We start from the raw sequence: 115,343 nt of genomic DNA on the forward strand, positions 1-115,343 counted from the left end.
ACCAATATTTGCTGCAAGATACCAATCGTGCCAACCGTGATACCCACAGAAAGCAATTCCACTATTACCTGTCTTAGCTCTTGCAATTCGAATGGCAATACTCATGCTCTCTCCTCCCGTCCTGGCGAATTTGACTTTTCCTCCTTCTGCCCATGGATGTAATTTCAATAATTCTTTTGCTAAGATTACTTCATCCGGATTAATAAGAGAACAGTAACTTCCCATAGACATTCTTCTCGTCACTGAGGCATTGACATCCGGATCGGCATAGCCTAACATTATCGAACCAACTCCTCCAACAAAGTCTATAAACTTTCTTCCATCCAAATCCCATACTTCACAACCTTTGCATTTGCTATAATAAGCGGGCCAATTTTCCTCGTCAAACATTTCCGATCTTTTGGACATCAACCCCGTACCACCTGCAATAACCTTTCGTGCTTCTTTCCAAAGGTCAGATCCTGTATTTTTTTCCTTTTTTATATTTGTATGCGTAATTGAATCCAACAGATTAATTGCATTGTTAAAAAAAATATTATTTATATCAGCTTTTGATAGTCCACCTATTTCACAAGCTTCTTTTAAGGCCATAAGTGATTCAATGCCAACTAAAGTCATTTGGGTGCTGGTCGGTGCAGAAAAACCTTTTTTCAATATTTCAGGATGTAACCAAAAAAAATGCTCTCCTGTTGTAACACATCTACCACGCATTTCACTTACGGGAAAATCAGAGCCCCATAAAATACGATTAGGTCCCAGGCTTTTGATCGCAGCTGAAAAGGCTTCTTTCTCACAAATAGCAGAAGTATCAACGAATACATTTTCCAGGTCAAATATCTTTTCCAGCCCTCTTTGCCCTGTCCTATAATTAAAACTTCTGGCTACATGTGCTAATATAATCTTTACCCGACCATATTTTCTACTCAACCTTCGCAATTCATCTTGATTATTCTGATCTGCTATACCCTGCTCTCTTACAATATGCAACATGATAACTCCTCCTATATCATGAAGGAGCTCCCACATCCATTCTGGTGCATACTCTGTTATGGATGCATTCATCGTATCTGCACGATCAGCATATACATGATAAACCTTTATACCAATAAATTTTCTGCTATTCAATTCTTCCGCAACTACTGTAGGGTCGTCGTCAGGACTAACCAATTTTAGCCCATAGTTCTTATTCCCAAGATCACTTTTTATTTCATTTAATATCCAGGCGTCTATCTCTTTCCTTTTACCACTCTTATGGGGCATGCCGAAAAACAACCCCTGTATAGACTCGTGACCAATTGTTCTTTTAATTGAATCCTTATATTCTCTTAACCCCAGAGTATGTTCCTTCTCAAGCCATGAAAATGATCCTTCTTTATAATGTAGCGAATTATATAGATGCCCGTGGATATCGAAAACCTTCGATGGAACAAAATCTTTAATTTCCTTCGTGATAAGATGCTCGTCTGTTCTATTTATCTCTTTATTAAACCGCATATTTTTAAATTAGGAAAGGTTAATTAAACTTAAATGAAAATAAATCAGCATCCTTTAGAAAAAATTTCAATCGAATTTCTCTTGATGCCAATTTACTTACATCTGTTTTTCCATTCCAACTAACTGTCCTTTTTATTTCATTTCCAATTATTTCTTGACATTCGGATAAAGTGTAGTCCGGAATGGGTTCTCCGTTTATATCCTGAATTTCGATTTTTATACTACCCGCTGCAGATGTTGAATAATTCAATTCTAATTCTTTTCCTTCAAAAATAAATGGTTTTGTAACGAATATTCCTCCTGTGTAATCAGCATTCAATGAAGCAAAACCATCAATTCTGATCGAATAACGTGAAAGATGAGCGGTTGGTTGGGCATAATCCTCGTTTACATAAATTGACATTTCAGTATCACTTGTCTGTACAACATTCAAGGCAGGGTAGTTAGTTCTAGACACCCAATTTTCCAATCCAATTCCCGGCCGAATAAATGACTCCATAAAAGTACGATCATATTCGTTCCCACCGCGACTCGTCATAAAAATTGCATCTGAACAATCTTTGTAATACTTAGGATTGACATTCAACTGTGCAGCTTGTTGGTCAGAAACCACCTGCCTATTCGGCATAAATCGAGCACCAATAGCCACATATATATGTGGTGCCCTGTAATAAGGACTGGTTTGTTGCGTATATAAATGTTCATAAGGTGTTTCTCCAAAGGTCATCTTTTCCGGAGCAGACCAATGAATAAAATCTTCAGAGGTGCTTCTACTTACCGTTCTAATTCCAGTATACCCTTCTCCTGTCCAAGTCCTAAAATACACTATATATTTTTTTTCAGATTCAGACCAGAAAACTACATTTTGTGAATCAAAAATTCCCTCGGTAAAAATAGGTTTTTCACTAATTTTCTTCCATTTCAAACCATCTTTTGAAACAAAGCCAATCAAGCCACTTTCAAGTGTACCGCCTATCGCTTTATATTTTTCATCCGTATCACAATCAGGATTTTTATCAATAAATGGGCTAAAATTATGAGTTACAGGTGCTGCATTCGCAAGAATCACATTATTCTCTAACGTACCATTGATCTCATAAATTCCTAATTTGGGTTTCACCCAATGAACTCCATCCATAGACTCTGCTACACAAGTAACCTCTCTAGAATTGCCATCCTCCCCTGCTATTGGGACACCTCTGTAATAGGCTCTATATATATTCCCGTCCTTAATTATAGTAGTGTATAAACTGAAGGCTCCTTCCCACGGTTTATCAAAATATAATACCTTTCCCTTTCTTTTCGGTTGATGAAGTTTAAAATCAATATTATCTTTTTCCTCTAATAAGAAATCATCGATAAATAGTTCTCGTTTGTTATCGATTGAAATAACTTCTTGTCCAAAACAAAAATATACTTGAAAAAATAATATTGCTGTTACTACCTGTATTGTTCTTATCATTTAATTTATGTTTAAAATTTATTTAAATTGAAATGAATATAATTCACAATCTCTCATCAAAAACCTGAGTCGGATTGGTTGACCATTTAAATCTTCAAGATCTTCCTTACTATTCCAATTCACTAAATGTCGCACTGAATTACCTACGACCCAATCACATTCTTCTTTGGTAAACCCTGAAATAATATTTCCGTCGTTATCCAGAATCTCTACTCGAATACTCCCTCCGGCTCCGGTATCCGCATTTAGTTCAAGTGAATTACCTGAAAAAATAATTGGTTTTGTAACAACCTCTCCCTTACCGTTGTAAGATGCGTTTAGTGAGACAAAACCATCCAAACGCAAAATAGCCCGGCTTATAGCTGCTTCCTTCTTACCTCCTTCAGCATATGGATCCACTCTTCCAGCCCGGTCCCAGTTAACCCCACAATAATAAATCCAAATCTCGTCCCCCATGATTATAGGGTTGGGCATAGCCCAAATTTGTTTCGAATCAAACCTGCCTAAAGGACCGGGGGACATAAACGGTCTTCTTTCTCCGACTCTTTTGAAATCGATACTATTTCTACTAACTGCTAACCTAATATCACGCATCCCCGGTTCTTCAGTCCCTTGATACTCGGTATTGGGATTCCAATGCCAAAACGATTGAGCCAACATTATATACACGTCTTCATATATAAAAACTGTTGCTCCGTAATAATCAACCGTATTCCCACGTTCTTGAACATCTGAATACTTACTTTTATCCTGAATATCCGGCAAAATAGCAAGTCCAGTATTTTTTATGTCAGAAAAATTATTACTCATAATTGCTCGTCTTACGCCTCTTTGTCTAATACCGTTATTTTCCAAAAAATAACGACCATAGAACAAATACTCTTGAAGGCTTTCATCCCAAAAGATAATTGTCTGCGTATCATGAGGGCCCCGAGGATCAATATCTGAATATAAATTCCAATGTATTCCATCCGGGGAACTGTGCATATAAAATTTACCTGAAGGATAAACTTTTGCTTGCGTTTTATATCTATTTTCAGGTGAAGCTTTAGGATCCTGCCAAACGGAACTACCTCCGATCATACCAGGAATTACAACGTTGTTTTTTTTACTTCCATCAATACTATGTAATCCTAAACTAGGCTTTACAAAATAAATGCCATCATTAGATTCTGCGTATCCAATGTGTCTATCGTGATCATATGGATTATCTTCACTTTTAGGCCGAAAGAAGTCGTACCAAATTTTAACTTTATCACTCTCTTTATCTTTTAGAACACTTGAATACAAATAGACATAGCCCCCTTTTTCAAAGGGAAGATCTGCTATCAATAATTCTTCTCCCCCAGAATAAGGGGAGTGCATTTCAAAATCAACATCATTTGAGAAATCAATTAAGGCATCATCAATAAATAATTGTTTTGACTTGCCAATATTTACAATTTCACTTTGCTCTCCAACTTCGACTTTAGTTTGAGAAAAACCTTCAAATTTTATAAAAATAAATATCAATAAATGAATCCAATAAATTTTATTTATCAACATATTTGATAGCAATTGATAATATTATATTAATCTATCCTTTAAAAAACATACCCTATATCCCAATAAAAATCTAGGATATTGCTATAATTAACCATAAAAAAATATGGTATTTTAAAATTGTATTCGCCGTCCTATTTATCACTCTTTTATAAAATGTATACGCACCATATTTATTTCTATAAAGTTCCTTGCCCATAGCACCGACAAACAGAAAATCTTTATCAGGTTACAATCAATTTTTAATTACGTATTATTCACCAATTTGAGGTATAATTACTTTCCATACTTAATCTTGAAAAAAAGAAACCCGAATGTCAGAAAACGATATTTTATATGTATTTAACCCTGATTATCCACCAAGGGTTTAATCAATATTATACTCCTGCAAGCACATTCTTTCTTACATCGATTCCAAACTAATTACCCAAAGGATTATGGATTAACAAAGTTAATATTTTAATACCCTTGATTTTGTGAAATCTTAGGCTCTAGGGCAAGTATGGATTCCGATATGGGGAATAATTCCAAATACTTATCACTACTTCTATCCTGGAGTGAAGGGACTAATTCAAATGCCTTATCAAAACGCAAAAGATCGAACCACCTCTTTCCTTCAAATGAGAACTCAAGTAATCTTTCTTGCAAAATTATTTCATCATTGTATTCGCGTGTTCCATTCTCAAATCTAAATTGCTCAAAGTTTTCGCCATATGCTCTTTCCCTGATTTGATTTATTTCCAAAGATGGGTCTTCTCCGAGCGCATTCTTAATTTCTGCTTTTAATAATAATACATCCGCATATCTATAAATTACTACATCATCTACAAATAATCTAACACCTCCAGTTATAGTGCCATCATATTTAGAACAAAAAGTCGTGTAGTATTGAACTTCACCTGAATCTTCAATGGTATACACATCTTTAAAAGTAGCTCCATTGCCTCTTTGATCCAACTCACTAAACTGGGACCTGACTAATTCGGAAATTGTATAATTTCCCCCGACAGTTCCCATTGTTCCAATGGCTTCTGCACTTTCCTGGGTAAGATTTGATGGCACATAACCATTGGCCATATAAGATTCTCGTCCCCAATTTTCACCAGGTTCAAACTCCTGGAATCGAATAGCAAATAAAATCTCACTATTCCCTTTGTTATCGTAGTTAAAGATACTATTATAATCCTCCAAGAGTTCAACGTTCGCAGATTCTACCTCATTCAAAGCAGTAAGTGCACTGTTTAAATCAGCTTCACCTCCGTTTAATTTTTTAGCTGTCCAAAGGTATACGTCAGCTTTAAGGGTATTTACTGAAGGTTTCGACCATTCGAATCTACCTTCTGGAATGGAATTATCTTTGAATAAAATCAGTGCTTCATCAATATCAGATTTAATTAATGTAAATACTTCTTCTATAGGTCGTCTCTCCTTCTGTATGGATGCTGGAGAAAAGTCTGTAGTAGGTTCAGTTATAATTACAGATTCACCCCACAATCTTGTAATCCAGTAATAGGAAAAGGCGCGCATAGCATACGCTTGTGCTAATATTTTATTCTTATCATTCTCATTTATAAATTCTATTTCCGGGACGTAATTAATAATTAAATTAGCATGATGTATTAAGGTATATAATCCATTCCATCCTGCTCCAGAATTATTAGCATCTAATAGGTTTTCCCAATAAATATTAGGACCCGTTCCAAAACTCCATCCCATAATTTCGCTTCTACCATCACCCCAATATAATAAACTGCTATTGTCGGCTAATACTCTTAATCTGTCATACATGCCATATAATGCCCCTGTAGCATCATCAGGGGTTTTCCAGAATGTTGCATCTGAAATATTACTTATTGGTTCTAAATTAAGTTCTTCATCACAGGAAGAAATAGTAAATAAAATGATTATAGGTATAAATATTCTTAACGTCTTCATATCGTTTATTTTAAAAGTTTACTCTAAGTCCAAACACCACATTTTTAGGTATAGGATAAGTTCCTGCATCTCTACCGCCATCCTCCGGACTCAGTCCTCTAAATTTGGTAAAATAATGTAAATTATTCCCAGTTGCATTTAAACTTAAATTTGATAATCCGGTTCTTTCAATCAATTTTTTGGGAAAGGAATAAGATAGGGTTAGCTCTCTTAGCGCAAGAAAATTACCCGGCTGATAAAATATAGAATTCCCTCCATTTACATCTCCCTGAGTCCTTGCTATATTTCTCTGAGTTTGTTGATCTGCCCAGTATACTTGAGGATACGAAGCATTATCACCTGGCTCCTGCCAAGAATCATACACATCTGATGTTAAACCACTTCTCGTGCCATATACAGCCAAAATTAATGCTCTGGACCAGTCATATTTAGTATGCCCTACTGTATAATCCATTCTAATACCTAAAGTGAAATTTCTATAATTAAAGTAGTTTGAAATACCACCAGTCCAAGTTGGATACACATTTCCCATATAGACACGATCTCTTAAATCAATAACCCCATTATTATCAACATCCTTCCACTTAACATCACCACCGTATTTTGTTTTGTCTGTAACAGTCACTATCATATCCACAACGGGGTCTTCCATAGCTTCTTCATCCGTTGCATATATTTTTTCTTGAACAAACCCATAGATATTACCAAGTGCCTGTCCTTCCTGAATTCCTCCTTGCCAGGAATAATCATTAATGGAGGGATCCCACAAATAATAACCCCCAACCCTATTATTCTCTATTCCATTATCAGGTAATTCAACAACTTTATTTTTCACAAATGAAGCATTAAATGACAAATCCCATTGAAAATCAGATGTTGATGGAAGAATTTTTGACATAACTTCAATTTCAAATCCTTTATTTTCCAAGCTCCCCAAATTTGTTCTGATACTACTGAAACCAGTTGTGGGTGGCAATGGGAGGCTTGTCAACAAATTATCTGTTATTCGACTATAGATATCTGAAATAATATTTATTCTATCATTAAACAAGCCAATATCAACTCCAAAATTAACTGTTTTAGATCTTTCCCACTGAAGTTGCGGGTTGGCCAAAACAGTATTTAAAATAGCAGAATTACCTCCGTACTGCCTTCCAACACTATAAACTCCTTGTGATTCATAATCTCCTAAACCAGAAATATTTCCATTGACACCATAACTACCTCTCAATTTCAATCGGGATAATAAATCAGATGTATTCCAAAAATCTTCACGGTGTAAATTCCAACCTAATGATACTCCCGGAAAAAAGCCCCACTTGTAATTCTCACCTAAGTTAGAAGCCCCATCATATCTACCGTTTAAAGAAACTAAATATTTTTGGTCAAAATTATAGTTTAATCTAGCAAAATAACCTAAAATCAATTGTTGTGATTCAAAGCCACTAACAGATACTGGGACAGCCGACGCATTTAACGTTGGTATCAAATCAGATGCAGCACCTTGTCCCCTAGCGTCCAAAGAACTATTCTCTCTATTAAAATACGAAAATCCACCTTTGATCGAGAAATTATGCGTATTATTAATAGACTTAATATAGGACAAAATCGCATCAGCCTGGTATTGCGTAAGATTAGAATGATATCCTGTGGCTGTTCTTGTATCCACAAATGTTGTAGGACTATTAATGTATGATGCTTGTTGAAAAAACCGCTCATTTATTGCAGTACTAAACATAGATATTTGTGGTTCAAATGACAACCCAGGTAAAATATCCCAATCAGCACCTATTGCAATAGTTAAGTTATCTTCACCATTTTTAATGTCCTGGGAATTATTATAATACTCGGGATTTCTATATGAAGGATGGGCATTTCTGGCCAAGGTTCCGTCTTCCAGTCTATATTTTGCAGTAGGTGCAATAGCTTGCCCCCTTTCATAACCCCATCCTTCACCTCGATGTGACGATTTTGAAAATATCAATCTGCTATATGCGGTAAGATCATCTCTAATTTTTAAATCGCCATTAAAATTCAAAGAAAATCGATTGTAGAAAGTACCTATTGCAGTGCCTTCATTATCTAAATATCCTAAACCTAAATTGAAAGTACCTTTATCATTCCCTCCCGAAAATGACAATGAATGATCGTGAGAAACACCAGTTCTAAAAAGTACATCTTGCCAATCTGTGCCTTTAAATATAATAGTTTTGGATGGATCTACCGGATCAGGCATGCTTTCCCATCCTTCATTCAATTTGTGTTCATTTTCTGAAGTTAAATATTGAGTTGTATAGGATGTATTTGCTGTAAGGTCATTTCCAGTACCTCCCGGAGTGGCCTGATCTAATAAACTTAATCTTTCAGGAATTTTTCTCGAAATAGCAACAACCCCTTGCCTGTAGAATTTAATAAAATCACGAGCGGGAACCATATCATATGTTTTCCCTACTTGCGAAAACATTAGATTATAATTATAACTGATTTTATTATTTCCTGATTCTCCGGATTTAGTCGTTATAACTACTACTCCATTTGATCCCCTTGCCCCATAAATAGCTGTAGACGCAGCATCTTTTAGTACTTGTATTGATTCAATATCGTTAGCATCAATATTATCCATATTCGACCTAATAACACCATCTATAACATATAGAGGTGAAGCTCCATTTGGGTTATTGATAGAAGTCCCACCTCTCACAATTATACGTGGAGATGCTCCAGGCTGGCCTGTAGTAGTTTGAACCCTAACTCCCGAAACAGCGCCCTGCATAGCAGTCGCGGCGTTAGCATATGGAACATTCTCTAATACCTTTTCATCTAACTTGGTAACAGATGTTGTCAATTCCTCCCGAGACTGCGACCCATACCCCACAACTACCACTTCATCCAACACTTCAGAATCAGATTCCAAAGTGATTGTCATGTTCGATTCTCCACTGATTGGTAATGTTATTGTTTTATACCCTATATAACTAATTACCAGGGCATCTGAATCCAATTTCACGTTCTGCAATGTAAACTCACCTTCAAAATCCGTCGAAGTCCCATTGTTCGTGCCTTCCACCAGCACATTGACGCCTATCAGGGGTTCACCGGCCTGATCCGTAACCTTCCCCGTTACCTGCCCCTGGCTTTCCTGTGCCGTCACTGTAAGGTTTGTAAATAAGCAGAGTATAAATACTCCCACTTGAAGAATAATATGAATTAAAGTTGTCTTCATAACACCGAGGTTTAAAAATTTGTAATAAAATCAACGATACAAACTTACAAAGGCCTGATACACAATGCTACTACTTTTATTTACATTACTTATACTATTTTTCAAAACCTGTTTTCGATCCATCAAATAACCTTCAAACAGCAAAGAATAAAACAGATAATTCTGCAATATAGCCACAACACACTCTATTTTTTCGACCATTAAACTTCAATATTATTTACCTATATACAGTTAGTAATCAACTTTATACAATAAAAACTACTCATTTGAATTTCACATTTGGACATCCCTGTACACAAAACAATCACACCCAACCAATAAAAGAAACTAACGAATACAAACCTTTATTATATCTAAAAAATAGTATAGCATTTATACATAAAAGTAGTAGATGGGACTTCAAATCGAAATTACCTTTGTATTATTATTTAAGTTAAATGAGATCTTTTGGTAAAAAGCTATAGCAGATGAATAATTTATATAGTAAATAGTGAAGATTAATTTACCCTTACCTAATAAAAGATCTAGCGTATTATGATGTTAATAAAGACCAAAATGAGAATATTAAACAAATAAGCTTTGTCTTTACAAATTGATTAAATGAAAAAACGACCTTCGGATATCAAACCTGCCAGAAAAACTAAAGTCGGTGTTGTTGGTCTGGGCCTCATGGGAACAAGCATCGCTACCACTTTGCTGGTATCAGGCCATCCCGTAGTTGCTATAGCTTCAATTCCAAGCGATTTGAATACAGCAAGTACAATTTTTCAATCCCAATTGACCCAGTGCCAACAATTAGGGCTATTAGACAAACCCTTAAATGATTATCTTGAAAATCTACTTATCACTGAGAACTATGCAATGCTAGAAGATTGTAGATTAGTTATCGAATGTGTCATTGAGGAAGAAAAGATTAAGATCTCAGTCTACAATAAAATAGAAAGCGTTGTTTCCAGCAAAGCAATTATAGGGACGAATACCTCCGCCATCCCCATTAGCCAACTTCAGCAGCATTTAAAACACCCCGGACGCTTTTTGGGGTTACACTGGGCAGAGCCCGCATTTTCTACCCGATTTCTGGAAGTTACTTGTGGAGATAAAACGGAAATTGAATATGCTGAAAAACTTGTCGCATGGGCTGAAAACTGGAATAAAGAACCCACATTGCTCCGCAAAGACATAAGGGGCTTTATAACAAATCGGTTAATGTACGCAGTATATAGGGAAGGCCTGGCGCAATACGAAGCAGGTGTGGCCGATTTGGATGACCTGGACAAGGCTTTTCGCTACGACGTCGGTTCTTGGATTTCTATAATGGGGCTTTTCGAACGAATGGACTACATCGGTGTTGAATCCTTTGGGGAAGAATTGGCTCAATTACTTCCGATGCTGAGTAATTCAAAAGCTGTACCTGAAGTAATGGAATCCATAGTAGATAATAATGCCAGGGGGATCCACAATCAAAAAGGCCTGTATAATTACTCGCCCGAAGAAGCTAAAAACTGGGATCAAGCATTTGCGGATTTTAGCAGAGAAATTTTTCACCTGACAGAAAAATACATTTCAGATATTGAAAATAACGATCATTGACAACTTTCCTATGAAAATACATAATCACACAAAATCAAAGGACCTCCTTGAAAGGGCTAAAAAAGTACTGGCCGGAGGTGTATCATCCGAATTTAGAAAGTACAATTATCCTCATGCATTATTTTATTCTCATGGGAAAGGCAGTAGAATCTACGATATAGATGGAAATGAATTTCTGGATTTCACCCTTAGTCAGGGTCCTCTTATCCTGGGGCATTCCCATCCAAAGGTTTTAGCTGCCACCCACGAATATGCTCAAAACGGACAATTGTTTGCAGGCCAACATATACAAGAACTGGAATTAGCTGAAAAATTGCAAAAACTAATCCCTTCCGCAGAACTTATACGATTCTCACTTAGCGGTTCGGAAGCCGTCCAGGCAGCATTGAGAGTAGCAAGAGGAGTAACAGGGAAAAAGAAATTCATCCGATTTGAAGGACACTATCACGGATGGTTGGACAATGTTTCCTGGGGCTTGTCACAACCCTCCCCCGAAGACCTGGGATCGCGCAAATACCCCCATGCCTTCCCATGGTCACAAGGACTCCCCGACAGGGTTAATGAAGAATTTCACATATTACCCTGGAATGATCTTGACCTTGTAAAAGAAAAACTTGAAAAGAACCAAAGTGAAATAGCTGCCATTATCACAGAACCTATTATGTGCAACAAGGGTTGTATACTTCCTTCAAGTGGTTTTTTGCAAGGTCTTCGAGATCTTTGCACCCAATACAATATTGCCCTTATTTTTGATGAGGTCATTACCGGGTTTCGGATGTCACCGGGGGGAGCACAAAAATACTTTGGTATTACACCCGACCTCTCCATTTTTGCCAAAGCTATAGCCAATGGATTTCCCCTTAGTGCATTGGTAGGGAAAAAGAAATGGATGAAAGTACTCGAAGAAGGAAGCGTAATTCACGCAGGTACTTTGAATTCGGGTAACGTACCTGTAGCAGCTGCTTTGGCCACGCTAGAAGTAATTGAACAGGATTACGACCATCAAAAATTATTTGAACTGGGTACGATGTTAAAAGAAGGCCTCCTGAATGCAGGCAAGGAATCCGGACAAAACCTGGTTGTAAGTGGACCGGGGCCCATGGTCTTTACAGGATTTTCTGATCATGCACCACTCAATGACTACAGAGATACCCTTCATCACGACAATACCAAGTTGAAAAAATTCATTGCCGGTATGCACCACGAAGGTATTCGGATTATTGGAAGGGGTCTTTGGTACATCAGTTTTGCACACACGAAGAATGATGTAAATCAGGCAATAGAAGCTGCAAAGAAAGTAATGAAAACATTGTAAAACAAACCAATGAAAACATTTGACCAAAACTTATCTAATAATAGAGTACTTGTTATTGGCAACAGCTATTTAACCGCAAGTGTAAGTATCAATTTTGCTAAAGCCGGTTTTCCGGTTTCAGTGGTATCTAACACCCTTATGGTTAAAGAAAGAATCCTTATACATCTGGAGGATATCAAAAAAACAGGAAAAGAAGAATGTAAACCATCCATCAGATACATTCAGGAGATATCTGATAAAGAGCCTTTCTTTTTGGCTATTCTTACTGACAACGATACAGAAACCTATCACAAAGATACTATCAACCGTATCGAAAATAATACTAATGAAGATTTGATAATTGGTATTTGTACAAATTACATTCCGTTGAGTCGGTTTCAACATGATGCTAAATATCCCGGCAACATTTTGGGAATGAATTGGACAGAGCCGGCTCACACAAATTTCTTCCTTGAACTCGTTGCCAACACAAAAACCCACCACTCCGTAGTTGATTTTTTGGAGAAATTTGCCATTAGGTATCTCGGGAAGGACCCATATATTATCACTGGAGAAACTGGAGTTCGTTCTAAAATGTTAGCAGCAATGGCACGAGAAGCATTTTTCTTAATTGAAAAGGGGTATGCAAAAGTGGAAGATATTGATCGTGCCTGCAGAAATGATGCAGGAACGTATATGCCCTTTGCCGGAAATTTTAGATATATGGACGTAATGGGTACTTACGCATATGGGGTAGTCATGAAAAAACTAAACAAAGAGTTATCGAATGCCACCAAACTGCCAGATTTTTTTGTTGAAAAATTACAAAAGAAGAAATACGGAATGAAGGTAAAAGAGGGATTTTACAAATATGATAAGAATGATATTCGAAAATGGAATCAAAAGACACGTAAATTCAGCTATGAAATAAAGGAACTTATGGAGAAATATCCATTTGAAGATTGGTTGGAGGAGGTAAAGGAAAGTGCTAAAAGTAGTACCGTTCCAAGATAAGGTTTAGGTTTTTATCAAAATCTCTTGCTGCCATTTTATAAGAATCACTTAGGCACCAAGGACATGCAGATCCACTTAGTAATTTTCTTAGTGAATCTTAGCGCACTGCGTGTCTAAGTGGTAAAAAAGATATATGAAACCAAAAAAATTAATATTTGACGCACACCTCGACCTGGCTATGAATGCCATGGAGTGGAACCGGGATCTTAGCCGTCCGATCGATGAAATTCGTGAACGGGAAAGAAATATGACAGATAAACCGGACCGGGGAAACGGTACCGTTTGCTTGCCCGAAATGAGGAACAGTAAAATAGGATTGGTTGTAGCTACGCAACTTGCAAGATATACCCCGCGCACAAGTGGTCTTCCGGGTTGGCATTCACCTCAGCAAGCCTGGGCCATGACCCAGGCCCAACTTACCTGGTACCGTGAAATGGAAAAGTGCGGAGAAATGACGCAGATCACCAACATTAACCAATTAGAAAATCACATACAATTGTGGGAAAGTGATTTGCCGGATGTGAGCAAACCGATAGGATATATATTAAGTTTGGAAGGAGCAGACTCATTGGTTGATATTTCATATTTGGAAGAAGCAGTAGAATATGGGTTAAAGGCAATAGGACTATCCCATTTTGGACCGGGAAGGTATGCCCCAGGCACAAAAATGGAAGGTCCAATAACGCCTTTGGGACTGGAACTTTTAAAGAAAATGAATGAATGGGTGGGAACCCAACACCAATTAATTCTGGATGTTACACACCTAACAGACGAAGGATTTGATCAGGCCCTGGATTTGTACCAGGGACCGATTTGGGCAAGCCATCATAATGTACGCAATATCGTACCCAACCAACGTCAACTGAATGATCATCAAATAAGAAGGCTTATAGAACGCGGAGCTGTAATTGGCGGGATGCTGGACTGCTGGGCTATGGACATTCGTTTCATAGACACGGTTTCTGATCCATGGCAATTAGATATAAAGTTAGAACATTTGATCGACCATTGGGACTATATTTGTCAGATTGCAGGCAATACAAGACACGTCGGCATTGGGAGTGATCTTGACGGTATCTTTGGAACAGAACAATCACCCTGGGATATGAACACAATTGGCGATTTACAAAAATATGAAACATTGCTATCCCAAAGGGGGTATTCAGATGAAGATATTGACAATATTTTTAGCGGAAACTGGATTCGGTTTTTGAGAAATGCGTGGAATAGATTACCAAACCACTTAGACACTGAGATCACTCAGGCGCACTAAGAGAAATTGCTAAGTGCTTCTTAGTGGTCTGCGTGTCTAAGTGGTAAAAAAAATAATACATGATCGAAAAATCTTTTAAAGCCGGAGCGGCTCAAGTAAAAATAACGCCTCCATTAGGAACAAGGATCAATGGAGATTTTGTAGCTCATTACGCCACACACATCCATGATGATTTGTATTCCAAAGCTCTGGTTCTGCAAAGAAGCTGGGAAACAATTGTAATTATCGTTGTCGATATTTGTAGTATGTCTTGCGAATTTATCGAAAGTGTAAAAAAGGAAATAACTACTAAGACCAATATTCCGGATAAAAACATAATGATCTCCAGCACGCACACCCATGCATCAGGCTCCATAGAAGATGTTCACATGGGAGGGCCTGATTTAGCTTTTCGACGGACGCTACCGGAGAAAATTGTGCTTTCTGTAGAGCAAGCCATTGACAAATTACAGCCTGCTAAAATAACTAATGGAAAAGTTTCAGTACCCGATCACGTATTGTGTAGAAGATATCAAATGAAACCAGAATATAGACCTATTAATCCCGTCAACGGACTAATAGATTCTATTAAAACCAACCCAATAGGCCTGGAAAAATACATTGATCACCCCATATCAAATCCGGATCCGGAAGTTAGTTTTATTGGCGTAAAATCAACTGATGAAGAATGGATCAGTGTTTTAGGTAATTATTCTCTGCATTATGTGGGAGATTGGCCCAATGGAACTATTTCTTCTGATTATTTTGGGGTATTTGCCAGAAATATCAAATCATTATTAAAAGCGAACAGTGATTTTGTAGGGATTATGACCAACGGGACCAGTGGGGATATCAATATTTGGGACTTTCAGCAACCGGAACGATACCCTACAGAATATTTTGCTAAAAGTGAATTAATTGGAAAGGATATTGCGGATACCGTATTTCGTTCATTTTCCGGTTCCAGGTGGAATGAGTTTCCGGAAATTTCTGCACGAATAAAACCTTTACCTATTCACACACGAAAGCCAGGAATAGATGAGATTAAAAGAGCCTCTGAGATAATCATGGCTAGTGATTATGATTCGTATGAATACAACGATGATAATTTGAGAAAAATTTATGCGCGCGAACAAATACTACTTAATGAGTTTCCAAATAGTCGGGAGGCAAAAATTCAAGCCTTTAAAATAGGTGATTTAACGCTCGGAACCCTTCCTGGTGAATTTTTTGCCGAAACAGGGCTTAAACTCAAAAACGAAATAGGGGATCACTATTTCACAATTGGCTTAGCGAATGGGAATATTGGCTATGTACCTCCTGCCGAAGAGATGAAAAAGGGGGGGTACGAAACCTGGAGATGTCGATATAGTTGCATCAGTAGCGAAGCTGAATACCTTTTTCGAAAGGAATTAATAGATTTGGTAAAAGGATTTGATATTTAATTATATTTGATTCCCATAAAAGAAAATGATATGTCCCAGCCCTGGTATACTATTAACAATATTGAATCCTTAGACTCCCCTTCATTAGTTGTTTATTACGATCGCGTAATTCACAATATTGAATCGGCTGTAGAAATGATAGGAGAGGTAGACCGGTTTCGCCCCCATGTCAAAACCAATAAATCTCCCGAAGTCTGCAAATTGATGATGGATCGAGGTATCCAAAAATTTAAATGCGCTACCATTGCAGAAGCAGAAATGTTAGCACTTTGTGGAGCGGAAGATGTGTTATTAGCCTATCAACCCGTTGGACCCAAAGTGGATCGTTTAATCAAATTAATAACAAATTTCCCCAACACCCATTTCTCTTGTCTGGTGGATAATATTACCTCAGGAAAGCACATATCCCAAGTAGCTGCCGATAACAATATTATAATTAATTCCTATATCGATTTGAATGTCGGTATGGGACGAACAGGTATATTGCCGGGTGATCCAACCATCGACCTGGTATTGTCATTATCTAAATTAAAAGGAATATCTGTAAAGGGACTTCACGCCTACGATGGTCATATCCACACCGTCGACCTCGAACAACGGCGAAAGGAATGTGATGAAGGTTTCCGGAAAGTCGAAGAAACCGTAATAAACATAAAAGATAAGGGTATTGAACTTCAAATAATTGCCGGAGGATCTCCCACTTTTCCCATTCATGCTGAAAGGCCAGGTATAGAGTGCAGTCCCGGAACCTTTGTCTTTTGGGATAAAGGATATTCCGATATTTGTCCGGAACAACCTTTTTTACCCGCCGCGATGCTGGTATCAAGAGTCATTTCCAAACCCAAAGAACATACAATCTGCCTGGATTTGGGCCACAAATCCGTCGCCGCAGAAAACCCATTGGAGAAAAGGGTATTTTTTCCGGAAATTCAGGATGGTAACTTTAAAGGTCAAAGTGAGGAACACCTGGTAATACAAGGTGATTTCGCAAAGGGGATTAAAGTAGGCGATGTATTGTATGGAATGCCCATTCACATATGCCCTACTGTAGCTCTTTATGACTCGGTCAAAGTTATTCGCGATAATATTTGGCAGGGTGAAGAATGGAAAATTGCTTCAAGAGTTCGAAAAATTACCATTTAAAATCTCATCATAAATAGCCTCCCATTTCTTAAGTACTTTTTCTTTGCCAAATCTGGCCTTAACATTATTATGTAATTCATTTGGCGAATAATTATTTCGTTTACGAAAAACGGAGATCATGCCATTTGCCAATTCTTGAATATCCCCTTGTGGAATAATGACTCCACACTTTTCTGTCACAATTAACTCCGAACCCGCTGTCTGGGTAGCCACGACCGGGATCCCACAAGATAAAGCCTCTATCATCGTAAGGCCAAAACTCTCTTTTCTGGAAGCGGAAACCAATACAGCAGAATTTTGCAAAAGAGATCTAATACCCTCCCTTTTTACAGCACCTGCAAAGTGAATTGCACCTTCAAGCCCCATATTCTTAATTTTATCCTGTAAATCCTCCGCACCTTTAATATCGTCAACCAAGGTAAGTCTGGCATTCAGGACTTTCTTTTTTACAATTCCAAAAGCTTCAATTAAACGGTCCATACCCTTGGTATGCGCAGGACTGCCTATGGAAATAAAATCAGGCGATTGGACTATTTTTATTGGCGGGATATAAAACCCACTATCTATATAATTCGGAACATATTCTGTGGGTACCCCATAAATACGTTCCATACTTTCCTTGAGAACAGGGCTTACTGCAGTTACTTTATTAGCGCTTACAGCACTTCTTAAAGCTTTATTTAACAGCCTATCCGGTAAATCCCCTGTGATTAGTGAGGACATGTGTTCTGTATATATAAATGGGATCCCGTATCGGCTATTAAAGCTAGCAGCGACGATCAAACCAAGTATGGATTGTGCATGTATTAAGTCAGGCTTTCCATAACGCCTTTGATAATTAAGAAATAATTTCCGATAATTACCCAACCACTGTTTCCACCCAAAACCAACTTTTGGCAATGTCCACTTTTTTTGCCCCAGAAAATTATATCGTAACCCCTCTTTTTCTATCCATTCAGAATTGAATTGCCCAATGTGATATTCGCCATAGATCAAGCCCGGCTTATAACGAGTATGCATCGCAATATCCTCGGTAAACCGATGAAACATTTGAGCAAATAACCCTGAAAATCCCAGATCAAACCATGGCGGCAAAACAAGCAAATGCGGGTTATCCTTTCGTGACATATTTGAAATATCCTTTCGCATACTGCAATTTTACACACCAACAGAAAAATACTATTTCAAAAAAATTTAACCCCATGGATTCGCTATTATTTTTTTTCCAAAATCTCTTCACAAATGCAGGAGAAGGGGGAAGAACGTTTTTAATAATATACCATTTGGAATTTAGTACAAAACGATTTTCTCCCATACCAAAACCAATCCTTCGATATTTTGCCAGAAAAGACTTCTTTGATTTAAATGAATATTTAAATTTTGAGTTTCCTGCAATTTTTAATTTATAACCTTCTGAAGATGCTCTGCCAGTCCACAACATATCCCCCAATGACCTTACCTCTGGAAACCGCCCAATACTTATCCAAGCAGATTTATAAAAGAACAGGTTCCCTGCAGGCAAAGCCTTTAACTCATTAGTGTTTAAATCTGAAAAAGAGGAATATAAGTAGTCAAATTTTTGCCAATTATTTATTTTTTCAGGGTCTGGTTTAATGGGGACTCCGGAAACAATGCAATTTTCTTCCAATTCCTGCAAACCGGAGTCTAACCACCCCTTTTCAACCAGACAATTAACATCTAGCAAGGTAATAATTGGCTTTGAAGCTCTTTCTATCCCTATATTCCGGGCAACATACGGTGAAGGGAATTTATTTGTGGTGCATATAATTACAGGATATCTTTCCAAAAAATCAGGTACAGAATCACTATTCTCTACAACAATTATTTCATGATTCCCATACCCTAATTCCAATAACCTATCCAAACAGGAAGCTAATCTTTCCGGCTGATTTCTATGAGGGATAATTATTGAACATTTTTGGTCCATTGGAGCATTCTCTAATTACTTACCATACCACAACGTACATTTATCAGTGAAGTGTATTAATATTAATCAGCCATTCTTTTCTTTGCTTCCACTGCCCAGTCCAGTTCTTCAAACAACACCTTGGCCTTGTTGTTGGATAGTTTAGGATTTGAGGGCACACCATTTTCGCTATAAGCTTTATCTACATTCGGAACCGGAAACCGAACGGGAACAACCCACGCCCGCATTTTCCACAAACTAAATTGAAGGGAATAAATAACTTGTGTACCTCCGAAATTACCGTCTGAAACCGTAGCAATAGCTGTCGGTTTCTTATACCACTCGGGATATAATAAGTCGATTGCATTCTTCAAGCTAGCAGGATATCCTCCGTTATATTCCGGTGTGACTATGATAATAGCATCATTCTTTTGAACATCTTCAGAAAATTGAAGCATTTTATCCGAAGGATTTTTTTTATTTGATAACCTTTCATCAAATAAGGGAAAGTCAGCCTTGTCAAGGTCGAAAATTTCACTTGTTCCGAGATCATTCTCCTGGATATAATTTTCGAAGAAGAGTGCGACCCGGTGGCTAAGACGATTAGTTCTAATACTCGATGAAATAATTAAGTAATTGGTCATACTTTATTTTTTTTCGTTCAACCAGAAATATAAAGAAATAAATAGAGAATATTTTCCTTTAAAACAATCGATAGATTAAACATAAGGATACGTAGGAAATCAACTGGGCTCAACATCCCAAGTGTGGATTTATTCCCATGCCCTCTCTTGTGAATTTTTCCTACCCGTAAAATCTCCTTCGCCATAGAAAACACTTAATACGAAAAACTCATATTGGCTTCAAAATTGAATCAAATAACCATAAACCATGGGTTCCTAAAAGTCAAAGATGTACTACTTCAAAACCCACATTAAACCTTTTATATTTTTCAAATTTAACACCAAATAAACAATTAACAACTACTTAAGGATTAAGACAAAATATTTAACTCCATATATATGAATATTCAAACTAATTATATTTCATTTTTATTTTAAAAATTACTATTTTATAAATCTAATAGCCCAAAAGCTACGTAAGTATCCTTGTTGTTTGTATATCACTAAAATTTAAAATTGATGAAAACCTTACATTTACTCTTCATTTTACTTACATATTTCTTCTGCTTTCAGGGTTATTCCCAAATTTCTATGACTTCTATAAGTGATTTTAGCGGTGGGAAAGATGGTTGGGATGAGCCCGATATGAGTCCAAACAGACCGGAAATAATATCAAATGGAGGTCCTGCAGGAGATGGAGATGCTTTTTTGCGAAATGAATCTTCCGGAAGTGCCGGTGCCGGAGGCAAATGGGTAACTATTAACGAATCGGATAAATGGACCGGCAATTATACCTCCACAGGCGTTCAGAAAATTTCAATGGATGTAAGGAATTCAGGTTCTAATAGCGTAAACCTGAGATTGGCATTCGGAGCTTCGAACACAGGCAACAGGGTTTGTACGGATGGCATAGTTGTAGAACCCAGTGACGAATGGTCTACCATTGAATTTTCTATTGTACCTGACGATCTTTCCGTGATAAGTGGTTCCGATCCGGCGTCGATCATGTCTGATGTACAGATTACGAGAATAGTTAGCAATTCAGCACCATCCTGGACCGGCGAACAAATAGATGCTTCTGTGGATATTGACAATATTCAGGTAGTGAACGAAACAGAAGCTCCCGAATATACTCATATAGCTCATTTAACAGGAAAAAGCCAACCGTCCCCGGTATTGACAATGGCAAGCGGAACCATCAATCTTTGGTTGGCAGGTGATACTTTAAAGTTATCCGGTGATTTCCAGGGCATTCAATCAGGTGTTGACACTTCAATAGCTGGTGGGTTACATATTCATTCGGGTTTGGCTGGCACGAACGGAGGCGTAGTATTTCCATTAATTGCAGAATTTGCAGATGACCTTACTTCGGGTACACTTTCAGAGGAGGATAATTCATTCGTTCTCGACACCGAACAATTGGAATTATTGAACAATCAAGCTCTTTATATAAATGTACATTCAACCGAATACGGAAGTGGAGAAATCAGAGGACAGATAACTGAATGGACAAACCATATTTTTTCTGCCCACCTGCTTGGAGGCTATGAAAACCCCTCAGTAATGACAGCAGCAAGTGGCAGTGTAGTAATGACTGTTGATACCAATAATTTAATGAAATTCAGTGGGTCCTTTAGTGGATTGGAAGGAGATTTTGCAACGGAAATAGCAGGAGGGGCCCACATACATATGGCGCTACCAGGAACTAACGGAAGCGTAGAAGTACCTCTTGTAGCCACTATTGACTCCACAGGAAGATCCGGAGTTTTTGAAGTACAAAATAATACAATAGAAGTCACCGGAGATCAACTGGAAGCACTATGGAGTCGGGGGATGTATGTTAATATTCATAGCTTAATTGCTCCCGGAGGAGAAATTAGAGGTCAACTTGTCCCGGCTTCCAGTAAAATGATATTTAGATCACATCTTTCCGGAATGAACGAAGTGCCCTTTTATATTACTACGGCTTCGGGCACCACTATTGGAGAAGTTACGAATGAAAATCATCTCGCAATCTACGGTTCTTATCATGGCCTTCAAGGTGATTTGGCAACAGATATAGCTGGTGGAATTCATATCCATTCGGGTCACGCTGGAGAAAACGGCGGGGTGCTAAGTCCCTTATGGAATGAAACAACCGAAAATGGCAGCGGGATTATTCCAGTCGACAGTAATATTATCACTACAGATTCTGCAATGTTACAGACTTTACTTTCTCGTGGAATTTATGTAAATATTCATTCTTCAGAATCCCCTGGTGGTGAAATTAGAGGACAATTAATTCCCGATGCACCTATCAATTTTACAGCTCCCTTGACGAGTTCTCAACAAATAAGTACTGCCCTTTCCACAGGGTATGGTGCCCTTAAAGGAGAATTACGCGGAAATTTATTGACCATCTCTGGAACCGTCAATAATCTTTCAAGTCCAATTGCAACTGAAATTGCAGGTGGCGGTCATTTACATATAGCCTTACCCGGCTCAAATGGTTCAGTAGCTTTTCCACTCGTACTTAATATTTCAGAAGATAGGATGTCAGCCAAAATATGGCCTGATAGCAATCGTTTTGAATTAAGTGAAGAACAAATACAACAGGTAAGAGGACGAGAATTTTATGCAAACATCCACACAGAAAAATATAATAGTGGTGAAGTCCGGGGTCAATTACTTTTTGACGCCTCAATATATGGAGCATCCGTCTTATCGGGGTCACAACAATCTCCTCCGGTCTGGAGCAATGGAAAAGGCCTTGTACTAGCTGAAATGCGCGGAAATGCTGCTATTTTATCAGGTTCATTTTCAGGTTTGACGTCATCCGTTGACACCAGTATCCTCGGTGGGGCACACATTCATCAGGAAATGGCCGGAAAAAATGGTGGTGTTGTAAGCCCGGTTACACTATCACTCGACTCAACAGCTTTATCGGGAAAAATTTTACCAGGTAATAATGGATATTTAATCACAGACGGGATGATTGATACCTTGCTTGACCGAGGTATGTATATTAATGTACATAGTCTAAACCACGGTGGAGGAGAAATCAGGGGTCAAATACTACCTTTGTCTCAAGCTTACTTTTCTGCAAATTTATTGAGTTCTAACACCAGCCCCAAAGCCGAAAGTGAAGGGTCAGGATTAATTCTTTTTGAATACAATCAGGGAAATGTTACAGGAAGCGGAGCTTTCACCGGCCTTACCAGTCCATTAGCCACCAGTATACTGGGTGGTGCACATATTCACGATGCTTACGTTGGTTCCAATGGTAGTGTTTTGACACCATTGGTCAACACGGTTTCGGAAGACAGTACCAGTGCAGTATTCCCCGTCGATAGCAATTCCATAACACTGGACTCTATGCAAGCCCTTCATTTTTGGAATGGAGGAAACTATGTCAACGTGCATTCTGCAAATTATAATTCAGGGGAATTACGGGGGCAAATTCTCCCCGTAATCAATTATTTTCCGAATTCTGAAGAATCGATTATTCAATCTGGAGATGAAATAGTTCTCGACACCACCAGTGATGAAACTACTGTTAGTTTTTCATGGGTGGAAGCAATGGATACTGACTCCCTTGTATATCAGTGGCAATGGTCAGTCGACAGCTCCTTTGAAGAGATATTATTTGAATCAGAATACATGGGGGGAAACATTGCGGAAATGAATTCGATGACAATTCTGGATACTTTAATGAACCTTGGATTCTTTTCTGATTCTGACACTGCGTGTGTTTTGGCTCGCTTAAAGGCCACCGATGGTAGTTTATCTTCTGTCGGCCCTAATACCGAGATTTGCTTTGTATTAGGAGTCCGGACAAATAATCTACAAGATCCTTTAGCAGTGGTAACCACCCTTGGACCTGTTCCGGCGAGAAGTGAAATAACTGTAAATATTCAAAATTATAAGGATTTCAATCCTTCGGAAACTATTCAAATAGAAATATTTAATGCTTCCGGTCAAGCTGTATTCAGCAGGGAAATTCATATGTATTCACTTAATCACCGGGAAAGCATTCAATTGGATCAGTTTTCAACAGGTACCTACTACTTGAAAATGAACAATGCAATTTGGCCATTTATAAAGTTATAATATAATACTATCCACCACTAAACAATATTTTTTTAATTTCAAATGTTGCTAGGTGGTGGGTCTTTTTATAATTTGGTCTATCTTCCAATACATCTCTACATGATATTTAAACCTAAAAATAAAATATTACTATCTTTATTTGTCATGTTATAAAATCCAGGTAATTATTTTTACTAATTACTTGAAAAGACGCATCGGGATAAGCCTTTACAAAAGCCGTTGGAATTTTCATCTTTTTTCTGGATCCCCACTTAAATTCAAATGCTTGTAATTTGCCACTTTTTTCATCTAACCAATCAAGTTCCTGATGATCATAAGTACGCCAGAAAAAATTGTTTGTCCATAGCCTCTCATAGTTCTGCTTTTTGATACGTTCATAGGCAAATAGTTTTTCCAACGATCACCAACATCATTGCTGTGCAGTAAACGATTCATTTTTAATGAGTTATATACTTTCATCTATAAAATGAATCGTATTAATGCAAATTCAGTCAATTCGTTGACTAATTTTATACAAATTCGATCAAAACAAAAAGTAAATACAACCGGTAAAACGAAAACAAGGAAACTAAAGGCAGATCACAAAATGCACCTCAATCCTGCTTACTTACCTGTATATTTTGCAACACATAAATGAAATTCTGCAACACTTCACATTTAATGTCCTGTATCTTTGATCCATTATCAAATTATTAAAAATCAACACAATGATACAAGAAGAAGTTTTTAAAGTAAAAAATATGAAATGTACAGGTTGTTCAGAAACGATCACAAAAACACTTAACAACCTAAAAGGAATAAAATCGGTAGAGACCAACCTGGATTCGAAGGATGTAAAAATATCAATGGATACTTCCCAAATCACAAAGAAAGAGATTGATATTGCCCTAAAACAAAAGGGATACCCCATTTCCTAAATGCTTCGGGTTGGTCCAACCAATAGCTTCAAGCTTGACCGTAGGACAACTATGGAGAGGAAAAAACACTTTTAATGGAAAATATAATTAAACAAACAGTTGCAGTCAATGGAATTACATGTGCGGGATGTGTTGCCACCGTAGAAAAAACACTCAACGCTGCCAGGGGAGTGTCCCAGGCCACTGTAAACTTTGCTAATAAAAAGGCTACTATTGAATACGATCAATCCACCGTATCATTAGAAAAATTACGCAACCAGCTTCAATCAGCGGGGTATGATCTGGAGATAGAATTTAAGGAATCGGGTAATAAACAATCATCGTACTTAAAAGCGCGCAAGAATACTATCTGGGCAGCTATTTTCACCCTGCCCATTGTATTATTATCCATGGTATTCATGAATATACCGTTTAATTCATATTATCAATTTGCGCTTACTTCTGTGGTTTTATTTGTATTTGGGCGTCAATTTTTCATCATTGCCTGGAAACAAGCCAGGCACAGAAATATGAATATGGATACCCTGGTAGCCCTCAGTACGGGAATTGCTTATTTATTCAGCACCATCGTCACATTTTTCCCGGCAGTTATTGAATCCATCGGTATCCCGGGCCATATTTACTTTGAATCCGCAGCAGTCATTGTAGTATTTATCCTGGCGGGCAGATGGATGGAAGAAAAAGCCAAAGCAGGTACCTCCGAAGCGTTAGAAAAATTAATGGGTCTTCAACCTTCTACCGTTTGGTACATCGATGACGACGAAAATACCCTTGAAAAGGAAGTAGCGGAAATAGTACCAGGAGACCGCCTTATGATCAAACCCGGTGAAAGGATTCCCCTGGATGGTAAAATTATAAAAGGCAATGGTTTTGTTGATGAAAGTATGTTAACAGGAGAACCTATCCCTGTAGAAAAGGAACGGGGAGAGGAGGTTTTCTCAGGAACTATTAACCAAAACAATAGTTTTAGAATTGAAGTATTAAAAACCGCTGAAGACACCGTACTTTCACAAATCATAAAAAGGGTGGAGGAAGCTCAGGGGAGTAAGGCTCCGGTTCAAAAACTTGTTGATCGAATAGCTTCAATTTTTGTACCCGTAGTGGTGGGAATAGCCATTCTTGCCATGGTTCTCTGGTTTGTTTTTGGTGGAGAAAATGCTTTCAGCCACGGTTTATTGGCACTTATTACCGTACTGATCATTGCCTGTCCTTGTGCATTGGGACTGGCCACACCTACGGCAATCATGGTGGGAGTAGGAAAAGGGGCTGAGCACGGAATCTTGATTCGCGATGCAGAAAGCCTGGAAAATGCAAACAAAGTAGATACCGTAATATTAGATAAAACCGGGACAATTACCGAAGGAAGACCGAAAGTCATTCGTGAATGGTGGTCTGACGAATCCAAAAAAGGGTTGTTATATCTGATAGAAAACGCTTCGGAACATCCTCTGGCCAATGCCGTAACAGAGCATTTAGCTGACTTCAATGAAAAGGTCAATCAGGATATACAATTTCAAAGTATAACCGGAAAGGGTGTGAAAGCAATGGTGGGCAACCACTCCTATTTTGTAGGGAATAAACAATTGGTAGCAGATCAAAACCTGGACCTCCCGTCGAATATACAAACTGAGTTTAACCGTTGGAGCACTGAAGGACATACTGTTATTTTCTTTTTCGACTCAACCGAACTCATAGCACTTCTGGCTCTATCCGATAAAATCAAGGAACATTCAAAAAAAGCAATCAATCAGCTCGAAAAGTTGGGACTTGAGGTTATCATGTTGACAGGGGATCAACCAATGGCTGCTAAAAGAATAGCTGAAAAAACAAATATTACAAAATACGAAGGAGGGTTATTGCCACAACAAAAATCGGAATATATAAAACAACTTCAGCAAACCGGTAAAAAAGTAGCAATGGTAGGTGACGGGATCAATGATTCCGAAGCTTTAGCACTAGCTGATGTAAGCGTCGCTATGGGCCATGGTTCGGATATAGCCATGGATGTAGCCAAAATGACTATTGTCTCTTCAGACTTGATTTATTTACCAAAAGCCATCGATTTATCCAAAAGAACTGTCCTTACCATTAAACAAAATCTTTTCTGGGCGTTTATATATAATATAGTGGGTATTCCAATAGCGGCCGGAATCCTTTATCCGGTTACTGGTTTTTTATTGAATCCCATGATTGCAGGAGCCGCTATGGCCATGAGTTCGGTTTCTGTAGTATTGAACAGTTTGAGACTAAAAAATTATAAATTTTCATAGTTGGTAGTAAATTGGTTGCGGTCATCCTTGATCGCAGCCAATTTTTGAATACAATCTTCAGAAAATAAAAAACACATTAATTTATAGCTCATAAATTCGCTATATTTGAGTTATAAATACTTATTGTATAACTCATGACCTGGAACTGGCAAAAAAAAGACTGGCCTGAATTTCATTGGAATGCTGAATTATTAGCAAAATTCGAAGAAAAATTTCTGCACCAATCCGGTATTCTTATCGGTGCTTCTAGGCATTTCAATGAAGAAGAAAAAAATATCCTTATCATAGATATCATAACTGATGAAGCGATAAAAACATCAGAAATTGAGGGAGAAATCCTCAATCGGGACAGTGTACAAGTCTCTATACGGCGGAATTTTGGTTTGGAATCCGATCATCGTCGCGTAGAACCTGCCGAACAAGGTATCGCTGACATGATGACGGACTTGTATCAAAATTATGATGCGCCGCTCTCTCACTCCTTATTGCATCAATGGCATAAAATGATCACAAACGGACGAAACGATCTTAAAGAAATAGGTAATTACCGCACGCATACGGATCCTATGCAAGTAGTTTCGGGTCCCATTCATCGTCCTATAGTCCATTTCGAAGCTCCTCCATCTCATCGCGTTTATAAGGAAATGGAAGATTTTCTATCCTGGTATAGTCGAACTGCACCTGGCAAGTCCAGTACAATTCCAGCACTAACGCGAGCCGGTATTGCTCACCTGTACTTTGTCAGTATTCACCCCTACGAAGACGGGAACGGGCGAATCGCACGGGCATTGGCGGAAAAATCCTTATCTGAATACTTAAAAAATCCAACATTGATTGCCTTATCTCAAACCATTCAACATAGCCGGAAAAAGTATTACAACGCTTTAGAGCACAATAATAAGGACATGGAAATAACCCAATGGCTTGTATATTTTGCCCAAACGATCCTCGATGCACAAAATCGCTCCCTTGACCTCCTCGAATTTCTGATACAAAAAACCCGTTTTTATGACCAAGCCAAAGGGAAAATGAACTTCAGACAAGAAAAAGTCGTCGCTCGAATTTTCCGGGAAGGAATGGAAGGTTTCAAAGGAGGGCTGAGTGCCGAAAATTATCTTAGCATAACCAGCACTTCCCGTGCAACCGCTACAAGGGACCTTCAGGATTTAGTTGAAAAAGGAATTTTGATCAAAACCGGTGAACTAAAAAGTACAAGATATCATTTGAATTTATAGGAAACGTAAAACCCGTCGATTTCTATATAGGATTTATTCAAACAAACTCCCTCCATCGGGATTTTGTGGTTTGACTTTCCCCAGATGTTTATACGCCTTATCCAAAACCATCCTTCCACGCGCCGTTCGCTGGATAAATCCTTCCATTATCAGATAAGGTTCATAAACTTCCTCGATAGTTCCGGCCTCTTCTCCTACTGCCGTACCGATAGAACTAATTCCTACGGGACCGCCGTTAAATTTATCAATAATCGTGGTCAAAATCTTATTATCCATTTCATCCAGGCCATGTTCATCAACATTAAGAGCATCTAACGCTATTCTCGAAATTTGCAGGTCTACTCTACCGTTTCCTTTTATTTGGGCAAAATCACGTACCCTTCTCAACAATGCATTGGAAATCCTTGGTGTACCACGGCTCCTTCGTGCAATCTCCATAGAGCCTTCGTCATCCACTTCTATTTTCAATAGTTTAGCTGACCGTTTGACAATTCCCTGCAAAGTCTTATGATCGTAATAATCGAGGTGGAAATTAATTCCAAAGCGCGCACGCATCGGAGCACTTATCAGACCCATTCTCGTAGTTGCTCCTACCAAAGTAAAGGGGTGAAGAGCTATTTGAATATTTTTGGCACTGGGACCACTCTCAATCATTATATCGATTTTGTAATCTTCCATCGCTGAATACAGATACTCTTCCACCACAGTATTCAGCCTGTGAATTTCATCAATAAACAGGACATCCCCCGGATTGAGATTGGTAAGTAATCCCGCCAGATCTCCGGGTTTTTCCAGCACAGGGCCACTGGTAGATTTAAGTTCACTACCCAGTTCATTGGCAATTATATAAGCCAATGTTGTTTTACCCAGCCCCGGGGGACCATGCAAAATAACATGGTCAAGGGCTTCACCCCGTAAGTTAGCAGCAGAGATAAATACCTCCATATTCTCAACCAATTGTTTCTGCCCTGCAAAATCATTCAATTTTTCGGGTCGTAAAGCCTTGTCAATATGGTGTTCCTCCGGCGAGGAAGATTCTTTTGTCGGATCTAAATTCGGATTCATATCAAATCAAATATACAGTATCCATTGCTGATTTTGAACATCGTACAGCGGATTTTAAGAATGTGGACAAAATAGAGTTATTTAAATTCTCCCTTTATTATTCACCTTCCGCCAAAGGGCTACTATCAATCGCAATGACAATACAATAGCTAAAATAAAGGTAGCAACAGAAATGATAGTAAATTCAGTCTTTACATATTGGGACAAATCGCGTTTCTCATTAAGATTTAATACATATGAAAAAGAGTGTATCCACGTAGTAGTTTCAAAAAACAGATTCACTAAACTCATCTGACGAATTATATAAATACATATTGGGATACTGGAAAAAACAAAGGGAACCATACCCCAACCGGAATTCCCCAGTAAACTTTGAGGAAGAAAAAAAATATGGCGCAATGTCTGCACAAGAAGAAAGCCAATAATAAAATTGGGAAGCAGAAAAGGTACAGAATCAATCATTTCCCCATAATATGGAAAGATCAAGACTACCGGCACCAGGAGTGAAACCACAAGCCATAGGACCTCCATGTAAAATATATGCTTCTTACTCATTTAATTTTTTAGAACTTCCTTCTTTTTCCCCTTTGAGGAGGTTGTTCCCGTGAAGGAGGTTGGTGAATAAAAGGAGAACTTCGTTTCGTTTCTATTTGTGGGTTTTGTTTTATGTTGTCGGGATTTTCTGCAACAAAAATAACCTTTTCCACTGAAGTTATCACTTCCTCCCCATCGGCAAAAACCTGGGATGGAATTGTATAAGTACCTTCGATATCAGGAGGTTTTAGAAAAAAGCTAACCGATTTCCTACTAAATCTTTGTCCCCCGGAGATGGACACAGAGGTAGATACATTAGGTCCCGACACTACAACGAAGTCCCCAAAATCAGGAGATTCCAGTTCCCCCTGAAAATTTTCCATTGAATATTTCAATTGAACTACATTGCCCAGAAAAACTGTATCATAACTAAATTCAACAGAAACCGATTGCCCAGACAAAATTGACAGGTTAGTGAAAATAATAAAGGCTCCTAATAAAATTTTTATTGAATTCATTACTCTAATATTAGTATTCACAAGTTCTCTCCAAAATTAGTGTAGTAAATTGAAATGCAGAAAAATTAAATCAAAATCTTGGCGGAAACCTTTTAACAAAACATATTATTTTTTTGACAATTCATCTCTGAAAGGTGCAAACCGCTGGACTTGATCTGTTAAGTCAGATGACTGGACAAAATATTTTAACCGTCCAAAATAAGAAGTGAAATCTGTTGACACCACCAAGCCATTAGGTGATAACGTAAGATGATATACCAGATTTTTTGTTATATGGGGAAACAATTTAAGTAGTTCTCCGTGCTTACTCAAAATTTTTGCTTTGCACTGGTTTTGAAAACTTTTTATCCAAGGGGTATGACTGCGAAAAAATTTTTCTTGTGTATAAAACTCCTTTTTTTGCCGATCATAAATAAAAGAATAAGAATGTATTTCTGCCGGACCTGAATACTGAACGGAAAGCATGCCACTAATCACCTTGTCTGTAATAATATCCGGGTCAAACCAGATTAAATGGTTCATAGACCACCTGTTCTCACTTACATTAGACACTTCATAAGAATATATTTGTTTCTTCCAATTATTGATTTGTTCTGAAATTTGCTCGTTGAAAACCTCATCTTCCTCCAAAAATGGAATATTTCCCATAACTACCCGAAATAAATCTACTTCCAGTAAATCATACGTTTTTACCGAAGCACCGGGACAATACCTTCGATTGGATATTTCACTGTCAGCGATGTATACACAATCCTCTGTTATCATTTTATTTTCCCACTGCTCCTGAGAAACAACCTTATCCCCTGTAATTACTTCCTGACCATTTTTCTCATATGTAAAAAAAACTGAACCATTCCCAGCATACTGCCTTATCTGACCGGTTTTTTTGGGAGAATTCTTCCCTGAATCAATTGAAAATTGCCTGGACTTATTCTGATTATACCAATATCCCGATAGAGCATTGTTTTCCAGTTGGATCTCCAATCTCCCGGATTCGATTTCATCTCCGTACCATTCAATAAGAGTCAGTTCATTTTCGTTAATAATCCCTCTTAGTGGTAAGTCCTCTTTAATTCCTTCTATTTCCATTAAGCCAACAATGGAATTTTCACCTTCCAACTGCCCTAAAGTAAAATGGAGTGGGATTGAACCCGATAAGAAGGCACTATAAGTTCTTACCCACCTAAGCTTCTGATGATCATCTAAAAGAATATTTAATTGTAATGAACCGGATTGGCCTTCTAACAAAGTACTTGTTATTAAAATCACCCCTAAAGGCAAAATACATTTATTTACAAAAGAAATTCCCACGTTCTAATTACAATTATTGTTTTGTCCCTTAAAGTCAAAGATAGAAATATTTAACAAATTAAAAATTATTATAATACAATATAACCAATTCAATAAGGCGTTGTGCGCACATTGGCTACCATAAACCTGGAAAGGATTTCCTCTTTCAATCCCTCAACCGCACGGAGTGGTACACTCTTTCCATTTATTTTATCTTGAATCCATAAAGCTATTTTACCTTCCCAATTGTTATTAATTATTTCCGGGAAAGGTTTTCCCACTCCCAGTCTTTTAGGCCACAACCTCGACAATTCAATAGCATTACCTGCCATTTCATATGCCTCTTCATTCAGATACTTCAGGGATTTTAATAAGTGTACAGCCCTGTATAATCTTCTTCCCTCAAAAGCACCTTCATAAGGCAAAATATGGATTTTCTGTAAATAGGTTTCCGCCCTTTCAAGCTCTCCTAAAATCATTAACAATTCAATAGTTTTCATCCCAATTTTATAATCTGATGGATGTTTCTTGTAATATTCTTCTGCAACATGTAACGCCTTTTCAAATTGCTGCTGATTCTTATATATTTTAATTATTTCATTAATAACCCTCCACGAGTCATTATCCAATTCATATGCCTTTTCCATATCAGCAAGCGCTCCTTCTAAAGAAGGTTGATAGGAAGATCGCAATTGATAAAAAGGGCTATATCCCGTGTCATCCTTTATTGAGAGGAATATATCACGAGCTGCAATATGATTTCCTTTGCTTGCTTGCAATACACCCAAATAATACCTGGGTTTCCAATTCTTGGTCACCCCGTTAATTTGTTCCAGCATGGAAGCAGATTCTACCCTAAATGGAAAAACAAGCTCCGGACTTCCTTTTTCTGCAAGGGAAATCAATTCATCATAATCTGTTTGGCCATAAGCCAAATGCGCCTTCCAAAACTCAATCAAATTATGTTTTGGTGCATATTCCAAAACTTTTTGGGCTCTCTCAATTTCAAGAATATTATAATAGTGGATGGCTAGTTCCAAATACGTCTCAGCAGGTAATTCACTTCTAATTAAACTTTGAAAAGCTGAAAGATCCCTTTCTTCACCGGAGATATAAAATTTTTCAAACCTTAAAAAGTGATTGAGGGGATCAATTCCCAGAATTCTCCTCTCCACCTCTTCATTTTTCAAGTTCAATTTGGCGTTCAATAAGTGTTGTAATTCCCAGGCACGCAAATACGTATCCCCCTCACTCAGACATTTTAAATTATAGGTTCTTGCTTTCTCCCACTGCTTACTTTTATAATAATATTTAGCCAATTGAAACCATGATTCTTTGCGAAACGATTCCGATAGCGAAGCAACCTGCCATCCATCCCTTGCATCATTCTCTTTTCCAAGTTTATCTGCAGCTAGAGCATAATAATAATTTGCTTCAGGGTGATACGTATCTATACTGAGCGCAAACCTGGCATTATCATAAGCCCTTTGATAGTTCATTTTCCGGTACTCCAACTTGGCTAATTCCACTCGAGTCGGAATAAAAAAAGAGTCGAGTTCAAATGAATTTCTCAAATGATTCTCTGCTTTACTATATTGACGAAAGCGAGCTGCGTCCCTACCCAATAAATATTGACCATAAGAAGATTCTTCATCAAATCCATCGGCTATCCTTACTGGTCGATCGATTATCTGGTCATCCAATGGTTCAAAAACAGTAGAACCAATGACAACTCGGCCAATCCCCTGGTCGGCCTTCATCCCGATCTCAAATATTTCTAAAGGTTCGACATTAATATTTTCAGCATACAACACATTCCCTTCCTTATCGAAAAATGTAATTGTATCTTGAATAAACTCGACCCCCATGCCTTTTAGGATAATCATATTTCCGGAGGTATTAACATCAATTACCATTCTCTCGTCTGCATAACTTATGGCTTCCAGCCCCTGGAAAGGATACCACATTTCTGTCCAGGAATCACTCTGCATTGGTTGGAATCCTAATTGCTTGAAAGGAGTGGAACTACTGGAAAAACCATTTTGATTAAATAGCCTCCCACTCTGAATCTCTACATACTGACCGGCATTATCCGTCAATAAATCCTCCCATATTTGTCCAGCTTCAGATAATGCCCATAGAAACACTTTCTTACCAATTTTATCGTCTCTTTCCGCGACATGGATCATTCCGTAAGCCCCATCTCCGTACAGTGTGCCAAAATAATTGGTTGTTTTGCCTAAGATGTGGAAGGATTTGGATCCTCCAAAATCATTTTCTTTATATTTTGAATAATCCCGGTCTTTGGCTTCACTCAAAGGCCATGAATGACTTCTGCCATCATGACCTATATAATGCGTGCCCGGATCAATAAAAGTCAAATCACTCTGTGCTTTTACAGCCAGGTTCATCCAATGATAGTAAGGTTGCTCTATATCTGTCGAATTATACCAATTAACATTGGTCTCAAAGAAAGCCTTGTCCTTTGGCAATCGAATTTCAACTGTCCAATAAGTCCGGGTCATTAAATCCAAATGGCTGATGTGACAGCTAACACTACCATCACTATTTTCTTCAATAATATAATCTACAGGTGTTGCTACAGAAGGAGTATGCCCTATGATTCCAAAATTCATTTCCAGACCACCACTGGTCCACGCCCCGCGCATAGCAATATCACGAAATTTAACTACATCATTTTCGTAAATAAATGGCCTCTCATTTATCTTATCATACGCTGACCAGACTTTCCCTCCAATCTCCGGAAATATTTCAACTCGAATGAAATCATTTTCCAATTCCACAATTTTCCATTCCTCCAATATGGGTTTATCCGTAAATCCATCATACCGAAAAAACGGATAGCACTTTTCAAAGTCGGGAATGGGATTCGGATCTGAAAAAGGATAAGTCAAAATCTCCCTTTGATATTCTTTAATTATAGCATTGTTTTGACCAATACCTATTATTGCATAACCTGATATTAGCACAAAAAACAATATCTTTAGCCAAGACTGCATAATTCCTTTTTTCTTTTAAATTAAATGGTTACTCCTTCACATATACAATATATCTTAAAATATTGAAACAGGTGGAGAAATACCGCTCTAAAAATGGTGTGAATCAAGCTACTATATTAGAAACTCTAGGTATTTATATCCCCATTTCCTGAGATTTAAACTTGAAAATTATCGTTTCAATACCGTCACCTTACCGAGGTGTAAAAATCAAAAGATTGGGCTACCGGGAATAAACAAAATGCAAAAACATTACTTATTTGAAACTATCAGATAGCCCATATAAGTACAAATAAAGTATTTACGTCGATTAATTTCGTACCCCATCATCACCTAATTAATATCAATTTCTTTGAGTGCCTATACAATCAACTAATTCTTCGACTCTCTTCAAATACCAATTGCAGATCACAGAATTATATTCAATACCACATTGCGTTTCAAAATTCGTTTTTTTCAATTCCTCAGCCATTGGAGCAGTAAGGATATCGTAGGCATCCCAACCCGGTTTTTGAAGCTTTCGAACAACTTTCGGTGGGAGGAAAGACTTTATTCTATCCTTTATCTTTTGTTTAAATATATCCCGTTCGGTAGCTTGAAGCTCACTCTCAAAAAGGATCTCATTTTTCTCAAACAACTTTTCCAGAACCTTGTGGTACAAATACTTAAAGTTTTTGTACTCCAAAGGCAAAGATTTGAAAAAAGTAACAAGGTCCTTATCCCATAAAGGCATTCTATATTCATAACCAAAAAAATCGTAGACACTTGCCGAATTTATTACAAACTTGGCCTGCCTTTCTTTTAATATCCAATCTTCATATACAGAATAGGATTGGGTTTTATCGAATGAACCTAATTGCGTTTCAATCAAATCGTAAAACTTGTTCTTCCCTTTAACCCTGGAAAGTTTATAATGATTTTGATAAATGGCATTGATAACTTTGCCAATACCATCATTTTTCCTGAAAATTCCTTTTAAATGGCTACCGGCAATGGAATCACCTGAATGGCCAGAAATAAATATTGTATTATCCGGCACCAACTTTTGGTCCTGCAAATACCTAATCGCAAAATAATCTTGCAAATATGGCATTGAAGATAATCTACCAGAAAACCTAAAATATGAATTAAACTCATCTGAATTAAGGTAATCACCTGACAGTTTATGATTATATTCTATAAACGTCCAGGGAAATCCCATTTTTTCCGCAACTTTCCGGGAGATTTGAAGTTCTTCATTCCCTTTTCGGCCATAAGTGAAACAGGTTACATTTGAATATCCAAAATGGTTCAACATATAACATATTAATCGGGAATCATACCCCCCACTTAATGAAAGGGCAACAGGCCCGCCCCCTAAACTTCCAATAAAGTGCTTGAATGAGTCGAAAAGAAGATCTTCGAGTTTTTCTGACCGATCATGTATGGAAACGGGAACTGTATCGGTTACTCGATGAGTATAGTACGTATTCTTCTTTTTTGTGCTACTCTCTAATAATAAGACTTCTGCAGCCTCAGTCTGATATACATTTTGCAATAAGGTCCCAGCCCCTGAAGTAAAACCTAAAAGTAAAAATTCTTTGGCCCGTTTATTATTTAAACCATTCTCAATTAATTGATATGGATCGTCAGTAATATATACACCATTTACCGATTGGCTATAGAAAAGGGGAAATGTGCGCATCCGGTCTACCGCAATAATTACACTCTCCCTCCCCGAAACAATAAAAGAAAACATACCATCCAGATCAGGTAATAGTAATTTCAATTGATCAAACACCTGATATTGAAGTAAAAAATCAATGGCATCCACCCTTTCAAAATAGGTTCCTTTGTACTTTAAAAAGCCTTTAAATTGTATATTCTCTTTTGCATACCACTTAAACCCTTTATTATAAACTGTATTTATCTCAATCTTCATAATATGGGAACCTCATATTTTTACGGTCGTCTATAATTCTCATCAACAAACGGACAAATCTACGAATTGAAAATGGGTCCCATCAAACAATCCTTTGTCGCTCAATTTCAATTCCGGAATAACGAGCAAAGCCATAAAGGACAGGGTCATAAACGGTGAAGAAAGTGTACTTCCCAAGGACTTGACGAATGAATCAATCGAACTGTAATCCCTGGCAACCAGAAAACCATCTTCCCCTGACATTAACCCAGCAACAGGAAGTGGAACACACTCAATGCTGGAACCGTTTGTAGCACTAACACCTCCTTTATAACGAATCACTTCATTAATGGCTTTCACTATATCATTATCAGCAACGCCTACAGCAATTATATTGTGTGAATCATGGGCTACACTAGAAGCTAATGCTCCTTTCTTTAGGCCAAATCCCTTTATAAATGCTACAGAAGGATTAGCGGTAGTATATCGATTGACTACTACCAGTTTCAAAATATCACGATCGACATCAGCAATCAAATTTCCAGTGGTAGAATACTGGACGTGCCCTTCTATTTGGTTAGTGATAAGCTGACCATCGTTTGCCTGGATCACCCTGATTTTATTACTACCGGATGCTTCCAGGACGATGTCTTCACTGTTGATAGGAGCACATCCAAACCGATTTACGATTTCATTTTCTACCTGCGGGATCATCGTCTGCGTTCCGTCAAAAACCAATTCTCCATTGATAAAAGTAGATTTAACCTTGAAGTCTTTAACATTATCAATTACTATAAAATCTGCAAAATCACCTTCTCGCAATGTTCCAATTTCAAGATTATAATGTTCGATAGGGTTCAAACATGCTGCCCGAAGGATATCAAAAAGATCATATCCCTTCCGAAGTGCCCTTTTCACCAATTCATTGATATGACCTTCGACCAGGTTGTCCGGATGCTTGTCATCCGAACAAAACATGATCCGGTCCGGATACTCCTTTATCAATGGTATTAATGCTTCAAAATTTTTGGCCGCGCTTCCCTCACGAATGACGATCTTCATACCGTACTTCAATTTATCCAGGGCTTCTTCCAGGGTAAAACACTCGTGATCGGTAGAAATAATAACTTCACGCTCCAATCCGCCACCGCCAATATATTGTGCCGCCTGCTCTCCTTTCAGCCCCGGAGCATGGCCGTCCACCGGTTTATTGACTTCCTGTGCCGCCTTTAGTTTGGCCAAAACCTCTTCATCTCGATTAAGCACACCGGGCCAATTCATCATTTCAGCAAGGTATTTGACTTGCGGGTCTTTCATAAGAGCCCGGATATCCTTCACTGAAATCTCAGCTCCCGCCGTCTCAAAAGCAGTAGCAGGAACACAGGAAGGAGCACCAAAGTAAAATTTGAAAGGGACCTTCTTTCCGTTTTCTATCATATATTGTACACCTTCCACCCCCAAAACATTTCCTATCTCATGGGGATCCGATACTGTAGCTACCGTACCATGGCATACAGCCAGACGAGCAAATTCCGATGGTACCAACATCGAACTTTCTATGTGGACATGGGCATCGATAAAACCAGGTAGGATATATCGGTCCGGAGCTGATTCCAATCTGATGACCTTATCAATGTTCTGCTTCCTTATCTCCAGCCTTCCAGGGAATATTTCCCGGTTGCGAATGTCAATGATCTGGCCAGAAATAGTTTGGATCGCAGGTGGCATAAGGGAGCGTGTTGTTTAGTTTTTTAAAAGTAAAATTTTAATATTGATTTTTAATGGTTTTATAGTCAAATTCAGGTAAGAATCGTGATCTGTAAAGGCTAACAAGTGCTTCTTTGTTTCAAATGCTCGATTGTACAACAAGAAGTTATTCATATTTTTGAATTACCCACATATGGGTGGCAAAATCCCTATCAATAATAATGACCTTTTAGCGAATGGACTATGATCCGCTCTTCTCCGACTTCATAAACCAATCGATGCTCTTTATTAATTCTTCGAGACCAAAATCCGGATAAGTCGTGTTTTAATGGTTCCGGCTTTCCTGTTCCGGTAAAAGGATGTTCCGATAGCTCATTTAAAAGTTTTAAAAGCTTCTTTAATACACTTTTCTTTCCTGATTTTCTATGAAAAGAAATATCTTTCTTTGATTGATCAGAAAAGTCCAAATGATAACTCATTCCAGCCCTAATAATTTATCAAGATCCTCTATTTTTACTCTTGTAAATTCCCCCTTCTCAATCTGCTTTTTGCTTCTCATAATCTTTTCTACAAATTCCGGATTATACGGGGAATCTTTCGAAGGAGATTCTTTAGTCGTTTCGTTCTGAGATTTAGGCATTCCTGCTTTTTCAAACGGAATGTTCAAAGCCTTAAGCACAGCCTTGATAGCTTTGGATTGTTCCTTATTTTGTGGATGTACGGTAAGTGTTTCCATCTATAACTTTATTCGGATTCTTATTGCTAACGAGGATTGTACACGTTTTGTTCCCGTTCTCATTCCTAAAATCAATAATTACATTTCTTTTACCTGGTATTGATCATCCGGGTTCATCAGATAGGTCCTCATCGTACCGTTTTTCAATTTTTCAACCACTCTGAATCCGCGATATTCTGTTCCCCAGCTCCCGCCGAAATGTCCGTCAAACATAAAAGGGACTTTACCCTCGGTTTTTATACCGTCCTCATGGTGGTCGTGCCCGTTGAAAGCAGCAGTCACATTAGGGTATTTCTTCAGCAAGTCGTGAAATTCCGGGCAACTCACACCGTGATCTGTCCAGTCATTGGGAGTTATATGCAGGAAAATATAAATCTCACGGGCACTTTTGTATTCATCCAATCGCGCCGAAAACCAATCCATATCCGGACAAAGGTAGGTACCTTCCACATCAGAGGTGGTTCCCAGTAAAACTGACCGTTCCCCAATTGTGAAATCATGGTTTTGAGGGAAACCCCAAGTATTTTCCCATACTTCGGGCGTCACCTTATCGTGATTACCTTTTGTAGCATACAATGGTAGTTTTACTTTCGACAACGCCTTGTGGGCAGGCGTCAAAAATTGTGGCTCATCGTGAATGATATCGCCATTAAAGACTACAAATTCAGAAGGGAATAAAGCGTGATAATAATTGATCTTTTTGACGATCGTTTCAAAATATTCTTCATAGTCAGTATCCGGTTGTCCATAGTGCCCATCGGAAGCTACCGAAAAACGAAACTCTACATCATTGGCAAATGGATTGAAATTCCTGGCAAATATCTGACCGTTGGCAATAATAATCCCTCCAACGGCCATTTGGCGAATAAAATTTCTTCTAAGCATTGATCATTGTATTTAAGCTAAATATAACAGATTTACAGAGATTAATCAAAGCCAACAATCTTCTTAAAGAAAAAATTACACTACTTATTCATTTTTTTTATAAGACAAACAATCTTTTCTAATTTTTTTAAAAATTACGTCGTAGAGATAGTATATTGGTACCGCAAAGAGTTTATGTAAAAATTTAGCGTAAAAAATAAATACTGGTTTGGGTATCTATTTTTCGGTACGTAAAGAAATACGTTTTTTATTTCAATTGCTCTATAAGCCTTTAGCCACTGAACTTTACGAACTTTCGCGTTGTCAGAGGTTATTTGCGTTATTTTCTTAGTTGTTAGGTAAAGAACCGCATAGATTGCTCATTCATGAGTAATACTCAGAGTTGCACAGAGAATTTGTTTAATTGAAACACGCTCTAAATGATAATTACACTAAAAATATCGTCCATGAACCTTTTTCTTAAATGCCATTGTACTACCTCATTATTCATTGCATTGATTCTCGTCATACCCTTATCCATCACTTACACACAAGAAAAAACCGGTAATATTGTAGAGTATTTTGGGAAGGAAAAGATAAACGATATCAGTGAAGGCGAATTAGTACATGTTTTTGACCATGGGCTGATATTAGATTTTAATGCTATCGACAATCGATCGTCTACCTTCCCACAAAACCCTGTATTTAGTAAATTTCTACTTGACCCCGAAAAAACAATAAGGGATGGCGAAATATTTGGGATAGATTATTTAGGAGAAGAGATGCATTGGAAGCTTTTACAAACCGACAGTACACACACATTCCGAGACCGTTCCCTTCGATCAGGGTATTTATACCTTGAATTCAATTCACCAAAAGATCAAATTTTGTTGTTTGAAGGATCAGGACAAACAGCCACCTTAATAAATGGATTACCACATGAAGGGGATCACTACGATTTTGGTTGGAGTCTTATTCCGGTAAAAATCAAAAGAGGAATTAATACTTTTGTTTTATCACCGGGTAGGTTTTCAAGAATGCGGGCGCGCCTGATCAAACCGGAAAATCCTTTATTACTTACTTCCAGGGACATGACTTTACCCGATATTTTGATGGAAGAAGAAAAAGAATACGTAGGTGGAGTCAGAATGGTCAATGCCCTAAATGAAAATGTAACGGGCTACTCCATAAAAGCAACTATTAAAGGCAAAAATTCGATCACATCCATCCCGGACATTGCACCTTACCAGGTCATTAAGATACCATTCAAAATACCGTATACAAAGGCTGAGTCTGGGATATCCGAAGATTTAAAGATCGAATTGATAGATAATGGAAATAAGGTTATTTCTACCATTTCACAACCGATTCAGGTTAGATCAAATAGCAAACACCATAAAAGAACATTCATAAGTAAGATCGACGGTAGCGTACAATATTTTAGTGTTGCTCCGAGTACTCAACCTAATCAACAAGGTGAAGCACTTTTTCTGTCCGTCCACGGTGCTTCAGTAGAAGCTGTAAACCAGGCAAACGCTTATGATCAAAAAGACTGGGGAAATTTAATAGCACCGACCAACCGGCGGCCCTTTGGTTTTGCCTGGGAAGATTGGGGACGATTAGATGCCATGGAAGTGTTGGATGAAGCTACAGAAATTTACCAACCAGACCCGCAAAAAATATATCTAACCGGACATTCTATGGGTGGCCATGGTACCTGGTATTTGGGAGCTACTTATCCTGACAGGTTTGCGGCTATTGCCCCCTGTGCCGGGTATCCTGACCTATTGGAATATAGAAATAGTTTTATACAGAGGCGATTACGCAATAACCCAGAGCTACTACAAAGATTCGGGATTTCAGAAAAAACTGTTGAACGTATGTTACTGGAGCATGCGCCAACCCCACTGGAAAATCTAATTACTCGTGCAGGGAATCCTTCACGAACATTAAAATTGATCCGAAATTACCTTCAACAAGGTGTATATATTCTCCACGGTGAAAAAGACAATGTTGTCCCTACCTACCTGGCACAAGATATGCGTGAAAGGCTGGGAAAGTTTCATCCGGATTTCACCTACTATGAATACCCCGATGGCACACATTGGTATGGCGACCACAGCGTAGATTGGCCACCCATTTTTGACTTTTTCAAGAGAAGAACAATACCAAAATCAAATGCGATTGACCAATTCGAATTTTTTACTGCATCACCCAGTGTATCTTCAAAGTCCCATTTCATAGAAATTCTTCAGCAGGAAATACCATTCGAAATTAGTAATATCAAAGTCGATCGCATAGACAGTTTATTTATTCAGACTGGGAATACTTCTGCATTTGCTATTGATGCACCTGTGTTAGGCGACAGTATTGGCGGAATAAAAGTTGATGGACAAACCTTTGAATTTTCTCATAAAAATAGGCTTTATTTCAAAAAATCCGGCAATGAATGGTTGCTCACCAAACCATTATCCAAAAAAGAGAAAGGGCCCCATCGATCTGGAGGATTCAAGGATGCTTTCAATAATAATGTCGTATTCGTTTATGCCACCGGAGGAACAAAGGAGGAAAATCAATGGTACTTCAACAGGGCTACTTTCGATGCCGAAAAGTTCTGGTATCGTGCCAATGGGAACATCCAACTGGTAAAAGATACCGAATTCAACCCCGAAGATTATTCCAACCGGAATGTAGTCCTGTATGGAAACAGGGACAACAATGCTGCCTGGGATAAACTGCTCGTAGAATGCCCCATTCAAATTTCAAACGACAAGGTGGAATTAGACAAAGTTACCATCTCCGGAACTCAATGGGGAACCTATTTTATTTACCCCAGGGCGGACAATGATCAGACTAGCATAGGAGTAGTATCTGCTTCCGGAATGGAGGGAATGAAAGCGGCCTTTGCCAATGAGTATCTGGAAAACGGAACCACTTATCCGGATTTCCTTTTATTTGACTATTCCGTCTTAACCGAAGGAACATCAGGGGTCAAATGCGCCGGGTTCTTCGGGAATGACTGGTCAGTGAAAAATGGTGATTTTGAGTGGAAGTAAGGAGGAATTCATTTCTAATGATATCATGGGCTACAAACATATATTTCACAATTCAACTAATCTCGTCCCACTTAGCATGAAATTTTAATGGAATTCATTTGAAAGGTATGTGATTTCAATTTTCCTATTGTGGAAACCTATGAAAGAAGAGGTTTGATTTCATATTTTCGTTTATTTTCCTCCAACCATTTTCGGGCTGTCGAAATTACAATTCTCTTGATATTCTCCGGTGTCGCTCCGGACCAATAATGATTGTATAGCTTATCTACTTCACTCCAGGCCCATGATAACAAACAAAAATCCATCAACCTTTCCATTAAATCACTTCCAGAAATAATACCTACCAAATCCCGCAGATTCTTTTTTACTTCTTGCTTTTTTGCAATTTTTATGATATAAAAAATGCAGTAGCTGAAAAGTGCCTTTTTTCCATTCTTTTTTGAAATTCCAAGCTCTAGAAGTGCCTTCTCCAGGTAGTCTATAATTTCAAAATAATTAACCGGTTTATCCATCGATGCAATTATTCCTACTACCGGAGTATCGTAACCTGCTTGAAGCATTTCAACTGCCCAATCAACACACTCGTCGGGATTGAAGTCTTCAATTATCGAATAGGCGACCATTTTGTACGTTAAATCAGATATCATATTTTAATTTAACGTAGTGAATCATAAACAATATAGATTATCAATTTCACTCATCAATCACCCACCGGTTCAAATAGTGATTCGGCGTCTCTAACACTATTTTATAAAAGGGGGACGGAACTTCACTCACATCAATAACCGCTTTTTCATCACTGATATCCAGTTCTTTGACCAACAAATATTGATCCCTACCACCGGTACCAAAACGATCGGTAATACTCAGCCAAACCCTGGCATCACCCGAAGTAACTGTGCTTTCCCATCTCACATCTATTTGATTTCCTTTTTTATCGGCCATCAAATGGTGGGCTTCCGTTTCGCCGATAAAAGGGATTCCATCCAATTCCATTTTATGTGTTTTTGGAATTCGGATATCCATATAATTTGCAATTGTAGGCAGAATATCTACTACAGGTACTCGGTTTTCGATTCCATATTGATTGATATTACTCTTATTCACAACGATCCAGGTACTTCGCTCTCGTTCCGATTGCCCCCCGTGATGCTTCCCGGTTTCCTCATCCCGCCCGTGATCCGTCGTGATGACAATCATCCATTCTTCATTGAAGTTTTCTTCCCGGTATTTCACAGCCGACCAGATCCTTCCTACCTGGTCATCCATAGTCCGAATGGATTCATAAAACCGGGGATGATCTCCAAATCCATGGCCCATATTGTCGGTAAACTGCAAGTAAACCCAACTCAAATCCGGGCTTTTTTCCTTAATATGTCGAGCTGCTTCATCCGCTACCAAATTATCAATATCACGGATATACGTTGTCGCCTCATCATGGGGAAAATGAATGGTATCGTTTTCAAAATCATCAAAGTGGTAATCCATGATCAAATTTCCGGTTGCTTCCTTTTTTTCGCCTATAAGTTTTGTGCGGTTATCCAACCACGTTGAATAAATAGCTGTAGTCTTCGAAGGGTACTGTTCTTTGAAATACCGAAAGACCGTCCAATAGTGATAATTCGGTACTTCTATTCCATTTCCCCAGACGTTGTGCTTATTGGCCCAAACGCCGGTGAGTAAGCTATTGTACCCCACAGCTGATATGGTTGGAGTCTCAGAATATCCACCAGCTTCCCCTCCCACGTATGCAGGAAGAAATGCACCTACCTCAGCAATTTCGTCGAGATGCGGTGTATTTATTTCTTTTAAAACGTCATCCGATATTCCATCAACAATGATAAATACGGTCTTTTTTATTTTTTCCTGGCTAAAAAGGAATGATACAACTAATAACAAGCCAACAGTCAATACACTTTTCATCATAATTTTAATTCACTTTTTGATCTTAAGAGATTGTTTATGCCCAAAGCATCACTTCGTGGAAAATCCATCAATGGGTTACAAAAGACAAATTTAACCAAGCCCTAAATTAATTCGTATGAGGATGATATTGATTATTAAACCTGCCATCTTTGTAAAGTTCAATAATGGTAAAACCAGGGGGCGTCTCCAGGTAATATCCCTTTCCGGCAGAATTTTCATTTCCATCACCCCACCAAAATCCGCTTAATGCCCCATTGCAAAAATAACTGACGCCATTGTACCAGGCAGTGTCTAACATGTGTTGATGGCCACTCAGACAAAGTTTCACTTTGTTCCTGTGCTTGTAAAACAAAGATTTGAACTTTTCAAAGTCAGTATATTGTCCTCCTACGAAATGTCCGGTCACCCCTAATATAGGGTAATGAGACATAATCAATACCGGAGTGCTTTCCCGTACAGAATCCAAATCCTTTTCCAGCCAGGTCCACTGTTCTTTGTCCAGCGAAACACCTTTATTGTTACCATCTAATATAATAAAATGCCACCCTCCCCTATCAAATGAATAGTACCTACTGGGTATATTCAAGCGATCTACTGCATATTCTTTACCATACATATCATCATTTTTAGAAGGCGCGGCCCACCACATATCGTGGTTTCCAAGACAGCTATAGACATCATAGTCTTTTATATGCTCTCTGAATTGATCCCAGATCTCCCATTGCTCCATAACCCGAAGACGCTTTACATCGTCATATGAAGCGTCTTGAATAGAATCTCCACCATTAAGGAAAAAATCTATATCAAATTCTTTAATTTCTTCCAGGCACTTTATGGCCCGATCAGGAATTCCTGATTCCGGCCGTATATGCACATCAGTAATATGTGCAATTCGCATTACGGGCTTATTCTCCTGTTGAGAAATTGACCTCAAAAAGGCAGGAGCACCTAAAGATGCTCCTGTTATCAATCCCGATTTTTTAATCCAATCCCTTCTATTAATATTCATTCTACCAACCAAAAATTTGTTCTAAATTCGGATTCAATACCATTTGCTTCTGTGGGATGGGTCGATAATAATATTTAGGATCAACGAAGTCCCTTGGTACATTTTCCGTAATGATCGGACCTCCATTCTCCCCATTTTCCAGATAAACGGTTCCCGTTCCATCATCTATCGTGGAAACTCTGTAGTATATAAGCTTTTCTCCCTTGCTATTTTCTTCTTTTTCTTCTTCAAAAGGAATGTCGCGGTCCTTACTTATCAATTCTATATCCACGACCCCATCGCCTGTAAGGTCATACTGACCCAATCCTGGAAAATACATCCCTTTAGGTGCTTCCATTAAAAGATTGGAGGCTGCCCAACGCATTAAATCGTTGAATCGAAAATCTTCAAAAGCCAATTCAACTCTTCTTTCTCTACGAATCTCCAGAAGAGCGCCAAGGTTTTCACTTTCAACATTCGGGTACCGTTCTTCCAGAAATGGGTCCGGATTGGCATTCGCCCAGGCCAAATCCAACGATGCTACTCCGGCCCTTTCGCGAATTGGGTTAATGGTTTGGTCAATTACAGATTGATCAATTTCATTTAATTCGGCACTGGCTTCAGCAAATATCAACAAAACCTCAGCATACCGATAAACCGGCATATCAACACTTTGGTTTTCCGTCTCAACGATACTTGTTTGGTATCCCTTTATCTGGTGGTAACCGGTAAAGTTTTTATTCAACCGTTGAATATACGGTTCAGTATCCCCGCGGTTGACCCATCCGGGATAGGCATACGAACTCATGAGCCTGTAATCCCTATTTTGAAACTCCTCTACAAAAGTCATTTCTTCATATCCCTCAATATCGGTGAAACGACTTCCATCAGTCATTAAGTAGGTTTGCAACAGTTCCCGGGTCGGACTCTGCTCATAATCGGTAAAAATGTGCGTTAAGTCCTGGCCATGCCCCAGTTCAGTATCATATATATGCGGTAAAATCACTTCAGGATTCCCCTGTAAATCTTGCGAACTAAATAAATCCTTGTAATCCGATTCAGGATTTCCGGTATTGTGAATGGCAAATAAGCCACTATTCATTATATCCCCCGAAATTTCTTTTGCTACCTGAAAAAATTGGTCAGCAGTGCTTTGCAATTCCAATTCCGGATGGTATCTCCTCCATGATCCTTCCTCCAATGCTATTCTGGCATAAACCGTTGCCACAGACCATTTACCTGGTGTGCCAGAAGGCACTTCATCCCAAACATTATTATAGGCAAATTCCAGATCGGCCATTAAACTGTCTACTACCATTGCCCGGGAATCCCTGGTTTTATAAAGGCTTTCTTCGTCCGAAGTACTCAAAGTACCTGAATACCAGGGTACGTCAGAGTATCTTCTAATTTTGTCGTAATAAAACTGGGCGCGATACATTCTTGCCAGTCCTATGTAATGATTCCTTACATTGACATCGACATTGGCTTTATCCACATTTTCCAGGAAATAATTAATGTCCCTCAATCGATTCCAACTCCATCTATCAAGCAAATTTTCCGCAGTAGGCGTACCTGTCAATATAGTCTTCAATTCTACAGCACCAGTTGTTGCTAAATTGTCAGTTCCTTGCTCCTGGTCATAGATGTACTTATCCGGCAATGACAGCAATCCATCAATGTATAATTTCAAATCTTCTTCTGATTTAAAAAACTCTTCGGGAGCAATGGAAGTTTGAGGATACTTATTCAGATAATCATCATTACATGAAAATACAGACAACCCCAAACTAAAAACTAAAAAGGTATATAGTAAATCTTTCATTGTTGTAATTTTAGAAGTTTAGATTAAGTCCAATAGATACTTTTCGTTGGTACGGATAGACCCAGGCTCGATAATTTTCGACGGCCTCCGGATCAATATATTTTTTGATTTTGGAGAATGCGTACAGATTCTCTCCTGTAAAAAATACTCGCAACCGGGAGACCTTGAACTTTTCCGTCAAATCCATTGGCAATGTATACCCAAATGTCAGATTTTTAACGCGTAAATAAGCCCCGTTTAACAAATGCCCTGTCTGCGGAATATCCAATCCCGAACCGTAATTGGCATCCGCTAACCACGATTGTAATACAGGAAAGTAGGAATCCGTGTTCGCATCTGCCAAACCGGCATCAATATATGATTGTGAATGTTGTTCACGTAACGATTCCGAGTCATCACTTCCCCGATAAAAATCCAGGTTCCACGGATAAATATTGGCATATGGCTGTTGGTAAGTACCCCAATATAAATAATGCCTCGGATAGTAGTCTCGGCGTAAAACCCCTTGCAAGAAAACAGCCAGGTCAAATCCATTCCAGGTGGCTTCCAGATTGGCGCCTACCCGGTATCGGGATGACGAATTTCCAATCACCTTCAGGTCTTTGGGCTCATCAGCCGTCTGACCTCGCTCGATTTTTCCATTACCATCCTGATCTATATATTTTGGCCATCCGGGAACGATAGACAATGCACCCCAGGGGATGATAGCAGATTCATCCAACGCTGCTATTTCTTCCTCCGTCATAAACAATCCGTCACTTTCCAATCCCCATATTTGACCTACTTCTTCACCTTCTCTGTAGTCGTCGGAAAGCAAGTTTAAATCATTTTCATACTTTGTAATCCAGGATCGAGCGTCGGAGACAATGACTTTCACCGAATAGTCTAATGGTTTCGAGCCAATAGACAGCTCATTTCGAAACTGGAGAGAAGCTTCCCATCCCTTGGTTTCCAGATCTGCATTATTTTGACTTGGAACTGATGTACCTAATACACCGGGTAGCTCCTGTCCGGCAACTAACATTCCTAATGTTTGGCGATTGAAGATGTCAAAAGTTCCCTGCAACTTGCCTTCCCAAAATCCGATATCCGCCCCAAAATTTAAGGTACTTACACGCTCCCAGGTATAATTCGTAGGGTCAATATTCAATGACGGCGCCCCTCCTGTAATTACCGTAGGTTGTCTCCCATCAATAATATATGGGGAATTACCGGCTCCTAATGTCTGTATATAGTCAAAATCACCCACTTCCTGATTTCCCAGATCCCCGTACGACGCACGTAATTTTATAAAGGGTTCTCTGTTTGCAAAGGCATTCTTGAAAAAAGATTCATCACTCAACACCCATGCAGCAGATACGGAAGGGAAAAAACCCCATCGGCCATCTTCAGGGAAGCGAGATGAACCATCGTATCTTCCATTTACCTCGAATAAGTACCGATCTTTGAAACCATAGTTAATTCGTCCAAAAGCACTTCTCGTAGCGTAAGATTCATAATCGGCCTCAATTGAAGGTTCTCCACTGGTAAGAGAGATGTAGGGTAGAGAAGATGATATAAGTATATCACGGTACGCACCAACCGTAGAATACACATAATTTTCCTGGTTAACCCCTCCAAGCACTTTAATAGAATGGTCTCCTAATGTTTTGGAGTACGTAGCAAATAAATCTAAAATGGTATTATCCAAATTTCCATTTTCTTCAGACACGCTTCCATTGCCTCCTTCAGTGCGGATATCATCCGGACCAAAGCCTATTTGATATTTTTTAGTATCGTAATGATATTTCCAAAGTTCTTTTTTAAAGCTTGCTCGCCCCGTAATAACCAAATTGTTGTCCAAAAATTTCGCTGTTGCGCTTACAATGTCCTGGAATCCAAACAAAGTATTGAGGTTGCTTCCTCCATCGACGAGTTCTGCTGCCAATCTTCCAACCTCCGTATTGGCCCAGGTACCATCCGGGTTTTTAGCCACATCAATAGGTACTTGCGAATAGATATCCAGAATGCTAGCCCGGGGCGAGACGCGCTCAGTTTGGTAAATAGAAGCGTTGTTTCGCAATTCCAACCAGGGAACCGGATCAAAATTTAATTTCGCCCTAAGACCCTTGCGATCATAGTAATCATCAGCCAATTTATTCAACCCGTTTTCATTGGTAAGGTCACCGGATAAGTAATACCCGATTTGTTTCCCATTCTCCAATGCAACCCCTCCGCTGAATGACAAACTGTGGTTATAAGAAAGGCTATTATTATTGAAGAAGTAATCGTTCCAGTTATTATCTCCCATATAGGCCCATTTAGTGGGATCATTGGGGTCAAGTCGCACCTGTTCCACAGATGGGTCTTCCGACCTCTCTTTGGCCCATCGATATTGTTCATCCGTATAATTGACATAATCCCAGGGAGTATTATCAGTAGAAATTTCTTTCACTCTTGAAAAAATATAGGGGTCGGTAACCGGCTCGGGCAAGACAGTAGGCTTTCCCCAGGCAACATAGTTACTGTAATTTATTGTCGGTTTTCCGGCACTACCCGATTTGGTAGTTATCAAAATCACGCCAAATGCAGCCCTGGCTCCATATATCGCCGCCGAAGCTGCATCTTTGAGTACAGAGTAGGATTCAATATCGTTGGGATTAATTCTCAATAGGTCATCGTAGGTAGCAGACACACCATCTATGATTACCAACGGACTTCCTCCGTTGATAGAAGTGAAGCCTCGGATATTGATATTAGGTTTACTACCCGGAGCGCCCCCTTCATAATTGATATTCAGACCAGGACTTATTCCTTGCAATCCCTGCATAACATTAGCTACCGGACGATCCTCCAATTTTTTGCCGTCTATATAATCTACTGCGCCAGAGACATTGACCTTTTTTTGAACACCGTAACCTACCACAATTACCTCTTCCAATGTCTCGGCATCGGACTTAAGAACTACTGTAATATCTTTTCTCCCATTTACCGGCACCTCCTTTGTAACATATCCTATATATGAAAATACTAAAACATCATTTTCATTGATGTCATCAAACGAAAATTGTCCATTGAAATCAGTAGCCGTACCTTTACCAGTGTCTTTAATCCGTACATTCACACCAATCAAAGGAATATTATCTTCATCTACCACGGTACCGGAAACCGAAGCCACTATGCGGCTTCTATTCAATAAATCAATTGTCTGCCTGGTCAATGGAGAAAGAGAGCGCCCGATTACTTTTCTCCTTTCCTTTTGGGCATCCTTTTCTGCCAGGATAGACTCCATCATATTCTTCATCTTCCGGAGAGATTTGATGCCCTCAGCATCCTCCTTATATATAATAATAAATTGATTTTCAAAGATCTGAAAGTCAAGATTCGTATTTTTTAGCAAAATAGAAAGCTCCGTATCTACGGAAGTCAATGCATCTTTATCGTATTCTACTTTTACATCTGACACAAGCGTCCGGTCATAGGTAAAATATACCTGGTACTTTTTGCTTAGCAATTGAATAGCATCCAGAAGCGTTATTTCTTCGCCCGACTTTGTCGGGGATGCATGCGCAGTCATGTGGCCACAAAACAATAGTAAGAATACTATTAACGCCAATGAAAATTGTTTAAATCGAGTGTTTAAATGATCCATATTTTCCAATTAATTTTCACAATAATTTTTATCTATTTTTTTAATTCGTAATAGTCTTCATGTTTCACCAAAGTTGTTCCCAACGCAAGTGCAAGAGCTTTGCCGACTGATTTCCAATCGGAATATGGCCAATTAAAATCCATTGGTTTTTGCCGCAGTATTTCGTCTTTCAGGACTAATTCCACTCCGTAGATTTGTTCTATTTCTTCGATAATTATATGTGCCGGAACATTATTATAGGTAAGTACTCCGTTCTTCCACTGGGCTTTATCTTCGAAACGCTGGTCGGTTGTTTTTACCAGTTTCTGATAAGAATCACTACTGATATATGCCGATTCACCGGCTTTCAACAACAGAGTATCTGCTGCATCGCGCTGATTATTCAGTTTGATCGCACCCTCTTCGAGAAATACTTCTTCTCTTTTCCCCCTGTTATTTACATTAAAAGAAGTCCCCAAAACTTCAATAATCATAGTATTGGACCGGACTCTGAATGGGACGTTTTTATCGTGAGTCACATCAAAAAATGCCTCACCCGAAATTGAAACCTCCCGGATTTGATCCGAAGAAGATAACCAGGTGAGCTGTGAATTGGCATTGAGCTTAACTTTACTTTGATCGGGTAATTCAACCTCAAGGGTTTCACCATTCGAAGTGCTATAGACAATATTATCGCTTTGTGACGGCCAAAAGAAATAAGCCAGAGCGACAACAAGTATACTTGCTGCAGCGGCCACTCTCCATATGATTCGGGGCCTGTTCCTTTCTCCTATTGGTTTTACAAGAGCTTGCTTTTCGGAGATGAACTCCTTAAGTTCGAAATCCAAAATTTTATCGAGATAAGCATTTGACTCTTCTTTATTACTCAGTTTGAGAAATTCTTCATATTCGGACCTGGTAATGGTCTCATTCTTTAATTTCTTATGTAAATACAGCAATCTTTCTTTATCCGGCACTACTTTTATTTTTTCATTTTCAAATCCACATACACCTTAATAGACAAAAATGTAGCGGGGGTAGGCCTAGAAAATTGTAGATTTTCTTTAGATTTTATTAACTTACTGTTTTACAGCTCCTTACTAAATATATACTTAGAGATAAAAACATTGATTATTTAGTATATTGTCGTTTGTGCTAACTAGTTCTCAATTTCTTAATACCTAAATATTTTCAAACCGAAATAATATTATTTCCTTTGTATAATATTTTAGTATAAATATCGACGTACCGAATTGCATACCTATAGTGTTGATTTGTAAATTTTTAAGCTAAATGAAAAGAGAAACACTAGATCATCTGGTTCACGAGCACCGCAAGGGGCTATATAAATTTATTCTCAGCAATGTAAAAAATACAGAAGTAGCTGAGGACATGACCCAGGATGTTCTTCTACGTGTTACACAAGCGGTCCAACGGTCAAATGAGATTGAAAACTTTAGGGCATATTTATTTAGAACAGCCAAAAACCATGTTATTAATTACTGGAAAAAAGCATCTAAGTCCCAATCCCTTAAAGAGCAATACTGGAATGATATACGACAAATTAAAGCCCTCCGTACAAATCCATGTATCGACCTGGACCGTGAAATTATTTTCAAACAATTGGAAAGCCAATTAACGGATCAACAGCGCAAGATCTTTTTCCTTAATCGAAAAGAGGGCCTTTCCTACAAAGAGATCTCCGAACAATTGGATATTTCCAAAAGTACGGTAAAAAACCATATGCTACTGGCGCTCAAAGTGATTCGGAGCTACATGGATAAAAACTACGATAAGCTGATTATACTGCTGTATATTGTTTTAATTAACCTGTAACGGGATTACCTGAGACGGTTCATTGTAGCTATATTTCTCTGCTTTGGAATACTTCCCATACTTTTCCCTGTTCTTGGGTATTTAATCAATATTCTTTTCCATGAATCTTTTCAATGTCTCTATACTTTTTTCGAATATTTCAAACAACATGGGCATTAAATCTCTTTTATAATTCAACCCACTATACAATAATCAGTTATACCATTTACAACCCAATAGTTATAAGTCTTGCAAGAAGTTGCAAAAACTCATTCTCTATATATTCTAAAGTGGTTATTTACTTTTCACTACTTGCAGTATTCTTCTTGATGGACCAGGGTTTTGAATATGTTCTCACCCTTTACTTATATCCGGAGCAGGATTTTTACCTTTATTAGAGGTGTGGTTACAAATATTCTAAGCAAGTACAGTAATAGTTATCCTGCATTATATATTGATCGATTGACATTTCAAAAGAAACACATAGGCGTCCTGACTACAAAGAATTCAGATTTAGCCTGTACCAAAGCTAACAAATGTGAGTAATGGATAAGAAACAAGTCCTAATTTTCACATGATTTTTTTCTTTTTCAAGTGTATATGCTTTGGAGAGAGCGCTAAAAATTTTCGAAACCCTGGATTATTGAACGTAACCCCATTGACAAATGGGATCAAATAGAGTAACGCTTTATTTGGTGAAATAACCTCGACTTCCTTGTCGGGGTGGGTGGGACTTTTTCGATACGAGTTTTGCTTGGAAAGCATAAAATGCTCCCGTGAAATATCGGGATGCCTTTTTGCCATCAGGTTTAACTATGGGGCTTTTGTTTCGTTTTCTTTGGGCACGCAAAGAAAATGAAAACAATACACAATAACTTGATCTTGAAATTATTATGGCCAAATTGAAAGATTCACCTTAAACATTTTTCCGTTAACAAAGTAGTGGTTTCAGGGGAAAGCTAAACTAGATCAAATATAGGGATACACCACATTACGAAACTTCTACTCAAGAGAAATTAAATTAGCCAACCCTTCTAAAAAAAATCATACGTATTATGAACACCAAGATCACATGATCAATTGACAAAGAACTGGTAGAGCGTTCCAAAAAATACGCAAAAGAAACGGGAAGAAGCCTATCTCACATTCTGGCTTCATACCTGGAAAACGTTACGAAAAGCCAAATTGATATTGGCATTCCACGTAAACTACAATTACTTATTGGAGCAATAAATCTCCCGGAGGATTTCGACGAAGAAAAAGAAAAGGCAGAATACCTTTCAAAAAAATACGTATGAAAAATGTGTTTGTTGAAACCAATGTAATCATTGATTTGCTCGCCAATAGGGTTTCCCAAAGCAAATATACCACATACATTATAATCTCGATGAAAAATCCAGAGTTGCCTTATTCACCTCACCCCACTCTAATGCTACCGTTCACTATTTAATTAAAAAATACACAAAGGAAAAAGAATTGCGATCCATCCTACGGTACCTTCTGTAATTCATTCACCCTATATCTATTGACAAGCCAACTTTGATAAAAGGCTTAAAATCTAATTATCCAGACTTCGAAGATGCTTTACAAATCATATCTACTGAATCTATAGAAGATATGGAATTAATAGTTACCAGAAATCTTAAAGATTTCAACGCATCTCCCATTAAAGCGGTCTCTCCCAGAGAGGCATTGACTTTTATCTATTAAAACTATACTATCAGAGAATTCGCATATAAGTAAAAATTTTGTAATTTTATTGCTTTTAAAATAAATATTTCAATTACAGATGAAAAATAAGAACAATGTGTCTTTTTATTTATTCTATGGAATTGTATTTCTTTTAGCTGGCATAGGTGCAATAGGCCTATTATTTTATATTAGTTTGGGAGAAAAGAAAATTACATTTGAAATTTTGCGGAAAGGATTATTATTTGGTGTCCTGTTCGGAATCGGAGAAGTATTTTGGCTTAGAGGCCAACTGGATAAGTTGGTAAAAACTAAAAAAAATAAAATCCAGAATATTGAAAAGTTCTTCATTGATTCCGGAGCAGGATTATGGGTCACCATTGCTATGTTTGCACCCTGGGTGCTTTCCCATATTGGTATCTATTTGTCGATCACATTTCTTCGAAACGTTGCTAATTCGCAAATATACATCTGGGGATTTTTGGTATCCACCTTGTTTGGTATTCTAACTTATTTCCTAATCGGTTTAGAGGCGAATCAACAACAGTTCAAAAATTATTTCAAAAGGAATAGGATCTCATTTTGAATAGTGCCCATGGTTGTATAAACGGCAACGTACACAAACTATCAGAATAACATATTCTCTCCTGGTATGCCCAAATCAAGATCCAGTTCGTTATTAACCTTTTTTATAAAATATTTAGCCAACATAGGAGATGATAATTCCAGATTTTGATGTACGAAAAATAGCACCCGGTTAATTCCTTGTTGCTTCCAGCTTTTCAATCTTTTTATCCATTCATCCAACCGTTTATAATCACCGTCGAAATTGGCACCCGTAAACCGGACAAAAGCAATCGAATTTGTGAGTCGCATATGCAGCATATCTCTCCTGCCGGCAGCATCAGTAATAATATGGGATACATCCTTTTCTTCCATTAATTTATACAGTGGTTCCATATCGGTATTACCATTGTACCAGTCGGGATGTCTGAGCTCCACAGCAAGTGAAAATTCTTCTGGCCACTCCCGGATAAAAGCCATTAAATCATTGTAGCTTTTAGGACTAAAAGTGGGATGCATCTGGAGAAAAATCGTAGACAATTTATGTTTTAAATGAGACATCTGGTTGATATAGCCTTCCACTTCTTCGCTGGTATCCTTCAACCTTTTGAAATGACTAATCCGTTGGATAATTTTGGGTGCAAAACGAAAATGATCCGGTGTTTTTGCATACCAGTTTTCCACTACTTTTGTAGAGAAACGGCCGTAAAAAGTAGCGTTCAGTTCTATACTGTTAAATTGGCGCGAATAATACGTAAGTTCATCTTTTGTTCCCCGCGGATAAAAGTTTTTCAAATCTTTGCGGTTCCACTTTGCACACCCTACATACATTTCAAATTCTCCGTTATCTGTCTCAGTAAGAACGGCTTTGGTATCCGGATGATCCGGGGGCAGGGTAAAATCAATATTCCCTGGGTCATCAACTTTTCCAAATTTCATATTCTATTTGTTTTGTTGTATTTGCAAACGAAATTACTTATTTTTAGGTAATTCGCGGATCGGCCTCTTCGTTTTAGTGGCGGTGAATAAGTTTGACACGGTTTTATGTAACACAAGCGAACTATTGTAATCCTCCAACAGATCAATTAAAAACAACTTAAAAATGAGCTCTTTAAAATTTCTTTATTTTTTATTGTTGGGACTGTTTATTTCAAGCTGTACCCAACAATCACCCGATGCTCAACAAATAAAATTTCAGTTTGCTGTTAATAATGGAGGAATTACCCTCCCCGATAGTTTTCAGGCAGTGGTCGTAGCTGACAGCGTGGGTGCTGCCAGACATATAGCAGTAAATGACAATGGAGATATTTATGTGGCTTTACGATCGGCGCAAGACGGTAATGGTCTGGTTGCACTGCGGGATACTAACGGTGACGGGAAAGCCGACAGCACTGCCTATTTTGGTGAATACACAGGCACGGGGGTAAGAATTCACGACAATCACCTGTATTTCAGTTCCACCACAGCAGTCTACCGGTACCCTTTGAAGGATGAACAATTGGTCCCCGAAGGTGAGCCCGAAACAATTATCTCAGGATTTCCCGATCAAAATACCCACGCAGCCAAATCATTCACTTTTGATAACGAAGGGAATATCTATGTCAATGTAGGTGCCCCTTCCAATTCATGCCAGGAAGAGGCGCGTACTCCTGGTTCCTTGGGAATCGAGCCCTGCCCCCAACTTGAACGGCAGGCTGGAGTCTGGCAATTCAACGCTACGAAAACCGGCCAAACCCAGGTGGATGACGGCCATCGGTATGCTACGGGCATAAGAAACTCTGTTGCATTGAGATGGAGTTCCACCGCCAATGCCTTATACTCAGTGCAACACGGCAGAGATCAGCTAAGCACCTTATGGCCGGATTACTTTGACAACAAACAATCGGCATTATTACCATCGGAAGATTTTTTATTAATAAAAGACGGATCAAATTTCGGATGGCCTTATACGTATTACGACTGGCAAAAAGATCAAAGAATATTAGCACCTGAATATGGAGGAGATGGTGAAAAGACTCCTGAAGCAGGGAAGTACCAAGATCCTATTATGACTTTTCCCGGACACTGGGCACCTAATGATGTATTGTTTTATTCCGGTGAACAGTTTCCGGAGTCATATGGAAGCGGTGCTTTTATTGCATTTCATGGCAGTTGGAACAGGGCTCCGGAGCCTCAGGCCGGGTACAAAGTTGTATTTGTTCCATTTTCAGGGGAACTACCCTCCGGGGATTATAAAGTTTTTGCCGATAATTTTGCCGGGAAAGAATCTTTTACTTCCCCCTCTGATGCCAAACACCGCCCAATGGGATTAGCAGTGGGACCGGATGGATCATTATACATCACTGATTCGGCAAAAGGGAAAATATGGAGGATCCTATATACTGGAGGGGAGGAGATGATGTAGAGGGATAACTGTAAACGATATAAAATGAATGTAAAAAACCCGGGGAAACGTATTCGCCCGGGTTTAAATCAATCTACTACCACTATAAATTTATTGTTCTTTGGGAATTATCTTTTAATTAACGGTTTCTACCCCCTCCTCTCGGGCCCCTTTTCCTCCGTTCCTGAAATCTTTCCTTCATAATTTCTTTATACTGCTCCATTTGTTCTTCAGACAGGAACTCACTCATTGAAGCTTCCTGTTCTTCCCGCAACTCCTTGAATTCTTCTCTCATCGCCTGGCGATCTTCACGTGCACCTTCCCTTAAATCCTTCATTTTTTCGCGAAATTCTTCATTGAGCTTCTTCAAATCCGCGACCTGATCTTCTGATAGTTTGAGTTCTTCTGCCAGTTTTTCATAATCAGGACCCTGGTCACCTCCTCTCTGTGCAAAAGAATTTTGAAAAGAAATGAGAGTAATAACTAAAACGGCTGCTAATACGATTACTTTTTTCATCTTTTAATTTTTTTTATTTAGTGTTAAGATGAAAAAAGTGGTAGTTGGTTTAATGGGATTTTATATATGAAAGCTAAAAATCTGTTAATATTAAAGTTCCTCCAATACCGAAGTTCCCTTCCCCTTTCCTCCAGAAGTCCACTCCCAGTCTTCCAGAAGTTGAATTTTACCATTAGCCAGGACAACTGGTTTTGAGTGACAAATTCCAGTTTTTATTTCACCGTGTTTATTGACCTGGTGGTATCGCATATCGATATTTCCCCGGGGATCAACCAGTCCAATTAAATGGCCGGCGAGAATATTTGCACCACTATATTTACAAGTGAGAATATTACCTTCCTGGCTGTAGTGAAAGATAAGATCTTCTGAGACCTCCCCGTTTTTAGAATTTTTTAGCGGACGGAATTTTCGATTATTGTAATTCAATATTTTATAATTCCTTGATCATGATGTTCTTGAACTCGACATAATTTCCGTGATCTTGAAGCGCTAAATGCCCTTTTCTAAAAGTACCAAAACCCTTATCTTCCCATTGTTTGAATTTACTATCCGCCAACATTTCCGCCCATTTATCCGTAAACATTTCCGTCTCGACCACTTTAGTCCCATTGAGATAGAATGTGAGCTGGCCATCATTTAGTTTTATCTCAGCAGTATTCCATTCTCCCGCCGGCTTAACCGTCTCCGGGGTAGCCGTAATCAAATCGTATAGGTCCCCAGCCCGATGCGTTACTATTTTAGCATCCGGATGACAAGAGTTATCGAGTATCTGCATTTCCGGTCCGGTATGATAGGTCTTTTCATTTCCTTCCTGAACATTAAAAATAATTCCTGAATTTCCACACTCTGATATTTTCCAATCCAGCTTGAGGTGATAGTTTTCAAACTCGGAATCCGTCAGAAGATCTCCTCCCTGGTCACTTTTTTCCGGGTCAAAAACTAATTTTCCATCCTTCGCTATCCAGTTTGGCCCTGCTTTTTCTTTATTAAATGTGTGCCAACCATCCAAAGACTTCCCATCAAATAATAATTTCCAACCATCATCCTGTTGGCTTTTTGTCAATGTATTTTCGCTTACTTCATTATTCATATTATCTCCCATACCCGCTTCTACTGTATCCGAAGAATTACTTTCGGTATTATTACACGCGAAAGCCAAAATTGTTAACATGCTAAAAGCCAAATATTTAATTACTCCTTTCATAAAATTGTGGTTTAATTGGTCCCTTAAATTCCTTTTTAAATTATTCTACAAAGTAAATTAATTATTTAAAAATCATAAACGAAATCCGTGAAATTCTTTGGCGAGTAGCAGTTTTAAATTGGCCAGCACAATTTCTCCCATTGTATGACATGAATCAAAAATTTTGCTCTTGTGGTGGTAAGCTAATTCTTCTTTCAATTGATCTACCTTGGCTCTAAACGAAAGATCATCATCCACCATTTTCTTGAGCAGCATATTCAGTTGATGGGCAGAGGTTTTTGCCCTTGCCGCAATGAGGCTTCGCTCTTCGATTTGGTATTGTTTCACAGCCTCCGGGGCCATGTGTTTTATTCCCAAAAAAATAATCGGATTGTTTTCCTTGAAATATTGCGGCATGTAGAAACTCTTTCTTCCTTCATAGCTCTGCTGGTCAAAATCAATAGCCCTTATTCGATATTGGTTGCCCTCAATATCGGGTGTAATATCTATCACAAAATTGTAGGCGCGCATGTCACCCAATAACCGGATAAAGCACCGTTCATTGAATTTAACAAATTCCTTGGCAATACGCGTCTTATCAAAAGTGGTAATATCCATGTGGTAGCTCATAAAATCATCCCCCGGTATACCCGCAATATGTTCCTCGATCAGTGTATCTTTGTCTACTAAATAAGTTATTCTATTCGGGGATAAAATATGCTCCAACTCCAGCCCGTAAATTCGCGAAGCATCGGCCACCTTTATATAAAAATGATCGTAATTATCATTGAGCTTATTAATAATTCGTACCCTAAAAGGCTTTGTGTTTCCAAAAGTACAAAAATCGATTCTCGCTACTGAAAGGTGTTCCATTACAGAGAAATCTCCATCTGTTTTCAGAATCGCGTATATTTTAGTCAGGGCCTCGTGCAAATCCTTTGTATCAGACTCCTCAAAGAAAACGGTTTCCCACATGGTCTCTCTTCCGTGGAGGTCAATAAGGGGTATGGACGAAGTAAACCTGTGCAACTCCTGGTATTGAATAGGTAGCGAATGATTACGGCCATACTTCTTCAGGTAAGAATCCAGGCCCTTGCTTATCTCAAATGGTACTTTCTTCCTTGAAGGAACATCTCCGATCATATAACTCAGTTAGATTAAAACTAAATCCGGGTACTTCCGGACACCTATTTAAATCGTATTTTTGTAAAATAAGTTTCTAAAAACCCGGTTAACGGGATAAAATACAGATCATAGTTTCCGTTTTAAGCGGATTGAATGATTAAGTGAAACAAAAAACCGTGCCACAAAAATTAATTACTTTAGTCGTCTAAATATACATATATGGAAAATGAAAAAGAAGTAAGCTTCTTGCCCCTTGGAAAAATATTATGGCATTACAGGAAACTGTTGTTACTGACAGTTTTTATTGCCACTGTGGCCGGGGCTATCATTTCATTTTTACTCCCTGTTTACTACCAATCAACTGCCACAATTTACCCTGCGGAAATAACCTATGTAGAATCAACAGACCTCATATATCGTCGCGGTAACATCACCGAATTCGGAGATACTGAAGAAGCGGAACAAATATTGGAATTATTCGGGTCGCAGGACTTTAAAATGAAAATTATAAACTCTAATCAATTATTTGACCATTACAACATCAAAAAAGATTCAAAAACTTCCACCCATACAATACTCAATAAATACAATGGACTTATACGAGCTGAAAGATCGCGTTTCAATGCAGTAAAAATTTCTGTGAAGGACCAATCACCTGAAATGGCAGCAGAAATTGTAAATACTATCGTAGAACAACTGAATCTCTTTAGAAATAAAGTAATAAAAAAGCGAATCCAGTCCCACTACTCTGCTGTACAAAAGACCAAAGACAGCCTTCAAAATAAATTTCATTTATTAAAGGATAGTATCTTTAAATTACAAGAGATTGGCCTGGTCAGCCAGATAGAAAGGGCGTCTTTATATGAAGCCTCTGGAAATGTAAGAGGTAATCAGGCTGCAATCAGTGAAATCATTAGTGTGAATAAAAAATACGGTAAAAAGTTTGATTTTATCGAAAATGAAATTGAATTTATTCAATCTCAGATACACACAATGGATAAGATCTTACTCCAAATGAAAACCAATCTGGCTCCCAACTCATCACAACAGTTTATATTTGAAAAAGGTAACGTCCCGGACAAAAAACACAGCCCCAAAAGGTCACTTGTCGTTTTATTTACCATTTGTATTTCTGCCTTAATTGTTGTGATATATTTAGTTTTCAGAACCTGGTGGCCTGAATTAAAAAATCGACTGGAAACGTAATTAGAACGTGAATGGTTTTCCCAAAATATCAAAAAAAGAAATAGTTCTCGTATGGGGCTTAGCGATAGCAATAATCTATTTTAGTTTGAGAATAGAAAAACCCTACCTCACGCTATTGACTATATTACCTATCCTTACTTATTTAGTATTTTTTAAAACCGAAGCTCTTTGGTGGGCCATTATTTTATTTACTCCTTTATCCATTAACCTGGAAGAATACCTCAATGATCAATTAGGGTTGTTCATACCCACGGAAATAATACTGGCTTTGTTCTTTATACTTACACCGCTTTATTTTCTAAAATATCCTCCGGAGAAAAAATTTCTTCAGCACCCCATTTCTATTATTGTACTATTGATGCTTTCCTGGGGGCTGCTCACTTCCATCACTTCAGAACAAGTTTTTGTAAGCATCAAAAACTGGGTTTCACGAACATGGTATGTTTTACCACTTTTTTACTTAGGCAGCAAAATACTTAACACCACGCAAAAAAAAGAAAGGGTTTTGCTATTGTATACAATTTCATTTTCTGTGGTCGTACTGTATACTTTTTTGCGTTTGTATATGAACGGATTCCCCGAAAAAGCATCCCAATGGCTGATGCAGCCTTTTTTCAAGGACCACACCATACTTGGAGCTGCATTGGGGTTAACGATACCATATGTCTACATGAAGGTATTTGAACAACCTATAAAAACCGGACCAAAGGCATTTTGGATTTTGGGAGCTATTCTATTTACGCTTGTTCTCATATTCACTTATTCCCGTGCAGCTATATTATCCCTGGTAATAGCTGCAGCTGTTTACTTCATCGCCAGACTAAAAATATCGCTCAGGGTAATTTATTCCTTTTTAGCCGTGGCTTCCATTCTATTGGTTATAAATCGGCAAACACTTATTAACCAACTATCCCAAAATAAAGCAGAATCCAGTGATCAGGTCGTAGAAAATATAGAATCTATAAGTAACATCACTACTGATGCTTCAAATGTGGAGCGCATAAACAGATGGAATTCAGCCCTGGAAATGTGGAAAGAACGGCCTGTTTTTGGATGGGGGCCCGGAACATATCAATTTAATTATGCCCCTTTTCAAAATTCTAATGACCTTACCATAATAAGCACTAATTTCGGCGATGTGGGTAACGCCCATAGTGAAGTGCTTGGAGCTCTGGCTGAATCGGGATTACCAGGTGCTATTTTTATGGTTTTATTTATTCTATTTGTGATTTTCTTTGGGTATAAAAATATACCACTAACTACGGGCAAAGATAAATTGGTATTAACTTCTTCTTTACTTGGCTTCATAGCTTATTTCGCACATGGAATGCTCAATAATTTCCTGACCTCCGATAAGGCAGCTGTACCCGTTTGGATTTTTGCTTTAATAATAATTTTGTACGACATTAAGAATAATTAAAGATTAAATAATAGTTAAGTTTTGTATTTTTTATCATTTTTGCGCTTTGAACAACTTCAGCAATAAATGAAAATAAAAGGCATAATCTTTACAAACCTTATTCTTTTTTGTACTGCAACTGGTATCATTTTTAATACTGATATTTATGGTCAAAAAGATTCAATTAAAGACAAGCCGCTGTTTGCTGAAGGTAATGGCATTAGTATTGTTTCTAAAGACAGTTTATACAAAGTAGATTTTGGATTTAGAATTCAAAATCGAGTTGATATAAATACAGAATCGCTCAGCGATTTTACTGTGCAAAATATCAGTGCCCAGGTAAGACGGTTCCGTTTAAAGTTTGATGGGTTCGTTTACGACCCGAACCTTACTTACAAAATTGAATTATCTCTTTCGGGTCGGGATCTCGGCAATACTCCTGGCAGAGTACCTCATGTTATAAGAGATGCTGTAATCAAATACAGATTTAACAAATTCTTTCAAATCTCTTTCGGCCAAAATAAATTGCCGGGGAACCTGGAACGATTAGTCTCTTCGGGAGATCTTCAATTAGTAGATAGATCTATAGTAAACTCACTACTTAATATTGACCGGGACATCGGATTCCAGGGTAAGTATACCATAAACCCAAATTCAGATAGATTATTGATATTACAAGGTGCAATAACTACGGGTGAAGGAATGAATCGAGTGTTAGAAGTTAATAATGGTTTATCCTATACTTCTCGAATTGAATATTATCCCCTGGGAAAATTTAAATCCGATGGCGCGTATTTCGAAGGGGATTTGTTAGTTGAAGAATCTCCCAAGCTTATGGCAGGAATAGTATTCAATTACAATGCCTCAGCATATCAAAACGGAGGGCAAAGAGGTATCGACTTATACGAAGAAAGAAATATTCGACACTGGATGGCCGATGTTATCCTTAAATATTCCGGATGGGCAATTCAGTCTGAATTTATAAAGCGTTTCAGCAATGACCCAATAACCACATCTCCCGATGTATCAGACATCGTTTATGTTTACAACGGGCAAGGATTTACTATCCAGGCTAGTAAATACTTTCCTTCTTCGTGGGAAGTTACCGGGCGGTTCAGCACTGTGGATCCTTTGGGTGAAGTAGAGGTTTTTGAACCGCAGCAAAGGCAATGGACCATTGGGATAAGTAGATATTTACGGGACCACAATCTGAAAATTCAATCTGATCTTTCTTTAAATGAGAGAATTATGCCGAGTGGTGAAGAAAATAATAACTGGGCTTTGAGATTTCAAGTCGAATTAGGGATATAATTCTTATTTTAACATACTTTTTAAAATAAACCCCGAACGATGAAATATTTCGTATTGCTTTTGTTTCTTTTCTGCTGCTTCATTTCCCCCTGCCAAAATGTTGAAAAGGATGTAGAACACATAGAAGTTTATCACGAAAAAGGAAAGTTTGGCGGATGGCCGGCTAATTTTGGCATTTGGAATTGGGGCAACGAAATTCTAGTGGGATTTGCACAAGGCTCATATAAAAATCTTGGAACCGAACGCCATAACATTGATCGTGAAAAGCCTGAATACCATCTTATGGCCAGAAGTAAAGATGGAGGTAAAACCTGGGCTATCGAAGATCCTGCAAGGGATAATAATGGTGCTTTATTTGTACCGGATAACGGAAGCTATCACGGTGTGGCACGCACTGATATACAATTTCAGGAAATTCAGAAGCCTTCCAACATAAACTTTTCACATTCGGATTTTGCTCTTTCTGTGAAGATGACCAACGGAGATGGAGGTAAATCTTTTTACTGGTATTCATACAACCGCGGTAATACATGGAGAGGTCCCTTCCAACTTCCTGAATTCAATGGTATGGGCACGGCCCCTCGCACAGACTATCTCATTGACAACAAAAAAACTTGCACTCTTTTCCTAACCGCACCCAAATCGGACGGTGAAGAAGGAAGAGTTATTTGTGTACGAACTAAAGACGGTGGCAAGACGTGGAAGTTTTTATCCTACATAGGCACCGAACCCCCAATTGGCTATTCCATAATGCCTGCTTCAGTCCGATTATCCGAGAGTGAAATATTGGTTACAGCACGGGAGAAAAGAGAAAATGCCAGCTATATATCCACATACTATTCTGCCGACAATGGAAAATCCTGGACTGAATGGAAGAATGCCGTGAAGGAAGCCGGAATTGGCAATCCACCTGCAATGGTCAAAATGATGGACGGGAGAATCTGCCTCATCTATGGATACAGGGCAGATGTCAAAAGCATTGAAAGCGGAGAAAAAACAAGTGACATACGCGCCAAGCTCAGTAGTGACAACGGGAAAACCTGGAGTAAAGACTATTTATTACGTAACGACGGTTCAGGAAGGGATGTAGGGTACCCCAGGGTGATCCAACGTCCTGATGGCAAAATAGTTACCGTGTATTATTTTATGGATCAGAAGACAGGTCCGGAAAGGTATATCGGGGCTACTATTTGGGATCCTCCCAAGCCATAATAGCATTGCTTTTCAAAAGAACTGATTATATTCAATTCTGTAATTTTTTACTATCTGAAAAGCCCTTCCGTTTAGCAAAAGGCTGAGACTTATACTCTGAGGGTGTAAAACCAGTATGCTTTTTAAACTGATTACTAAGTGATGCCGTACTACTGTAATCCAGCTTATAAGCAATTTCTTTGATCGACAATTCACCGTATAATAACAACTCTTTTATCCTTTCCACTTTAGTCTGGATGATAAATTGCTCAAGGGTTATACCTTCCAATGAAGAAAACAGATTGCTGATATACGTATAATTATAGGGTAATTTTTCTGAAATCAGTTCGGACCACGTTTTTAACGGACTATAATCTTCGGCACTTATTTCATTAATAATAAATGTTTTCACTTGCTCAACAACTTTCTTTTTTTGGTTCTCTAGTCTTTCGAAACCAAATTCTTTTAATTTTTCTTCAAAATTTATTAATGATTCGGCTGAAATTTCCTTTTCAAACCTCACTTCTCCCAGCGAAACATCAGCATTAGGGAGTGAAAGTTCTTTAATTATTTGCTCCACGACGTATATACACCGTGGACACACCATATTTTTGATACTAATTTTCATTCCATTTATTACAACAGTACTTTTCCAAAGAGGGTTCAATAAAAAGTTTTCACGACCGAAAGATGCAATAGATGCTCCATGGTCGGAAATATTTTATTTCCATCTAAACATAAAAAAAGCCTGTCCGGCATTTAGCGGACAGGCTTTCAATATTATTATCTCGATAATATCTACATATTATTTATGATCTCAGTTCCAAATTCTGAACATTTCAACAAAGTAGCTCCATCCATCTGACGTTCAAAGTCATACGTCACACGCTTAGAACTAATCGCTCCTTCTATTCCTTTAACGATCAGGTCAGCTACTTCATTCCAGCCCAAATACCGGAACATCATTTCACCGGAAAGAATTACCGAGCTAGGATTTACTTTGTCCTGGCCGGCATATTTGGGTGCTGTACCGTGTGTAGCTTCGAATATCGCTTTTCCATTATCATAATTAATATTTGCTCCCGGAGCGATTCCAATACCACCTACCTGGGCAGCTAACGCATCAGATACATAGTCTCCATTAAGATTGAGAGTTGCAATAACACTGTATTCTTTTGGTCTCAAAAGGATTTGCTGCAAAAAGGCATCTGCTATAACATCTTTTACGATTATTTCCTTACCGTCTTTTTTGATAATCTGCCATGGACCACCCTCGAAATCATCTGCTCCGTATTGCTCTTTAGCAACCTTATATCCCCATTCCTTGAATTTACCTTCTGTAAATTTCATGATATTACCTTTGTGAACGAGAGTCACTGAAGGTAATCCTAAATCGAGCGCATAATCAATGGCTGCACGTACAATTCTTTCCGTACCTTCTTCTGAGACAGGTTTAATACCAATAGAAGATGTTTCCGGAAAACGGATTTGCGTTACCCCCATTTCCTCAATTAAAAATTTCTTTACTTTATTCGCTTCCGGAGTACCGGCCAAATATTCAATTCCCGCGTAAATATCCTCTGTATTTTCCCGGAAAATAGTCATGTCTACACTATTGGGCTCCTTCACCGGTGAAGGAACTCCTTCAAACCATCTTACAGGCCGTACACATGCATACAAATCCAATTTCTGACGAAGAGCAACGTTTAATGACCGAATACCTCCACCTACTGGCGTGGTCAATGGTCCTTTGATAGCAACTAAATACTCTTCTATAGCATCCAGACTAGCCTGAGGCAACCATTCCCCGGTATTGTCAAAGGCTTTCTGCCCTACAAAAACTTCCTTCCACTCTATCTTTTTCTCGCCGTTATAAGCTTTTTCAACAGCTGCATCAAAAACACGTACTGCAGATGCCCATATGTCGGGACCTATACCATCTCCTTCGATAAAAGGTATTATCGGGTTATTAGGAACATTAAGTTTTCTATTTTCAATCGTTATTCTCTGTCCACTCATTATTTCGCAAAATTTTGTATGTAAAAAAATCGAGGACAAAGGTAAGATAATTTGCTTTATTTCAACACCAGGGATGCCATTATAATCTATTAAATAAGTATTAATTTGCCTATTTTCACTATTATTTTTGCCGAAAACGTAAAAATCAGAATTTTCTACAGTAAAAGGGGGGTAAAAACTTTCACAACCATCAATGTTGAATCATTAATTTTTTGATGTAATAACCATTCTGTCCAGAAAGCCTCAATAAGTATAAACCGGATGAAAGAGAAGTAGGATACAATACCATAAAGCTGTCTGACTTTCCAACAGGATACTCTTTTATCAACTGACCGTTCATATTTAAAATTTCCAAATTTTCAATTTTGGACTCCACTGGCCATTTCAAAAATACTTCTCCACTTGCAGGATTGGGGTATATTTCAACATCAGATCTACGGAATTGGTCTTGTGTATTGGTCTTTAGAAATTCAATTTTTACCTCCATAAAATTGTCTTTTGGATCTCTATCATAGTGATTATTGGGAAAAGCCACATAAATCATTTTCCTTGTTGAAAAGGAACCAACTTCAGAAATGGTTTCTACTCCCAATGGTGCTGATCCTGATTCTCCACTATAATACCATGAAGTATCCAATCCAAATGCAAAATGAGAGAGACAATTGAATCCCCAGAGGGCGTCTGACCCTAATGAAACTGTATGGATTTGTGTTTCACCACTATTCGTAAAATAAATATCATAAGTCCCATGATTGTCAGCAACTCTCCAGTGAGATGTATCCCCGTTTTCAAAAATAATGGGATTACCGATGCGAAATCCATCTGAAAGAGCAATACTATCCAATGATATTTCCGGTCTTTTCTCAGGATGTTGATTTATATATTTGTCAAAGACCTGATATATACCAAACCGATCGGAAGAACTATACCTAATATCTGTAAAAGCACTAAAATCAATTCGAGTAGTTCCAAATCTAATAGCTTTTCCATGATTTAGGGGTCGATAATTCAGAGACTCCACATACACACTGTCATAGAATAATTGAACCGAATCAATACGTTCCAAATCCCTGTTATAATATCGAACGGTATTCCCATTTGAAATAGACATCAACTGTTCCAGATCCGGATGCCACACTATTTTTTTCGTAGTCAGATTTACTGGACTGGACGACCTGAAACTATCAGGAATATATTTGTAGAGAGAGTCTTGCGTCAGGATAAATATTTCTTCAACATCATTTGCCGTCACCTCTGTCCTAACAGCGACGTCTTTTATAACAGTGTGAAAATCCATAGAATCAGATGATGTAAAATCCCAGTTAGTAAGCATGAGTTTTTTCTGATCAAAGATTAGCAAACCGTTTTGATATCCCGAAAATTCTACATTTTCCGGGACTTCTCTTTTACCAATTAATCTTCCTTGAAAATCATATCTGAAAATCGAATCGACAACAGTAAATACGATTGTAGTGTCAACAATTTTAGAATTAAAGGATTCGAAAATGGTTGGGATATAAAACGAATCAATTCTTTCGAATTGCTCATTAATCCAGTATCCTTTTAAACCTAACGCCCCCCAGAAATCGTCTCCCTGCTGTTGGTAGGTCAGGAGAAGGTATAAGGAATCAAAACCTTCTATGTCACGCACTTCACTAAATTCAAAGTTCTGATGAACAAAGTATTCCGAATCTTCAAACTCTCCAAATGCGTTTAATACCCAGGCTTTCGCTTTTTTGCAATTATCTTCAGCTCCCCCCAGGAGAATCTTTCCACTGTCCAGTTCGAACGCATCATTAAAGTACAAAGTTTGCTCTCCCGCTTCTATATGTTCCAGGTCAGAAACCTGCCCATTTCCCCGGATTTGAAAAAGGCAGAAAATCAATAGTATATCTATCCATCTAAGCAATTTACACTTTTCCTTAAGTTGCAAAATACTTTACAGGAATCTCAACAATTATTCTACTTTAACACTTTCATTACTTCAAAGTTATTTGAAATACATTATACCTATTTCAATAGCTCCAATCCAATAAATGCTAACCCACTATCTTCATTACCAGCCCGTGTGATCTCAATATTTAAATTGTTCACTGTCCCCAGGTTTCTTTCATCTAATCTCAGGGTTTTGTCACTGGGTTTCCTGGCAGCGGATCTGGCTCCTATATTTCCACTTACCAACGTTGAACCATCTCCTATGACCTTAATTTCCCACCCATTGGAAGATTCATCCACTGAGGCAAATAATACCCGTACCTTTTTAACATCGGTAAGATCCACTTTACCAAATTCTATAGCAGCACTCCCCCCTTCTATAAGTGCTAATTCTGTTTCTTCATAAACATCCTTTGTAGCCCCTTCCATAGATTGTGCCCTGAATGCAGATAGGATTGGACGTGACAAATACACCGTTTTTTGCCCCATCAAAGAAGAAGCCCCTTCAGCTCCTTTATCCTTGTAAGAAGCTGACAATACAACTACCCCGTCCTCCGTCAATTTGAAATCGCTAGAAGGGTAAATAGTACCTGACACCGGAAGCGATGCTAAGGGTTCATCTGCATCAGCAAGTCCTATTATCCACTGGATAATCTTTTTTACATCCTGAAGCGGAACATCAGGGTGTGCCGCCATGGCCACTTCTCCCCATACTCCACTTCCTCCTTCTATGACTTTGTTTGACAGATATTCTTCGGCTTCTGGATTTCCTTTATATTTATCAGATATCTGTAAGTAAGCAGGCCCGACTGACTTTTCATCTTTCTTATGGCATGATGCACAATCCAATCCCGAAATAATACCCTGAACCTCAACTTCAGGATCTGTAAATTCCTGATGGCCAATGGTAGTTGATGCCTCGTCATAACTTCCAATGTAATCCTTTTCAACTAAAACCTGATCGGTAGAAATATCTCCTGAAGCCAGACTACCGTCTTCAGAATCGGCAACAAGCACTCTATATTTGACGGGACTATTATCAAAGTAAAATTCACTATTCCCTTCAAATTCAATAGTCACATCCGGACGGTCATTTCCGGCAACCACGTGATAGTGTTGGCTTTCCACACTACTACCCTTGTCATCATTAACCTGCACAAATATATTGTGCTGCCCTGCATCAGCAAGGTTAGCAGTATACCTGGGTTCCTGTGTCGTTTCCAACTCTTCCCCGTCAACCATCCATGTGTATGTCATTGGGTCACCATCTGGTTCTGAAGAACCCGAAGCATCCAATTGTATAGCAAGAGGTAATTGCCCGGCAGTTCGATCTATTTTCAAATCGGGAATAGGAGCCCTGTTGCCTGCATTGTATTCAATTACGGACAAGCTGGAATTAGAATTTTTGGAAAACCATCCACTTCCATATTCAATGAGGTATAATTTTCCATCCGGACCAAATTCCATGTCGCTAATACTTACAAAATCCGTTTCCGCCATAAAGGGTTCTATTCTCATTAAGTCACCCTCTTCATTCATGGTTACAACCTTTATCCAGTTACGGATCCATTCATAAATAAATAGCTTCCCGTCGTAATAGTCAGCCAATCTGGTTTCTGCCGGATATTTTTCAGGATAGTATACGGGACCTGCCATGGCTGTCCTTCCTCCACTTCCCACATTGGGAAAGTATTTTGATTTTGCATAGGGGTAATAAATAAAAGCAGGTTGCGCCGGAGGCAATTCGGTCATCCCCGTATTATTTCGGGAATTATTAACCGGTTTTTCAGGATCGAATTTCAATTCGGACTCCCCCGTGTTATAATCGTATTGCCAATATGCAAAATTATCGCCAATAAAATAAGGCCAGCCGAAATTTCCGGCAGACCTTGCCTGGTTTATTTCGTCATACCCTCTTGGTCCCCTTGTATCCAGACTGTCATTTCTGGAATCAGGTCCAACTTCCCCCCAGTAGAGGTATCCGGTCTTCTGATCTACAGAAATTCGATAAGGGTTACGATTCCCCATTACATAGATTTCAGGCCGTGCTTTGTCATTCCCTTCCTCAAATAAATTACCTTCAGGTATATCATAACTCCCGTCATCATTAACCTTAATCCGTAAGATTTTACCCCTCAGATCATTGGTATTGCCGGGTGCTCTTCTTCCGTCGTATTGTTCCTTCCCCGGCCGGTCATCCAATGGAGCGAATCCGAATAAGTTAATAGGAAGGGTTTCACCTGTCACTTTATCTTTTTGATTGAATGGAGTGGAATTATCCCCAGTAGAAACATACAGGTTGCCTTTGGCATCGAAATCAATTGATCCTCCCGTATGACAACAAATATCTCTGTCTGTCTTTACATCAAGAATCACTTGCTCCGATGATTCATCCCAAACACCATCCACATATTTGAACCTGGACAGCCTGTCAACAGAAACATCTGTAGGCGAATAAAAAATATAAACCCAGTGGTTTTCTGCATAGTTCGGGTCTGCTTTAATCCCCATAAATCCGGTTTCTACATTTACATTTGGAGTGTCTGTCTCATAATATACTTCTATATGAGTTAAATCTTCTATTCTATTTTCGTCGGGATTATACTTTTTAAGTCCTCCTTTTCTCTCTGAAATTAGAATTTCCTTATTAGGTAGAATGGTGATCTCAGTAGGTTCATCCAGCCCACGCCCCAAAATAACCTTGCTAAATCGATTCATATCCGGCGCAAACTGCGTCCTTACGTCGGAATAATCGAGTTCCAGATTATCCCCTATGGCATACTCTATTCCCGAATATAATAAATCCAGAAATTCTTTCTCTTCATACGATTCCGAAGTATGACCAAACTCTATGTAAAAAGATCTCCCACCGTCATAATCGTGATACCATACCATCGGGTGATCTCCGTCGTTCTGCCCGCCTTCGTACGATGTCTCATCAATACTCACTAATCTGTTTACATGATCGGGTACTTTAATAAAATTATACCACTCATCTTCCCTGGACCATTCTTCAGGTAATTCTTTTAGAACCGGGAATTTAGGATCTTCATGTATTATCAAATCCGCCTCCTGAATTCTAGGATGGCTCTTAAAATATGCACCTACCAATTCACCGTACCATTTCCAACCATATTCCGTATCTGTGGCAGCATGGATGCCTACAAATCCACCTCCGGCTTGGATATATCTTTCAAAGGCCGCTTCTTGCCTGGTATCTAGAATATCTCCTGTCGTATTCAAGAATATTATCGTAGAAAATTCTCGTAACTTCTCTTCCTTAAAAATGGAAGCATCTTCAGTGGCTTCTACTTCAAAACCCTTTTCAGATCCAAGTTTTTGAAGTGCTGCGACGCCGTCTTCAATACTACTATGTCGAAAACCAGCGGTTTTGGAAAAAACAAGAACTTTGGGATCTCCGGTCCTGGATTTCGGACCACAACTTATAAGTAAAAAACAAAAAGTTGCTAATAAAAATAACTGATAAATTGTTTTAGCCATTGGTGGTTTCTCTATTTATGTGATATTTATTTTCCTTCATTGAATAAAAGTAAACATTGAAATGCCTGGATAGCAAACTCTAGTCTTTCTAGAATATTTTATTTCAATTTTACCGGGTGAAAGTACTAAAATGAAAGGTTTTTTTATAAATAAATTGTCTTCAGGTTAAAATTCCACATAAATTCAGCAATTTATTATCATTGGAAAAATAATCCAACAGTGATAAGAGCCTACTATAAAACCTCTGTAAAAATAAGGATAGAATTGATAATACGTTTTGTCTAAAAAACAAACAGAAATTTTGCATAAAGCCAGGGAAGTCACAAAAGAAAAATCACTATAATTTATAAAATATAACTCAAATTTGGTGACAATTCATTAAAAATTGCCTGTCAAATTCTTATTGGTATCCATTTATCAATCCTATACAACACCCCTTCTTTACTATCCTCCCCAAAAGATTCTTCCTTCGCGATCACTTCGAGGCGGAATTGTCATGAATAAAGGGATTACGAACAACCAACCTTTCCTACAATTTGGATGACATCAATATAGTCACCAGAATTGACTTTTAACTGGCCCTTATACAATTCAACTTTTTCATTCAAATCCCTTACCTCACGAATCTCGATGTCTACTGTTATTCCATCTGATTCATACTTATAAAACCTCGCTGTACCCGACATAAATTGCTGTCCAACTTGCTTCAGTTTGATTATTTTACCATCTGACATAATAAGACCAAAACTTTCAAGATTCGAGGTCAATAAATAATTTTCATTATTTAGCTCTTCTTCACTCGTAGCAAACAATCCACCACAATTGCCAATTGATGCAGCATCTTTATGCGTTTCAAGCCCGGTTATTCTCGCTGGTGGTTTCTGTATTGAACCGCCCTGATTGGATGAAGTAGAGGCATTGTCACTCCTGGCTCCGGAATTAGTTTCATTGTCCGAATTACAGCCCAAAAATGTGAATAATAATATAAAGCTAAGTCCCAAAAGTATACGGTTCATAAGTATGATTTGGTTGGTTTGTTGATTAACGACAGGTAAAGTCAAAACAAATATTATGCCCAACTTAGATCAGGGAAGAGGATAGACTCTAATTTTCACCTGGAAATAAGCCCTATTAAAGGTAAATTAACCTGGCCTTCCGTCATCCAACGGATAAGAAATACCAAAGCAATAGAAACCACCAGGCCTAAACTAACTTTAGCTAAATCCAGACCTACATTTTTCCAGGTCGAACCTGACAAGTTTCTCAATCTTACTCTCATGGCAAGTTCCCGTCCGGCTAATAAACCAATAAAAACCCATGTCGTGCTCATGGGTAAGTTGTTCAACTCTTTGAAATAAAGTAATACCAAAGAATATAAAAAGTCAACAATTGTTGCTGATCTAATATCGGCAGTATTGGTTTTTGAACGAACAATTTTTTGGATAGCACCACCCTTCGTATAAAAAATGAAGGCCAACATACCCAGTATAATTACCAGGGAAATACACAATTCCAGAAATGATACCTTTCTTGGAAGGTATGCATAAATATTGGCAAAGTCCTGAATTAACCATTGAGACCAAAGAAAGCCTGTTGCACACCATTGAAGGATAGTCCAGGTTCTTCTATTTCTATCTGAGATGTCATTATTTAGAAATTTCCTTTCAATAATATTGGTTATAGCGAGATAAACCAAAAATGCAGCACCAAAAGCTACAACATAGCCCATCATGGATTTGAACATCATATCGTTCAAATTTTTCGGACTAAAAAAGGTCAAAACCATAAAAGAAGTACTAACCGGTATTCCAATACGAGTTATAAACATCAATACCAATGGTGGAAGGATATAAAACCAACTCATTGGCTCGGGAAGTGGGTACTTTGACAAACGGGCATATGAAACATCTCCATTATTCACATACCATCCGTAAATTAGCGTCCCGGCAAGAATTGTCGCCGCAAATCCCCATAGGATATACCATTTTTTCTTTGAATTCGAATTGAGAAACGTCCCGAGTGTCTGAATTGAATCATTCCCTACAACGGCATAAGAAGCCAAAATGAACCCCACCCACATCACTATTTCAGGATTTAACATACATACGATTTATGGACGGCAAAGATACGACAAAGCATACGGACACTAATTCTTCCAATGTTAACTTAAGATTAATTTTTCCATTTAATATTACACCCACCACTCGGTACTTGACGTTCTGAAACTTTACCTCCTTCTAAAACAGCATTCAAAGCATTTTTAAAATCCTTACCTGTTATAGGAACTTCATTCCTCTTTGGTCGGGACTCATCGTATTGACCGCGGTAAGCCAACTTCATCTCTCCGTCGAATATGTAAAAATCCGGCGTACACGCCGCATCATAAGCTTTCGCCACTTCTTGGTCCTCATCATATAAATAAGGAAATGGAAACTGGAGGACTCTGGCAATTAAATTCATTTTATCCGGACTGTCATCGGGATAATTCTCCACATCATTGGAGTTTATAGCAATAAAATTCACCCCCTCATTTTTATACTCATTTGCCGCATCTACAATATCCCGGATCAAATGGATAACATACGGACAGTGATTGCATATAAAAATTATGACGGTAGCATTATTCCCCTTGAGTTCACTAAGGGATTTATCGTTCCCATCAACCGTATTTTTTAGTGTAAAATCCGGTGCTTTGGTCCCTAATGGGATCATATTTGACAGGGTATATGACATAAATTGAATTTTTGAAAATACAATTAGTAAAATTGACTACTAAGATAAGAAATTAAATCCGTCCATAGAACTTTCCCCTGCTTCAATCCATGGAGTGAAATTATAAATAGGTTATTATCAAATTGAATTTTTGTAAAACCAAAAGAATGTCATTCCCATCAATCACTTGATGCTTAATAATTGGATAAGGAATTCCCAGGTTGTTATTACACTACTAACATAATATCGTTGATCTTCATGCATGATTGTCCAATCATACTTAAATCACAAAGCCTCGATTAAAAAATGACTTTCTGCAACTCCATGCTTAATATGAAATAAATTCAGTTTATATGAGTCCAATAATACAAATGAGACCTTGATCTATAAACCTATATACTTTTTCATGTCATTACGGAATAATCCTTATGGTTATATAACAACTTATAGGGATTAAATACAGTTTTGCAATATATGGTCCTTATCTACTCTGTAAGTAATTGCGGGTTAATGCCCAACACATACCTCTTCACAACACCTATTTTTGTCGCTGTTTCCGCCCCTTTAAACCCGTCTATCATAGAATCCTTTAGATGACGTGAAGCCACTTCCGTCAAGATATCAGCTACTGGATAAAAACTCCAGTGCCATCGCTCTTCATTATAACCATCAGGCCGTTCAGCACCCTTAGCCGTGTAGGGTTGTCGAAATCCGTATTCGGGACCATTTTCCTCAAGCCAATCGTATAACCTCTTTCCCTCCCCAGACTCAAACCAACTATTGGAAAAACTATTTAAATCGATATCAGTTCCCCAATGATGCCGCGAAGACCCTGGCATAGAACTATATTTCAAAATTTTTAATGCCCGCTGGACAGGGTCAGGGGTTGTTTCGTTCAACTTTTCACCGTTCTCTATTGTAGTTTTTCCAGTCCATTTCCGCTCCCAAATCCCTTTTTGATATTCAAAATTCCGAGCAGCTGAACGGATTTGAAACACAATACCATCCTCTCTGGCAGCAGAATCCATCTTTACAAATGCACTGTAAACGTCTTTCCTGATGAACATTCCCGGCCGATCTGCATAATAAATGTCAACTTCTATAAAATTTGAGTCCTCAGAAGGTTCAAATTTTCCCATAATATATTGAATACTTGTGTCGACAGGGTTCAAGCTAAAGGTTTTTTCCTTTGTCGTGTCAACCACCATCCCTTCTATACTATTTATTTCCGTTATCTTCTTCCTATCAGTAGTTCCACCACATGCCTGATGATTAAAAACAACTATACCTAAAAGAAAAATAAACTGAATACTTCTCATATTTCCAATATTTAACTTCGATCCGGATTATAGTAAAACAAACGTTTCTTTTTGATAATGTCTACCAGCTCCTTTGACAGGTAATTTTCCCACCCAATTTCACCATTTTTAATCATCGTAAATACACCGTGAGGTATAATGTACAGGATATCTTCATTGTAATTTTCCACCTGAACAATCAATTTTTGATCAATAAGAAACCGGTATAAAAATTTGATTCCTTCGGGTAGCTGAAGGTTTTCCAAAGTCATTAGCTCTTCTAAATTATCATCCAATGCCGGATAAGCATACACGCGTATATTGTGTGTAAATAATTCACCAAAAGCGACTAATAGCGTTCCATCCCTGAATTTTTCATATTTCTGAACCATCAAAGTTCGTAGCTCTCTTATACCAATTACTATACCCAACCGGTTTATCTTGTAATCGGACAAATAGTTTATTAGCTTTTGATGATTACTACAATCCGAAACTATCGTCTTGTACCCCATGGCATTGATCATGGTAGCCCGGGCCAAAAAATCTTCGATATCGATTCGATCATGTCGAGTCAGATTTTCAAGAGTCAGTTCTGCTACGATTTCTGAATGCTCATCATTTACTTCAATCTGCCTATTGAACATAGAAAAACTCTTGTCAAAAACATCTTCTGTAACCAGGGTGGGGGGTCTGTAATTACCGCGAACGACCATTAGTGATTTTCGATATAAAAATTCAGATGGATGTATAGAAACACCATTTTTATCGAATACTGCGACCTCCGTAAGTTTATTTTTAACTAAATAAAATGTTAGAATTCGATTATCCCAATCCCTGGATTCTTCAGTTTCGAAGTCAGGACCGGACAGCCTTATCATATCAATCGATACACGGTCTTGTAAGTAATCCAATAGGGAACATACAAATTTTTCCGGATCATTATAATGATAATATGCCGCGTAAAGCATATTTACCCCTAAAATTCCAATAGAAGATGCTTGCAATTGGGAATCATTGTCGCTCATCTTGGCGTGGAGCACCAGCTCATTAAATCCTCCACCAGGTGTCAATTGAAATCTCAAACCCAACCAACCTTGCCCCTTATTTGACTTTTGATAGTTTATGGCTTCCACGGTATCAGCAAAGGCAAAAAAAGTTTTTTCCTCACCGGCACTTTGTAACCGGCTAATTAGAAGGTCATATTCGTGATCCAACATTTTATAGAGTCGGGATTCACATACGTACCTCCCACTTTCTTCTTCACCATAAATTCGATCAGAAAAAATCTTATCATAGGCAGACATTGTCTTTACAATGGTTCCTGCAGCAGCACCCACTTTGAAAAAATATCGTGCAACTTCCTGTCCTGCACCTATCTCTGCAAAGGTTCCGTAAATACTATTATTCAAATTGATCTCCAATGCCTTTTGGTCTGTATCAATCTTTGGAGTATAATGCATATAGAAGCCGGTTTTACTTTTTCAATTTTCCCACATTGTCATCATCCTCACGTCCGATCCAAAATAGTGCTTTACCAGGAATTCTCCAGTTTGTATTTAAAACGATCTTACAAAACGATATCTTTAAGGCTAAAGACAGCATCAAAGTTATGTTTTTCAAGAAAAGCTTTAGTGTATTCTGGATCTTCATGTACAGCAAGTCCAAAATCACCTCCCCAGGCTCCAAGAGATTTCATTCCCCCATTAAAATCAGCATATTTTTGAGTGATTGAATCAATCTCAAGAAAAGACTGAACTAATTTCTCATGTTGATCTATCAACTCAATATATGATTTAATGGAATTGCATTCCGCCAGTTGTTCTGATATACTGGAGATCTCCTTAATATCTTTTGCTTTTATTTTCCTGGCTGAATTTTTCCATTTTTGTACTTCTGCACGGCTATTTGCTTTTTTCCCCTGGTAGAATACATAAGATTTCTCAAGCAATTCTTTGTTCAAATCAACCTCTTCGAATGTCAGTTCTTCTTCACCTTTGGAATACAGTATGGGAGAATCTGCAATAGCAGATGCCACATCAAATCCGGAGCCATTTTGGGTATCAAAAAATAATTCAAAGGGTGAAAGTTCCGCCCAGGTTGCCAGGTTAGCAATTAATGTAGAGCTCGATCCCAATCCCCATTCGGGATTAAATTCCAACTTACACTCAACTTTATATTTCTTCCACTTTGAGAGAAAATCTGAATTCAACTGAGATGCCGATTTAATTAACTGTTGGATAAATACAGCTTTTTTGTCATCAGTCGTTTTCTCAATAGAAAAGTCAATGAGGTTTAAAGTACATTCAAACCACTTTTCACCATTTTGGTCTAAAGTTTTCCACCTTAAATCTGACCCTGAGCTTTCGGTTACCTTCATGCTTTGTCCCCACTTCAAAGGTATAGACAAAGCAACAGCACCTTCCAATACAAAATATTCTCCGGTCAGTAGTAATTTTCCGTTGGATCGGGTCTTGAAAGCGATAGGTTTATGGTTTTGCAGGTTTACAATATCCAAGGATTGCACGCCTCGGCGAAAAAACAAATATAAGTTTTTTCTGGAATCAGCTATTAATTTTTTAACAATAGAACTTAAATTACTCTAACTAACCGACCTTCTATATTCCCTAATCCTTTATCACTGATGGATCAACTATTTTGTAGAATTCAACACCTTGATCATTAATGCCAAATACCAAAAACTCCCTACTCATATTGTTCCTATATAAAACAGCACTCCTCACTTCTCCTCTAAGATTTAATCCACTTTCTCTATTGGGGACCGAAACAAAATTAAGATCACCCTGATTCTCCAATAAAATTCCATGATTGGCATCTATCTCTCCCAATTTCACCCTATTAAAACGACTATTGCCAGTAAGTATCAAATCCAAATCACCATCCTTGTCATAATCAATTGGCAAAATAGAAAAGACAGGCGCTACCTGTGCTTCAATTGGCAATGAAGCTCCAATAAGCCTTCCGTCAACCAGGTCAAAAACTCCCGAACTCAGATCAGAAACAGTATCTGTAGAGTAATTATCTAAATGGGGAAGTAGGTCTGACATTTTATACTGGGCATAATCGTGGTAATTAGTAAACAATTTCTTGAGGACTGGAAGCTGTCCTATTATGTCATCTCGTGATACAAATGGGTAGGATTCATCCCCGTTAAAACAACTTAATATTGGGTCAACGGTACCATTATTATCAAAGTCTCCATGATAAAGTACTAATGGATTTTGTGGGGAAGCAGACAATTGGCTATTCCATCCCCAATTACCTGCAACTATTTCCAAAGATGGGTCTGCATCAAGATTTACACACCTGACAGAAGTATACCAACCTTTTTGCTCGGATTTATATTTCAATTTCCAGTTTCCGTCTATGTATGACCAAACTTGAATCGGCTCCCATTCCCCTGAAAGAATAATGTCCTGAATTCCATCATTGTCGATATCCGCCACATCAGCAGCCATAACATTTACTAATTCAAACGGGATATTTTCATCTATTACAAAACTACCATCTCCTTGATTGAAAAGTACAAAATTGGAATCCGGCAATGGGTAATTCAATGATTGGTAGCTACTTCCCAAAAAGATGTCAATTTTACCATCTCCATTAAAATCTCCTGTTTTTACTGTCGAGGCATTGGCTTTTATGCATGGAAATTTTTGATTCTTTTGAAATCTACCATTACCATCATTACTATAACTTCTGAGACAATAACGGTCATCTCCGGATAGGTAAGTATTCCCCCCGGAAGCAATTAATAGGTCAAGGTCAGAATCTTTATCGATGTCTACCAGGTTGAGATCTGTATCCTCAAAAGGAGTATCCCACTCAAAATCTTCCTGGGTTATAGAAGTAAAACCTCCATTCAGGTTTCCAACTTTTACTTCTGTGGATTCTCCTGCAGCTGCCCCAATGACCATGTCTTCTATTCCATCATTATTAATATCTCCTACAGTAATTGGTGGTCCCTGTCTGGACAGGAACCTTATCAATAAGGATTGCTGTCCAAAATCATTAAAAATATTTTCTTTGTGTTTAAACATTAATAAATCTGATTGCTCAAATATTGAATGAACGGGCTCCTGGCTTCTGCTCTCAAGGCTCTTTCCACTGCCCCTATTGAGTATATTTAATTGGTCCAACTGTACAGATTCAAACTTTTCCCAATTGCCGTTCGACCACTCCACAATTAATGAATCAATAGAGATAGAGTCACTGAAACCAAAATGGATCAATGGTTCCACTGCTGATTGAAATCCTCTACTTGGATTCATTTCCCGATACCACTTGTTATTCCCCGAATATATAGTTACTCCAGTGCCTACAGACAAGTAGGGGTTTTCTTCGACATGCAATTGAATCTTTGCAAAATGGCCACGCTTCTTATCCATTGCAGTATTTCGATAAATTCCTGCTTCTTCGTTGATATTATTGACTACGATATCCAAATCTCCATCATTGTCTAGATCTGCATAAGCAGCTCCGTTGGAGAGCTCTGGTTCTACAAATCCCCATTCCGTACTCTTGTCTTCAAATGAGATTCCATTTTTATTCTTATATACCTTGTTGGGTACATCAACTTTGGGCATGTGCTTAAGGACGTCTTCGATAGGGATATCTTCTTCACGGACTTCTGGATTTTCAATTTTAAAATTCATTGCAAAATTTAAAAAGTCCATATTTGTATAGTCACGCAAATTCCCATTGGACACAAACAAGTCCTGGTATCCATCCAGGTCATAGTCTGCAAATAATGCAGACCAGGACCAATCACTATTGGAAATCCCGGACAATTGGCCTACTTCCGAAAACTTACCGTTTCCCTGATTAATATGCATCATATTGCGCATATTCTGGGGATAAAAGTCCTGTTTTAAAAGAAGTTGATATTTGTTAAAATTATCTGGCCCCGAAGTCAATTTTATTCGGTAATTATCCTCGGGTAACATATCCAGAGTAATTAAATCGCTTTTCCCGTCATTATTAATATCAGCTGCATCAGACCCCATCGAAAACATAGATGTATGGTCCAGGTACTGGTCAAGGGCTTCGGTAAAAGTCCCATCCTGATTATTTATATATAGATAGTCCTCTTCATTGAAGTCATTACTGATGTAAATATCCATCCAGTTGTCATCATTAAAATCAGAAACTGCCACCCCAAGACCAAAACCGAGAACATTTGTTAAGATTCCTGATTTTTCGGTTATGTCAACAAATTTATCTCCGTCATTCCTGAACAACTTATCTCCATAATTAGGGTTTGATCGATCTTTTAAATGTCCGATTCGGGAATTGAAGTTGGCGAATTCCGGGACAGAATGATTTAATAGAAACATATCGAGATCTCCGTCCCGGTCAAGATCAAAAAAGCAAGAATGGGTAGAGTAAGAAGGGTCAGCCAATCCAAAGTCCCTTCCTTTTTCAGTAAATGATATTTCGTTATTTTCCGATGGGCCATTATTGATAAAAAGTAGGTTTCTTCTGGCTTCAGCATCAGCTGCTGCAGATCTGCAAATATAAATATCCAACCACCCGTCAGCATTTATATCTGCCATTGTAACTCCCGTATTCCAAAATCCTTCTGCTTTTACGCCAGCCTGTTCTGCTATATTTTCGAATTTAAAATCACCTTTATTGAGATAAAGATGACTGGAAACCAGGTTCCCTGTAAAATAAATATCCTGAAGCCCATCGTTATTCACATCTCCAATAGCTACACCCCCACCATTATAAAAGTAAGGGTAGTTTAGTACATTCAACCCCTCTAGCTCTACAATGGTATTTTTAAAATTCACTCCTGTCTTTGACGGAGATTCTCTGACAAACAATGCTTGATTAGAATCTTGACAATTAACTAAAAGAAGTAGATAGACTCCTAAAAACAATACGCCTTTCATCTTCATCACCCGGTAATTTAGTAAAACAAAAAGAGGTGCCATAAAGTCATATGACACCTCTTATTTACAATATTAATTTTCATACTTATTTTGCATCCCACCACAATTTGGTAGCACCGTTATCAGGTCCCCCTAAGAGGTTGTTAACAGCCGACTCTGTTGCTTCACCATTTCTGGAATACATATTTGCCACATAGGGAACACGTCGTGCAATTTCATCCGGTGGAAGAGCTGGATTGTCAGAATTCAACCTTGGATATAATACAGGATATCCCGTTCTTCGTTTTTCCGCCCATGCTTCAAAGCTATCCGGGAACAAAGCTATCCACTTCTGAGTCAATATTTGCTCCAATTGATATTCTGTGCTTGCTCCGGCATCATAAGCAATAGGGATGTTGGACGCCGGTTCCGTACTACCGTCATATGAAGCAGGTGTATTGGTACTGCTGATATAATTTTCTCCTCGAAGATTTTCAACCGGCAATCCATTTTCGGCGAAGGATGTAGAAATACCCTGCTCGTAAAACTCCTGGGCTGAACCTCCTCCCATATTCCACCCAATCAATGCTCCTTCTGCCCGAAGGAAATATGATTCGGAAGCTGCTAGAACAATAATATTTGGCCCAGCTGCTCCGGCTTCAGTATAAGCAGGGGCATGATCAGAGGCTTTTTTATTGAAGTTTAATTGATCCGTATCCCCTTTATCTACTTTACTTTGACCGTTTCGCATGCCCTCAATAGGAAACGAAATACCCTCCGGGTCATCGGTCGGGTCTGGAATATCGGCGGGAGAAAACCATACATTTGATCTTGTATCTTCATATCCCTTCAATATACTCTCCATATCAGCACTTAATCGATATTCACTCCATTGACTAATAGTATTATATGGATTTGGCCAGTTGGTACTGGACTCTACGATCCCATTGTCTCCAATGGCATCAATAACACCGCCGGCTACAGCTTTTTCTGCTTCTGATTGCGCCTTTCCTGCATTGACATAGCGAATTCGCATAGCCAGTCTTAGCCGAAGAGAATTAGTGAATTTAATCCATTGGTCGATATTTCCATTATACAATAAATCATTTCCTGCCAAAAAGGAAGATCCACCTGCATTGGCCTGAAGAACAGACATAGCCTCATCTAACGTTTCAAAAAAGTCCATGTAAATATCTTCTTGTGAATCAAAAGGTACGGAAGCCTCCTGATTACCAAAAGAATGATAAGGAAGTGGACCCCAGAAATCAGTAGCCCGGTGCCAGGTGTACACTTTCCAAACCTTGGCCATTGCCGCTTCCAATTCAAATCCTCCCTCTTCCGCAAAGTCCTGCCACAGCTTTACCTGTGCGAAATGATTTAAAGTAAATGTACTCCACGCTCCGTTGAGCCAACCGCCTACCATCAGATATCGATCGGAGTCAAAGTTGGGGTGTGTAGTTGCAAAATATTGTGCAAATATATTTGCAAACAATGATTTGGTGGTTTGGAAAGCTCCGCGATCCAGATAAGTGGTTCTATAAAACGATCTCGCTGCTACAAGGCCCATGGAACTTGGACCTAATGTTTCCGAACTCAAGGTACGGGGATTAGTGTTTATCTCATCAAAGTCATCGGTACAACTACCCAAAAATATAAAACTTATGAAAAGAGGCACTAAATAAAATAACTTCTTCATATTGTTAAGATTTAACATTATAATTTTAAAAATCAATGCTCAATGAGAGACCTAAAGTTCTCCTGGTGGGGAGCGGAAATGCTTCCCGTCCTTCCGCTTCATTACCTGTTCCTACTGTGATTTCCGGATCAAAGAAATTAGCTTTGTTTTGGATGAAGAATAAATTTCTACCTACAAAGGAAATCCGGGCATTCCATTTCGGTAATGCATAACCGAGGACGAATTCTCTTAAACGAATGTTGGATGCGTCCCGAATAAAAGCTTCTCCTGCAGGTGCATTTCGACCTCCAACTGCATTCCATACTTCCTCTGCTGTTGCCTGGAGAGTATTGGGAGAACCATCTTCTGTGACGGCAGTTTCGTTGGGGAAAAAATCCTCACCAAAGACACCCCCTTCTCTACCCACTGTAGTATAATCCAGGACACCATCTCCTGCGAGAATCGCTTCGGAAAAAGAGGTTACCGTTCCCCCCTGACGGACATCAATCAAGAAATTCATATTCCAATTCTTATAATGGAAAGAGTTGTTGACGCCTCCTAACCAGTCCGGATTAAAATTAGCGATCGGTACCGTACGACCCGCTGTTGTTCTTGGGATACCGTTGGCATTGACAATAACACGGCCTTGATCATCTCTTACAAATCCACGAGACAATGTAGTTCCGAAAGGGTCGCCTACAATTAACTGATATACGCGAATGAAATCTGCTGATTGCTGTAATTCCGTCAATCCATCTGCCAACTGAAGTACTTCACTTTCGTTCTTTGAAAAGTTGAAATCAATATCCCAGGTAAAATCTTGGTTCGCTACCGGGGTAAAACCTAAAGCAATTTCAACACCCCGATTCTGTATGTCTCCTCCATTCTGAAACACACTGGACACGCCTGACTCCAATGGGTAGGCTACATTAAATAACTGGTCAACTGTATTCGTTTTATAGTATGTAAAGTCAAATCGCACATTATTATCAAAAAACCGGGTATCCAGACCAAATTCTGTAGACCGTGTAGACTCAGGGCGTAAATCCTGATTCGGCAATGTATTACTTAAGGTTACTGTGCCATTTGTTACTACAGCAGCACGAGCAAGCCGGTAAGGATCTGTATCATTGCCCACTTCAGCCCAACTGGCACGTAATTTTAGAAAGGTAATAAACGAGGGCACATTCATGAGATCTGACAAAACAGCTGTCACTCCAAACGATGGATAAAAATATGATCTGTTAGCCGCCGGCAGTGTAGAACTCCAGTCATTTCGAGCTGAGCCTTCCAGATACAGACCATCAAAAAATCCTAATGAAGCAAATGAATAAACCGACTGCACTTCTTTCAAAGTATATGCTTCAGAAGGTCTGGGGTCATTACCATTCGACAGTGCAAACAAGTTTTCGATTTGAAAATTAGCGGCACTAGCACTTAGTCGTTCAAACTTAGCTCGACGTAAATTTGCACCGGCATTCAAATCCAGCGTAATGTTGGCTCCAAATCTTTGATTAAAATTGACGAGTGCATCTGTATTCCATTCATATTCATACCTGAAATCCTTATTGTAAGATCCAAATCTCGCTGTTGTGTAAGTATCATTAGCTCTGGTAAAATCCTGAAATGCATTGATTCTGTCAATTGCAGATCTTGCCAAGATGCTCAGACCATCTATTATGTCGTATTTCAATGAAATCAATCCGGTGACTCGTTCCTCAAGCTCAGGTCTTTGGGCCTTGTTTCGCACCCAATATGGGTTTCCTCCACCATTTACATGAGGTAACCAGTAGTTTTGTCGAACGGCTCCTGATTCATCCACGAATTGATAATTTGCATAATCTTCTGTACGTATATTCCTGGGTGTTTTGTACAAGTAACGAATGGGGTTATCATACCCTTCTCCCTGACTAAGTATATTTGCAAAATCCTGCCTAATATAGTTGACCTTACCATCTAATTTGAGATTACTTGTTATATCCGCATTGACGCGTAAACCCAGGTTGTGGCTATTGAGGTCATTCCCTGGAATTACACCCGAAGCATCTGTATATGTGTATGAAAAGAATGTGTTCGACTGAGCACCTTTAATATTGACACCAACATTTGCAGCAACGCTTTGACCGGTCTGAAAGAAATCTTTTATATTGTCGGGCTGAGGTTCAAATGCGTAGTTTGTACCAAAATTCGGCGAATTAGGGTCAATGGTCCAGTGTTCTACCTGCCTACCATCCAAGGGAGGCCCCCATGATGTAAGAGATGCTTTAGAATAAGTTCCTGATGAACCCTGACCATATTCATTTTGAAATTTCATTAAATGAATCGGAGCGGTAGCCTGGTAAGTGAGTCCAAATGATGTAGTAACACCTTCTGCAGCACCCTCCCCTGATTTTGTAGTTACTACAATGGCTCCATTTTGAGCCCTTGATCCATACAATGCTGCAGCGTTGGCACCTTTAAGGACCGTCATTTCAACAATGTCATCAGGTGCAATATTTCGAATATCTCCTGCCATGACAACACCATCCACTATATACAAGGGCTGACTACTTCCTGCAATAGACCTGTTTCCACGTAAAAGCACTTTAGAAGCTCCTCCTACTCCCTGAGAAGATTGGGTAATTGAAATCCCTGCCACCTTGCCCGAAAGTGAATTTAATACATTCAGTTCACGTGCTTCTTTCAAACTTTCAGTACCCACATTTTGTGCAGAGTAAGAAAGAGATTTCTTTTCGCGGGAAATACCAAGTGCCGTAACAACTACTTCATCCAATTCTACTCCTTCTTCTAAAATAATATTTATCTCAGAGCGACCTTCCACCGGAATAGTCTTGGACTGATATCCGGTATAACTGACGATAAGAACTGCATCTCCATCCGGTACTGAAATAGTGTACATACCGTCAAAATCTGTAATAGTGCCCGACCCCGGGTCATCTTGAATACTGATATTTGCACCTATTAACGGCAAATTATCCACATCGGTAATTACTCCTTTCACCTCCATTTGAGCCATCAAATGAGACGAATAAAAAAATACCAACAAAAAAAGTCCTTGTTTAATATTCATATGTCTATTCTTTAATTATATATGACCTTTCATAAAACACAACCTATACCCATGAATCATTCAATAATTCATTTCGACACCCTCTATTTGTGGGCGCACACTTCCAGTTATTTATTTTATAGAGTTGTAAGCAATTCCTGATACTAATGTATAAAAAAAGTTAAAATATCTTTATAGAATAGTTAATAAATTTTAAAATAAATTTAATCCATGGTCAAAACATCCAACCATATAACTCGTTTAAAAATTATTAATTCTATATTAAACCACTTGGTATTAAACAACCAAAGAAGTAGATAATTTAATACTCTTACATTGATGCTTCCTGCCTAAAATCAACTTCCCTAATTTTGGAATTTTATTTCCAATTTTTTAATTAGAAGGATGATTGTATTTTTCCATCAACACATAACATATTTACCAAAACAAAAAACCCTAACTAGTCTTAACAGACAAATCGACACATATTTTTTTTAAAACACTCCAGGAAATAATCATAGATAAAACAAATCAATTAATTTAAATAACACTATGATAAAAGATTAGAGGATTTAAATATTTAGAATAAAGAATACACAAGGGCATTATTATTTCCAACCTTCCTGATACCTAATGCCAGATTTTGAGCTATTTCACTATGTGGAGACCATAAATCAACAAGATATTAATCCAGATTGGGGTCAATATAGTTTTATAAAAAAGGAAATTAGAAATGTAACGTACCACGGGTAGTTCCTAACAAAAGTCAAGTACGCAGGCAAATACAGCCATTCCCCATTAAGCCAGTTCCTGGGTGTTTTTAGAAACGGAAATTTTTCAACTTTCTGAATTAACCAGATCAGATTGAAAAGGACATAAAAGGTCCGGAGATTCCAGTACAGGCAATTCCAAAGAGGAGAAAAATTAAGTACGATGGCGTCCTGAATGGGCACCTACCAATGGTTCCAATGACATAGTCAGAGCTCCATGTGTTCTCAAAATAAGTGAAAATGTCTAAAATGGAATCAAATTCCGTATGAAGATTTTCCTCTGTGGGAACCCCTATATTGACATAGCTTGTGCATAAGGAAAGTTAGGAAGAATTGGTATCAAGTCCATCTTAGATTTGAATCCAAAGCAATCGGTCGAAATACATTTATTCAAAGTTTTATGACAATGGACACAAGTCCACAATGGCTTGAGATGATAGAAACAAAATTTCTGGCGGGGAATGCACTAGTTTACAGGGAAAAAAAATCTACCAAATAGGTTTTAAATTCCTTTTGAAATATTCTAAATGTATCAGTTTAGGTAAACAATCCCAGCTACGCACCGCGTTCTTTTTCCAAATCAAAGAATTCTATAAATTCCATTATTGTCATTGTTCCGATATCGCCTTTCCCCTGCATTCGAACAGACACGGATCGATTTTCTTTTTCTGATTCTCCTACAATCAACATGATTGGAATTTTTTGTACTTCAGCCTCTCTGATTCTTTTCCCTATAGTTTCATTTCTGTTATCTACCTCACCAATTATCCCGGAAGAAGATAAAGCTTTTGATACTTCATCTGCATAATCATTAAATACTTGTGACACAGGTATAATAACATACTGTTCCGGAGACAGCCAAAGTGGAAATTTACCGGCGGTATGTTCAATTAAAATTGACATAAAACGCTCCATACTCCCGAATGGCGCACGATGTATCATTACAGGTCTGTATGCCTTATTATCTGCCCCAATATATTCGAGTTCAAATCTTTCGGGCAAATTGTAATCAACCTGGATAGTCCCTAATTGCCAGGATCTACCAATTGCATCTTTTACCATAAAATCCAACTTTGGACCATAGAATGCAGCTTCTCCAATTTCCTTTTTAGCTTTCATTCCTGCTTCTTCAGTGGCATCAATTATCGCTTGTTCCGCAGCATCCCAGTTTTCTTTGGTACCTAAATATTTTTCAGGTGTGCTGGGGTCTCTTAGGGAAATCTGGGCAGTAAAATCTTCAAAACCCATTTTATCCAACACTACTTTCGTAAGATCCAAAACGTTGAGGAATTCATCTTTAAGTTGGTCTTTGGTGCAAAAGATATGAGCGTCATCCTGCGTAAAGCCCCGAACTCTGGACAATCCGTGGAGTTCTCCACTCTGCTCATATCTATATACTGTTCCAAACTCTGCAATTCGAATTGGTAATTCACGGTAAGAATGGGGCTTATTACCATAAATTTCACAATGGTGAGGGCAGTTCATAGGTTTGAGTAAAAACTCTTCATTCTCTTTGGGTGTCTGAATGGGTTGAAAACTGTCTTCACCGTATTTTGCATAGTGGCCTGATGTCACATATAAGTCCTTTTTTCCTATATGCGGTGTAATTACCATTTTATAGCCTCTTTTTTCCTGTTCTTTTTTAAGAAACTGCTGAAGTCTGTCACGAATCACCTGTCCTTTCGGCAGCCAGATCGGTAATCCTGCCCCCACACGGTCTGAAAACATAAATAGTTCAAGTTCCGCACCCAGCTTTCTATGGTCTCTTTTTTTTGCTTCTTCAAGAAGTGCTAAATATTCTTTAAGCTCCTTTTGTTTGGGGAAACTGATTCCGTAAATCCGCGTCAACATTTTGCGATTTTCGTCTCCCCTCCAATACGCTCCGGCCAGGCTCAAAAGCTTTACCGCTTTGATCATTCCCGTATTGGGAATATGCGGCCCCCTGCAAAGGTCAGTAAATTCTCCCTGTGTATAAAATGTAATCTCCCCATCCTTGAGATCCTGGAGTAATTCCAGCTTATACTCATCTCCTTTTTCTTCAAAATACGATATTGCTTCCTTTTTGGAAACTTCCTTCCTCTCAAACTCACTTTTCTTCCGACCCAGATCAATCATTTTTTTCTCGATCTTATCCAGATCGGATGGATTCAATTGCCTGTCTCCCAGATCAATGTCATAATAAAATCCATTATCTATAGGGGGTCCAATTCCAAATTTAACCCCGGGATATAGCTCTTCAAGTGCTTCGGCCATCAAATGTGCGGAAGAATGCCAAAAAGTTGCCTTTCCTTCTTCATCACTCCAGGTATTAAGTAATATCTGTGCGTCTTCATCAATTGGCCGGTCTGCATCTCTGACTTCACCGTTAACTGTAATTGACAAAACATTTCTCGCTAATCCTTCACTAATAGATTTTGCAACCTCAATTCCTGAAATTCCTTTTTCGTATTCGCGGATTGTTCCATCTGGAAATGTTAATTGGATCATATTCACTAATATCCTTTTATTTTAAGTACGCAAAAATAGGATTTGATTATCATATAATGAAAGTATTCACTCCGAATCACAAATCATAAACATTATTTAACCCAAAAGAAGGGGAAATTTTATGGTAAAAATGATTAGTACGACCTTTGTAATTATTGTAATTCATGCCCAATAAATACAACTGCTACAACTCAAAAAGTTAAGATACCGTTAATTGTATGAATTTTTTTACAAAAAACAGCGTTCTCGTTAAACCAATTTACAGTGTTTGCATCAGAGAAAGAAAACGAATGATCTACAGACTAACCACTCTGACTGTTGCACTTTTGCTATTTTGCAGCCTGGCATTTTCTCAAAATAATGGAAGCATTTCCGGAACCTTAATCACGGGGGACAATAATGAACCTCTACCCTTTGCCACTATTTCAGTCTATACAGCAATAGATACTGTTATTTTGGATTATGCATTAAGCAATGATGATGGTTCTTTTGAAATTAAAAGACTTCCTTTTGATAAAGATCTCAGAATGATCATTTCATTCCTTGGATATGAACCGGTGAAAGAAGTTTTCCAACTTACAGAAGATATTCCAGACAAAAATTTTGAAACCATTATCCTGAAAACTTCGGCAAAAAGGCTTGATGAGGTGTTAATCGAAGCTGAGCGCCCTCCTGTAGTAATTAAAAAAGACACTGTGGAATTCAACGCTGGATCATTTCAAACAAGAGACGGAGCCACTGTAGAAGATTTGGTAAAAAAACTACCTGGAGTAGTCGTTGACAACCAGGGCAATATAACCGTAGACGGCAGGGCCGTTAATAAAATCCGCGTTGACGGCAATGAATTTTTCGGTGGAGATCCACGTATTGCGCTTCGAAATCTAACCAGTGATATGATCGACAAGGTACAAATAAGTGACGACCGTGAAGAAGATCCCCAACAATTATTAGCAGATGATGAAGTTGGTAAGGTAATCAATTTAAAACTTAAAAAGGATGCTAAAATAAAGGCCTTTGGGAAAGCATATGCAGGAGCCGGCACCAAAGACCGCTTTGAAGTAGGTGGCATTCTCAATTCTTTTCGAGACACTTTCCAGGTAAGTTTATTAGGGTATTTCAACAACCTCAAAAAGACCAATTTATCAATGGAAGAAGTACTCAGTATGGGAGGATTTAATGACCGATGGGCTCGCGGAGGAGGAGATGGTGCTTTTTCAATAAACGGAATTGATTTTGGAGCAGGAGGAGAAGGATACCCCAGGTCACTTATGGGGGGAACTAATGTTAATGCGCAATTTGGAGAAGCCCGTTTAAATCTACAATATTTTTACTCTCAGAACCGCCTGGAAACAGAATCTCAAACTTTTACAGAACAGAATATAACCAATGATTCAACATTTTACTACGAATCAAGCAATAGCGGGAATTCCAAATCCGATGGTCACAATATTGGTGGGGGACTAAGGTGGGAACTAGATACCACTTCCCGGATAAACTTTAATGTCAACCTGAATTTTTCAAACGGACAAAACCCTAATACCAATGTTGAGTCATCGGCCTTTGAAGACCCTGATAACATTTTACAGTCTTTCACTACAGAAGAAGATCCGAAATCTTCAAATATGAGTTTTAGTTCCCGGTTATTTTATAATAAAGAACTTAATCCTGAAGGTCGGAATATATCCGTTAGAGGGTCCTTTTCGAGAAGCAACAATAACAATGACCTTCTTTCTAACTTCCAGCGATATTATTTTGAAAATGCAGCAGATTCAGCCGTATATTTTGACCAGCTTCGTACTCAATATACTAATAATCAATCTATGGATATCAGTTTTGATTACACTGAACCACTTTTTGAGAATTTTTTCTTAGAGCTTTCAGGTGACTACGAACCAACAATAAGAAACAATAATATCACTACAGAACAGCAATTTGATAATCAAACAAATTGGGAATACGTTGACCTCCTTAGCAATGACTTTGAAAGAAATGAACAAGAGTATGAATTAGGTGCGGGCTTCCGATATCAAAAAGAGAAATTACAGATTTCTGCTAATTTAGATTATCAAATACTTGATTATACCAACTCCTTCGGCAAAGAAATAGCTGATTTCACCGAAAGTTACAGATTCTTTAGCCCAAGGTTTAGGATAGTACTTGATGGATGGAGATTTAGCTACAGGTACGACTTTGATGTCCCGGACATCAATCAATTACACCCGATTACAGATAACACCAACCCGTTGAATATTCGGGAAGGAAACCCGAATCTGCAACCTACAAAAGGACATGACATATATGTCTCTAAGTTCTCTTTTCAGGGAAAGTGGAGATACAATATGTTTTTGAGGGGTAGTGTAGAAAATAATCCAATAATAAATACTTCTTTTGTAGACAACAGTGGTGTAACGGTTCGAAGACCTATAAATTATGACGGAGATGCCACCTCTTTCTACGGTTCGGCTGGCCTTTCGCGAACCATGGATATTGAAGGACACAAAATCAATTCCGATTTACGGCTTTATTCGGGATTAAGTCGCAGTCCCTTCATGATTAATGGACAGGATGGTCTCTCCAAAAATTCATATGTAGGTATGAATTTAAGATTTAATTATTCTTTCAAAGACATTATGGATTTTGCTCCCAGTTACAGTATTAATTTCAACAAGACCAGGTATGATGGAAATACCAATTACAGGAATGTAGATATTACCACGCATAATTTAGCAGGAAACTTTACCTTTCATTTGCCCTGGAATTTTGAATTTGTAAACGATATATCCTACCGGTATAATCCACAAGTAGCTCCGGGGTTTCAAAAAAGCACTGTTTTGTGGCATGCTGCCATTAATAAAAAAATACTTGAAAGCAAAAAAGCTATAATCCGGTTGAGCGTATACGATCTATTAGATCAAAATATTTCTGTTTATCGGCATGTAAATTATAACTCTATTGTAGACCGTCAGCAACTTACCCTACGTCGTTATTTTATGCTGTCATTTATTTATGACTTTAGTCAGGGAAATAAAAACCCTATGGGTGATGACAGAAGGGGGTATCGTCGATGGAGGAGGTAATAGAAAGAAAAAAAGTAACTATAGGGGCAGAGGCAAGCAACCATTATAAATATTTAACCAGGAATTTAAATCTCTGAATTACATAGCAACAAGCTATTTAGGGTAAAAAATAGAAAATACAATATCAGAGTCTGGCTGCTGCAAAAAATTATTCGTATAATAATATTGTCATATATTTTTTTGCTCACATTAAGATTGGTTACGAAGGTTTTTTCCTTTATCAGATCTCCTATAATTATTCTCACTTTGGTGTATGCTCATTCAAAATTGGTATCCGGCATTTCGCAGGCCTAAAGTAGGATCCCATTAATTTACAACTGGAATAATCAGATTTCGGCCTTTCTGTATATAATTCAAATTAACCAACAATTCCATCGCTTATTCGTTATAAATAGCTAATTTTGTGCTTTTTAAGCAAATAGATAAACAAATTGACATGAAGAAGTTGGAATTGATGGCACCTGCAGGAAATTTTGAAGCATTCACCGCTGCGATCCAGGGAGGAGCAGACTCAATCTATTTTGGAATTGAACAACTGAATATGCGGGCGCGTGCTACCATGAACTTTACAATTGACGATCTCCCCGAAATATCAAATAGAGCAAAGAAAAACGATGTTCGAACCTATATTACACTAAACACTATCATCTATGACCATGACATAACCCTCATGAAGAAAATCGTGGATGAAGCCAAAAAAAATGATATTACCGCGATAATCGCATCTGATCAGGCAGTTATTTCTTACGCCAGCAGCCAGGGGATGGAAGTCCATATATCAACCCAACTAAATATTACCAATGCAGAAACTGTTCGCTTTTATTCTCATTTTGCTGATGTCATGGTTTTATCTCGAGAATTGAGTCTTACCCAAATAAAGAAAATAGCTGACGAAGTAGAACGCGATCAAATTACCGGACCTTCCGGTGAGTTGGTTGAATTGGAATTATTCGGTCACGGTGCTCTTTGCATGGCTGTATCCGGTAAATGTTATTTGAGCTTACATACTTCCAATGCGTCTGCAAACAGGGGGGCTTGCGTCCAAAATTGTAGAAGGTCATATAAAGTCATTGACCTGGAGGACGGCCATGAATTGGAAATCGACAATGAGTATATAATGTCCCCCAAAGATTTGTGCACAATAGACTTTTTGGACCAGGTTATTGAAGCAGGGGTAAAAGTACTTAAAATTGAAGGACGGGGTAAAGCTGCTGATTACGTAAAAACGGTTGTATCGAATTACAGAGAAGCTATCGACAGTTATTACGACGGGACATATAACTCTGAAAAAACCGAAAAGTGGATGGAAAATATTAAGACTGTTTACAACCGTGGATTTTGGGCAGGGTATTATCTGGGGCAGGAATTAGGAGAATGGACCAATGCACCGGGGTCAAAGGCTACACAGAAAAAAGTCTTTCTGGGTAGGGGGTCAAATTATTTCTCTAAAATAGGGGTAGCTGAATTTAAAATCGAAACACATAGCCTAAGAATAGGTGATAAGGTCTTGATCACAGGTCCTACGACTGGAGCCGTAGAAACCGAAATTACTGAAATGCACGGAGAAAATGGCCCGATTGAAACTGCAAAAAAAGGACAATTATGCTCTTTTAAAGTGGAAGAAACGATACGTCCTTCCGATAAACTTTATAAACTAGTTCCAACTGAGGTAAAAGAGGAAGCCCATGTCTGACCCCAAGGGAAGGGTAACCGTAATCCATCAAAGGGATAAATGCATAGGTTGTCATTATTGTGTAGAATATGCTCCGGCACAATGGAGAATGTCTAAAAAAGATGGTAAAAGCGTTCTTCTCGGAAGCAAAGAGAAAAAAGGATTCTGGATTACTAGAATTCACGAATCAGATGTGGAAGAGAATAAAAAAGCCGCCAAGGCTTGTCCGGTAAATATCATCCAGGTTAGGGAATAATTTCAAATTTATGTATAATAACCATTTTCTTCTTTTCCCTCCCGATTACGAATATCGCATTTATTACTGTAGAAGACTCTACACGATAATATTAATTTGTACCTTGTGTTTCTCTAACTTTGTAGCTAAAGCTCAGGCAACCCCACCCATAAAAATAGGGATAGCAGGACTTTCCCACGACCATGTCAACTGGATATTTAATACTCAAAAAGAAAGACAATTTGTTATTTCCGGAATTGCAGAACCAAATCGGGCATTGGCTAAAAAGTATTCAGAGCGTTACAACTTTCCAATGAGCCTGGTCTTTTCATCTTTAGAAGAAATGGTGGATAGCACCAAGCCAAGTGCCGTTACAGCTTTCGGTTCTATATACAGTCATTTAAATGTAGTGGAAATATGTGCACCGCGGGGAATCCATGTAATGGTGGAAAAGCCCCTGGCTGTCAATAAGAAGCACGCTAATAAAATGAAAAAATTAGCGAAAAAGAACAATATACATTTAATTACTAATTTCGAAACAACTTGGTATGCCAGCAACCACAAAGCCTATCACACTATAGTAGAACAAAAACAATACGGCCAAATACGAAAAATAATCGTCCGCGATGGTCATCGAGGCCCCAGGGAAATAGGATGTAGTGAAGAATTCCTTCAATGGCTTACTGACCCTGTCCTTAATGGTGGTGGGGCAATTGTCGATTTTGGTTGTTATGGAGCAAATCTTGCTACCTGGTTCATGAAAAACGAAAAACCTATTTCTGTAACCGCTTTAACCCAGCAAATGAAGCCGGAAATTTATCCCAATGTGGACGATGAAGCTACAATTTTACTTGAATATACTGGCGTACAGGTAATTATCCAGGCTTCCTGGAATTGGCCTATAAGCAGGAAAGATATGGAGATATACGGAGAAAGGGGAGTCTTTATCGCACATAATAGCACGGATATTGAATTTGGAAATACATACCCTTTAGTCAAAAAAACACTTCCTGCAAGAGAACACCCAAATAGTAACCCCTTTAGTTATCTGACAGCTATCATCCGAGGGGATATAAAAATACATGATCTTGACTTGTCTTCGCTGGCCAATAATTTAATTGTTGTAGAAATCCTAGATGCCGCACGAAAAAGTGCTGCTACCGGAAAAAAGGTTTATTTGAAATAGCACAAAAATATAACTCACCAAATTCTCCAATTTATCACTGTAAATCACTATCTTAAGTAGATGTTAAGAGTTTTAATAATAGGGGTTTTTTTATTAGCTGCATGCGAGAAAAATATTTCAACCGAAAGGCCTCCACACAAAGTGACCTTTCTAGCACTTGGCGATAGCTATACTCAGGGAACCAATCTAAACCCAGAGGAAAGTTGGCCTTATCAATTGGCTCAGCACCTCCGAAACCGCAATATCAATGTTCAGGATCCCAACGTTATTGCCGGAGTCGGCTGGGCAACAAAAGAATTGATTAATGGGATCCAATCCCGAACCGAAGGATTGAACTATGAAATGATTTCTATATGTATCGGCGTTAACAACCAGTTTTTCCAATATGGATTGGAGAATTACAGGGGAGATATTGCCCTTATTCTTGACCGGGCACTAGAATTGACATCAGGGAGGTCAGATAATGTATTTGTACTCTCCATTCCAGACTATACGGTTACTCCGTTTGCTCAAACTTTTGACACAGCGTTAATTGCCAGTGAATTATTAGCGTACAACAGGATCAAAAAGGAAGAGTGTGAAAAACGAAACATATTTTTTATTGACATTCGAAAACTTTCGCGAGAGGTAGAAAACCGGCCGGAATTGTTGTTGGAAAACGGCCTGCAGCTTAGCGCCAAATCGTACAAAAGATGGGCAGAATACCTGGGTCCTATAGTAGCAAATTGGTATTATTAACTAAATAATTCATAATGGAATCTTTTGGTTTCATCCTTATATTTTGAATATCCCATTAAAAAGGTATTCAGATGGAATTTTTTTGTCTTTTTTCTGTTTTTAATATAGCATTAAATCCAATCGACATGACTTTTGAACTTCTTATCTATTTCTTACCCCCTGTATCATTTATTATTTTCGGTAGTGGAGTAGTCGCAGGATATTTATTATCGTCTTATCGAAAACAGGAGCAAGAGGATTTGAAATACGCCTATGACGAATTGAATAATATCTTAATTGAAAAAGAAGAAGAAATCGAACGTCTTCAAAATAAATTAACTCAATTATTGGATGGAACAACTGCACAAAAACCAGATAACTTTACAAAAATTGAAGGAATAGGCCCCAAAATCGAAGAACTTCTCAAAAGCAATGGTATCAAATCTTTTAAAGATTTGGCAACCGCATCCGTAGAAAAATTAACATCCATTCTTGAATCGGCTGGTCCGGCATATAAAAGACACAACCCTGATACCTGGCCCGGCCAGGCAAACCTGGCAGCTAAAGGGGATTGGCAAGCGCTTAAAAGCTGGCAAGAAAGTAAGTAATATGCATGATTACTTTTTGTTTATAACTATCGTATTCCTTATATTATCATGTAGTGAATCTCAACAACAAAATGAATTCAAACCTACCGATGAATTACCCATTTTGCAAGGACTTCCTGATCCCTTTCTCAGGAAAGATGGTAATCGAATAAAAAACAAATCTGAATGGAACAGTCATCGTACCTACCTTCAAAAAATGCTATCTCATTATATGTACGGAGAAATGCCTCCTGCTCCTGATACTTTAAGAATTGAACCCATTAGTTTCCGACAGCTTTTCAATGGGCAAATGGTTGAAGAAATATTTTATGTTGTTTTGAGCAGGAATGGGAAGGATGTGCGTTTCAAAACCGGAATTAGAAGGCCAAACAAACCAGGAAAATTTCCAATTATTATTAAAAATGATTCCTGGCTATTCAATATTTCAGAAGTAGTGGATACCAATAAGCAACAGCGTTATATCTCAATGGGGCGAGATAAAATAGAGGATTGGGTTGCAAAAGAAGCCCTTAACAGAAAATACATTATCTGCAAATTCAATAGAAATCAGGTTGCACCTGATCATCCCAAAGCTATTGAAAATGGGGTTCTCTCGCTGTATCCGGAGTACAACTGGGGAACAATCGCTGCATGGGCCTGGGCATATAAACTATTGATAGACTATTTCGAAGGATTAGATTATATTGACTTAAATAAAATTGTTGCAACGGGACACTCAAGAGGAGGTAAAACAGCGCTTTGTGCGGGTGTATATGAAGACAGAATAGCTGTTACAGCTCCCAGTTCTTCAGGTGCAGGAGGAACGGCCAGTTGGAAATACTTTGATAATGAACACGAAAAACAATTAATATCCCATCACAAAGAACATTATCCTCATTGGTGGACCTCCCGCCTATATCAATTTGCAAATAAAGAAGCATTTCTCCCATTTGATGCCCACTTTCAGAAAGCATTGATCGCCCCAAGAGGCCTGATAAATGTCCACTCCAGAGAAGACTATTGGGCTAATCCTTATGGGACCTACCTCACATATCTGGCGGCAGACAAAGTATATAATTGGTTGGGGGTTAAGAATCATCAGGGCATTCACTGGAGAAACGGTAGACACAACCAAAACTACGAAGACTGGAAAGCCATATTTGAATTCTGTGATCAGTATTTTTTTGACAAAAAATCAAATATTGATTTTACAAAGAATCCTTATCCAGAAAAATACACTTTTGACGGGCTTATAAATTATAGCGGCTAACATAAAGGATCTTATTCTTCAAAGAAAAAGCCTCCGACATTAATATATCGAAGGCCCAGCTGGTAGTATTTTTCATTATGATCTATTCCTAAAAAGGAAGAATAGAAAGTCCAAAAGTAATAGGCGTCACATCATACCCACTGCTCTTTTCCGGCTTAAACAATTCATTCAGGCCCATGGTACCATAAAAAGTGATGGGTCCATAACCAATGCTTCCGATCAAACCGTACTGAAAGTTATTGAGGTTAAACTTATCTTTTGTTTTGATTTTAACATTATTGGTTCGTTGCACAGTCTTTGCCCCCATTAGTACATTTCCGTACACCCCGGCATTCAAATGAAAGCTCTTACTTTTCTTTCTTGGGTTGCTTTCAAAGTTCAACATTACAGGGATATGTAAATAGGTAGTCCTTAAGTGATTTTTTTTGTAGGAATATGAATCACTTTCCTCCAAAGTATATGTTACATTGGGTTCGAATGGTTCAAGGGTTGCCGGATTGGAAAACCCATAATAATTAAAAGTAAAGCCGGCACCGTACATAAGATTTACATTGTGGTTAATAAGATTGATTCTTTGTCTTACAACATGTAAACGCCAGCTTACAGAGTTGATGATGTCGGGTTCCATTGGATTTATCCCCCCGATCTCAGGAAGGGTATTTTCCGAAAGGTAACTGGCAAATCCAAGGTCGACCAAAAACCACCTGGTTTTTACATTTTTTAAAGGTTTGTCCTTCTTCTTAAAACTAATGTCCAACCCCTCCAAAGCATTCTCAACAATAGTCTCAACTTCATTTTCTAAGTCTTCTTCATTTAACTCTTCTATCTCTTCTTTTAAATCTTCTATTTCCTCTTCCAGGTCTTCAACAACATCTTCTATTTCTTCTCGGGCTTCTTTGTTATCAATTTCTTCTGCTTTCTCTTTTAATACCTTGATCTTATCTTTGATCTTTTTGATTTCTTTGTTCTTTTTTTCTATCTTATCTTGTATTTCTGTAGATAAACTATCAGAATCAGTGCTCTGCGCTATGGAAAAATTTATTCCAAAACATAAAATTGCTGAGCAGATGATTAATATTGCTTTCCAATTTTTCATAGTAGGTAATTTTTATTCGGTTCGTAAAAATTCAGGTATAAGCTTCTCCTTAAATTGAGCAAAACTTACATCGGACCAGGTTTCAGATAAAAACTCTCCCGGGATATGAATTTCGATCTCTGATTTACCGGTATTTTTCTTTATTGTTAATAATCTTTTCTTTGATAAATCAATATCTGACGTAGCAGTCCATTCAATTTTGGGTAACTCAGTTATGGTTTCAAGCATAGCTAATTCTGTTCGATAATCCTCCTTTTCACGTTCTTCAATATCCCTGTCAATTTCTTGTATCTCCGTCGATAAATCCTGGTTTGAATTGGGGTTTAAATCTATTTCCAGCGTTTCATCCATTACTTCTACAATATCACTGGATTCCTCCTCATTTATATCCTTTACCGATGCATAATCTGGCTCCGATTTAGAAATAATATCAACTTGCCTTTCGTCAATGTTTGTAGTTGAGGACCCATTCTGGGTAACTTCGTCCGCAATATTTTCTGCAAGATTATTATCCTGGCCAGTATTACTATTGGGAGCTACGGTACTAATATCATCTACTATTGGGGGATTATTTTCCTGTAAATTATTATTTATAGCAAACCATAGCGTTGTAGCAACCAAAAGTACAACGGCTACAGCTGCCACACCTCTTAATCTGGTCCAAAGGGGAATAATAACTGCTTTCTTCTCCTTTTGATATAACTTCGACTTCTCTTTATATACCATTGGTATATCCGGTGCAATAGTAACAATCGAAAAGTCATCGAACTCTTCTTTTATATCTGGGTTTTCATCCAAAAATTTTTCAAAAGCTTGTTTATTAGACGTATCCAACTCGCCTTCCACATAATCCAAAGCATATTCTTCATAATTATCTCTTGTAACTCTCATGAGACATTTTTTTTATTGTATTCCTGGAGGTGTAACTCCTCCAGCTTGATCTTTAAAATTTTTCTTCCTCTAAACAGTATGATTTTAACATTGGACAATGTCAGGCCACTAATATCAGCGATTTCATTATATGAATACCCTTCATAATCCCGTAACAAAATCAATTTTTTTTGTTCCTCCGACAAAGTTTCAAATGCTTGTTCAATCAAATCTTTGTTCTCAAATGATTGTTGATTTTCAACTACTTTTTCTTCTTGAACATTTCTGTACTCTCGTTCTCTTTTATTCTTTCTAAATGCATCTATCATCGCATTGTACGCCGTTCTGAACAACCAGGATTTTGCAACTACTTTTTCAAGTTTTTCCCTGTTTTCCCAAAGCTTGACAAAGGCAATCTGAACCAAGTCATCGGCATCTGCACGGCTTTGGGTTAGTTTGAAGCAGTATCTGAATAAATTATCAGAATGCTCATTTACACATTCATTGTAATCATTTCGGCTCATTTCAATGCTAAGACGTAGAAGGTTGGCAATTAGTTACAAACCCACAAAATATTTTTACTACGGAAAATTAATCAATTTTCCACAGGGGTTTTTCTCGTTTGCATCCTTGACCCGGTCGCCGATGTTAGTCGAAACTATGACACTCACAGGAGGCAGAAGATCCCCTTATTGATAATTTCAAAGGATACATAAATGATATAAAGTCCAGGCTGGTCCCTCCTCGTATTAGAATGGCAAAAAATTGAATATACCTCCCCTACGAAATACAGAGCGTATGTAAAATATCGATGCCCCTAGATTGAAGGTGATGAGTATTCCGTTATTGCCTGACGTTTTCTGTTATTTATCCTTAGTGTGCATCCTTGTTAATTCCCAGTAAATGTAGTGCGTAATTAAGCACTACCATCTTTCAAACACCCATTTAGTAAAGTCACCAATCAAATAATCTATTACTGAATATAACTTTCTGGCCTAAATGTAGCACGACTCAAATAGGTAGTGTTTCGGAGAGAGGCGAAGGGGAATATAAAAGGCCTCTTCCTGAAGCTTTATCGGGAAAAAGCGAAGGAAAGGAACGCAGTAAAATCGCTTTGTCGATTTAAGATTGAGAACGGGAATGTTGGAATTACCACTCGAAAACAGCGATCTTCTTATCAAAAAAGAGTGCTACATAATTTCCTATGTATTCGATCTACCTGGTAAACTCACACAATATATCAATCGGGCTGATGCCTCAATATTCATGGAAATCAGGTATGCAGGTAAAGGAAAAGTCGTTAGATTCTATCCTATTCTTGTTACAGTGTTTGGATAATTTCATCATTAGTTAAACTGATCAAGAACGTATACTATAGTAAATAACCTACATTTACAACCTACCGCATGTAACCAACATATATCTTCAAACCTTAAACTGTTTTAATTTACATTTCTATGAAAAAATGCGCCGTAATCATCGGTTCAGGAATCGTTGGTCTAGCTTTGGCGAAAGCACTTAGTGAAAAAAAGTGGTCCGTAGTCATAATTGAAAAATCCAATATTGCCCAGGGTGCTTCCATTCGCAATTTTGGAATGATCTGGCCTGTCGGCCAGCCATTGGGCAATCTTTATGACAGAGCCATGCGATCTCGCGAAATTTGGTTGGACTTAAGCAGAAAAGCAGGGTTTTGGTCTGAAGAAACGGGTTCTCTTCACCTCGCTTATACTGAACTTGAAAATCAAATTATCAAGGAGTATGTAGAAAAGGTACAATCCCAAAAATCTGCGATTCACTTATCTCCTGGCCAGATTCATAAAAAAAGCCCGGCGGCAGTCTCCAAAGGCCTCAAAGGAGGATTATTTTCCCAAGAGGAAGTACTGGTGAATCCCAGGGAAGCCATCCAAAAAATGACAGAATTCTTCGAAAACCACCTGGGCATACAATTCATTAAAGGAATAGCTGCCTCCAATATAAGGGGGAACAATATTGTGATTGGCAGGAAAACATTACAGGCCGATAAAATTTTTGTATGCTCAGGATCAGATTTCGAAACCCTATTTCCAGAAGAGTTTCAAAATCATCCTATCACAAAATGTAAGCTTCAAATGATGAGATTATCCCGGCAACCCAACAATTGGAGAATTGGGCCCCCGCTTTGTTCTGGATTAAGTTTTATTCATTACAAGGCATTTGATATTGCATCATCCACTAAAATTTTAAGGCAATATTTCCAGGAACATTTTCCCGAATTGATCAAATTTGGTATTCACGTAATGGTCTCTCAAAATGGCGCAGGCCATCTAACAATAGGAGATAGTCATGAATATGGAAAAGATCCCGATCCGTTTAACCAACAACAAATTAATGATATTATAATTCAATACTTAAAAACATTTGCCAATTTCAAATCGTGGAAAATTGAATCATACTGGAATGGGATCTATGCAAAAATGACTAATGGAGACTCGGAACTAGTCCTTGACATTGATGAAAATACGACGATAGTCAATGGTCTTGGGGGTGCCGGAATGACTCTTGCCTTCGGGCTTGCGGAGGAAGTTGTTCATTTATTATAATCTACCTCACCAGGCGTATGACGTCAGGGACTATTTTAGCTACCCATTGCTTATACATTTTTCCGGAGGGATGTAATCCATCGGGTGCGATTAAAGAACTATCGTTTTCCGCTTCCCTGGAAATGGGGGTAATATCGATAAACAAAACCCCCATTTCTTCACAAATTTTCTTTTTTGCAGCATTATATTCATTGATCTCTCTTGAAATTTTTTCTGAATCACTATATTTCCCAAAAGGAGTAACTCCCCAATCTGGTATTGAAACTACAAAAACATTATCAGGGTCATCGCCTGCATAGGAAATCGCTCTTGTAAGTAAATTTCTAAATTCATCCTGAAAATTTTCCACCGATCTGTTTCGATATTGATTATTCACTCCAATGGATAAAGAGACAAGGTTATAAGATTGTGCAATTCCACGGTATTGTATTCCCAATTCCAATTCGTCGGTAGTCCAGCCTGTCCGGGCTATTACATCCGGTTCTTGAATCGTTACCTGTTTCTTTCGAAATTCATCTACCATTGCATACGGCCAACTACTGTCCCTATCTACGCTCTCCCCCACGGTATAACTGTCTCCCAAAGCCAGATAGGACAGACCGGTATTTTCGCCTTTAGAGCCATTATCCACAGGTAAAACAGGGTCTTCCAACAGATCCGGCATTGAAGTCTTACATCCAATGCTAAGGAAACAAAATATGTATAGGATTAATCCGCTTCTTAAAATATAATAATGAGTAACAGCCATGGTGTTTTTGACTATATACGTAAAAACAAATGACTTGGATTTTTGTAAGCCCGAAGGATTAATTATTATATCCTAAAATAGGACTTAACCATCTCTCCATTTCTTCAACAGATACATTTTTCATCCTGGCATGTTCTATCACCTGGTCTTTATCAATTTTACCGACCCCAAAATATTTAGATTCCGGATGAGAAAAATACCACCCGGATACAGATGCGGCAGGATACATTGCAAAAGATTCTGTAAGGGAAATACCTGTGTTTTTCTCCACATCCAATAACTTAAACAACTTGCGTTTTTCAGTATGATCCGGACAAGCAGGATAACCAGGTGCCGGACGTATCCCCTGATATTTTTCATCGATTAATTCATCATTTGTCATGCATTCATCGGGTTGATATCCCCAAATATCTGTCCTGATTTTGTGATGCATCATCTCTGCCAATCCCTCTGCCAGCCTATCAGCCATAGCTTTTAGTATTATACTGCTATAATCATCCTGTGTTCGTTCGAATTGTTGCACTGATTTTTCGATATTGATTCCTGCAGTAACAGCAAAAGCTCCAATAAAATCCATCTTACCACTTGATTTGGGTGCAATAAAATCAGACAAACTTCTATTCGGTAATTTTTTAGCCTTTTTTAATTGCTGTCTTAGAAAAACCAATCTTTCTTTTTCTTTTGTCAGGTCATTTTCATCATAAATAATTATTTCATCCCCTTCACTTTGGGCTGGGAAAAGTCCAATTACAGCATTGGCCTGGAGCCAGTTTCCCTTTACTATTTGATCCAGCATTTTTTGCGCATCCTGATACACTTTTTTTGCTTCTTTACCGACTACCTCATCCTCAAAGATATCTGGGAACCTTCCTTTCAATTGCCAACTCTGGAAATACGGCGTCCAATCAATAAAGTTTATAATTTCCTTCAAATTAATATCTTCAAATGCCTGGACTCCCAATTTTTTAGGTTTATGTGGATTAAATGAATCCCAATCAATTTTTGTAGGATTTTTACGGGCTTCAGATATTGGAATCATTCGCTTTTTACCTGTCTTTTTGCGTCGCTCCCTTATTTCTTCGTACTCCTGTTGGATATTTTCATAATACGCTTTCCTGATTTCTGGTGTATTCCCAATCAGGGAAGAAACCGTTGACACGCTTTTTGAAGCATCAAGAACATGTACTACAGGGCTTTCATACTGCGGGGCAATTTTCACTGCCGTATGGATTTTTGATGTGGTCGCTCCTCCTATTAACAAAGGCAGATTAAATTTTTGACGTTTCATTTCCTTGGCAACGTGAACCATTTCATCCAATGAAGGTGTAATCAAGCCGCTGAGTCCAATGACATTCACATTTTCCTTGATAGCTGTTTCCAGGATTTTTTCTGCAGGCACCATCACACCAAGGTCTACAATTTCATAATTGTTACATGCTAATACAACACCCACAATATTTTTACCGATATCATGAACATCCCCCTTGACCGTAGCCAATAATATTTTCCCCTTGGCTCCTACAGAATCAGATTTCTCTTCCTCCAGGTAAGGCGTAAGATAATTAACGGCCATTTTCATGACACGGGCACTTTTCACCACCTGGGGCAAAAACATTTTACCCGACCCAAATAGGTCACCCACAACATTCATACCGTTCATTAATGCTTCTTCTATTACTCTTAATGGAGAGTTATACTTTACCCTTGCTTCTTCTGCATCTTCAATAATAAACTCCGTGATACCCTTTACCAACGAATATTCAAGACGGTCTTCTACAGATGATTCTCTCCATGACAAATCCCGCTCTTTCTTTTTCCCTTTACTTTTAACGGTTTCTGCAAAGTCAACTAAATTCTCCGTAGCATCTTTATTTCTATTAAAGATAACATCTTCAATTAGGGTTAAAAGTTTTTCAGGAATATCAGCATATACCTCCATCATTCCCGCATTAACAATTCCCATATCCATCCCGGCCTTTACTGCATGAAACAAAAAAGCTGCATGCATAGCTTCTCTGACCGTATTATTTCCCCTGAAAGAAAAGGAAATATTACTTACCCCTCCACTTATTTTGGTTAAAGGGAACAATTCTTTTATCGCCTTTACCGACTCAATAAAGCTTACGGCATAATTGTTGTGTTCTTCTATCCCGGTGGCTATTGCGAAAATATTAGGATCAAATATTATGTCTTGTGGTAAAAAACCAACTACTTCTGTAAGTATTTTATACGCCCTTTTACAGATTTCTATTCTTCGTTCGGTAGTCTCAGCCTGACCATCTTCATCAAACGCCATGACCACAGCAGAAGCTCCGTATCTTCTTACTTTTTTGGCTTGTTCAATAAAAATTTCTTCCCCTTCTTTCAGGGATATTGAATTAACGATACATTTTCCCTGCACACATTTCAATCCTTCTTCTATCACTGAGAACTTCGAGGAATCCACCATAATAGGTAACCTGGCAATATCGGGCTCAGACATCATAAGATTTAGAAATGTCTTCATTTCTTTTTCTGAATCCAACAATCCCTCGTCCATATTCACATCAATGACCTGAGCTCCTCCCTCTACCTGATTTCGAGCTACATCCAGGGCTTCTTCATATTTTTCGGATTTTATCAACCTTGCGAATTTCTTGGACCCTGTTACATTTGTGCGTTCCCCAATATTAATAAAATTTGATTCAGGACGAACGACCAATGCCTCTAATCCGCTATATTGTGAGTAGATAGGTTTTGATTCTCTTTTTCTAGGTTTTAGTCCGCTGACGGCGCCAGCTATCTCTGAAATATGTTCTGGTGTAGTTCCACAACATCCGCCAACGATATTTACAAAGTTACTTTCGGCAAAATCCCTGATATATTCCCTCATTTCATCAGGATCCTGATCGTATTCACCCATTTCATTGGGAAGGCCAGCATTAGGATAGGCACTGATGTAACAATCAGCCACCTCTGCCAGATCCTGTAAATGAGGACGCATTTCTTTTGCCCCCAGAGCACAATTAAGTCCTACCGCCAATGGCCTGGAATGAGCAACAGAAATCCAAAATGCTTCTACCGTTTGTCCTGATAACGTCCTGCCGCTATTATCAGTAATTGTACCACTGATTATCAGGGGTATTGGTTTATTTAATTCTTCTTCCAGATCAAGGATTGCATGGATTCCCGCTTTGGCATTGAGCGTATCAAATATAGTCTCCAATAACAACAAATCAGCCCCTCCCTCAAGAAGTGCTTTTGCCTGGGCATAATATAATTCTTTCAATTCATCGTAATCAACTGCGCGGTACCCCGGATTATTTACGTCTGGAGACAGGGATGCTGTCCTGTTTGTAGGCCCCAGGGCTCCGGCCACATATTTATGCGCACCCGGATGTTTTTGTTTATATTTATCAACGGCCTTTCGCGCCAACCTAGCTCCTTCCAGGTTAATTTTTTCTACCCATTTCACTGTATCGTAATCAGCCTGGGAAAGAGAATTTGCATTGAAGGTGTTGGTTTCTACAATATCACACCCCGCTTCAAGATATTCGCTGTGAATCGCCTCTATGACGTCAGGCCTGGTCAGGTTTAACAAGTCGTTATTCCCCTTAAGATCAGAAGGGTGATTGACAAGAATATCCCCTCTAAAATCCTGTTCTGTTAGTTTGTATTGTTGAATCATAGTGCCCATCGCACCGTCCAATACTAAAATCCTCTGGTCTAAAATTTCTCTAAGTTCTTCCATCAAAATATCGAATTTCCTGTTGTTTTGGCATTCAATCTGAAAGATACACTGCCCCAAAAATTATCATTTCCATCCTGTTTTCTCAATCCTAAATTCAGATCGAGAAAAGCATTATGCCATAAAGTATAAGAAATTCTTCCCTGCAAGCCATAAATTTTTGTCAATTTTCCCTGCAAGGTTTCTATACCGTAGTCTCCTGGTCGATTATCGCTATAACTATTTCTAATATCCGCACCGTAATTAATTCCATTTTCGTCAAGTCCCTGCCTGATATGGTAAATGACTCCTGAAACACTCCATTTTTCAAAAGGCGTATAATTCAATGTTGCAATATACTCTCTAAAATTAGCTCCCGAAGGATGTGCTAATGGAGAATTATAATGAGTGTACGTAGCCATGGTATCCCGGTGGGAATAAGTATATGGTCGAACTGTATTATATTCTGCTGAAAAATCCATATCTCTTATTCCAAATATATCATATGCCTTAAGTCCTAATTGAACGCCATATTTGTTTGCCCACCATTGATTTCCACCAAAAAATTCACTAATCCTGAATTCATCAAAAATCACCTGGCTATATAGCTTGTATTTATTCCACAATGCCCAGCTAAAATCCAATCCTAATGAAACATTATCAGGACTTCCCACGGTTCGCTCCACGGTCCTAAATAATATCACAGGTAGCAAATAATGCAATTCCAAATGATCCTGACGGTTAAAAACTACCGATTCAAAAAGTCCAAGATGGGCATTTTTCCCTAGTTGGAATTGCAGAAAATGAGTTGCTATATATTTCTTTGGCAACACCCGGTCACCCGGATCCTGGCTATTGCTCAATTGAGTAACCTCTGCTATCATGTATTGGTACTTCATTTTCCAGATCTGAAATTCGAGATTCAAATGAAGATAATTTCCCCCGAAATCAGATAGTAATAAAGATTGCATTCCACTTCCATAAAATTGACGTCCATATCCGAACTGCGCAGAAATATATTCTCCAACCGGAACACTTAAATATGCCTGGGAGTTCAAAACATCCTGACCACTAATTCCGCCTAAAAGATCGGCTTTGTATCCGGAATAAAAAGTATATCCCGGGGCTGATTTATAATTTTTTATATACCGGTCTATATATTCGGGTCTTGAAAATTGTAAATCCTCAATAGAGGTATAAATATAGACCTTATCATCTATACCTGTTCTTAACTCCAGTCCCTTCCTGTTTTCAAATATATATTTCCTGCCCCTTTCTTGCCTTCCTAACTTCCAGTGTAAAATGGGGTTCACGCTCAAGAAAAAGTCCTTTTTCTCGACAAACAATAAATTTGAAGGGTATTTGTATAAATATTTTAATATCGGCTTTTTCTCCTGAAGGCTTAATTCACCTTCAAACAACAAATTTGACTTTCGAAAAGAACTATCTCCAAACCACTCCGGATTTTCATTTACCCAATATTCAATTTCATTCATATCCTGATCTTCTATCCTATCTTTGGGCAAACCGGAAATAAACCGTGCAACTTCTTTTCTCGAAAATTTGCTATCAGCCGGGAACAATGGATTATCTGACTTGTATTTAACCATTAATTTTTCCAACTGCGAATAGGAATACCGATCAAGTAAAAGGGGATTATCCTGACTAAAAACCCGTACGGAAAAAACGAGCAAAAAGAAACAATTTACGACTAGAACTAATTTCATACTCTGAATTTCATCAATTCATTTTTAAGCCATTCGAGGAAACCATTTTCACGATTCAAAAAGACCACCTCAATTGGTAACGCAAAGATGTCGATATTATGTTTAAGAAAGTAATGAAAGTGGGGTTCTAGTCTTATAAGATCTTTTTCTGTGGTCAGGAATACCTTTTTGTGCCCATCCATCTTGTGATATGAATCTACAACTGTAGCGATATCGTGCTTTGTATAGGCATAATGGTCCGGAAACTTCCGGTGGAAGTATGCAGTGGTTTTGCCCTTGATAAAATCTATCATTGGCAGAGGGTTAGCAATACCAGTCAATAGAAATACGGATTTACCATCGAGCAATATCCTTTGAGAAGTATCAGCAATATTATAGGCTGTATGATATTTCAAAGAAGAAAAAAATATTTTTTGATCGCCCACCGGATTAATTTCTTTCACGATCAATTCCTGCTCTTTCTCACTTAAATCTTGTGGGCATTTCGTAACAATAATGGCACTGGCCCTCGACATTTGACTCCTGGGTTCGCGAAGTCGTCCCATTGGCAATAAATAGTCTTTTGTGAATCTCAAATTAAAATCTGTAAGTAACAAATTAACATAAGGGGTCACTCCCCGGTGCTGGAAAGCATCATCTAATAAAATTGCTTGCAGGTCATCGTAATTTTGGAGCATTTGGGGAATTGCCAATGCCCTTTCTTCCCCTACCGCAACAGGAGTATTTGGATACTTTTTTTTCAAAAAAAGAGGTTCGTCACCAACGTCTTTATACGTCTTTTGAAGGGTAACATTCATATACCCTTTGGTATTTCTTTTGTACCCCCTGCTAAGTACACCAATTTCAATATAAGGATCTAAATACCTAATAAGATATTCAATCATAGGAGTTTTTCCACTGCCACCTGTATTCAGATTTCCAACCGAAATCACTGGGATATCAAAAGATATGGATTTCAATAAACCAACATTGTAAAGAAGGTTTCTTATCTCAATTAACAATCTATAAATTAGGGAAAAAGGAAATAGTACTATTTTTACAAACCAATTGTCAATCATGATTTTACAAGTATAGCTTGTCCAATATTGCATTGAGCACACTTACGGTTCATGCAGTAATCCTTGTAAAGGAATAACAACGCCTGGGAATCCAGTGCATGATCAATAGTCACACCCAGCTTTGACCATTTTCTCATTATCCCATTACTTTCCGGGTCGGTTTTTTGTAAAATATCCAAAGCCTGGTCTTTTAAATCCTGGTTGTTTTTGTTGACACCCATGAAAAACATAAAGGGAGCTAATACATTTATCTGAATCAGATCAGTACTTCTCTTACCCAGACTTTTTGATCGATCCTGATCGCTTTCCGAGTCAAATTTAAAATGATTGTCCCAATATTTATGTGCTGTACAGTCCAGGTCTGCTGTTATACCCGTCCAATCCAGTGTATACATTAACTTTCTTCCGTATTTGAAAAAAAAATCAGCTAGTTGGGATATACGGATAGTAGGAAAATTCTGGGGACGCATTCGAGCAAAATTCCAAACAGTAGGATCTATTGGTGATAATTCATATTTTTCTGCTAAAAATTCATATTCTTCTTTCAATGCTTTTGGGTAATCATCTTTCCAGTCCTGTTGCAGCATTCCCGCTTGTCCAAACAACAAACTTTCGATCTGATGGCGATTCCCAATATGTTTTGATAATATCTTATAATTTAGGGTATTCGCCATCCACTCAAATGCCGTTCCATTTTTAGCAAAACCAAAAGTGCGGCATATTAGTTTAAAAAGAGTTTCATGTAAATTCTTTTTACTAAAAACAAAAATATCGTTTATCGTATTATACTTATCTTCCAGTCTCGAAACTGCCATTCGTTCCTTCCACGAAGTAATATTCAATCGTGCAACTTTATCAAGCAGGTTTTCACACGGAATTGCATCAAAATCATATGAATTTAAATATTTATAGGTTTCAAGAATACTGTGATCTATACGATCTTTCAATTCTATAGTCGCTATTAAATCGCCATATTGGTCTTTTACCGGTTGGTCATCTTCATACACCACATGTAGTATCACATTAAAATAATCCGGATTATCATCATGGCCATGGATTTTCCAATCAGATGATTTTGTATGTATTTCCACTTTCCCTGCCCACAATTGACCTCCAATCCGAACTCTTGAATCAATAAAATCCGGCCCCTGGTCCCTATTCAAAATTCCCGACTTCATAACTTCTACAAAATTCCCCTGAGTCGTTCTCAACTCACCCTTATCGAATTTCTGCGTCCGCCAGATATATTGTAAAAAATCCTCTTTTATCAAAGGGCTATAATCTTTCATAAATTTTAAATGTATACGCAAATGGATTGGCTCCATCTGCTTCCTTTTGAACACAATCTACGAGTTTCCATTTACTTTTATCCCATTCCGGAAAATACACATCTCCTTCAAAAGTACCATGCACTTCTGTAATGTATAATTTGTCGCAATTATCCAATGCCATAGCAAATATTTCAGCACCTCCAATAATAAATGCTTCATTAGAATTTGTGTCGTTGGCAAGTTCAATTGCTTCTTCCAGAGAATGGGCAATTAAAACACCTGAAGCCATATAATATGGATTTCGGGAAACCACAATATTCGTGCGCTTTGGTAATGGTTTTCCAATTGATTCAAAACTTTTACGCCCCATAATAACAGGGTGCCTTATCGTTTTTTTCTTAAAATATTTTAGGTCGGCCGGCAAATACCAGGGTAATTGATTGTCTTTCCCAATCACTCTATTGTCGGACACCGCTACTATAGCAGATATTATCATGGCAACATGGTGTTGTTTATTAAATCTGACTTCAACATTCTTTCTTCCAGCCACTTTCGGGACGGTTGGATAGAATCGTTAACATATTTTTCAATTACCAGACTGGCAATTGGCGCTGCATAACTACCACCCCATCCTCCATTTTCAATAAAAACCGCAATTGCTATTTTTGGATTTTTTTCTGGCGCAAATGCATAAAAAACGGAGTGGTCTTTTCCTCGATTTTCCGACGTACCAGTTTTTCCGCATACATCCAACCCCGGGACATAAGCAGCCCTTGCAGTCCCGGATGAAACTGCTTTTTCCATTCCGGTAATAATTGTTTTAAAATGACTGGAATCGATGCTTACTTTCCTGGAGTCCAGAAATTTGGGAGGAAGATCTTGTGTTTCGCCATTTATATTTTTAATAATATGAGGCATTTTGTAAGTGCCTCTATTAGCAATAATTGATACGGCATGAGCCATTTGAAGAGTAGTGAGTTCCACTTCCCCCTGCCCTATTGCATTGGATAATATATAGGTAAATCTCCAATCTCCTTTGTTCCTGTACAAATCATCATAATAAGCCGGAGTGGGATTTAGTCCTGTCCCCTCCAATGGCAAGTCCACACCTAATTTATTGCCGAGTCCAAATTCTCCTAACTTTTGATGAATATCAAAAAGTCCCTTTTCCGGATTACTAAACCCGTATTTATTTATTAAGTCTCTGTATACGGTAAAAAAATATGTATTACAAGAACGAGTTAATGCAGATTCCATATCGTTATTGCCACCACCGGCATGGCACCTCCAAACATTAGTCTTGTAGAAGTAACCACCTCCACAATGAATATGATCATGAGGTGTTATAATACCTTCCTGAAGGGCAATGAGGCCGAGAACTGGTTTAAAAATACTTCCCGGAGGATAATGGGCCATAATGGATCGATCGTAAAAGGGTTTTAGTGTATCAGCGTATAATTCGGCAAATTTTTCTCCCCTGTTTTGTCCAATTGACAAATCTTCGAGGTTAAAAGTAGGATTACTCAACATTACCAAAATTTCGCCGGAGGAGGGCTCTATGGCTACAATACCCCCCTTCTTATTTTCCATTAATTTTTCAGCATATCGCTGTAACTCAATATCAAGACCTAAAGTCAAATCAGAACCGGAAAGTGCTTCTTTATTCAATGAACCATTTAAATAATCTCCTACTCGTCTTCCAAGGTTATCTTTCAGTTCATAACGATGGCCTTTTGAACCTTTTAAAATATCTTCATAATACAATTCTACACCACTTTTACCAATGTAATCGCCTGCTACATATTCAGATTCTGAATCATTCACTATTTGACGATCAACTTCCGAAATATACCCCAACACATGGGAGGCAGTAGGATATTTATATCCTCTGACCGCCTCTTTTGTCAAAGCAAAACCAGGAAAAGCATGCAGGTACTCCTTAAATTGCAAGGCCATTGTATCTGGAATTCTTGACATAAAAGTAAATGGTACAAATCGAGAGTACCGGACATCGCTCCAATCTTTTTCAATGTGTTTAGTATAAAAATCTTGATTTATATTGAGTAAATCGAAAAGCAGCGACGTATCCATGGCCGGATCAAGGTCATTATATGTGATATTAACATCGTACACAAATTTGTTAAAGACTACTAATTCCCCGTTTCGATCATAAATAAGACCTCGAGATGGTTTTTGGATAGTCTCTACCAGGGAGGTCGTATTTGCCTGTATCTGAGACTGTTTGTCCATCAATTGTACTTTGGCAACCCTGGCAATTAAAAAAGTAAAACTCGCCAGGACCAATACGACCACAATTTTATATCTGTTATTTT

The 115,343-nt window shown here is 38.2% G+C and carries 82 protein-coding genes (2 of these 82 cut by a window edge); 28 read left to right on the top strand and 54 right to left on the bottom strand.

The window, feature by feature from the left end:
- The 5 genes from LVD47_RS01205 to LVD47_RS01225 form a co-directional block, all read right to left on the bottom strand.
- Positions 1 to 1,494, bottom strand: the 5' portion of a protein-coding gene (locus LVD47_RS01205) for an aminotransferase class III-fold pyridoxal phosphate-dependent enzyme (RefSeq protein WP_236973688.1). The gene continues 852 nt to the left of window position 1, outside the view; 1,494 of the gene's 2,346 nt are visible here — the first part of the coding sequence; the start codon lies at positions 1,492 to 1,494; its stop codon lies beyond the left edge, outside the window.
- Between the two features lie 19 nt (positions 1,495 to 1,513).
- Positions 1,514 to 2,956, bottom strand: coding sequence for a glycoside hydrolase family protein (locus LVD47_RS01210; protein ID WP_236973689.1), 1,443 nt, complete (start codon positions 2,954 to 2,956; stop codon positions 1,514 to 1,516).
- 18 nt (positions 2,957 to 2,974) lie between these two features.
- Positions 2,975 to 4,501 carry a glycoside hydrolase family protein gene (locus tag LVD47_RS01215; protein WP_236973690.1) on the bottom strand — a complete coding sequence of 509 codons (1,527 nt, stop codon included), beginning with the start codon at positions 4,499 to 4,501 and terminating at the stop codon, positions 2,975 to 2,977.
- Positions 4,502 to 4,957: 456 nt separating this feature from the next.
- Positions 4,958 to 6,433, bottom strand: coding sequence for a RagB/SusD family nutrient uptake outer membrane protein (locus tag LVD47_RS01220; RefSeq protein WP_236973691.1), 1,476 nt, complete (start codon positions 6,431 to 6,433; stop codon positions 4,958 to 4,960).
- A 10-nt stretch (positions 6,434 to 6,443) separates the two neighbouring features.
- The gene (locus tag LVD47_RS01225) at positions 6,444 to 9,656 is read right to left on the bottom strand and encodes a SusC/RagA family TonB-linked outer membrane protein (RefSeq protein ID WP_236973692.1); all 3,213 of its coding nucleotides are present in this window, start codon (positions 9,654 to 9,656) and stop codon (positions 6,444 to 6,446) included.
- Between the two features lie 600 nt (positions 9,657 to 10,256).
- Here LVD47_RS01225 and LVD47_RS01230 point away from each other — a divergent pair.
- The 6 genes from LVD47_RS01230 (at position 10,257) to LVD47_RS01255 (ending at position 17,394) form a co-directional block, all read left to right on the top strand.
- Positions 10,257 to 11,246, top strand: a complete 990-nt coding sequence (locus tag LVD47_RS01230) for a 3-hydroxyacyl-CoA dehydrogenase family protein (RefSeq protein ID WP_236973693.1) — start codon at positions 10,257 to 10,259, stop codon at positions 11,244 to 11,246.
- A gap of 10 nt (positions 11,247 to 11,256) precedes the next feature.
- On the top strand, positions 11,257 to 12,561 hold the full coding sequence (locus tag LVD47_RS01235; protein WP_236973694.1) for an aspartate aminotransferase family protein: 1,305 nt from the start codon (positions 11,257 to 11,259) through the stop codon (positions 12,559 to 12,561).
- A 9-nt stretch (positions 12,562 to 12,570) separates the two neighbouring features.
- Positions 12,571 to 13,554: a 3-hydroxyacyl-CoA dehydrogenase family protein gene (locus LVD47_RS01240; protein WP_236973695.1), complete on the top strand. Its 984-nt coding sequence runs from the start codon at positions 12,571 to 12,573 to the stop codon at positions 13,552 to 13,554.
- Between the two features lie 133 nt (positions 13,555 to 13,687).
- Positions 13,688 to 14,827, top strand: a complete 1,140-nt coding sequence (locus LVD47_RS01245; protein ID WP_236973696.1) for a dipeptidase — start codon at positions 13,688 to 13,690, stop codon at positions 14,825 to 14,827.
- Between the two features lie 59 nt (positions 14,828 to 14,886).
- Positions 14,887 to 16,251 (top strand): neutral/alkaline non-lysosomal ceramidase N-terminal domain-containing protein, encoded by a 1,365-nt coding sequence (locus LVD47_RS01250; protein ID WP_236973697.1) that lies wholly within the window; start codon positions 14,887 to 14,889, stop codon positions 16,249 to 16,251.
- A 6-nt stretch (positions 16,252 to 16,257) separates the two neighbouring features.
- Complete coding sequence (locus LVD47_RS01255; RefSeq protein ID WP_236973698.1) at positions 16,258 to 17,394, top strand: D-TA family PLP-dependent enzyme; 1,137 nt, start codon at positions 16,258 to 16,260, stop codon at positions 17,392 to 17,394.
- Here LVD47_RS01255 and LVD47_RS01260 read toward each other — a convergent pair.
- From LVD47_RS01260 to LVD47_RS01270, 3 genes are all read right to left on the bottom strand, one after another.
- The gene (locus LVD47_RS01260) at positions 17,368 to 18,543 is read right to left on the bottom strand and encodes a glycosyltransferase family 4 protein (RefSeq protein WP_236973699.1); all 1,176 of its coding nucleotides are present in this window, start codon (positions 18,541 to 18,543) and stop codon (positions 17,368 to 17,370) included. The genes LVD47_RS01255 and LVD47_RS01260 overlap by 27 nt on opposite strands.
- On the bottom strand, positions 18,506 to 19,342 hold the full coding sequence (locus tag LVD47_RS01265; RefSeq protein WP_236973700.1) for a glycosyltransferase family 2 protein: 837 nt from the start codon (positions 19,340 to 19,342) through the stop codon (positions 18,506 to 18,508). The genes LVD47_RS01260 and LVD47_RS01265 overlap by 38 nt, the downstream gene beginning before the upstream one ends.
- A 62-nt stretch (positions 19,343 to 19,404) precedes the next feature.
- Complete coding sequence (locus LVD47_RS01270) at positions 19,405 to 19,965, bottom strand: NADPH-dependent FMN reductase (protein ID WP_236973701.1); 561 nt, start codon at positions 19,963 to 19,965, stop codon at positions 19,405 to 19,407.
- A 498-nt stretch (positions 19,966 to 20,463) separates the two neighbouring features.
- Here LVD47_RS01270 and LVD47_RS01275 point away from each other — a divergent pair, with 498 nt between their 5' ends.
- Positions 20,464 to 24,033, top strand: coding sequence for a CHRD domain-containing protein (locus LVD47_RS01275; protein ID WP_236973702.1), 3,570 nt, complete (start codon positions 20,464 to 20,466; stop codon positions 24,031 to 24,033).
- Between the two features lie 142 nt (positions 24,034 to 24,175).
- Here the strand turns inward: LVD47_RS01275 and LVD47_RS01280 are convergent, their stop codons facing one another.
- Positions 24,176 to 24,430 (bottom strand): DUF4143 domain-containing protein, encoded by a 255-nt coding sequence (locus LVD47_RS01280; RefSeq protein ID WP_236973703.1) that lies wholly within the window; start codon positions 24,428 to 24,430, stop codon positions 24,176 to 24,178.
- 310 nt (positions 24,431 to 24,740) lie between these two features.
- Between LVD47_RS01280 and LVD47_RS01285 the strand changes: the two genes are divergently transcribed.
- The 3 genes from LVD47_RS01285 to LVD47_RS01295 all read left to right on the top strand — a co-directional run bounded on the left by LVD47_RS01285 (position 24,741) and on the right by LVD47_RS01295 (position 28,455).
- On the top strand, positions 24,741 to 24,950 hold the full coding sequence (locus LVD47_RS01285) for a heavy-metal-associated domain-containing protein (RefSeq protein ID WP_236973704.1): 210 nt from the start codon (positions 24,741 to 24,743) through the stop codon (positions 24,948 to 24,950).
- A 74-nt stretch (positions 24,951 to 25,024) separates the two neighbouring features.
- Complete coding sequence (locus LVD47_RS01290) at positions 25,025 to 27,220, top strand: heavy metal translocating P-type ATPase (protein ID WP_236973705.1); 2,196 nt, start codon at positions 25,025 to 25,027, stop codon at positions 27,218 to 27,220.
- 134 nt (positions 27,221 to 27,354) lie between these two features.
- Complete coding sequence (locus tag LVD47_RS01295; RefSeq protein ID WP_236973706.1) at positions 27,355 to 28,455, top strand: Fic family protein; 1,101 nt, start codon at positions 27,355 to 27,357, stop codon at positions 28,453 to 28,455.
- Positions 28,456 to 28,488: 33 nt separating this feature from the next.
- Here LVD47_RS01295 and ruvB read toward each other — a convergent pair whose 3' ends face one another.
- From ruvB to LVD47_RS01345, 10 genes are all read right to left on the bottom strand, one after another.
- On the bottom strand, positions 28,489 to 29,520 hold the full coding sequence (ruvB, locus tag LVD47_RS01300) for a Holliday junction branch migration DNA helicase RuvB (RefSeq protein WP_236973707.1): 1,032 nt from the start codon (positions 29,518 to 29,520) through the stop codon (positions 28,489 to 28,491).
- An 81-nt stretch (positions 29,521 to 29,601) separates the two neighbouring features.
- Entirely contained in the window at positions 29,602 to 30,075 is a 474-nt protein-coding gene (locus LVD47_RS01305) for a hypothetical protein (protein WP_236973708.1), read from the bottom strand.
- Between the two features lie 8 nt (positions 30,076 to 30,083).
- A complete protein-coding gene (locus LVD47_RS01310) occupies positions 30,084 to 30,572 on the bottom strand; it encodes a BatD family protein (protein WP_236973709.1) in 489 nt (162 codons plus the stop codon).
- 105 nt (positions 30,573 to 30,677) lie between these two features.
- Positions 30,678 to 31,820, bottom strand: a complete 1,143-nt coding sequence (locus tag LVD47_RS01315) for a hypothetical protein (RefSeq protein WP_236973710.1) — start codon at positions 31,818 to 31,820, stop codon at positions 30,678 to 30,680.
- A gap of 152 nt (positions 31,821 to 31,972) precedes the next feature.
- Complete coding sequence (locus LVD47_RS01320) at positions 31,973 to 34,882, bottom strand: DUF5107 domain-containing protein (RefSeq protein WP_236973711.1); 2,910 nt, start codon at positions 34,880 to 34,882, stop codon at positions 31,973 to 31,975.
- 340 nt (positions 34,883 to 35,222) lie between these two features.
- Positions 35,223 to 36,800 (bottom strand): asparagine synthase family protein, encoded by a 1,578-nt coding sequence (locus LVD47_RS01325; RefSeq protein WP_236973712.1) that lies wholly within the window; start codon positions 36,798 to 36,800, stop codon positions 35,223 to 35,225.
- 42 nt (positions 36,801 to 36,842) lie between these two features.
- Complete coding sequence (gene ade, locus LVD47_RS01330; protein ID WP_236973713.1) at positions 36,843 to 38,507, bottom strand: adenine deaminase; 1,665 nt, start codon at positions 38,505 to 38,507, stop codon at positions 36,843 to 36,845.
- 191 nt (positions 38,508 to 38,698) lie between these two features.
- Positions 38,699 to 38,965 carry a Txe/YoeB family addiction module toxin gene (locus tag LVD47_RS01335; RefSeq protein ID WP_236973714.1) on the bottom strand — a complete coding sequence of 89 codons (267 nt, stop codon included), beginning with the start codon at positions 38,963 to 38,965 and terminating at the stop codon, positions 38,699 to 38,701.
- On the bottom strand, positions 38,962 to 39,222 hold the full coding sequence (locus LVD47_RS01340) for a DUF2683 family protein (protein ID WP_236973715.1): 261 nt from the start codon (positions 39,220 to 39,222) through the stop codon (positions 38,962 to 38,964). The genes LVD47_RS01335 and LVD47_RS01340 overlap by 4 nt, the downstream gene beginning before the upstream one ends.
- Positions 39,223 to 39,300: 78 nt before the next feature.
- Positions 39,301 to 40,107, bottom strand: coding sequence for a metallophosphoesterase family protein (locus tag LVD47_RS01345; protein WP_236973716.1), 807 nt, complete (start codon positions 40,105 to 40,107; stop codon positions 39,301 to 39,303).
- A 446-nt stretch (positions 40,108 to 40,553) separates the two neighbouring features.
- Between LVD47_RS01345 and LVD47_RS01350 the strand changes: the two genes are divergently transcribed.
- The gene (locus LVD47_RS01350) at positions 40,554 to 43,142 is read left to right on the top strand and encodes a carboxylesterase family protein (RefSeq protein WP_236973717.1); all 2,589 of its coding nucleotides are present in this window, start codon (positions 40,554 to 40,556) and stop codon (positions 43,140 to 43,142) included.
- Between the two features lie 137 nt (positions 43,143 to 43,279).
- Here LVD47_RS01350 and LVD47_RS01355 read toward each other — a convergent pair whose 3' ends face one another.
- The 6 genes from LVD47_RS01355 to LVD47_RS01380 form a co-directional block, all read right to left on the bottom strand.
- Entirely contained in the window at positions 43,280 to 43,789 is a 510-nt protein-coding gene (locus LVD47_RS01355; protein ID WP_236973718.1) for a hypothetical protein, read from the bottom strand.
- A gap of 46 nt (positions 43,790 to 43,835) precedes the next feature.
- Positions 43,836 to 45,068: an alkaline phosphatase family protein gene (locus LVD47_RS01360; RefSeq protein WP_236973719.1), complete on the bottom strand. Its 1,233-nt coding sequence runs from the start codon at positions 45,066 to 45,068 to the stop codon at positions 43,836 to 43,838.
- Between the two features lie 106 nt (positions 45,069 to 45,174).
- Positions 45,175 to 46,077, bottom strand: a complete 903-nt coding sequence (locus LVD47_RS01365) for a metallophosphoesterase family protein (RefSeq protein WP_236973720.1) — start codon at positions 46,075 to 46,077, stop codon at positions 45,175 to 45,177.
- A 1-nt stretch (position 46,078) separates the two neighbouring features.
- A complete protein-coding gene (locus LVD47_RS01370) occupies positions 46,079 to 47,878 on the bottom strand; it encodes a RagB/SusD family nutrient uptake outer membrane protein (RefSeq protein WP_236973721.1) in 1,800 nt (599 codons plus the stop codon).
- A 10-nt stretch (positions 47,879 to 47,888) separates the two neighbouring features.
- Positions 47,889 to 51,509, bottom strand: coding sequence for a SusC/RagA family TonB-linked outer membrane protein (locus LVD47_RS01375; protein WP_236973722.1), 3,621 nt, complete (start codon positions 51,507 to 51,509; stop codon positions 47,889 to 47,891).
- 32 nt (positions 51,510 to 51,541) lie between these two features.
- A complete protein-coding gene (locus LVD47_RS01380; RefSeq protein ID WP_236973723.1) occupies positions 51,542 to 52,465 on the bottom strand; it encodes a FecR family protein in 924 nt (307 codons plus the stop codon).
- Positions 52,466 to 52,781: 316 nt separating this feature from the next.
- On the opposite strand from LVD47_RS01380, the gene LVD47_RS01385 reads away from it, so the two are divergent.
- The 4 genes from LVD47_RS01385 to LVD47_RS01395 all read left to right on the top strand — a co-directional run bounded on the left by LVD47_RS01385 (position 52,782) and on the right by LVD47_RS01395 (position 55,578).
- Positions 52,782 to 53,324, top strand: coding sequence for an RNA polymerase sigma factor (locus LVD47_RS01385; RefSeq protein WP_236973724.1), 543 nt, complete (start codon positions 52,782 to 52,784; stop codon positions 53,322 to 53,324).
- Between the two features lie 1,058 nt (positions 53,325 to 54,382).
- Positions 54,383 to 54,601 (top strand): DUF6364 family protein, encoded by a 219-nt coding sequence (locus LVD47_RS23940; RefSeq protein ID WP_369427730.1) that lies wholly within the window; start codon positions 54,383 to 54,385, stop codon positions 54,599 to 54,601.
- Between the two features lie 241 nt (positions 54,602 to 54,842).
- Entirely contained in the window at positions 54,843 to 55,013 is a 171-nt protein-coding gene (locus LVD47_RS01390; RefSeq protein WP_236973725.1) for a hypothetical protein, read from the top strand.
- Between the two features lie 79 nt (positions 55,014 to 55,092).
- Entirely contained in the window at positions 55,093 to 55,578 is a 486-nt protein-coding gene (locus LVD47_RS01395; protein ID WP_236973726.1) for a hypothetical protein, read from the top strand.
- A gap of 41 nt (positions 55,579 to 55,619) precedes the next feature.
- Here LVD47_RS01395 and LVD47_RS01400 read toward each other — a convergent pair whose 3' ends face one another.
- Positions 55,620 to 56,495, bottom strand: a complete 876-nt coding sequence (locus LVD47_RS01400) for a DUF72 domain-containing protein (RefSeq protein WP_236973727.1) — start codon at positions 56,493 to 56,495, stop codon at positions 55,620 to 55,622.
- A gap of 163 nt (positions 56,496 to 56,658) precedes the next feature.
- Between LVD47_RS01400 and LVD47_RS01405 the strand changes: the two genes are divergently transcribed.
- Entirely contained in the window at positions 56,659 to 57,960 is a 1,302-nt protein-coding gene (locus LVD47_RS01405) for a PQQ-dependent sugar dehydrogenase (protein WP_236973728.1), read from the top strand.
- 118 nt (positions 57,961 to 58,078) lie between these two features.
- Here the strand turns inward: LVD47_RS01405 and LVD47_RS01410 are convergent, their stop codons facing one another.
- The 4 genes from LVD47_RS01410 to LVD47_RS01425 all read right to left on the bottom strand — a co-directional run bounded on the left by LVD47_RS01410 (position 58,079) and on the right by LVD47_RS01425 (position 60,782).
- Positions 58,079 to 58,456 (bottom strand): Spy/CpxP family protein refolding chaperone, encoded by a 378-nt coding sequence (locus LVD47_RS01410; protein ID WP_236973729.1) that lies wholly within the window; start codon positions 58,454 to 58,456, stop codon positions 58,079 to 58,081.
- 90 nt (positions 58,457 to 58,546) lie between these two features.
- The gene (locus LVD47_RS01415) at positions 58,547 to 58,882 is read right to left on the bottom strand and encodes an avidin-fold protein (protein ID WP_236973730.1); all 336 of its coding nucleotides are present in this window, start codon (positions 58,880 to 58,882) and stop codon (positions 58,547 to 58,549) included.
- 4 nt (positions 58,883 to 58,886) lie between these two features.
- Positions 58,887 to 59,660, bottom strand: coding sequence for a 3-keto-disaccharide hydrolase (locus LVD47_RS01420; RefSeq protein ID WP_236973731.1), 774 nt, complete (start codon positions 59,658 to 59,660; stop codon positions 58,887 to 58,889).
- A 72-nt stretch (positions 59,661 to 59,732) separates the two neighbouring features.
- A complete protein-coding gene (locus LVD47_RS01425; RefSeq protein ID WP_236973732.1) occupies positions 59,733 to 60,782 on the bottom strand; it encodes a hypothetical protein in 1,050 nt (349 codons plus the stop codon).
- Positions 60,783 to 60,983: 201 nt separating this feature from the next.
- On the opposite strand from LVD47_RS01425, the gene LVD47_RS01430 reads away from it, so the two are divergent.
- The 4 genes from LVD47_RS01430 to LVD47_RS01445 all read left to right on the top strand — a co-directional run bounded on the left by LVD47_RS01430 (position 60,984) and on the right by LVD47_RS01445 (position 65,892).
- Positions 60,984 to 61,970 carry a Wzz/FepE/Etk N-terminal domain-containing protein gene (locus tag LVD47_RS01430; protein ID WP_236973733.1) on the top strand — a complete coding sequence of 329 codons (987 nt, stop codon included), beginning with the start codon at positions 60,984 to 60,986 and terminating at the stop codon, positions 61,968 to 61,970.
- An 85-nt stretch (positions 61,971 to 62,055) separates the two neighbouring features.
- Positions 62,056 to 63,390 carry an O-antigen ligase family protein gene (locus LVD47_RS01435; RefSeq protein WP_236973734.1) on the top strand — a complete coding sequence of 445 codons (1,335 nt, stop codon included), beginning with the start codon at positions 62,056 to 62,058 and terminating at the stop codon, positions 63,388 to 63,390.
- 66 nt (positions 63,391 to 63,456) lie between these two features.
- Entirely contained in the window at positions 63,457 to 64,680 is a 1,224-nt protein-coding gene (locus tag LVD47_RS01440; RefSeq protein WP_236973735.1) for a porin, read from the top strand.
- A 39-nt stretch (positions 64,681 to 64,719) separates the two neighbouring features.
- Positions 64,720 to 65,892, top strand: coding sequence for a sialidase family protein (locus LVD47_RS01445; RefSeq protein ID WP_236973736.1), 1,173 nt, complete (start codon positions 64,720 to 64,722; stop codon positions 65,890 to 65,892).
- A 31-nt stretch (positions 65,893 to 65,923) separates the two neighbouring features.
- Here LVD47_RS01445 and LVD47_RS01450 read toward each other — a convergent pair whose 3' ends face one another.
- The 14 genes from LVD47_RS01450 to thrS all read right to left on the bottom strand — a co-directional run bounded on the left by LVD47_RS01450 (position 65,924) and on the right by thrS (position 91,211).
- Positions 65,924 to 66,499, bottom strand: coding sequence for a helix-turn-helix domain-containing protein (locus tag LVD47_RS01450; protein ID WP_236973737.1), 576 nt, complete (start codon positions 66,497 to 66,499; stop codon positions 65,924 to 65,926).
- 170 nt (positions 66,500 to 66,669) lie between these two features.
- Positions 66,670 to 67,890: an NADP-dependent isocitrate dehydrogenase gene (gene icd, locus LVD47_RS01455; RefSeq protein ID WP_236973738.1), complete on the bottom strand. Its 1,221-nt coding sequence runs from the start codon at positions 67,888 to 67,890 to the stop codon at positions 66,670 to 66,672.
- 190 nt (positions 67,891 to 68,080) lie between these two features.
- On the bottom strand, positions 68,081 to 69,799 hold the full coding sequence (locus LVD47_RS01460; RefSeq protein WP_236973739.1) for a T9SS type A sorting domain-containing protein: 1,719 nt from the start codon (positions 69,797 to 69,799) through the stop codon (positions 68,081 to 68,083).
- A gap of 101 nt (positions 69,800 to 69,900) precedes the next feature.
- Complete coding sequence (locus tag LVD47_RS01465) at positions 69,901 to 73,326, bottom strand: ThuA domain-containing protein (protein ID WP_236973740.1); 3,426 nt, start codon at positions 73,324 to 73,326, stop codon at positions 69,901 to 69,903.
- Positions 73,327 to 73,835: 509 nt separating this feature from the next.
- Entirely contained in the window at positions 73,836 to 74,342 is a 507-nt protein-coding gene (locus tag LVD47_RS01470) for a hypothetical protein (protein WP_236973741.1), read from the bottom strand.
- Between the two features lie 95 nt (positions 74,343 to 74,437).
- Complete coding sequence (locus LVD47_RS01475) at positions 74,438 to 75,427, bottom strand: hypothetical protein (RefSeq protein ID WP_236973742.1); 990 nt, start codon at positions 75,425 to 75,427, stop codon at positions 74,438 to 74,440.
- A gap of 71 nt (positions 75,428 to 75,498) precedes the next feature.
- Positions 75,499 to 76,059 (bottom strand): thioredoxin family protein, encoded by a 561-nt coding sequence (locus LVD47_RS01480; protein ID WP_236973743.1) that lies wholly within the window; start codon positions 76,057 to 76,059, stop codon positions 75,499 to 75,501.
- 464 nt (positions 76,060 to 76,523) lie between these two features.
- The gene (locus LVD47_RS01485) at positions 76,524 to 77,357 is read right to left on the bottom strand and encodes a M15 family metallopeptidase (RefSeq protein ID WP_236973744.1); all 834 of its coding nucleotides are present in this window, start codon (positions 77,355 to 77,357) and stop codon (positions 76,524 to 76,526) included.
- 11 nt (positions 77,358 to 77,368) lie between these two features.
- Positions 77,369 to 78,796 carry a TonB-dependent receptor gene (locus tag LVD47_RS01490; protein ID WP_236973745.1) on the bottom strand — a complete coding sequence of 476 codons (1,428 nt, stop codon included), beginning with the start codon at positions 78,794 to 78,796 and terminating at the stop codon, positions 77,369 to 77,371.
- A gap of 107 nt (positions 78,797 to 78,903) precedes the next feature.
- Entirely contained in the window at positions 78,904 to 79,878 is a 975-nt protein-coding gene (locus LVD47_RS01495) for a GYDIA family GHMP kinase (RefSeq protein ID WP_236973746.1), read from the bottom strand.
- Positions 79,879 to 79,960: 82 nt separating this feature from the next.
- Positions 79,961 to 83,257, bottom strand: a complete 3,297-nt coding sequence (locus LVD47_RS01500; RefSeq protein ID WP_236973747.1) for a VCBS repeat-containing protein — start codon at positions 83,255 to 83,257, stop codon at positions 79,961 to 79,963.
- A gap of 79 nt (positions 83,258 to 83,336) precedes the next feature.
- Positions 83,337 to 84,926, bottom strand: coding sequence for a SusD/RagB family nutrient-binding outer membrane lipoprotein (locus LVD47_RS01505; protein WP_236973748.1), 1,590 nt, complete (start codon positions 84,924 to 84,926; stop codon positions 83,337 to 83,339).
- Positions 84,927 to 84,951: 25 nt separating this feature from the next.
- On the bottom strand, positions 84,952 to 87,975 hold the full coding sequence (locus tag LVD47_RS01510) for a SusC/RagA family TonB-linked outer membrane protein (protein WP_236973749.1): 3,024 nt from the start codon (positions 87,973 to 87,975) through the stop codon (positions 84,952 to 84,954).
- 1,304 nt (positions 87,976 to 89,279) lie between these two features.
- Complete coding sequence (gene thrS, locus LVD47_RS01515; RefSeq protein ID WP_236973750.1) at positions 89,280 to 91,211, bottom strand: threonine--tRNA ligase; 1,932 nt, start codon at positions 91,209 to 91,211, stop codon at positions 89,280 to 89,282.
- Positions 91,212 to 91,501: 290 nt separating this feature from the next.
- Between thrS and LVD47_RS01520 the strand changes: the two genes are divergently transcribed.
- The 7 genes from LVD47_RS01520 to LVD47_RS01550 all read left to right on the top strand — a co-directional run bounded on the left by LVD47_RS01520 (position 91,502) and on the right by LVD47_RS01550 (position 99,955).
- On the top strand, positions 91,502 to 94,288 hold the full coding sequence (locus LVD47_RS01520; protein WP_236973751.1) for a TonB-dependent receptor: 2,787 nt from the start codon (positions 91,502 to 91,504) through the stop codon (positions 94,286 to 94,288).
- 436 nt (positions 94,289 to 94,724) lie between these two features.
- Entirely contained in the window at positions 94,725 to 95,981 is a 1,257-nt protein-coding gene (locus tag LVD47_RS01525; RefSeq protein ID WP_236973752.1) for a peptidase U32 family protein, read from the top strand.
- Positions 95,974 to 96,216 (top strand): ferredoxin, encoded by a 243-nt coding sequence (locus LVD47_RS01530; RefSeq protein ID WP_236973753.1) that lies wholly within the window; start codon positions 95,974 to 95,976, stop codon positions 96,214 to 96,216. The genes LVD47_RS01525 and LVD47_RS01530 overlap by 8 nt, the downstream gene beginning before the upstream one ends.
- Before the next feature lie 10 nt (positions 96,217 to 96,226).
- A complete protein-coding gene (locus LVD47_RS01535; protein ID WP_236973754.1) occupies positions 96,227 to 97,381 on the top strand; it encodes a Gfo/Idh/MocA family protein in 1,155 nt (384 codons plus the stop codon).
- Between the two features lie 60 nt (positions 97,382 to 97,441).
- Complete coding sequence (locus tag LVD47_RS01540; RefSeq protein ID WP_236973755.1) at positions 97,442 to 98,119, top strand: SGNH/GDSL hydrolase family protein; 678 nt, start codon at positions 97,442 to 97,444, stop codon at positions 98,117 to 98,119.
- A gap of 71 nt (positions 98,120 to 98,190) precedes the next feature.
- On the top strand, positions 98,191 to 98,706 hold the full coding sequence (locus tag LVD47_RS01545) for a helix-hairpin-helix domain-containing protein (protein ID WP_236973756.1): 516 nt from the start codon (positions 98,191 to 98,193) through the stop codon (positions 98,704 to 98,706).
- 1 nt (position 98,707) lies between these two features.
- The gene (locus LVD47_RS01550; RefSeq protein ID WP_236973757.1) at positions 98,708 to 99,955 is read left to right on the top strand and encodes a glucuronyl esterase domain-containing protein; all 1,248 of its coding nucleotides are present in this window, start codon (positions 98,708 to 98,710) and stop codon (positions 99,953 to 99,955) included.
- 88 nt (positions 99,956 to 100,043) lie between these two features.
- Here LVD47_RS01550 and LVD47_RS01555 read toward each other — a convergent pair whose 3' ends face one another.
- Genes LVD47_RS01555 through LVD47_RS01565 form a run of 3 tightly spaced genes read right to left on the bottom strand, consistent with a single transcriptional unit; the run spans position 100,044 to position 102,445 of the window.
- Positions 100,044 to 101,051, bottom strand: a complete 1,008-nt coding sequence (locus tag LVD47_RS01555) for a porin family protein (RefSeq protein ID WP_236973758.1) — start codon at positions 101,049 to 101,051, stop codon at positions 100,044 to 100,046.
- 12 nt (positions 101,052 to 101,063) lie between these two features.
- The gene (locus LVD47_RS01560; RefSeq protein WP_236973759.1) at positions 101,064 to 101,942 is read right to left on the bottom strand and encodes an anti-sigma factor; all 879 of its coding nucleotides are present in this window, start codon (positions 101,940 to 101,942) and stop codon (positions 101,064 to 101,066) included.
- Positions 101,939 to 102,445: an RNA polymerase sigma factor gene (locus LVD47_RS01565; protein WP_236973760.1), complete on the bottom strand. Its 507-nt coding sequence runs from the start codon at positions 102,443 to 102,445 to the stop codon at positions 101,939 to 101,941. Before LVD47_RS01565 ends, LVD47_RS01560 begins: the two co-directional genes overlap by 4 nt.
- 933 nt (positions 102,446 to 103,378) lie before the next feature.
- On the opposite strand from LVD47_RS01565, the gene LVD47_RS01570 reads away from it, so the two are divergent.
- Positions 103,379 to 104,500, top strand: coding sequence for a TIGR03364 family FAD-dependent oxidoreductase (locus LVD47_RS01570; protein ID WP_236973761.1), 1,122 nt, complete (start codon positions 103,379 to 103,381; stop codon positions 104,498 to 104,500).
- A 1-nt stretch (position 104,501) separates the two neighbouring features.
- Here LVD47_RS01570 and LVD47_RS01575 read toward each other — a convergent pair whose 3' ends face one another.
- From LVD47_RS01575 to mrdA, 7 genes are all read right to left on the bottom strand, one after another.
- Positions 104,502 to 105,164, bottom strand: coding sequence for an SGNH/GDSL hydrolase family protein (locus LVD47_RS01575; protein WP_236973762.1), 663 nt, complete (start codon positions 105,162 to 105,164; stop codon positions 104,502 to 104,504).
- A gap of 142 nt (positions 105,165 to 105,306) precedes the next feature.
- Positions 105,307 to 108,978 (bottom strand): methionine synthase, encoded by a 3,672-nt coding sequence (gene metH / locus LVD47_RS01580; RefSeq protein WP_236973763.1) that lies wholly within the window; start codon positions 108,976 to 108,978, stop codon positions 105,307 to 105,309.
- Positions 108,978 to 110,681, bottom strand: coding sequence for a hypothetical protein (locus tag LVD47_RS01585; RefSeq protein WP_236973764.1), 1,704 nt, complete (start codon positions 110,679 to 110,681; stop codon positions 108,978 to 108,980). Before LVD47_RS01585 ends, metH begins: the two co-directional genes overlap by 1 nt.
- On the bottom strand, positions 110,678 to 111,772 hold the full coding sequence (lpxK, locus tag LVD47_RS01590) for a tetraacyldisaccharide 4'-kinase (protein ID WP_369427722.1): 1,095 nt from the start codon (positions 111,770 to 111,772) through the stop codon (positions 110,678 to 110,680). The genes LVD47_RS01585 and lpxK overlap by 4 nt, the downstream gene beginning before the upstream one ends.
- Complete coding sequence (locus LVD47_RS01595; RefSeq protein WP_236973766.1) at positions 111,736 to 113,028, bottom strand: DUF2851 family protein; 1,293 nt, start codon at positions 113,026 to 113,028, stop codon at positions 111,736 to 111,738. The genes lpxK and LVD47_RS01595 overlap by 37 nt, the downstream gene beginning before the upstream one ends.
- Entirely contained in the window at positions 113,015 to 113,506 is a 492-nt protein-coding gene (locus LVD47_RS01600; RefSeq protein WP_236973767.1) for a dihydrofolate reductase, read from the bottom strand. Before LVD47_RS01600 ends, LVD47_RS01595 begins: the two co-directional genes overlap by 14 nt.
- Positions 113,503 to 115,343, bottom strand: the 3' portion of a protein-coding gene (gene mrdA / locus LVD47_RS01605; protein WP_236973768.1) for a penicillin-binding protein 2. 13 nt of this gene lie beyond the right edge of the window; only the last 1,841 of its 1,854 coding nucleotides appear in the window; its start codon lies beyond the right edge, outside the window; the stop codon is at positions 113,503 to 113,505. Before mrdA ends, LVD47_RS01600 begins: the two co-directional genes overlap by 4 nt.

It is taken from the genome of Membranihabitans maritimus, from assembly GCF_021729145.1.
GTDB classification, from domain to species: domain Bacteria; phylum Bacteroidota; class Bacteroidia; order Chitinophagales; family Saprospiraceae; genus Membranihabitans; species Membranihabitans maritimus.

Bases quoted from the DNA above. Each gene is read 5' to 3' on its own strand.
- LVD47_RS01320 (WP_236973711.1), bottom strand. From the start codon at position 34,882: ATGCAGTCTTGGCTAAAGATATTGTTTTTTGTGCTAATATCAGGTTAT.
- LVD47_RS01475 (WP_236973742.1), bottom strand. From the start codon at position 75,427: ATGTTAAATCCTGAAATAGTGATGTGGGTGGGGTTCATTTTGGCTTCT.
- LVD47_RS01305 (WP_236973708.1), bottom strand. From the start codon at position 30,075: ATGAGTAAGAAGCATATATTTTACATGGAGGTCCTATGGCTTGTGGTT.
- LVD47_RS01285 (WP_236973704.1), top strand. From the start codon at position 24,741: ATGATACAAGAAGAAGTTTTTAAAGTAAAAAATATGAAATGTACAGGT.
- LVD47_RS01440 (WP_236973735.1), top strand. From the start codon at position 63,457: ATGAAAATAAAAGGCATAATCTTTACAAACCTTATTCTTTTTTGTACT.
- LVD47_RS01230 (WP_236973693.1), top strand. From the start codon at position 10,257: ATGAAAAAACGACCTTCGGATATCAAACCTGCCAGAAAAACTAAAGTC.
- LVD47_RS01290 (WP_236973705.1), top strand. From the start codon at position 25,025: ATGGAAAATATAATTAAACAAACAGTTGCAGTCAATGGAATTACATGT.
- LVD47_RS01420 (WP_236973731.1), bottom strand. From the start codon at position 59,660: ATGAAAGGAGTAATTAAATATTTGGCTTTTAGCATGTTAACAATTTTG.
- LVD47_RS01500 (WP_236973747.1), bottom strand. From the start codon at position 83,257: ATGAAGATGAAAGGCGTATTGTTTTTAGGAGTCTATCTACTTCTTTTA.
- LVD47_RS01425 (WP_236973732.1), bottom strand. From the start codon at position 60,782: ATGATCGGAGATGTTCCTTCAAGGAAGAAAGTACCATTTGAGATAAGC.
- LVD47_RS01595 (WP_236973766.1), bottom strand. From the start codon at position 113,028: ATGAAAGATTATAGCCCTTTGATAAAAGAGGATTTTTTACAATATATC.
- LVD47_RS01350 (WP_236973717.1), top strand. From the start codon at position 40,554: ATGAACCTTTTTCTTAAATGCCATTGTACTACCTCATTATTCATTGCA.
- LVD47_RS01260 (WP_236973699.1), bottom strand. From the start codon at position 18,543: ATGCGAAAGGATATTTCAAATATGTCACGAAAGGATAACCCGCATTTG.
- LVD47_RS01600 (WP_236973767.1), bottom strand. From the start codon at position 113,506: ATGATAATATCTGCTATAGTAGCGGTGTCCGACAATAGAGTGATTGGG.
- LVD47_RS01335 (WP_236973714.1), bottom strand. From the start codon at position 38,965: ATGAGTTATCATTTGGACTTTTCTGATCAATCAAAGAAAGATATTTCT.
- LVD47_RS01585 (WP_236973764.1), bottom strand. From the start codon at position 110,681: ATGAAATTAGTTCTAGTCGTAAATTGTTTCTTTTTGCTCGTTTTTTCC.
- LVD47_RS01510 (WP_236973749.1), bottom strand. From the start codon at position 87,975: ATGAATATTAAACAAGGACTTTTTTTGTTGGTATTTTTTTATTCGTCT.
- LVD47_RS01370 (WP_236973721.1), bottom strand. From the start codon at position 47,878: ATGAAAGATTTACTATATACCTTTTTAGTTTTTAGTTTGGGGTTGTCT.
- LVD47_RS01245 (WP_236973696.1), top strand. From the start codon at position 13,688: ATGAAACCAAAAAAATTAATATTTGACGCACACCTCGACCTGGCTATG.
- LVD47_RS01485 (WP_236973744.1), bottom strand. From the start codon at position 77,357: ATGAGAAGTATTCAGTTTATTTTTCTTTTAGGTATAGTTGTTTTTAAT.
- LVD47_RS01395 (WP_236973726.1), top strand. From the start codon at position 55,093: ATGAAAAATAAGAACAATGTGTCTTTTTATTTATTCTATGGAATTGTA.
- LVD47_RS01530 (WP_236973753.1), top strand. From the start codon at position 95,974: ATGTCTGACCCCAAGGGAAGGGTAACCGTAATCCATCAAAGGGATAAA.
- lpxK (WP_369427722.1), bottom strand. From the start codon at position 111,772: ATGCAATATTGGACAAGCTATACTTGTAAAATCATGATTGACAATTGG.
- LVD47_RS01400 (WP_236973727.1), bottom strand. From the start codon at position 56,495: ATGAAATTTGGAAAAGTTGATGACCCAGGGAATATTGATTTTACCCTG.
- LVD47_RS01565 (WP_236973760.1), bottom strand. From the start codon at position 102,445: ATGAGCCGAAATGATTACAATGAATGTGTAAATGAGCATTCTGATAAT.
- LVD47_RS01360 (WP_236973719.1), bottom strand. From the start codon at position 45,068: ATGATGAAAAGTGTATTGACTGTTGGCTTGTTATTAGTTGTATCATTC.
- LVD47_RS01535 (WP_236973754.1), top strand. From the start codon at position 96,227: ATGTATAATAACCATTTTCTTCTTTTCCCTCCCGATTACGAATATCGC.
- LVD47_RS01345 (WP_236973716.1), bottom strand. From the start codon at position 40,107: ATGCTTAGAAGAAATTTTATTCGCCAAATGGCCGTTGGAGGGATTATT.
- LVD47_RS01210 (WP_236973689.1), bottom strand. From the start codon at position 2,956: ATGATAAGAACAATACAGGTAGTAACAGCAATATTATTTTTTCAAGTA.
- icd (WP_236973738.1), bottom strand. From the start codon at position 67,890: ATGAGTGGACAGAGAATAACGATTGAAAATAGAAAACTTAATGTTCCT.
- LVD47_RS01220 (WP_236973691.1), bottom strand. From the start codon at position 6,433: ATGAAGACGTTAAGAATATTTATACCTATAATCATTTTATTTACTATT.
- LVD47_RS01575 (WP_236973762.1), bottom strand. From the start codon at position 105,164: ATGCCGGATCTGTTGGAAGACCCTGTTTTACCTGTGGATAATGGCTCT.
- LVD47_RS01540 (WP_236973755.1), top strand. From the start codon at position 97,442: ATGTTAAGAGTTTTAATAATAGGGGTTTTTTTATTAGCTGCATGCGAG.
- LVD47_RS01490 (WP_236973745.1), bottom strand. From the start codon at position 78,796: ATGCATTATACTCCAAAGATTGATACAGACCAAAAGGCATTGGAGATC.
- LVD47_RS01450 (WP_236973737.1), bottom strand. From the start codon at position 66,499: ATGAAAATTAGTATCAAAAATATGGTGTGTCCACGGTGTATATACGTC.
- LVD47_RS01385 (WP_236973724.1), top strand. From the start codon at position 52,782: ATGAAAAGAGAAACACTAGATCATCTGGTTCACGAGCACCGCAAGGGG.
- LVD47_RS01430 (WP_236973733.1), top strand. From the start codon at position 60,984: ATGGAAAATGAAAAAGAAGTAAGCTTCTTGCCCCTTGGAAAAATATTA.
- LVD47_RS01525 (WP_236973752.1), top strand. From the start codon at position 94,725: ATGAAGAAGTTGGAATTGATGGCACCTGCAGGAAATTTTGAAGCATTC.
- LVD47_RS01445 (WP_236973736.1), top strand. From the start codon at position 64,720: ATGAAATATTTCGTATTGCTTTTGTTTCTTTTCTGCTGCTTCATTTCC.
- LVD47_RS01240 (WP_236973695.1), top strand. From the start codon at position 12,571: ATGAAAACATTTGACCAAAACTTATCTAATAATAGAGTACTTGTTATT.
- thrS (WP_236973750.1), bottom strand. From the start codon at position 91,211: ATGATCCAATTAACATTTCCAGATGGAACAATCCGCGAATACGAAAAA.
- LVD47_RS01265 (WP_236973700.1), bottom strand. From the start codon at position 19,342: ATGGACCAAAAATGTTCAATAATTATCCCTCATAGAAATCAGCCGGAA.
- metH (WP_236973763.1), bottom strand. From the start codon at position 108,978: ATGGAAGAACTTAGAGAAATTTTAGACCAGAGGATTTTAGTATTGGAC.
- LVD47_RS01560 (WP_236973759.1), bottom strand. From the start codon at position 101,942: ATGAGAGTTACAAGAGATAATTATGAAGAATATGCTTTGGATTATGTG.
- LVD47_RS01325 (WP_236973712.1), bottom strand. From the start codon at position 36,800: ATGAAGATTGAGATAAATACAGTTTATAATAAAGGGTTTAAGTGGTAT.
- LVD47_RS01410 (WP_236973729.1), bottom strand. From the start codon at position 58,456: ATGAAAAAAGTAATCGTATTAGCAGCCGTTTTAGTTATTACTCTCATT.
- LVD47_RS01570 (WP_236973761.1), top strand. From the start codon at position 103,379: ATGAAAAAATGCGCCGTAATCATCGGTTCAGGAATCGTTGGTCTAGCT.
- LVD47_RS01375 (WP_236973722.1), bottom strand. From the start codon at position 51,509: ATGGATCATTTAAACACTCGATTTAAACAATTTTCATTGGCGTTAATA.
- LVD47_RS01550 (WP_236973757.1), top strand. From the start codon at position 98,708: ATGCATGATTACTTTTTGTTTATAACTATCGTATTCCTTATATTATCA.
- LVD47_RS01250 (WP_236973697.1), top strand. From the start codon at position 14,887: ATGATCGAAAAATCTTTTAAAGCCGGAGCGGCTCAAGTAAAAATAACG.
- LVD47_RS01405 (WP_236973728.1), top strand. From the start codon at position 56,659: ATGAGCTCTTTAAAATTTCTTTATTTTTTATTGTTGGGACTGTTTATT.
- LVD47_RS01275 (WP_236973702.1), top strand. From the start codon at position 20,464: ATGAAAACCTTACATTTACTCTTCATTTTACTTACATATTTCTTCTGC.
- LVD47_RS01225 (WP_236973692.1), bottom strand. From the start codon at position 9,656: ATGAAGACAACTTTAATTCATATTATTCTTCAAGTGGGAGTATTTATA.
- ade (WP_236973713.1), bottom strand. From the start codon at position 38,507: ATGCCACCTGCGATCCAAACTATTTCTGGCCAGATCATTGACATTCGC.
- LVD47_RS01470 (WP_236973741.1), bottom strand. From the start codon at position 74,342: ATGAACCGTATACTTTTGGGACTTAGCTTTATATTATTATTCACATTT.
- LVD47_RS01215 (WP_236973690.1), bottom strand. From the start codon at position 4,501: ATGTTGATAAATAAAATTTATTGGATTCATTTATTGATATTTATTTTT.
- LVD47_RS01355 (WP_236973718.1), bottom strand. From the start codon at position 43,789: ATGATATCTGATTTAACGTACAAAATGGTCGCCTATTCGATAATTGAA.
- LVD47_RS01465 (WP_236973740.1), bottom strand. From the start codon at position 73,326: ATGGCTAAAACAATTTATCAGTTATTTTTATTAGCAACTTTTTGTTTT.
- LVD47_RS01480 (WP_236973743.1), bottom strand. From the start codon at position 76,059: ATGTCATATACCCTGTCAAATATGATCCCATTAGGGACCAAAGCACCG.
- LVD47_RS01270 (WP_236973701.1), bottom strand. From the start codon at position 19,965: ATGACCAATTACTTAATTATTTCATCGAGTATTAGAACTAATCGTCTT.
- ruvB (WP_236973707.1), bottom strand. From the start codon at position 29,520: ATGAATCCGAATTTAGATCCGACAAAAGAATCTTCCTCGCCGGAGGAA.
- LVD47_RS01295 (WP_236973706.1), top strand. From the start codon at position 27,355: ATGACCTGGAACTGGCAAAAAAAAGACTGGCCTGAATTTCATTGGAAT.
- LVD47_RS01365 (WP_236973720.1), bottom strand. From the start codon at position 46,077: ATGAATATTAATAGAAGGGATTGGATTAAAAAATCGGGATTGATAACA.
- LVD47_RS01545 (WP_236973756.1), top strand. From the start codon at position 98,191: ATGGAATTTTTTTGTCTTTTTTCTGTTTTTAATATAGCATTAAATCCA.
- LVD47_RS01505 (WP_236973748.1), bottom strand. From the start codon at position 84,926: ATGAAGAAGTTATTTTATTTAGTGCCTCTTTTCATAAGTTTTATATTT.
- LVD47_RS01340 (WP_236973715.1), bottom strand. From the start codon at position 39,222: ATGGAAACACTTACCGTACATCCACAAAATAAGGAACAATCCAAAGCT.
- LVD47_RS01520 (WP_236973751.1), top strand. From the start codon at position 91,502: ATGATCTACAGACTAACCACTCTGACTGTTGCACTTTTGCTATTTTGC.
- LVD47_RS01555 (WP_236973758.1), bottom strand. From the start codon at position 101,051: ATGAAAAATTGGAAAGCAATATTAATCATCTGCTCAGCAATTTTATGT.
- LVD47_RS01310 (WP_236973709.1), bottom strand. From the start codon at position 30,572: ATGAATTCAATAAAAATTTTATTAGGAGCCTTTATTATTTTCACTAAC.
- LVD47_RS01235 (WP_236973694.1), top strand. From the start codon at position 11,257: ATGAAAATACATAATCACACAAAATCAAAGGACCTCCTTGAAAGGGCT.